The following is an 89,702-nucleotide window of genomic DNA, read 5'->3' on the forward strand; positions in this document are numbered from 1 at the left end:
TCCGCCGCCTACGAGCCGACCACAAAACCAGCCATCAATCACCGCAAAACACGGCCGCTTGACATAGGAGCAACACGCTCGCGAACAAGTGCGTCGGGCGGCGGCAAGGGGTATACCTCTGTCGTGCACGCAAAGATCGACACCGACCGATTTCCCGAGTGGCAACCGTTCGTCGATGCGGTGCAGCAGCGCCGTCCCGACGCCGGCACCTGGTGTGAGGCCTGGACGGTGCGGGACATCGTCATTCATCAGGCGGGAAATGCCGAGGAACTGGCCCGAGTATTGTGCGGGCACCTGGAAGGCCAGCCCGTCGGCACCCGAAGCTTCGAGGAACGCGAGGGACCACTGCGCGTCATGAACGACTCGGACCTGTGGGACGCCCTGCAGGACCGGATGGCCATGCTGAACGAGGTCGCAGAAGCCGCCGACCGTTTGCCCGCCGAGACCGACGTGGCCTGGACCGGCCGAACCATGAAAGTGCCGTGGTTCGCCGAGCACATGCGCGAAGAACTCGTGCTGCACAGCTGGGACGTCACCGGCGACGACGCCGCTGCGCGGGCGCGGCTGGCCGAACCCTGGATGACGACCCACAGCGTGATGGCCGTGGGAAAGCCGCTGCTGATGAAGGGCGCCAAGCGGCTGGAGCCCGCGGAGCGCATCGAGGCGCGGCTGCGTGTGCCCGGCGCTGACGACGTCGTCGTCGCGGCCGAAAAGGATTCGGTCCGAATCGAACTCGCCGAGCCCGACGGCCCGGCCACCCTCGAAACGGACGCGGCGGCCCGTGTTCTGCTGTTGTGGGGACGACGGCCCGCAGACCCGTCGCGGATTAGCAGCACCGCCGGGCCCGAAGCGCTGGGTCGCGTGCGCAGCCTGCTGGCCGGCTATTAGGCCTTTACTCGCTACCGCAGGGCGGGTATACACACGGCCATGAGACCGGCGTTGGCCGCTCTTGCGGTGTTGATTCTGATGCTCCCCGGCTGCAGCGGAGCCAAAGAGAATCCGCAAAACCAGCCGACGACGTCCAAAGCCGCCAAGCTCGCCGTGAGCAGTCCCGCGTTCGCCGACAACACCCAGATCCCGGCCGAATACACGTGCAAGGGCCGCAATGTGCCGCCGCCGCTGCGCTGGGACCACGTGCCGACCGGCACCCAGTCGCTGGCTTTGGTGGTCGACGACCCCGACGCGCCCTCCGGGCTCTATGTCCACTGGGTGGTCACCGGCATTCCGGCGTCGACCACCGAGTTGGGGCCGCTTCCGCAGGGAGCGAGCGTCAGCCTGAACTCCGCGGGCAAGCCGGAGTATTTCGGGCCGTGCCCCCCGGCCGGCAGCGGCGTGCATCACTACCGCTTCCAGCTGTATGCACTGAACAAGCCGTTGACCTTGGCGCCAACCACGCCGGCGGCCGAGGCGACCAAAACGATCGCGGAAGCGGCCATCGCGGAGGGCCGAACCGTGGGCCTGTTCGGCGGCTAGCCGCGAGCGTGCGTGTCCCCGGCCGACACGCTCGGCGTGTCGGCCGGGGACACGCACGCTCGCGCAAAAGGGGAGGCTACAGCCGGGCGGCCAGCTCGGTGCCCTGCCGGATGGCGCGCTTGGCGTCCAGCTCGACGGCCAGCGCGGCCCCGCCGATCACATGCGGCTCAATCCCGTTGCGGCGCAATCCTTCTTCGAGGTCGCGCACCGGCTCCTGGCCGGCGCAGATCACAACGTTGTCCACGGCGAGAAGTTGCCGCCGCGGCCCGATGCTGATGTGCAGCCCGTCGTCGTCGATCCGCTCGTAGTTCACTCCGGAAAGTTGCTGCACCCCTTTGGCTTTCAACGACGCGCGGTGCACCCACCCGCTGGTCTTGCCCAGTCGGCTGCCCTGCGGGCCCTTGCTGCGCTGCAGCAGGTACACCTCGCGGGCCGGGGGCGCAGGGATCGGCGCCACCAGTGCGCCGCGCGCTTCCTGCGGGTCGGCCGCCCCCCATTCGGCCTTCCATTCCTTGAGATTCAGTGTCGGCGACGATTCGGTTACCAGGAATTCGCTAACGTCGAAGCCGATGCCGCCTGCGCCGATCACGGCCACGCGCTTGCCCACGGGCTTGGCGCCGGTGACGGCCTCCGCATAGCTCATCACAATCGGGTGCTCGATACCCGGGATGGACGGAATCCGCGGTGCCACACCGGTGGCCAGCACCACGTCGTCGTAGCCGGCCAGCTCGTCGACCGATGCTCGAGTGCCAAGCCGCACGTCCACACCGTGCTTGGCCAGCATCGTGGTGAAATAGCGGATCGTCTCGCTGAATTCCTCTTTGCCGGGAATCCTTCGGGCCAAGTCGAACTGGCCGCCGATGAAGTCGTTTGCCTCGAACAGCGTGACGCGGTGGCCGCGCTGCGCGGCGTTGACCGCGGCCGCCAGTCCGGCCGGCCCGGCCCCGACCACTGCAACCGTGCGGGCACGTCGGGTCGGGGATAACACCAGCCGCGTTTCGTGGCCGGCCCGCGGGTTGAGCAGACACGACACCGCCTTGTGCGCGAAGGCATGATCCAGGCACGCCTGATTGCACGCGATGCAGGTGTTGATCTCGTCGGCACGATCAGCAGCGGCCTTGAGCACCCACTCCGGGTCACTCAACAGTGGCCGGGCCATCGAGATCAGCTGGACGTCGGTCTCGGCAAGGATTTGTTCGGCGGCCTGCGGCATGTTGATCCGGTTGGACGCCACCACCGGAATGCTGACGTGTCCGGCGACGGCGTCGCTGATGTCGACGAACGCGCCACCCGGCACAGAGGTGACGATCGTCGGCACCCGCGCCTCGTGCCAGCCGAACCCGGAGTTGATCAGGGTGGCCCCGGCTGCCTCGACTTCGGTTGCCAGCGCGACGATTTCATCCCAACTCTGGCCGTCCTCGACGTAGTCGGCCATCGACATGCGGTAGCAGATGATGAAATCGGGGCCGACGGCCGCGCGGGTGCGGCGCACAATCTCGACCGGGAACCGGCGGCGCTTCTCCGGTGCGCCGCCCCAGGCGTCGGTGCGCTTGTTGGTGCGGCGCGCCAGGAACTGGTTGAGCAAATAGCCCTCGCTGCCCATGATTTCGACGCCGTCGTAACCCGCCTCGCGGGCCAAAGAAGCACACCGGGCGAAATCAGAGATCGTGCTCTCCACCCCGCGCGACGACAACGCCCGCGGCCGGAACGGGTTGATCGGCGCCTTGATCGATGATGCGCTCACCGAAAGTGGGTGGTACGCATAGCGACCGGCGTGCAGGATCTGCAGCAGGATCTTGCCGTCGGCGTTGTGGACCGCGCTCGTGATACGCCGGTGCCGTCGCGCCTCGGCGGATGACACCAGCTCGGAGGCGAACGGCAGCAACCAGCCGGTGCGGTTGGGCGCATAGCCGCCGGTGATGAGCAGCCCGACGCCGCCGCGGGCGCGTTCGGCGAAATACTCGGCCAGCCGGTCGATGTGGTGGGCGCGGTCTTCCAGCCCGGTGTGCATTGATCCCATGACGACCCGGTTGCGCAGTGTGGTGAAGCCGATGTCCAACGGCGACAACAGGTTTGGATACGTCATAGCGCGGCAGCCACTTCGTCGAGCCAATCGATCGCGCTCTCCTCGGCGCGGATGCCGCCGCGCAGCACCAGATATTGATGCAGGGCGGCACCGCGGAGCTTCGACGGGTCGGGGAATTGCCGCTTCTCGAATCCGCGGTAAGTGTCGAGCAATTCGGCGTGTTCGGCGCGCAGCGCCACGACCTGGGTGCGCAGCGCGGCGATGTCGCCGTAGGCCGCGCCGCGTACTTTGACGGCGACGTCGCGGGTGCGGGTGTCCGACAGCGCGCTGCCCCGTCCGGTCAGCGGTTCGGCGATCCAGCGGGCCAACTCGGCACGCCCCGCGTCGGAAACGGTGTAGACCTTCTTGTCCGGGCGTCCCTGCTGGACCACGGGCGTCGCCTGCACCCAGCCGTCGTCCTCCATAGCCCGCAGGGTGCGATAGATCTGCTGGTGGGTGGCGGTCCAGAAATAGCCGATCGAGCGATCGAATCGGTGGGCTAGCTCGTAGCCCGAGCCGGACTGCTCGGACAGCGAGACCAGGATTGCGTGGGTGAGCGCCACCGGGGCAGCCTACTATGCAACTAGTTGCATAACCAGTGCGGTGTTTGCTTTTTGTCTGCAACGTCTAGTATCAGTAACCAACAGATCCGCGTCATTGAACAGCACTTGGAGGAGACCTTCGTGACGTACACGATCGCCGAACCCTGCGTCGACATCAAAGACAAGGCATGCATCGAGGAGTGCCCGGTCGACTGCATCTATGAGGGCGCTCGGATGCTGTACATCCACCCCGACGAATGCGTGGACTGCGGCGCCTGCGAGCCGGTCTGCCCCGTCGAGGCGATCTTCTACGAAGACGACGTGCCTGAGCAGTGGAGCCAGTACACGCAGATCAACGCGGACTTCTTCGCCGAACTCGGCTCCCCGGGCGGTGCGGCGAAGGTCGGCATGACCGAAAACGACCCGCAGGTGGTCAAGGATCTGCCGCCACAGGGTGAGGGCGACTGAGCGAGACAGTGATCCGCCGGCCCGTGTCGGCGTCGTTGCCGGTGTTCCCGTGGGACACCCTGAATGACGCACGCGCACTGGCCGATTCACACCCCGGCGGCATCGTCGACCTGTCGGTCGGCACCCCGGTGGACCCGGTCGCACCGCTGATCCGCGAGGCGCTTGCCTCGGCCAGTGCGTTGCCGGGATACCCCACCACCGCTGGCACCCCGCGGTTGCGGGAGTCCGCCGTCAAGGCGCTGAGCCGCCGCTTCGGCGTCACCGGGTTGGCCGAGACGGCCGTCCTGCCGGTGATCGGTACCAAGGAGCTGATCGCGTGGCTGCCGACGCTGCTGGGGCTGGGCGCCGCGGATCTGATCGTGGTGCCCGAGCTGGCCTACCCGACCTACGACGTCGGCGCGAGGCTGGCCGGTAGTCAGACGTTGCACGCGGATTCGCTCACCCAGCTGGGGCCGCAGACCCCGGCGCTGGTGTACGTGAACTCGCCCGGCAACCCGACCGGGCGGGTGCTCGGCGTGGACCACCTGCGCAAGGTCGTTGCCTGGGCGCGCGAGCGCGGCGCGCTGGTGGCCTCCGACGAGTGCTACCTCGGGCTGGGCTGGGACGCCGAGCCCCTGTCGATCCTTCATCCGTCGGTGTGCGACGGCGACCACACCGGTCTGCTGGCGGTCCATTCGTTGTCGAAGAGCTCCTCGCTGGCCGGCTACCGGGCCGGGTTCGTCGCCGGCGATCCGCACGTGGTCGGCGAACTGCTGGCGGTCCGCAAGCACGCCGGGATGATGGTGCCCACCCCGGTGCAGGCCGCGATGGTCGCCGCGCTCGACGACGACGAGCACGAACGCGAGCAGCGTGAGCGCTACCGGCGCCGGCGCGACCTGCTGCTACCCGCCTTCCGTTCGGCCGGATTCACCGTCGACCATTCCGAGGCCGGGCTGTATCTGTGGGTGACCCGCGGCGAGCCCTGCCGCGACACCGTCGGCTGGCTGGCGCAGCGCGGCATCCTGGTGGCGCCGGGCGAGTTCTACGGGCCGCGCGGCGCACGCCACGTGCGGGTGGCGCTGACCGCCACCGACGAGCGGATCGCCGCGGCGGTGGCGCGGCTGTAATACCGTCGCAGTGTGCGCGCCGGCGACGATGCAGAGCAAGAGAGCGATGTGGGGGCACCTCCCGCTTGCGGGGGAGAGGAGCGGCGCTAAATGACCGAGTACGACCGCGAAGCGGTGGACCGGCTGCCGTTCAGCTCCCCGGAGAAATCCGAGCGCTACCGCACCGAGAACTACACCGGGGCCGTCGGGCTCAACTGGTATCGCACCGATCCGAGTCTGCAGTTCACCATGGCCTACTACCTGCGGCCCGACGAGTTGGCGGTCGCCGAGCCGCACCTGGACCGCATCGGCGAGCTGATGGGCGGGCCGGTGGCGCGGTGGGCCGAGGAGACCGATCGCAACCCGGCGCGGCTGGAGCGCTACGACCGCTGGGGCCACGACGTCAGCCGGGTGGTGCAACCGCCGTCGTTCACCGCATCCAAACGGGCGGTGCTCGACGCGCACAAGGCGCTCAAAGACGACGCCCGCAAAGCCGGCCTCAACCCGTCGCTGCCGTTGTTCGCGGCCAACTATCTGCTCGACCAGGCTGACATCGGCATGGGTTGCGCGCTGGGCACCGGCGGCGGCATGGTCAAGTCGCTTGTCGCGGCCTATGCACCGGCCGACGTGCGCGACCATGTGCTGGCCAAGTTCGACACCGGCGAGTGGGAGGGCGAGACGGCGCAGCTGCTGACCGAACGCACCGGCGGTTCGGATCTGGGCGCATTGGAGACGACGGCGACGCCCCACGGCGACGCGTGGCGGCTCAACGGGTTCAAGTGGTTCGCATCCAACTGCGACGGCCAGGTGTTCGTCGTATTGGCCAAACCCGAGGGCGCGCCCGACTCCAGTCGCGGCGTAGCCACCTTCCTGGTGCTGCGGACACGGCGCGACGGGTCGCGCAACGGAGTGCGCATCCGTCGTCTCAAGGACAAGCTCGGCACTCGGTCGGTGGCCTCCGGCGAAGTGGAATTCGTTGACGCCGAAGCGTTCCTGCTCTCCGGTGAGCCCAGCGGTGAGGCCGGCTCGCACGACGGCAAGGGTCTGGGCCGGATGATGGAGCTGACCAACGCCGCGCGGCTGGGTATCGCGCTGTTCGCGGTCGGCAACGCGCGCCGCGCGCTGGTCGAGTCGCTGTGTTACGCGCGGCGGCGAGAAGCCTTCGGCGACAGGCTGATCGACAAGCCGTTGATGCGGCGCAAGCTCGCCGAAATGATCGTCGACGTCGAAGCCGCCCAGGCGCTGGTTTTCGACGGCACCGGCTTGGCCAACCATCGCCAGCCCCGGCCGGTGCGTCAGCGCATCGCGGTGCCCGTCACCAAGCTCAAGGTATGCCGGCTGGGCATCACGATGGCCTCGGACGCGATCGAGATCCACGGCGGCAACGGCTACATCGAAAACTGGCCGGTGGCACGGATATTGCGCGACGCCCAGGTGAACACCATCTGGGAGGGACCCGACAACATCTTGTGCCTGGACGTGCGGCGCGGTATCGAGAAGATCCAGGCCCACCAGCCGCTGCTGGAGCGCCTGCACGACGCGGTGTCGGTGTCCGACGACGACGCTACGACGCAGTTGGTGAGCCGCCGTATCGGCGATCTGGATGCGGCGATCACCGCATGGACCAAGCTGGAGGGCGATGTGGCCGAGGCGCGCTTGTTCCCGCTCGCGCAATTCATGGGCGACGTGTATGCGGGGGCGTTGCTGACCGAGCAGGCCGCCTGGGAGCGGGCAACATTCGGCGCAGACCGCAAAGCACTGCTCGCCCGGTTGTACGCGCAGCGATATCTGGCCGACCATGGGCCGCTGCGCGGCATCGACGCCGACAGCGACGAGGCAATCGAACGGTTCGACGAACTCGTCGACGGCGCGCTGGTCACCGACTGATGACGACGCCTGCGGCTCAGCCGCGCATCCCGCTGTCGGTCACCGACGTCTTCAAGCGCGTGTTCCTCGGCAAGCCGCTGATCACCGAGGAGTTGAGTTCCGAACGGCTGTCGAATCCTGTTGCGCTGGGCGCACTGTCACCCGACGCGATCTCGTCGACCGCGTACGGCCCCGAGCAGATCATGATCGAGCTGCTGCCCCACGCGGGCCTGGCCGCGTTCGCGTTGCTGCTGCCGATCACCGGTGTCATCCTGTTGATCCTGGTGTTGGTCGCCGCCTCGTATCGACAGGTGGTGATGGCCTACACCCGCGCCGGCGGCTCGTATGTGGTTGCCCGGGAGAACTTCGGGCCCCGGGTGGCGCAGATCGCCGCCGCGGCACTGCTGATCGACTACGTGGTCACGGTCGCGGTGCAGTCGGCGGCCGGCACGGTCGCGGTGGTGTCGGCGATCCGACCGCTCGGGCCCTACAGCCTGGAAATCACTGTTGCCGTCGTACTTCTGATCTGCTACGCGAACCTGCGCGGGTTGCGCGAGGCGGGCCTGCCGTTCGCGATCTCGACCTACTCCTTCGTGGTGATGATCTCGGCGACGATCGTGACCGGCGTGATCCGCCACATCTTCTGGGGCTTACCGACTTACGATCCACAGCACATTGCCGGCGCGGTGCCGGTGCATCAGGGCAGCGGGCTGGTGATGGGTGCGACGATCCTGGTGCTGCTGCGCGCCTTCGCGAACGGCGGGTCGTCGCTGACCGGGGTCGAGGCCATCTCCAACACCGTCAATGTCTTCCGTAAACCGCAGGGCGTCAACGCGCGTCGTGTCCTCACCACGATGGCCTGCATCCTGGGGTTCCTGTTGGCCGGGGTGGCCTACCTGGCGCATGTCACGCACGCCACCCCGTATGTCGACGAATACCCGTCGATGCTCTCCGAGATCGCCCGGGTGGTGTTCGGCCACGGAATCGTCGGCGACGCCTTGTACTTTCTGGTTCAGGCGTCGACTGCCGCCATCTTGTTCACCGGCGCCAACACGAGCTTCAACGGTTTCCCGGCGCTGGCGAGCTTTGTTGCCGAGGACCGCTTTCTGCCGCGGCAGCTGACCAAACGCGGGCATCGGCTGGTGTTCTCCAACGGCATCATCGCGCTCACCGCGCTGTCGGTGGCGCTGCTGGTCGCCACCGGCGGCTCGGTCAACGCACTGGTGCCGTTCTACGCGATCGGCGTGTTCACCGGGTTCTCGATGGCCGGCTACGGAATGACCAAACACCATCTGACGCACCGCCAACCCGGCTGGCGGCGCAAGCTGGCGATCAACCTGTCTGCCGGGATCTTGTCGACGATCATCGTGGGCATCTTCGCGGTGGCGAAGTTCACCGAAGGTGCCTGGCTGGTGGTCGTCGTCTTTCCGTTGATGGTGTTGGCGCTGATGCGGCTCAACAAGGAATACCGCGCCGAGGCCGCGATTCTCGAGATGTTCCGTACCGACCGCCCCGAACTGGTCAAGTACGCGCGGCATCGGGTGTTCGTCTTCGTCAACTCTGTCGACCTCGCGGTGATCGAGGCGCTGCGCTACGGCAAGGGGTTGCGCGCCGACGAATTGATCGCGGTGCACTTCATGGTGGACGCGGCGCACGCCGCGCAGTTGCGCAAGCGCTGGGACCGCTTCGAACTCGACACCCGGTTGCGCGTCGTGGACTGTCCGGATCGCCAGATCACGCGCGGGGCGCAGGAACTGGTGCTTCGGGCGCTGAGCGAGCACCCCGACACCAACGTGACGGTGCTGCTGCCACGTCGCACCTACGCGCCGCTGCTGGGGCGCCTGCTCCATGACCGCACCGCGGACAAGATCGCCCGCGCCATCAGCCGGATTCCGGACGCCGCCGCGACCATCGTGCCGTACGACGTGCAGTCCCGGATCGCCGAAGCTTTCCCCGATCTCTTCGAGCAGCGGATCGCTCGCGAGCTCGAGAAGATCGAAGAGCGGATCTCCCACGGCGAGCAGCAAACGGTCCAGGAGTACGAGCATCCCGAACGGCCGTCGGCGGTGATCCCGGTGGGCGGGCTCATCGAGGGGCAGCGAGCCACCGTCGAGGGACGAGTCAGTCAGGTCGAGGACATCACCAAGCGCCGGCAGACATTTCGCTGGATCGTCATCGGCGACGACAGCGGAGAAATACGGGTGACCTTCCACCCGGGACGCGGCGACGACGTCCAGCCCGGCCAACTGCTGCGTGTGACGGGAAAGGTGCGCGGCGGCGGCAATCGTCCGATGTCGATGGTCGACCCGGCCTACCAGGTGATCGAGGAACCGGTGGAAACTACGTAGCAAAGCGAGGACAGCGGCGCCGGTGTGCGGCAAAGTTACTGACATGGCTACCAATCCGAAGGTTCCGAAACCTGGGGACATCAAGTCCGCCGCTCAAGCCGCCGTGGAGACGGCGCAGTCGGTTGCCAGCGGTGCGATGCGAATTCCGCCGGCTTCGGTTCAACTCGCTGCACAGCTGCCGGATCTCCTGGAGAACCTCGCGGTGGCGACTGAGCGCCTCAACACGACAATCGACCGGGCGGAAAGGTACATCGCCCTTGCCGATCCGATGATCCGGACCATGGACCGCCTGCTGCCCCAGCTTGAAGCGCTCGTCGCCACCGGCGATGACGTATTCAAGGCTCTGTCCAGCCTCCCGGGGGTTTCGACGTTGGGTCGACTCGCCGCTGGAAAGCCCTCGGCCGAGCGCAGGACCGACAAGCGTCGAAGCAACCCGGCCGGGTGACCGTCGCTCAGGAACGTCGTCAGCTCGGAACGTCGATCTGGATCACGGTGCCGCCGCCGGGCGCCGGCGAGACAGTCATCGTGCCGCCGACCTGAGTCACCCGTGCCTTCATCCCGCGCAGCCCGAATCCGTCGGCGTGGTCGCCAGTCAAGCCAATGCCGTTGTCCGACAAGCAAAGCCGAATATTGCCCGCGGACGCGGTCAGCTGAACCCGTACTACGGTTGCCTGCGCATGCTTGCGAATATTGGTTAACCCCTCCTGGGCGGCGCGCAGTAGCACCACATCCTTGGCCATTTCCAGCGCCGGCAGGTCCCGGTCGGCGGACATGCTCACGGCGGTGCCGGTCTCGGCGCTGAGCTTGTCGCACTGACGCTGGATCGCTGCCGCGAGCGACCCCTGTTCCAGGTCGGCGGGCGTCAGATCAGCCACCATGCCCCGCGCCTCGGCAAGGTTTTCCCGTGCAGTCGTATGGATCAACTCGACGTGGCGGCTCGCGGCGCCGGGGTCGGTTTCCAACTCGGTTTCAACGACCTGTGCCAGTGCGACGATGCTGGTGAACCCCTGGGCCAGCGTGTCGTGGATCTCCCGCGCTAACCGCTCCCGTTCGGCTGAGATACCGGCCGCGCGCGACAACCGCTCGGCCTCGGCGCGGGTGGCTGCCAACTCGGCGACCACCGTGGCTAACCTGGCGCGTTGCCGCGTCGCCGTCACGATCATGGTCCCGATCACGGGCGCGGCGACGACGCCGATCAGCGTGATCGCCACGCCCACAGCGATATCCGGCGTGTGCGGTCCTTCGACGATCAGCGCGATCGCCAACGGGATGAAGTTGATCGCGGTGGTCGCGGCTATCGCGGTCCACAGCGGTAGCGCCGAGAAGACGATTGGATAGATCGCCGGTATCGCCGCGACAGCGACGATCGAGAACCACATCGCCAGTACTAACAACGTCACCGCCACGGCAACGAATGTGGTTGTTCGCCAGGTGGTTTCGCCCGAGCGGGGTACGCCGCGCCCGAAGGTCAGCGCCCAGACCGCGATGCCCGCCAACAGCGCGGCGGCGACCGGTGGCTTGCCGGTGAAGCGGTCGTTGAGCAGAAAGACGGCGGCGATGGCCGTGATGCAGACACCGGCGATGTAGGCATCCCAAAGCCAATGCCATTCGGTGGCCCGCGCCGCGCCATCGTTCATTGCGCGATGTTAGCCCCCGTGGGCACCCAGTTGCCGTGGAATCCGTTCGGCACTCGCGCCGGCAGGTGCACGGTGGCGACCGCCTCCAACGTCTGTGCGTCGAGCAGTACCAGATCGCTGCGATCGGTGGTGCGGTCGTAGACGAATCCCATCGCCACGCCGTCGTCTTCGGCGGCATCCGCCGCGGACGGGACGAAGACGAACTCGCTGGGCTCGCGGCCGGCGCCAAAGGACGCCGCTCTTGTCGATTGCGTCAGCACGTCGTGCTTGAGGATCACGTCCGGCGCGGTGAGCGCGGCCCATCCCGGCGCATATCCGACTGCGTAGCCGTAGCGGTGGCGCCGGCCGACCAGACGCTCGTCCACGCGAGGGAATTCCTGCGAGGTGTCGTCGAGTCGCTCCTCGGTCACGGAACCAGTGGTGAGGTCTACCGTCCATCGATCCAGCGACTGTGTGTCCGGGATTGGCTCGGTGGCGCTCGCGAAGATCTTGGGATGACGAACGACGTCCAGCACCAACTTGTTGCCGTCGTCGAAGGCGTTGAGCGGGTGGAACACGTAGCACGGCTGCACCTCGAACCAGCGGATGTCGGCGGCCGTTCCTTCCCTGGGCATGACACCGACCTGGGCCTTGCGCTCCGGCGCCCAGCGATAAGGCAGCGGCAAGTTCGGCGGTCCTCCCCGCTCCGATCCGCGCATGGCAGCCCGCAGCACGAAATCCGGTGCGGCGTGGCGCTCGACGACGCGAGTCAGCCACCTGGCCAACGCCTTGGCCGGCCTGCGGGACGTCGCCGCGCTGAAATCCAACGCCACCGGCAGGTCGTAGAGGACGACGTAGCGCTCGGTGAGCGAAAAGTCGTGCATCATCGTTTGGGCATTGAGCTTTATGTCTACCCTGCGACGCACCTTGCCGTCGACTCCGGTGACGGTGTATCGAATCAGGCTGCCCTGCATGGGGTTATACGACACTGCGTGCAACTCGCCGCTCACGGGATCCCGTTTGGGATGTGCGGTGTAGCCGGCGAAAAGGGTTCCGCAGAAGTCCGACGGGCCAACGGTTTCCAGGTCGTCGCTCAATTCGTACGGCCGCACACCGGCCTCGGTGAGAGCCAACGTGCGCCCGCCGTGGCCGATGACGTTGGTGTTGGTCGCGAAGTCGAAACCGCCGTCGTGCGGTCCACCGGGCCATCGCTCGCCGAGGCGGCGTGACATGTCAGCCGAGCGCACCCAGCGATTGCGGTACCACTGCGCCTTGCCGTCCCGCAGCCGCAAGCCGTGGACCATGCCTTCGCCGAGAAACGGGTGATACCGGCTTGGATCCGGGTCACCAAGGGGATTGGGTCCGACACGTAGATAGCGTCCGTCAAGGTACTCGGGGATACAGCCGGTCACGTCGAGATCGGTCGCGGTGATTTCCCGCCGGACCGGAGCCCAGTTACCGCTCAGATACGGGTTCCCAGCGTCAACTGCGGTTTCGCCGAATGTTGTTGTCATGCGCCCGTCTCCTTCAGTTCGATGACGATCGGGATGCCGGTGTCAAACCAATAGCGGTGCAGCTCTTGGATTTTCGCGCGGGTAGGCCAGCCGCGCAGATGGAGCGCGCATTCGGCGTAGTCGACCGGGTTCACGGTGTCGCAGATCGTGGCCCGCGCAGTCGCCAGCTCGGCCGCATCGGTGATCTCGCGCGCCACACCGCCGAACGTGCCGCCGGGGATCCGCAGCTGCACGGCCGGGTTGGCGCGGATGTTGCGTACCCAGGCGTGCACGACGTCCGGCTCCGTCACCGCGACATGCGGCGGTCGAAGCGCCACGATGTACACCCGGTCGTCCCGCCGGATCATGCGGACGCACTTACTCCTGGGCTTGCCGGTCTTGCGCCCGGTCGTCGTCAACACACCGAATCCAACCGAGGGCGACAGCTTGAACATCGGGAGCATCAGCGCGCTGAGCACTCGGCCGCTACGGCCCGAGCGCAGCAGGCGCCGGTGCTTCCCGAGTTGCGCGACCGCGGCGGCGCGCACGCCATTGGTGTCCATGCGCCGATCCTGCGTGACCCGGCGCCGGGTTCGCGACACCCTGACGGCTGTATTCGGTATCCGTCGAACGGTGGACAGCGGGATTAGGTAAGCAGGCCCAGCGACATCGCCGTGGTCACCGCGGCGGTGCGGTCGGACACCCCGAGCTTGTTGAATGCCCGCAGCAGATGGGTTTTCACCGTCGCCTCGCTGATGTGCAATGCGCGCCCGATATCCGCGTTGGTCTTGCCCTTTGCGACAAGCGTAAGCACGTCAACCTCGCGGGCCGACAACGCCGGCGACGCGGGTTGGCGCACCCAACGCACCAAGCGGTCGGCCACCGAGGGAGCGAGCACAGTCTTGCCGCGGGCCGCATCACGCACCGCCTCAGCCAGTTCCGCGCGAGACGCGTCCTTCAGCAAGTACCCGGCTGCACCGGCCTCGACGGCCCGCAGGATGTCGGCGTCGGACTCGTAAGTGGTGACAACCAGGACCCGGGTGTTCGGCAGCGCCGCGAGGATGCGCTCGGTCGCGGTTACGCCGTCGACATCGGGCATGCGCAGATCCATCAGAATGACGTCCGGGCGCAGTGATTCGGCCATCGCGACCGCCTCGGCGCCGTTGCCCGCCTCGCCGACGACGGTGAGGTCCGTCTCCGCGTTGATCATGCCGCGCAGGCCCTCCCGGACCACCGGATGGTCGTCGACAAGCAAGACCGTCGTCATGCCGGAACCTCAATGTCGATGGTGACCCCGCCACCGGGTGTTCGGGACACCCGCATGGTCCCGCCCACCTGCGCCACCCGTGCCTTCATCCCGCGCAGGCCGAACCCTTCAGGGTGATCGCTCGATAGCCCAATGCCGTTGTCCGCCAACGTCAACCGAACGCCATTGGCCACGGCCGACAGCTTGGCGCACACTGCGCTTGCCTGAGCATGCTTGCGGATGTTGGCGAGCGCTTCTTGAGTGGCGCGCAGCAGCACCACGTCGGCGGCCATGCCCAGCGTGGGCAGGTCGCGATCGGCGGAGAACTTCACCGCGATGCCGGTCTCGGCGGTGAGTTTGTCGCATTGACGCCGGATCGCCGCGGCCAGCGAACCTTCGCCGAGGACCGTCGGGGACAACCCGGCCACGATCACCCGCGCTTCGGCCAGGTTTTCCCGCGCCGTCGTCCGGATCAACTCGAGATGTCTATCAGCGGCGGCCCGATCGGAGTCCAACTCCGCCTCGACGGCCTGCGATAGGGCCACGATGCTGGTGTACCCCTGCGCGAGCGTGTCGTGAATCTCGCGGGCCAGCCGTTCTCGTTCGGCCGCCGCACCGGCCTCGCTCGAAAGCCGAGCGCTCTCGGCGCGGCTCGCCGCGAGCTCCTTGACCACCGCTGCCAATTTCGTGCGTTGCCGCGTCGCAAGTGCACCCAATGTGCCGATTACCGGAGCGGCGATAACACCAATTAACGTAACGCCGAACACCAGCGGGATATCTGTGGAGATGGGCCGTCCCGCGGTTAGCACCATAATCAGCGGCGTGACGGTGACCGCAATGGTCACCACAGGCGCGGCCCACATCGGCAACGATGTGTAGATCACGGGATAGATCGCCGGTACCGCGGCCATCGCCACCGGCACCGGCGCGTCCACGACAGGCGAGCACGATATCGCCAGCAGAGACAACGCCACAACGACGCCGACAAGCACCCATGACTGCCAGGTCGATTTGTCAGAACGCAGTACCGGACGCCCAACAGTTAGGACACACACCACGATGGCGGCCATCGCAGCAGCGACGATTGACGGGTTGCCGCCACGATTGTTCGGCATGAGGACTGCTGTGATCGTCGCTATGCCCACGCCGCCGACGTAGAGTCCCCATGCCCAATGCCACTCGCCGGCGGTACGGACGGCTGCCCGCAGCCGCGGCGTGTCGGCCGCGTCCATTACCTGATGCTAGCGCCGGGGCGAGCGTTGGCGGCGCGCGTCAGAAGGTCGTGTTCGAGGCTCGGGCACGGTGTGAACACTTCCGGCGATCCAGAAACGCCGCCGCCTGTATCGACGTATCGCGCTCGGCAGCGTCGCTGGGTGTGCCCGACCACGCATTTATCGACGCGTCAGAACTTGGCGATCCGCCGCCGCGCGCCCATGCCACCAACTCGGGAATGACGATAAGCGCACCGAGCGTAGCCACGGGTATCGTCCAGGCGCGTCGGTGCGCTATGGCGCTTTTGCACTGATCGGCGAAGTTGGCGACGGGCCGCACCGCTCGCGATGCACCACCCTGCGTGAATTGCGGATCCTGCGGATCGTGACCCTGGTCATCTACTGTCGCCTGCAGCAAGTCGGCGTGATACCCGTTGCCACACTTGAGCTGGACGCCCCACTGGTCGTAGGTGCTGAGATGAACGGGAAAACAGAGCGCGACCAAGGCAGCCACGAATAGAGAGGCGCCGATCAGCATGTCCACCCACCCGCGGGTTATCACCTTCGCTGATTCGTCCATGCCCCGATCATGGGCAGTCTGCTGCTCTTACACGACGGCCTGACGGCTGAATTGGGTGTCGGTCGAACGGTGGATACCGGGTATCACAACGTCGTGTCGTGGGCGGGCGGCCGGTGCGCACGGTAGCGGCGATCCAGCACGGCCGCTTCGTGGAATTCCTCTTCGGGCAGGGCGGCCGGCGGCGGACCGGCCGGTTCGGCAGACCCCGGCTCGGGGACACTCGGTGACCCGCCGCGCATCCACGCCGCCATTTCGCCGATGACGATCAGGGTGCCGGCGGCGGTCAACGGTATCGCCCAGGCGCGTCGGTGCAGCAGGGCGCTCTTGCATTGGTCCAAGTAGTTGGTGGCCGGCCTGGACTGCTGCGCGGGTTCCTGATCGCTGATGCTCGCCTGCAGCAACTGCGTGTAGTAGCCGTTGCCGCATTTGATCTGGATGCCCCAGCGGTCGTGTGCGTCGAGGTAGACGGGCAAGCACAGCACGACCAGCCCGGCGGCGAGGAGGGCGGTGCCGACGAGCATGGCCAACCAACCACGGCTTATCACCTTGGCCGATTCATCCATGTCCCGATGATGCGCCCGGCGACCGGGGGTTGCGCAAGCCTCGGCCGCAGGGTTTTTCAGGTGATGAGGATGTAGTCGTCGTCGTTGGGCTGGGTCAGCATCGTGGTCAGCCGTTTGCGGTCGAAGGGCCACAGGTCGATGTGGTTGTCGTCGGCGAAGTACCAGGAGTTGCAGCCGGTATTCCAGACCGTCGGTCTCATTGCTTCGGCGACGTCGTCGGCGAAGCGGCTGGTGGCTTCCTCGGTGATTTCGACGGTGGTGATCTCGCCGTCGCGGAACCGGCGCAGCCACCCGGTGATGTAGCGGGCGGTCAGTTCGGCGACGTGCTGCAGTGACATCGAGCCGGAGGGGGAGTTGGGGCCGAGCACGGTGAACAGGTTCGGGAATCCGGGGATCGCGGTCATCGCCCACGCGCGCGGGCCCTTCGCCCAGGCGTCGTCTATCGACAGCCCGTCGCGGCCGCGCAGGTTCAGCGGGCGCATGTAGTTGTGCGCCTGAAATCCGGTGGCGAGCACGATGACGTCGACCTCGTGGTGTGTGCCGTCGGCGGTTTGTATCCCGGTCGGGGTGACCGCGGCAATGGGCTCGGTGACGAAGCTGGCGTTCGGCTTGGCGATCCGCCGGTAGTAGCTGGCCGAGATCACCTGGCGTTTGCAGAACGGCTGATAACCGGGGGTGAGACGGCGGCGAAGGTCCTTGTCCCACACCTGAACTCGCAGGCACAGCCGCGCATAGTCCTGGGCCAGCCGCCGCCGCCAGGACGGTCGGGTAACCAAGTCGACCACGAGATCCGAACCGAAGCGCTGGCCGCGGTCCACGGTCCAGGCCAGCCCCGGCAGCGCCTGCAGGAGCCAGCTGACGACACGTGGCTGGCGCAGTCCCATCGGCATCCACATCACCCACTGCGGCGTGCGAACGAAATGGGTGATGTGCGCGGCAGTGGGCTGCAGCGCCGAGAACACTTGTACGCCAGTCGAACCCGTGCCGATCAATGCCACCCGCCGGCCCGCGGTGTCGACATCAGTCCAGCGGGCAGTGTGCATCACCGGCCCGGCAAACGAGTCCAACCCGGGAATGTCCGGGATCGCGGGATGATGCAGTACCCCGGTGGCGGCGACCAGGAAGTCGGCGTCGATCGTGTCACCGTCGGCGGTGGATATCTGCCATCGGTTGTCCGTCCACGCCGCCGAGGTGACCTCGCAGCCCAGCCGGAGATGCCGGTCGAGCTGCAGGCGCTCGACGAGATCACGGTGGTATTGGCGGATCTCCTCGCCGGTGGCCCAGACGTGTTTCCAGTCGGGCTTCGGCGCGAACGCGAACTGGTAAGTGTGCGAGGGCACATCACATCTCAAGCCCGGGTAGCGGTTCCAATGCCAGACGCCGCCGACGTCGGAGCCCTTTTCCAGAATCGTGAAGTCGGTGAAGCCGGCCTGGCGGAAGGCGTGGGCGGCGGCGATGCCCGCCATGCCGGCCCCGACGATGACGATCCCGGGCTCGCGCCGGTGCCCGCCCGAGGATTCGACCGGCAGCGACCGAAGCCCGCGCAGCACCGGGCTGGCGATCCGCGTCGGTACTCCGGCAGGCGCGAGGTGCGGCAGCCGACGCGAGAGCATTTCGATCGCGGCGCGACTTTCGATGCGGGCCAATGCATTGCCGATGCAGAAGTGGATGCCGGAACCGAACGCGATGTGCTCGTTGGCATTCCGATCGAGGCGGAATTCGTCGGGGTCTTCCCAACGGCGGGGATCGCGGTTGGCGGAGCCGATCAGCGGGAGCACTCTGGCTCCGGCGGGGATCGTGGCATCGCCGATCGTGACGTCGGTGGTGGCAATGCGCAGAAGACCCTGGCCGGGACCGTCGAAGCGCAGTGTCTCCTCCACGGCGGCCGCCGCCAGGGACGGATCGGCGGTGATCTGCTGCCACAGGTCGCGGCGCTCCAGCAGGGCCAGCATGGCATTGGAGATGAGGTTGGTAGTCGTCTCGTTGCCGGCGACCAGTAGAAGAACGCAGAAGTTGATCAGTTCGACGAGGCTCAGGGCGTCGGTGTCGCCGGTGACCAGCAGGCTGACCAGGTCGTCGCCGGGATTGCGGCGCCGCTCGCGCACGGTTCGTGCGAAGAACCATGAGATCTCCGCGGCGCTGGCCAGCATCTTGGCTTTGCTGCCGCCGGTGAGTAGCCCGTTGACCAGGTTGTCAGACCAGCGTTTGAAGTCGTCGTGGCGATCGGCGGGGATGCCCATCATCTCGGCGATCACGATGGTGGGCAGCGGGGAGGCCAGATCCGCAACCAGATCGATCGATCGGTTGTCGGCCTTCGCGCCCATGTCGTCCACGAGGCGTTCGGCGATTTGGCGAATCCGGGGCTCCCACGCGGTGATTCGTCGCGGGGTGAACGCCCGGCTCACTTTGCGGCGCAGCACAGTGTGCTCGGGCGGGTCGCTTGTCAGCAAGGTACGAAGCGGCACAACGCGTCCGAGTGTGCCGGCGAGCCCCGCTGGGATCTTCATCGACGGGTTGAATGGGTTGTCGTCGAAGCGTGAAGCCTTGCCCAGATCCGAGGAGAACCGTTGCGCATCGCGCACTGCGACCGTGACGTCGTCGTGGCGGCTGAGGATCCATAGATCGGGGTCCGTGCTGTGGTAGACCGGTGCCTCGTCGCGCAGCCGGGCATAGTGCGGGTAGGGGTCGGCAATGACAGCCGGATCGTTCAGGTCGAAGACGGTTTGGGTCATCTGCGCGCCCCGATCGCGGTCATCAGTGTGTGAACCCATTGCCGGATGAATCGGTCCTCGTCGATTCCCAGCGGACGATCATTGTGGATGGACGTTGCGATCCAATAGTTCTCGATCGCGCCGAGCCAGATCGCGGTGATCGCCTCGAAATCGCGATCTACTGAATCGTCGTGCGGTGCTTTGTCTTCGAGCCACTTGGCCAGGAACTGGCGCGACCGGACGAACAGGCGATCCCGGGCGTCGGCCATCACATCCGGAAACCGGTCACCTTCCTTGGCCATCACACGAATCAGGTCCCGCCAGTTGGTCATCAGCACCAGCGAGCCGCGGGCGACGAGGGTCAGCTCGGCCTCGAGGTTGCCGAGCGACAGCATCGGAGCGAGCGTGAAACTCGCGTCGGCGGTCTGTATCGCCCGTTCGACCGCCGCGGCCATGACCTGATGCTTCGACCCGAAATGGGTGTAGAGGGCGCCGGAGTGTGGCGACAGCCCGGCGGCTTCTTCGATCGAAGCGACCGACGTGCCGGCGTAACCGTTTTCGGCGAACAGCCGCAGCGCCTCGTTGAGGATCCGATCGCGGGTGCTGTCGGCCACCTTCGCCGTCCAATCAAGTGCTTGGGTCTTCCAAGCATATGCTTGTTCAATCGGCCTGTCTACGGCCCGTCGTCTTCGTCGTCTCCGTCGCGGAGGAGTTTTTCGGGGTGGTGGTAGTTGTTGGTGCGGGGTTGGCCGTGGTCGAGGTGGGGTGGTGGGATCCATTCGGTGTGGCCTGTGGTGTTTTTGCGGGTGGTCCAGCCGTTGTCGGCGAGCGGGTGATGCCCGCCGCAGCCGAAGGTGAGGTCGTTGACGTCGGTGGTGCGGCAGGTGGCCCATGGGGTGCAGTGGTGGGCTTCGCAGTGGTAGCCGGGTACCGGGCAGTTGGGGAAGCTGCAGCCGCGGTCCTTGGCGTAGAGCACGATCCGCTGGGCGGGGGAGGCGAGGCGTTTGGTGTGGTAGAGCGCCAATGCTTGGCCCTTGTCGAAAATCGCCAAGTAGTGATGCGCATGCGAGGCTAGCCGGATCACATCGGACATGGGCAGCAGTGATCCGCCGCCGGTGAGGCCGTGTCCTGCGCCGGTTTCGAGCTCTTGCAGGGTGGTGGTGACGATGATGCTGGCCGGCAACCCGTTGTGCTGACCCAGCTTTCCGGAGGCCAGCAGTGCGCGTAGCCCGGCCAGCAGCCCGTCGTGCTGGCGTTGATGGGTTCCACGAGAGTCCCGCTGGGCCGCCTCGTCGGGGGCTGGCCCGTCGAGGACCGGGGCCACATCGTCGGGGTTGCACATGCCCGGGGCGGCCAGTTTGGCCCACACCGCTTCGATGGTGGCGCGCAACTCTGGGGTCACCCAGCCGCTCAGTGGTGACATGCCGTCGTGTTGCTGGCGGCCCAGGGTCAGGCCGCGCCGGCGCGCCCTGTCGTCGTCGGTGAAATCGCCATCGGGGTTCAGACAATCCATAAGCCTGTCGGCCAGCTTCGATAGGTCATCGGGGCGATGCTGCCCGCCCAACTCGGCCAGATGCGCTTCGGCGTGCTGGCGGGTTTCGGCGTCGACGAATCCCGGCAGCCGGTGCAGGAAGCTGCGGATTACCGCCACATGGCCCGCCCCGATCTGTCCGGCGCGTTGGGCGGCGGCGGTGGCGGGCAACAGCGGCTCTAACGGTTCGCCGGTGATGGCCTGGCGCGCTCCGAGGTCTTTGGCTTCCCCGATGCGTCGGCTGGCTTCGGCGGGGGTGATGCGCAGCCGCTCGGCCAGCGCGAAGCGCAGCGTGCCGCCCAACTCGGTCTCGCTGGCCTGCGCGGTGATCTGGGTGATCAGCGGGTGTTCGACCGCGGGCAGGCGGCGGCGCAGGGTTTCGCAGCGCTGCAGCATGGCCAGCGCTTCCGGAGTGCTCAACACATCGAAGGACAGGTCCAGGGCGCGTTTGAGGTCGGCCTCGAGCGCGTCGAAGACCCCGACGATCTCTTCACGACTACTCGAACGCATGTTCGAATGCTATCAGCCCGGTCCGACCTTCGCCACCAAAATTTCCACATGGAAAACCAAAGTGACACAAGTGATTACAGTGGTTCAGGAGGCCGCCCGGCACCTGTAACGAGGTCACCCCGACCATCGGTGACGAGACACGCGGATGGTTAAGTGACCGTCGTGAAGCAATTGACAGCTGTCTTGGGGTCCCTGACCGGGTTGGCGTTCACCGCCAACGGCTACCGCCCGCTGAGCAAGCGCGGCTACCCCTCGCTGTTCGCTTTCGCCTACGGCGTGTTCGCCTCGGAACTACCGCTGCAGGTTCTCGGCGGCCAACTCGCGACACTGGCCGCAGTGACTCGCCGGCTCTCACCGCGGGTGCGCTGGTTCAGTTGGCTGGTGTCGGCCGTGTCATGGCTGGGCCTATTAGGTCTGCATCGCATCGGCCGCCAATCCGACAGTCCGCTGACCGCCGCGCTGGATGCCGGGCTGGGCGCGGGCCGTCGCACCGAATCGGGCGACCTCTGGAAGCGGCCCGCGGGCGCGGGAACCGCCAAGACACCAGGCGTCATCCGCATGATGCGGGTCTACGGCGATTACGCGCGCGACACCAACATCAGTTACGGCCCATACGGCTCGCGCAACCACCTCGACATTTGGCGGCGTCCCGATTTGGATCCCAAAGGACAGGCTCCGGTGCTGCTGCAGGTTCCCGGCGGTGCGTGGATGCTGGGAAGTAAACGCCACCAGGCGTATCCGTTGATGAGTCATCTGGCCGAATTGGGCTGGGTCTGTGTCGCGATCAACTACCGGCTCAGCCCGCGATCGACCTGGCCCGACCACATCGTCGACGTCAAACGTGCACTGGCCTGGACCAAGGAGCACATCGCCGAATACGGCGGGGACCCGGACTGGATTGCGATCACCGGAGGGTCGGCCGGCGGGCACTTGAGTGCGTTGGCCGCGGTGACTGCGAATGACCCGGTATTTCAACCCGGTTTCGAGGACTCCGACACCAGCGTGCGCGCCGCGGTCCCGTTCTATGGCGTCTATGACTTCACCCATAGCGACTCGCTGCACCCACTGATGACGCCGACGCTCGGCAAATACGTATTCAAGCTGTCGCGCAACGAAACCACGGAAGCTCTGCGCGCCGCCTCGCCAATCAGCCACGTCGGTCCCGATGCGCCACCGTTTTTCGTGCTGCATGGGCGCAACGACTCGCTGATCCCGGTCGAACAGGCCCGCGCCTTCACCGCGCGGCTGCGGGAAGTCAGCAAAGCACCGGTCGCGTACGCCGAATTACCGTACGCGCAGCACGCTTTCGACATCTTCGGGTCGGCCCGTGCCCAGCACGCAGCCGTAGCTGTCGAACAGTTCCTCGCCGAGATATACGTGCGCTCGAGGGTTACATCAGCGACTTGACGTCACCGCCGGACCGACGCGCCGAGTGTGCATCGTCATACACTCTTCGCGGCGTGTCGCGTATGAAACCGCACAGTCGGCGGAAGATCAGGCGTCGATCACCACGCGATCGCCCTTGGCCCGCGAGACGCAGACCAACATTTCGTCGTCGCCCTCGGCGGCGCGCCCGCGGCGTTCCACGTCGCCGGCCAGCACCTTGACCTTGCAGGTTCCGCAGAAACCCTGCTGACACGAATACGGGGTGGCCGGGTCGCGGTCGAGCATCACCGCCAGCGCCGAGCGGTTCGCCGGCACGCTGACCACGTGCCCAGACCGCGCGAGCTCCAACTCGAAGGGAACCCCGTCGACCACCGGCGGCGGACTGAACCGCTCGTAATGCAATGGCGCGTCGGCATGTTTGTCACGTGCTGCGCGCACCGACTCCAGCATGCCGGTCGGTCCGCATACGTAGACGGCCGTCGTCGGCCCGGCATCGGCAAGCAGGTCCGCCGCGGTGGGGATCCGGCCGCGCTCGTCGTCCGCCCAGACAGCGACCCGGTCCGGCGCCACCGCCACAAGCTCGTCCAGCAGCGGCATGTACTGGCGGCTGCGGCCGGCATACACTGCGCGCCAATTGATTCCGTGCTGCTCGGCGACCTGGACCATGGGCAGGATCGGCGTGATCCCGATACCGCCGATCACGAACAACACCTCGCGTTCGTCCGTCACGAGATAGAACGCATTGCGCGGGCCTTCCAACACCAGCGAGTCACCCACGTCGAAAGTGTCGTGCATCTCGATCGAGCCGCCGCCGCCGTCGGCGATGCGGCGCACGGCGATCCGGTAGTCGGTGCGCCGGCCGGGCGGGCCGCACAGCGAGTACTGCCGATGCCGCCCCGACGGGAGCCGCACATCGATGTGCGCACCGGGCGTCCACGACGGCAACAGTCCGCCATCGGGATCGGCCAGCGTCAACGCCACCACATCGGGTGCCAGCACTTCGCGCTTGGTGACCACCGTGGCGATGGTGCGCTGTACCGGCGTCACCCGCGACGGCGTCCACCGCGACGCCGATGCCAGCCCGCCGAACAGTGTGCCGACACCGTACAGCGCGGTCAGCGCGCGATCGCGCTTGCGCCGGCCGTACAGGTCCGCGGGTCTGCTCCTCCAAATACCTTGCGTCACAGTCATCTTCTCACGTCTGCCGAAGGTCGAACCGAGCGAACAGCCGGACCAGCGACGGGCTGATGCGGCGCAGTGCGTAGCCGACTCTGGACTCGGCTGCGACCGGCAGCACCGCCGGTCCGGTCCGGACTGCCTTGACGATCGCCTTCGCGACCGCTTCCGGCGTGTAGTTACGCCGCCGATACGCGGCGTCGGCCTTCTGCCGGGCGCGCTCCTGCCGCTCGGCCGAAAAACCAGCGTAGACAGTGCTTTTGGCGATATTGGTATTGACGAACCCGGGGCACACCGCCGTCACCGTGATGCCCTCGTCGGCGAGGTCCGCGCGCAGCGATTCGCTCAATGCGAGAACCGCGGCCTTCGTAGTGCCATAAGCGACCATGGATTTCGAGGGCAAAAATGCTGCCGCCGACGACACGTTGATGATCGTCCCGCCCTGGCCACGCTCGACCATCTGCGCGCCGAACACCCGGCTACCGTTGATGACGCCGCGGACGTTGACCCCCATGATGGTGTCCCAGTGCTCCGGCGTCGTCTCCAGGAACCGGCCGGCCATCCCGATGCCGGCGTTGTTGACCAGGATGTCGACCACACCATGCTTGCCCAGCACTTGCGCGGCAAGGTCGTTCATCGCCGCTTCGTCGCTGACGTCGACCTCATAGGCCGCGGCCTCGGCCCCGGCGGCCCGCACAGCCTCCGCGGTTTCGCCCGCGCTGCCGGCATCGAGGTCGACGACTACGACAGTGGCCGCACCCTGACGGGCCAACTCCACTGCGGTGGCCCGGCCGATCCCGGCGCCGGCGCCGGTCACCAGCGCGAGTTTGCCCACCACGTCACGTGATCCGGTGTTGACGACCGAGTCGTCCGGTGCGCCCTCGGCGACCAGGTCCACCCACTCGCCGGTGAGCCGGGCGATGACGTCGGGACGCGCCGTCACCACCCAGTGCCCGCCCTCGATCGGGACGATCCTGCCGACCGGCGCGAGAGAACCGGTGAACCGCTGCAGCGGCGGCGAGACGAAATAGTCCTTGCGCGCGGCCAGCACCTGCACCGGGACACGCGTTTCCGGCAGCTGCGCTGGCGGCGCCAGTATCGGCGCGGGCATGTTGGCGCGGTAGAGGTTGAGCCCGTGGAGGTAGTCGTGGATCGACCGGTACGGCGCAGGGCGCCGGCTGCGGGTGCTCGACCGGCCGATACGTTCAACCGCCTCAAAGACTTTCACTGTCGCCCGGGACCGGATCGCCAGCTCGGGCACACCCGGGCACAAGAAGAACCAGATGTAGCTGGACGCCAGCACCTGCTTGGCGACGTCGGCCACGGCCCGCGGTGTGCGCGCTGACCGCAGGAACTTGCCCGCATAGTTCAGGTGCGGCCCGGAGATCGACGTGAACGACGCGACCCGGCCCATCACCGACTCGTCGGTGACCGCCGCCCACGCCTGAATCGAACCCCAGTCGTGGGCCACCAGGTGAACCTCGTCGACCCCCAGGCTGTCGATCACCGCGGCGATGTCCGAAACCAGTTGTGGGAAGCGGTATCCCGAACGGTCGGCTGGCTTCGACGACTCGCCGGCCCCGCGCACGTCGTAAGCAATGACGTTGTAGCGGTCGGCAAGATGTTCCGCTACTCCGTCCCACACGTGGTGGTTGTCCGGGTAGCCGTGGATAGCCAGGATGGTCGGGCGCTTAGGGTCGAAGTCGGAGTAGGTGTGCACCGCAAGGGTGACACCGTCCGACGCGGTTACAGTGCTGGTGCTCAATGCGACGCCCGTGCGGCAGGTGATTTGGCCAGGTACTCGATCGCTCGTCCGACCCCACCCAGCTGCGACGGATGGAAACTCGGCTTGTAGTACGCACCGATGACCCGCACGAACTCGAACGGCCCGGGCACCAAACCCCGCCGCGCCGCGTCGAAATAGTCCCGCCACCGCGGCTTGGTTCCCGGCGGCAGATGCGGGTCGACCGAGTACATGAACCGCACGCCGCGTGCGAACAGCCACAGCATCGCCGGCGTCACCAGCAGCTGGGTGCGCACCTGGCGCCAGTAGCCGGCCCGCAGGTGCTTCATGGTGTCGAAGGCGACCGCTTTGTGTTCGACTTCTTCCGCGCCGTGCCAGCGCAGCAGATCCAGCATCACCGGGTCGGCACCGAGGTCGTCGAGCTGCGGTGTGTCGAGAATCCATTCACCGAGGATCGCGGTGTAGTGCTCGAGCGCGGCCACGATCGACACCTGCTCTGCCAACCAGCTCTGCCGTCGTCGCCGGCTCCACCAGGGCCGGTCCCCGATGAGCTTGTCGAACATCCAGCCGATCTGGCTGGTGAACGGCGTCAGATCGACGCCCTTGGCGGTGAGGTGGTCGGCCACACCGGCGTGCGCCTGGGAATGCATGGCCTCCTGGCTGATGAAGCCCTGCACGTCCAGCCGCAGTTGGTCGTCCTTGATCAGCGGCAGCGCCCTTTTGAAGACGTCGACGATCCACTCCTCGCCCGCCGGCAGCAGCAGATGCAGGACGTTGCAGAAGTGGGTGGCGAAGACCTCGTTGGGCACGTAGTAGAACGGCAGCTTCGCCCAGTCGAAGTCGACGTCGCGCGCCTGCAGGACGATTCGCTCGTGATCGAGCGTCTCGTCGTGCGGGCCCGCTGCCTGGTCATCGACGGTGAACATCGTTAACTCCCAGTCTAGTTACGCGCTGCACCGCGCCTCGCTTTCCGCCTCGGTGATCAGGCGCTCGCGGCGCAGGAACCGGACGAGGTCGTCGACCGTGTCGGCCAGCGCGGGCTCGCGGCGATGGACCTTGGCCAGCGAGCGCGCCTGCCGGTACTGGCTGTTGTCGTAGCGCTTGTCCCGCATGGCCTGGATCTTGCTCGCCGACCGGGTGAGGAAGTCGACCAGCGGGTAGAGCGGATCGCCCGGCGTGCACCGGTGGTTCACCTCGTCGGTGAACGACGGGATGTCCAGGTAGTCGAAGCGGTAGCCGTGGCGTTCCGATAACAGCCGGGTGATGTCGGTGAGGTTGTAGTAGTCGTCGGCGGTCAGGTTGAAGACCGTGCCCGCCTCGGCCGGAAGGCCCATCAGCGAGACGATGTGATCCGCGATCAGGTCCGCCGGCAGCAGGCTGATCTGGTTGCGGGCATCCACGGCCAAACCGTGCTCGATCATGAACGCGGTGAGCCGCACCAGGATGTCGTCCTGGCTGCCGAAACCCGCATGGGTGGGCGAGATCAGCGACGGCCGGTAGATGCGGACGTCGAGTCCCTGCTGCTGCGCTGACAGCACCAGCTGCTCGGCGACCCACTTGGTCTGCGAGTAGCCGAAGTCCAGGCCGCTCATCTCCTCGTTCGCGTAGTCTTCGCCGACCACCGGCATGGTGCTCCAGCCGTAGATGAAGGTGCTGGAGACCAGGTGGAAGGTCTTCCGGTGCGTGGTCATGGCTAGCCGCAGCAGCTCGTGCGTGCCGCCCACGTTGGTGGGCCGCAGGGCGTCGTAGGTCCGGACGTAGTTGACCAGGGCGCCGTTGTGCACGATGGCGTCGATGCTCTCGGCCAGCTGCTGGAACGCCGCTTCACCGATGCCCAGGTTCGGCTCGGCGAGATCGCCGCAGATCACCCGCACCCGGGCGCGGACCTGGGCTTCCAGGCCGGGGGACCACAGGTGGGCCTGCCGCAGCCCGGCAACGATCCGGTCCAGGCCGTGCGCCGCATCGGTGGCCCGTACCAAGGCGTGCACGGTGTAGGACGTCTGCGCAAGCAGGCTGCTGACCAGGAACGGCCCGAGGAATCCGGTGGCGCCGGTCAGCAGGATGTCGGTCGGCACGCCGTCGCGCGCCGGCGGCAGCGCCGGCAGCGGCAGTTGCGCGTCGGCGCGCATCTGTCGCGTCTCGTATTCCTCGTACTCGGCGGCAATCTGGTCCAGCGTCTGCCGCAAGGTCTGGAGCGGCAGCTCGGCCCCCTCGCCGAACTGCCGCATGAGCCGGAAGAACTCGGCAACCGTCAGCCGCTGCAGCAGCCGCGTGTTGACCTCTTTGGCCAACTCGCCGGCGCCGTGCTCTCTCAGCAAGGCCTGCAGGTCGGTGTGGAGCTCCGCCAGGGCCAGCGAGTCGATGCCCAGGTCGGCGAACGAGCAGTCCTCCTGACCGGTCAGGTCGTAGCTCTCGATGAGGTAGCGGAACCGGTCCAGCGGACCCGCGCCGGCTCCCGGCGCTTCGGGCGCCTGGTGGGTGTGGGTCGCCAGCGCGGGCAGCTTGCCGTCCAGCCACAGCTGACGGGTGTGCGCGCGCCGGATCTTCCCCGACGTAGTCTTGGGAATGCTGCGCGGCGGTGAGAACACGATGGTCTGCGGGTCGATGTGGCAGTGCCTGCGGATCGCCCGCGCCAGCATCCTGGCATCCGGCAGCGCGTCCTTGTCGCGCACCTCGGCGACCACGACCAGCGCTTCCTGGTCATCGCGCTCGACCGAGAAGGCGGCGACGCAGCCGCCCCGGACCTGTGCGGCCGAGCGTTCCACGACGGCCTCGACGTCCGACGGGTAGCAGTTGACGCCGCGCACGATGATCAGGTCCTTGCGCCGGCCGCAGACGAACAGCTCGCCTTCGTAGAGGAAGCCGAGATCGCCGGTGCGCAGATAGGTGTGGTCGTCGTCGCCGACGATGCGGGCTTCGAAGGTCTCCGCGCTCAGCTCGGGACGCCGCCAGTAGCCGCCGCCCTTGGACGCGCCGTCCACCCAGACCTCGCCGATCCGGCCCTCGCCCAAGTCCTGTCGCGATTGCGGGTCGACGATGCGGATCACGTTTCCGGCGACGGCCTTGCCGGAGCTCACCAGCGGGGTCTGGTTGTTGTTCTCGGGCACGGCCTTTTCGACCCGCACCGCATTCTGTTCCAGCGCCCGCTTGTTCACAGTCACGGTTTGGCGCCCCTTGAGCGTCACTCCCAGAGTGTTTTCGGCCAGGCCGTAAGCACCGGTCAGCGCGTCGGGTCGCAGACCGTAGGGCGCGAAGCGCTCCCGGAAACGTGCGAAGGTCTTGTCCCGCAACGGTTCTGCGCCGACCACGATGCTGTCCAGGCTGCTCAGGTCGATGCCGGCAAGTTCGGAGTTGGGAAGCTTGTCCTCCCGCAGGCAGTACTCGAGGCCGAAATTCGGCGCCGGTGTGTGGGTGCCGCGGACCTCGCTGATCAGCCGCAGCCAGGCTGACGGCCGCTGGAGAAAGTCGGCGGGCGACATCCCGTGCGTGGTCCCGCCGAGCACCACGATGAACAAATAGGCGGAGATCAAACCCATGTCGTGGTGCTGCGGCAGCCAGCTGACCGCGATTTCCTTGCCGGCGAACGCCGAAGCGTTGGCGATGACGTTGGCGTGGCTGACGATCACGCCCTTGGGGTCGCTGGTGGAACCGGAGGTGTACTGCAGGAAGAGCACCGGACCCGGGGTGTCCGCGACGGCAGCGCCGCCGAAGTCCTGGGTGGCATCCGTGGCGAACCAGGGCAGGTCCGGCAGCTGCGCGACGTCGGCCCAGGGCAGCCCGCCGTGCTGGTTGCCCAAGAGCGAGCGGAAGTCGTATTCGAGCTGCTTGGTCGACAGCACGGCCTTGGCCTGGCAGTCCCGCGCGATGAAGCTGAGCTTGGCCAGCCCCGCTTCAAACGACATCGGCAGGGGAGGGCTGACCGGAACAGCGATCACCCCGAGGCGAGCGCAGGCATAGAAGGCCGCGACCATCTCCAGGCCCGGCGGGTAGACCAGCAGCGCCCGGTCTCCCGGCCGCAGGCCGGCCTCCGCGGAAAGGTAAGCGGCCAGCTCGCGCGTCCGCTCGGCGAAGCTCTGGTACGTGTAGTGCTCGAGCTCGCGCCCCTCGATGTCGACGAAGCGGTAGAGGGTCTGGTCCGGCTGCTGCGCTTCCCACTTCTCGAGGTAATCGATAAGCGTCTCCATCTTCAGGAGTCACTCTCCCTTCCAGGCTTAACTGCAATCAATAGAACAACTTCTCAACGCTTGGATACAGCCGATCGTAGCGCCGCTAAGCAGTGCCTGGCAAAGGCTAACCGGGCTTTTTCGGCGCTATACACCGAACTCACAACAACTTCTCAGCTTCGGCGAAATAGGGCGGCATTTACCGGCGGCGTGTCGGTGTGTTTCTGCTCACGTAAATCGACACGAAATCGCCTTAATTGATCCGCAGATACTGTGGTCAGTAGCTCAGTAGATCATAAATGCCCAGGCTGCAGGCTCGCAATATGACAATACGCTGATACTGCGGTACTGAATCGCTACTTTCCGTAACCCCTGATATTTCTAATCTCTTTCGTCGGCCGACAGCACCGGCCGACCTATTGTTGACGCACAGTCGATACAAATTCGTCAGCGTTGGTCCATATCGCGGGCTACCATATGGCCCTCAAAGGCGAAATCTCAGCAAACATCCTTAGCCGCTGCGGAAAGGCGGTGACCCCTTGCGCCGTCGTGAGCCCGTCGCCACCGCGAGGCCCTGGATGCGTCGACCCGGCGCACTACAGAAGTCATAATGTACTGAGATACGGACTACTGACATACGTCGCCGAAGGAGGCCCAGATGAGCGGTGCCGACCGTATCAAAGGTGGCGTCACCCCCGCGGTCGCGGCGGCGCCGACCGAACCCTTCGCCATCGGCCGGACACGCGCCAGCCGCACCCGACGGACAGTCGATCTTTCACCCGCTCAGCACCGGGCCCTCGACATCTGGCAGCGAGAAGCCGCCGACCGCCTCGGGCTCGCCCGTGTCACCGGGCAAGAAGTGCTGGTCGCGCTCGTCGACCAACTGCTGAGTGACCCCAAGCTCTCGACGCAGATCATCCGCACCATCCGCGCTCGGCGCTGAACGGCGCGGCTATCGGTGCGCTACAGGCGCGACGCGGATGCGCGGCCCGGCGCGGGCCACCAGCCGGACAATCCCGTCGAAGCGCTCGCCGTCGATAATCGGCGACAGCGGCTCGTCGTCGGCCTCGATGATCATCTCTTTGCCGTTGACGTCGCGGACCCCACTGCCGCGCAGCCTGCCGTAGGTGAGCGCTGCGGGAAGCTGCGCGACGATGCTCGAGGGCCTGATCTCGCCGGCCTGGAAATGCAGTGCGCCGGGTTCGGATGCCCGCGGGAAGAGCCGGAACGGCCCGCCGATGCGGAGGTCGATCGCGCCGGCGTGCAGCACCCGGTGCGTCCGGGTCGGGACCTCCTCGCCGTCGATGACGACGCGGGCATGCGTCGGCGTGAACAGGTGAGCCGCCCAGTTTTCCCTGTCCATGTGGCCGGGAGCCACCTTGTTGGTGATGTAGTCGCCGAACGTGCGGCCGATCACGCGCGCGACGGCCGCACGGCCGTGATCGGGGTTGGCGTAGTACTTGTCGTAGAACCGGTTGCCCACGCCGCCGGCGGCCATCCCGAAGCACAGCCGGTGAAACGGCGCGCCATCCGCGGTTGCCCCGTCGAGTTCCAAAGTGTCGAGCGACATTTCGGGCGGAAACTGATCTTTCTCGGCGGCGGCGGCCAGTCTGCGAACGATCGCGTCGGCGCGCCCGCGCACTCCCGCCTTGCGTGCGACGGCGTTGACACTGCCGCCATTGGTGGGCACGAATGCCGGCCAGTGTGCCGGATCGCTGACACAGTGCTGCATTTCGTTCACCAACCAGTGCAGGGCGCCGTCGCCGCCGTCACCAACCAGGTGGGTGATCCGTGGATGGAGCTCCTCGATGACCTTGCGGAGCTCCTCGATCGACGCGGTTTCGTGCACCTCGCCCCACGGGCCGACGATGCGGCGTAGCTCTGCGCTGCGATCTGTCCGCGCAGCCAGGTTCTTGCGTGCGCGCGGGTTGACGATGACGCCCAGATACATGCGGGCGGGTGCGTCGCGTCCCAAATGAATACTCCTCGGGGCGGGGGACTGGGGCGCAGGCGGATCCGCGCGCCATCCCAGGACGATACCTGCGGCGTCGTTTTCGCCGGCCAATCGGCTGACCAGCGGCGGTACTCCACGCACATGCGGACTCATTACTGTGTCTGCCATGCCTGGTTGGACCGCAGCAGACCTGCCCTCGTTCGCCGGACGCACAGTCGTCGTCACGGGCGCCAACGCAGGGCTGGGCGAGGTGACCGCCCGCGAGTTGGCCCGCGTCGGCGCTCACGTCGTCCTCGCGGTGCGCAACACCGGCAAGGGTGAGGCCGCCGCGTCGCGCATGACCGGAGACGTCGAGGTGCGTCGGCTCGACTTGGAAGATCTGTCGTCGGTGCGCGCGTTCGCCGACGGTGTGGACGCGGTCGACGTCCTGGTCAACAACGCCGGGATCATGGCCGTCGACCACGCGCTGACCGTCGACGGCTTCGAGCGCCACATCGGCACCAACCACCTCGGCCACTTCGCGCTGACCAACCTGCTGTTGCCCAGGCTCACAGACCGGGTGGTGACGGTGTCGTCATTGATGCACATGTTCGGCTACATCAGCCTCAAAGACCTGAACTGGCAGTCCCGGCCGTATTCGCGGTGGTTGGCCTACAGCCAGTCGAAGCTGGCCAACCTGCTGTTCACCAGCGAATTGCAGCGGCGCCTGGAGACCGCCGGTGCTTCGCTGCGCGCGCTTGCGGCCCACCCGGGCTGGTCGCACACCAACTTGCAAGGCCAGTCCGGACGCACCGTGAGCGACGCGGTGGTGCTCGCCGTCGACCGGGTGGTGTCCACCGATGCCGACTTCGGCGCCCGGCAGACGTTGTACGCGGTGTCGCAGGATCTGCCCGGCGACACGTACATCGGCCCGCGGTTCGCGTTTTACGGTCCGAGCCAGCCGACCTGGCGCAACTGGCCGGCGAAGCGGGCGAGCACCGCCCCCGCGCTGTGGGAGTTGTCCGAGCGGCTGACAGACACCAAGTTTCCGCTCTGAGGCTGCGCAGATTTCGCGGTTTCGCCGCGAAGCTCGCCGAGCACACTGTGAGCACTAGAGTCACGGCGGAAGGAACACGGCTTCCGGGCGCGGACGTCGGCAAGGAGGTCAGATGTCGAATACGGATATCGCGGGGTTTCTTGCGCTCTGCGCCGCGCTGGCCGCCGCGATCGGCAGTGTGGTCCGGCAGCGGATCGCGCAGCAGATCACCGACGAGCCGGTCGGCCATCTGGCGCTGTTCGGGATGTTGGTGCGCGACGGACGGTGGTGGCTCGGTGGTATCGGGGACGTCGCCAGTTACTGCCTGCTTGCCGCCGCGCTCGACAAGGGCTCGGTCATGTTGGTCACCGCGCTGCAGGTGACGGTATTGCTGTTCGCCTTGCCCATCTATGCCCGAGTGGCCCGTCATCGGATCACCCGACGGGAGTGGATGTGGGCGATATTCCTGGCCGCAGCCCTGGCGCTGCTCGTCACGGTCGGTGATCCGACCGCCGGACAGTCGCGCGGCTCGCTGGAGATCTGGATCGTCGTGGCGTTGGTGATGGGCCCGGCGTTGGCGTTGTGTGTGCTGGGCGCCCGGATCTGGTCGGATCGTCCGGCCGCCGCGGTGCTGCTGGCGGCGGTGTCGGGTTCGGCGTTGGCGCTGTTCGCGGTGCTGACCAAGGGAATTGTCGACGTGCTCGAACACGGGGCCGGCGCCCTGCTGCGTACACCGGAGCTGTACGCGTGGATCTTGGCGGCGCTCGTCGGAATGATCTTCCAGCAGTCGGCGTTTCGCGCCGGCGCGCTGACCGCTTCCCTTCCGACGATCACCGTGGCCAAGCCGGTGGTGGCCACGGCGCTGGGGATCATCGTGCTCAAGGAGACGCTGGAAGCCGATGGGCCGGAATGGTTCCTGCTGGTGGCGGCGGCGGTGATGGTGATCGTCGCGACCGTCGGACTTGCGCGCGGCGAGGCCGCCACCATGACTGCCGGCGCCGGGCACGACGCGAAGATCGCCGACCAGCCGACACGCTTCAGCGCTCCGTAGCTCGCAGGCTCAGCGAAAGCACCAGCCGCACATCGGGATCGGCCAGCGACGTCGACAGCAGCTGTTCGATCCGGCGGATCCTGTAGCGCACGGTGTTGGGGTGAACGTTGAGCCGTTGTGCCGCCGCGCCGACGTCGCCGAAGCTGTCCAGGTACGTGCGCAGCGTTTCGGCAAGCGCCGGATCGCGGGCACGCAGCTCGCGAACCCGTGGGTCGACGAGCCGCTCGTCGGCTCCGATGATCGTGACGATCTCGTCGAGCAGCACGGTGGTGCGCGCCTCGGCCAGCGACGTGACCTCACCGATCGAATCCGGGTGGCGCGCAGCGCTGTCCAGCACGCGGTCGACCTCGGCGCGCGCCGCGGCCACCCCGGCCAGTCCGGGGACCGGTGAGGCGATGACAGCGCGCAGTCGCAACCCCAACTCGGTGTGCAGCGAGCCGATCGTGCCGCGAACCCAGGACGCGACCGACGCCGGCTTCGCGGCGTGCGGAAGCAACACATATGTCCGCGAACCGCTCGACGCGACTTGGGCGTCTGCACGAAAAGCGCTGGCGCTCAACGCAACTATGTCGGGCAGCCGGGCATGCTGATCGGTGGAGTCGACGCCGACCAGCGCGGCGTTGCCGTCGGCGGCAATGCCCAGCTCGTGGGCGATGTCGCCGATGTCGAGGCGTTCCTTGTCGGCCAGGCCCAGGAGCTGCTGGACTTGCAGCGCGTGCGTCGACGGCCGGGCCGCCAGCCGCGACATGATCCGTGCGGCCAGCACCGCGGCACCCCGCAGCACCTCCTCCGCATCGTCGGCAAGTGGCCGGGAGCCGCACTGCACCCAGATGGTCCCGACGAATGCGGCGGCACGCCGTGCGTCGACCGGCGGCTGGTGGATGCCGATCGCCAGCCGCGACCGCAGGCCCAACTCCGGGCGCTCCTTGACATGGACCACCTCGTCGCCGGCCCGCAGCGCGTCGAAAATGCCCCAGCGGCTGAGCCACTCCAGATGTTCGGGCGGACCGGCACGACCGAGGATCGAGAGCCGCCGCAACTCGTCGGCCTCGTCGTTGGACGCCGAATAGGCCAGGACATGCGACTGCTCGTCCTCGATGCTGACCATGCCGTGGATCCGGTCGGCCACCGACTGCGCCAGACCGAACAAGTCCGTTCCCGAGTCGTAGCGGGGGTCTGTGCGGTGATGTTCCAGAACGTGATTGACCAAGCGGTACAACCGTTCCCAGCGGGCCCGCGGGTCGACGGCCACCACCGCTGACCCGGCCTTGGCGGCGCGGGCCACCAGCGCTTCGGACGGCTGCTTGGCGAAAATGGCCACCGGTGCACGCGACTGCGTGCCGATCCAGCGCTGCGCCTCGTCGTCGGCGACGCCGAGCAGGAAGAAGACGTCGGCGGAATCAGCGCCGGTCGCCAGGCCGAGCCGCACGTCGTCGGAGTCGATCAACGCCGCCGACGCCACCGGCAGGTCCAGGCCGCGCGGGGCGTCGACCAGGCTGACCATGGTCGCGTCCAGCGCCAGCAGCAGCTGGCCCAGCCCGACGCCCGTCGCCCGCATTTGTCCGATTCTACTGTCGATTGGCACTTTGGTTGTCTGATCAGCCAAAGGCTCTGCGCTCTTTGGCGAGGATCCTGAGGGCATGGACGCGATCACCGATGTTCCACTGCCCGCCAACGAACCGGTCCACGACTACGCGCCGCATTCGCCGGAACGCAGTCGGCTGCGCGACGCCTTGAGCGTGCTGGCCGATAACCCGATCGAGCTGCCGCACGTCATCGCCGGCGAACATCGGATGGGCGGCGGCGAGCGGATCGACGTCGTGCAGCCGCATCGGCACGCCGCCGCGTTGGGCACGCTGACCAATGCGACGCACGCCGACGCCGCCGCGGCCATCGAGGCCGCTATGGCGGCGCGGAACCATTGGGCGGCAACGCCGTTCGACGAACGCGCCGCGATCTTCCTGCGGGCCGCCGACCTGCTGGCCGGGCCGTGGCGGGAAAAGATCGCGGCCGCAACCATGCTCGGCCAATCCAAGACCGCTTACCAGGCCGAGATCGACGCGCCCTGCGAGCTGATCGACTTCTGGCGGTTCAACGTCGCGTTCGCCCGGCAGGTCCTGGCGCAACAGCCTCTCAGCGGGCCCGGCGAGTGGAACCGCACCGACTACCGGCCGCTGGACGGCTTCGTCTACGCGATCACGCCGTTCAACTTCTCCTCGATCGCCGGGAACCTGCCCACTGCTCCGGCACTGATGGGCAACACCGTGGTGTGGAAGCCGTCGATCACCCAGACCCTGGCGGCCTATCTGACCATGCAGCTGCTCGAGGCTGCCGGGTTGCCGCCCGGGGTGATCAACCTGGTCACCGGCGACGGCTACGCGGTTTCCGATGTGGCCCTTGCCGATTCGCGTCTGGCCGGGATCCACTTCACCGGGTCGACGGCCACCTTCCAGCGGCTGTGGCGCGAGGTCGGCGCCAACATCGACCGCTACGTCAGCTATCCGCGGCTGGTCGGGGAGACCGGCGGTAAGGACTTTGTGGTGGCGCATGCGTCGGCGCAGCCGGATGTGCTGCGCACCGCGTTGATTCGCGGCGCGTTCGACTATCAGGGCCAGAAATGCTCGGCGGCCTCGCGGGCGTTCATTCCGCATTCGGTGTGGCAAAAGATGGGCGACGACTTCCTGGCTGCCACAGCCGAATTGCGGTACGGCGATATCACCGATTTCACCAATTTCGGCGGGGCACTGATCGACCGGCGGGCGTTCGCCAAGAACGTCACCGCCATCGAACGGGCGAAAGGTGCGGCCGGTGTGACGATCGCGGTCGGCGGCGAATACGACGACAGCGAAGGCTATTTCGTGCGCCCCACGGTGCTGCTGTCCGACGATCCGACCGACGAAGCGTTCGCAACCGAGTACTTCGGGCCGCTGCTGTCGGTGCACGTCTACCCCGACGATGCCTACGAGCAGATCCTCGACGTCGTCGACACCGGATCCCGATACGCGCTGACCGGTGCGGTGATCGCCGACGACCGCGACGCGGTGCTGGCCGCCCAGAACCGGTTGCGGTTCGCGGCAGGCAACTTCTACGTCAACGACAAGCCGACCGGAGCGGTGGTGGGACGCCAGCCGTTCGGCGGCTCACGGGGCTCGGGCACCAATGACAAGGCGGGCTCGGCGCTGAACCTGCTGCGCTGGACGTCCGCGCGCACGATCAAGGAGACGTTCGTGCCGGCCACCGAGCATGAGTATCCGCACATGGCGGGCGACTGATGGCGGGGCGATCGCTAGCGCGGCGAAGCCGGGCGCGGCGGGTCGCCCCCATCGGCGCCGGCCTGTTTGGGGTGGCGGTACGGCCGGTGATTCTGACGGCCAGCCGCTCGGACCGGTTGCGCCGCAGCGCCGAGCGGTTACCGTTGGCCCGCAAAGTGGTGCGCCGGTTCGTGCCGGGGGAGACGCTGGAGCAGGTGCTGGATACCGTTGCCGTGCTGCGTGGTTCGGGATGTTTTGTCAGCATCGACCACTTGGGTGAGGACGTCGTCGACGCAGAAGCCGCCACCGCGAGCATGCGGGCCTACCTTGATCTACTGGATGCGTTGGGAAGCCGGCCCGACGCCGCGCACGACGGCGTCCGGCCGCTAGAGGTGTCGCTCAAGCTTTCGGCGCTGGGCCAGGCGTTGGAACGCGACGGCGAGAAGATCGCGCGGGAGAATGCCCACACCATCTGCGCGCGGGCCCAGCGGGTCGGCGCCTGGGTGACCGTGGACGCCGAAGATCACACCACCACCGATTCCACGTTGTCGATCGTTTCCGACCTGAGGACCGAATTCCCTTGGCTCGGCCTGGTTTTGCAGGCCTATCTGCGGCGCACGCTCGGTGACTGCCGCGACTTTGCCTCCGCCCGGGTGCGGTTGTGCAAGGGCGCCTACGACGAGCCGGCGTCGGTGGCCTATCGCGAGCGCACCACCGTCACCGACTCCTACTTACGGTGCCTTCGCGTCCTGATGGCCGGATCGGGCTACCCGATGGTGGCCACCCACGACCCCGCCATCATCGACGCCGTGCCTGCGCTGGCACGCGAATCCGGGCGTGGCGTAGGTGATTTCGAATACCAGATGCTGTACGGTATCCGCGGCGGCGAGCAGCGGCGGCTGATCGACCGGGGAAGTCACCTGCGGGTGTACGTGCCGTTCGGGGCGCAGTGGTACGGCTACCTGATGCGACGGCTCGCGGAGCGACCGGCCAACCTGGCGTTCTTCCTGCGGGCGCTCAGACAGCGTTGAGGCCCACCGTCAGTCTCGACGCCAGCGCCGCAGGCTCATCGCGACTGACGCGCCTTGCGCCACAACCGAAGCGGCAGCAACCCGATCAGCGGTGCCCGCTTGCCCAACTCGCCGGTGCGGTCGAATGCCGCGGCATACCGGCGCGCTTCCTCGGCGGTGGGATATGTTTTGCTGCCGCCGGCTTGTCCGCATCCACGCTCGCATTCCCATTGCAGCGTGCGATCTTCGGCGCGGAACCTCGGTCGATGGCCGAGCAGCCGACACGTCCACGGCGTCATGCGGCATCGGCGGTGGTCAGCGGCATCGCAAGATCTTCCAGTTTCTGGCCCTCGGCCTTGACGCCCAGAATCAGCTCGACCACGCCTCCGATCGCCATCACCGCCGCACCGATCAGAAATGACAGCGCGGCCTGATGCCGGTCCCCGGATTCGATCAGGTCGCCGAACAGCAGCGGACCGGTGATGCCACCGATCGCGGTGCCGACCGCATAGAAGAAGGCGATGGCCAACGCCCGGGTCTCCATCGGGAAAATCTCGCTGACCGTCAGATATGCGGCGCTGGCACCCGAACCGGCCAAAAAGAAGCACACCATGAGCACAACGAGAAACGTCCAGACGCCGCCGAATTGGCTCACGAAGATGCCGGCCAGCAGCACCGCCACCGCGGCGGAGCCGAGGTAAGTCAGCGAGATCATCGGTTTTCGCCCGACCGTGTCGAACAGTGGCCCGAGGAGCACCGGCCCGGCGAAATTAGATAGCGCCCACAGGATGAAGAACACCGGGACCATGCCGGAAGCCACCGAGTAGAACCCGCTCAACAGCGTGCCGAGGTTGAAGGTGACCCCGTTGTACATGAACGCCTGCCCGATGAACAACGCAAGCCCGAGGACCGCGCGGCCGGGATAGAGGGTAAAGGCGACCTTGGCGATCTCGGCAATAGAGATCGTCTTGCGCTGGCGGATGGTCAGCGACCCCTCCGGCTCCGGCAGCGATTCCTGCGTCTCCTGCTCGATCTCGTCCTCGATGCCGCGGACGATCTCCTCGGCCTCCTCTTCGCGGCCGTGAATGAACAGCCAGCGCGGGCTTTCCGGAACACTGCGGCGCACCACCAGCACCGCCAACCCGAAGACCGCCCCGATGCCGAACGAGATTCGCCACCCTACGCCGATCGGGAAAATGGACGTGTTCAAGAAAACCAGCGCGCCGGCTGCGCCCAAGGCCGATCCGAGCCAAAACGAGCCGTTGATCGCCAAATCGACGCGGCCACGGACCCGCGCGGGGATCAACTCGTCGATCGCGGAGTTGATTGCGGCGTATTCGCCGCCGATGCCCGCACCCGCGAAGAACCGCGCGGCGAAGAAGTACCAGGGCACGAACGAGAACGCCGTCGCCGCGGTGGCCGCCAGGTAGATCACCAGCGTGGTGACGAACAGCTTCTTACGACCGAACCGGTCGGTCAGCTGACCGAAGAACAGCGCACCACTGCACGCGCCGGCGATGTAAAAGGCTGCCGCCACGCCGATCTGGGCGATGCTGATCTTGATGCCACTGCCGGGCTCGGTGAGTCGGGCCGCGACGTTGCCCACCATGGTGACTTCGAGGCCGTCCAGAATCCAGACGCCACCCAACCCGATGACCACGCGCCAGTGGAACCGCGACCAGGGCAGGCGGTCCAGCCGGGCCGGCACCTGTGTGGTGATTGTGCCGGTCTGTGCGCCTTCGCTCATTGCAGCCCTCCCCGTGAGTGTTTCCGGCACATACCCGGAAACATCGTGTCCTATCCGGACTCGTCGAGGTAGGAGACCCCGATGTCGTGGCACGCAGAGATCAGCCGCTTATCGCGCGTCCACAGCCGCGCCCCACCGGTGAGTGACACCGATCCGAGCAGGTGAGCGTCCACCGGGCTCAGTCCGCGCCCAAAGAGTCGGCGGCGGTCGACGAGCGTCATCACCTCGACGTGGCTGAGAACGGGAAAGCGATGCAAACTGCCGAGTAGTTCCAAGAACACCGTGCGCTGATTGATCGATCCGAGAGCCAATTCCTCGATAACGTACGGGTGACACCCGACTTCGTCTGCACTCAGCAGACCGACCAATCGGGGGTCCGTGTTGTGGAGATGGTCGATCCACACCGAGGTATCGACGAGGATCACCCCGCGGAGCCTCGTCGCCGAGGCGCCGCTGCGGCTCGCTTATCCGTCCCGCCGAGAGCGGCCAGCCGACGGGCACTCTCGACGCGTATCAGGGTCGCCAACCCGTCACGCAGCAGCACCGACTTCTCGGTGATACCGGTCAGCTCACTTGCGCGGGCCAAGAGCTCGTCGTCGATGGTTACTGTCGTCCTCATCCGATTTCCTCGCATCTAAAACAGCATCATTTGATGCTGATAATGATGCCAGTCGCCGAGCTCGCTGCCAAGGCTGCTAGCGAACTGCGGGTCAACGGCATCGAGTGATGGCAGGCTGACGTTATGACGACCGGCGCCCCGCCATGGCACTTGGCATTGTCCGATCCGGCGCGTGCGGCGGTCGAGTTCGGGCTGCTGCTCGGGTCGCTGCCGTTGCGGGGCGCACTACCGGTCGGCGACGGGCATCCGGTGCTGGTGCTTCCCGGCCTGCTGGCCGGCGACGGGTCGACGCTGGCGTTGCGCCGCATTCTGCGTGGGGTGGGGTATCGGGTGCACGGCTGGCGGCTGGGCCGCAACGTCGGTCCGACGGCCCAAGCGGTCGCGGGCATGGGTGAGCGCCTGCACGACCTGCACACCCGGTACGGCACGCCGGTCAGCGTGATCGGCTGGAGTCTCGGCGGCATCTACGCGCGCGGCATGGCCCGGCGCCGGCCGTCGTCGTTGCGCCAGGTGATCACCCTGGGCACTCCGTTTCGCCTCGCCGACCGGAACCAAACTCGCGCCAGCGCGGCCTTCGACCGCTTCTCGCACCTGCACGTCGAGCGGGCCGCCGCGCCGGTGGACTTGGAAACGGAGCCCCTGCCGGTGCCCGCGACGTCGATCTACTCCAGATACGACGGCGTCGTGGCGTGGCAGGCGTGTCTGGATCTGCGCTCGCCGCGCGCGGAGAACATCGCGGTGATCGGCAGCCACTTCGGCTACGGCCACAACCCTGCGGTGGTGTGGGCTGTCGCGGACCGGCTGGCGCAGCCGCTGGGGGAGTGGGCGCCGTTCCGGCCGCCGGCCGCCCTGCGGCCGCTGTTTCCAAGGCCAGACTGGCCGGCCGAGCGGTCCACGCGGGACGGTTCTCGGATCCGCCTCGCCTAGCTTCGGCGGAACACCTCGTCGAGCGCTCGCCGCGGCGTGGGCGGCGGCACGTCTTCGATCGCGGGTGCCGCGCCGACCCGGACCAGGATTTGCGGCACGGTGTCGTGTTCCATGCACGACTTGACCATGTCACGGGTGACCCGGACCTCGGTGATGTGCGTCACCGGGCAGGTGGCCAAGCCGGCCATTGTGCATTCCAGCAATACGGCAGACAGCGCTTCACCGGATGCCAACGCATCAGTGCGGTCGTCAGTATCTGTGGACAGCAGCAGAATCGTCGCGTTGTCTTCGGGGACTTGTGTCCGCCTTTCGGTTTGGTGCGTGACCGGGAACGCCCTCGCCACGTCGACGCGCTCATTCTCGGCTGCCGACACCAACGAGCTGTAGGGGATTCCCTCTGACGCTTCGAATGGCGCTGTCCACCAGCCCAGTTCGGCGTGATACTGCGAATCGTAAAGCCGGAGCGATTCGGCGAGGTGGGATGCATTCCCCAGGCACTCGCGAAGTTCGTCGGGCATCACGTGGAGAAGCACTGCGTCGCCGTCGAGGGCGTTGCGCAGCACGGGTTCGAACGAATCCCAACTCGTCGGGGCAATGAACGGCAGCCGGTCCGTTCGACGCAGCAGGATTGCGTTCGCGCGGCGGCGATGACCTTCGGTGACGTAGTCCATCGGCGTAAAGTCAATCGTCGCCAGGTGATTCGGATCGTTGGGGTTGGGGAAGCGGCTGACCTGCGTACGCCATCCGGCGGCGGCCATCGCCACCCGGAGGTGGTCGAGCGCGGCGCCGCAACCGATCAGCGCCTGCCGGCCGGACCGGTCGGAGAGCATGATCCGGCTCGGGTCGAGGAACAGCTGTAGCGTGCCGTCGTCGCTCAGGATCCATTGCCAGGGCTGGGTGTTGTGCAATGACGGTGCGCGGCACGCCAGCCGCACGGCGTTCTCGATGACTTGAGGTTCGACCATCGTGACAGGCATCTCGACCTCCGCAGTAGTACCTGTCACCAAGTCTTCTCTGCACACCGCAGCCGGCAATAGGGGCTTTGGTCCTCAAAATTCTCAGCGACGCTCGGTCAGTGAGGTCGCGATGTCTTCCAGCACTTCCGGGTGCCTCAAGAACGGCGTGATGATGTCGACCGGCAACGGGAAGACCACCGTCGAGTTCTGGTCGGCGCCCAGCTCCAACAACGTCTGCAGGTAGCGCAGTTGAAGCGAAGCTGGGTTCTTCGACAGTGTCTCGGCAGCTTGCCGCAGTTCCTCGGACGCCTGCAGTTCACCGCGGGCGTTGATCACCTTGGCGCGCCGCTCGCGTTCGGCCTCGGCCTCCCTTGCCATCGCGCGTTGCATCGACTCCGGGATCTCGACGTCTTTGATCTCGACGACCCGGACCTCGACTCCCCACGGCTCGGTCTGCTTTTCGATGATCGTGCGCAGGTCGCTGTTGAGGTCTTCGCGATGAGCCAGCAGCGTGTCGAGGTCGGCGCGCCCAAGCAGCGAGCGCAATGTCGTCTGGGCGATCTGCGACGTCGCCACCGCGTAGTTCTCCACCGCCAGGATGGCCTTCAACGGCTCGACCACCTGGAACATCACGACGGCGTTGACCCGGGCCGGGACGTTGTCGCGGGTGATCACCTCCTGCGGCGGGATGGTCAGCGTCACCACCCGCTGATCCACCCGAATCATCTTGTCCACCAATGGAATCAACAACCGCAGCCCGGGCGCGTATAGCGGCCGGACATGGCCCATCCGGAACACCACGCCGCGCTCGTACTCGCGGAGCACCACCAGCGAGAAGAACGCCAGCAGCGCCAGCGCCGCGATCGCAAGCACGACGATGGTGACCACCATTGAGATCACTGCGCTTTCTCCTCTCGGTCAGCCCAGCCGCCGCCCCACCGCGTCGAGTACCGGTCGATCGCGGCGGCCGCCTGATCCTCCAACCCGGACCGGTGCGCGATGTGCGCAGGCGCGTTGGAGGGCGTGTTCCACAGGTGACGCGCCAAGGGCAGCCCCAGCAGCACCACGGTTGCCACCGTCGGGCACAAGACAAGCACGTCGGCGACCGAATGGCTACCGATCAGCATTCCCAGCGGCATCACTACGCCGAGAGCCGCGACAAAACAGGCGATTCCGCGGTGAAACCGGCCGGCCTCGGAATGCGGCCACGGATCGATCTCACGGCTGATCTCCCGCCCGTGATCCGACGTCGTGCAGGTGGACTTGACCGGGCAGCTGTTGCACACCACCGGCGAAGCACGGTACCGCATCACCCGGTGCTTGGGATCGAACGACGTCGGCCACAGCCACTGATCCTGCGGACACACCCATGCGTCATGGTCGGCGTGATAGGCGAAATCACCTGTGCGCCAACGCGCGGCCCGCTGCGATACCCGTCGGGCCATCACGTCGAAGCCCCACGCGATCGCGACCAGTACCAGCGCATAGCCGGCAACCAGCCACACCGACGCCGCGGGAGCGCTCACCGTCAGGCCTTCTCCGGCGCCGCCGGCTGCACTTCGGTGAAGAGCGGATTTTCCGGCAGCTCGTCGCTGCTAGGCCCCGAGCGGATATGCCGGATTGCCGTCCACGCGATCCAGATGAACGGCAGCACCCCGCCGACGATCAGGATGAGATCGCCGGGCAACCGCAGCCATTCCAGCAGCGAATTGCCGGGCCTAGTGAGGTATCCGAGTGAGCGCGCCTCGAAATAGCCGTCGTTGACCGAGTGGTACAGCTGCAACACGCCCAGCGGCAGCAAGGTGGCGAACACCATCCAGGCCAGTCCGAGGTTCATGCACCAGAACGACACTCGCGCCCAGCGCTCCGGCCACTTGTCGGCCGGGATGGCGTAGCGGAAGGCGAACATGGCCAGCCCGACGGCGAGCATCCCGTAGACACCCATCATCGCGCCGTGCGCGTGGTTGGCCGTCAGCGCCGTGCCGATCTGGTAGTAGGACACCACCGGTAGGTTGATCAAGAAGCCGAAGATCCCGGCGCCCAAGAAGTTCCAGAACCCGACGGCGACCAGGAACATCACCGCCCAGCGGTGCGGGAACGGCTTGTCGCCGCTCTGTTGCCGCGACCCCAGCTGCAGGAACGCCCACGCCTCGACGGTCAGGAAGGTCAGCGGAATCACCTCGGCAGCGGAGAAGAACGCGCCAAGTGCCATGTGCTCCACCGGGGTTCCGGAGAAATACAGGTGGTGCATGGTGCCGATGACGCCGCCCGCCGAGTACAAGATGATGTCGAGGAAGATCACCCCGAGCGCGATGCGTGGCCGTACCACGCCGAGCAGGACGAAGATGTAGGCCACCATCACCGTCGTGAACAGCTCGAGGAAGTCTTCCACCCACAGGTGCACCACCCAGAATCGCCAGAAGTCGGCGACCGAGAAGTGGGTGTCGCTGCCGGCGAGCAGGCCGACGGCGTAGAACGCCGGAATCGCCAGGCCCGTGAAGAAAAACAGCCACGGCAGGTTCAGCTTCGACTCACTGCGCAACCTGGTGCGCATGCCCCGCCAGATGATCACGATCCACAAGAACAGCCCGACGACCAGCAGGATCTGCCACAGCCGCGGCAGGTCCAGGTACTCCCACTGCTGGGAGAACAGGCCGCCCTCGCCGATCACGCCGTAGATGGACAGCGCCTCGGAGATCAACGACCCGGCCACCACCGCGACCAGCGCGCCCAGCAGCAGATACACCAGCAGATGTTGGCGGCGCGGTTCTCGACGAGTGATGAACGGCACCAAGAAGATTCCGCCCGCCAGAAACGCTGCGGCCGTCCAGAACAACGACAGCTGCACGTGCCAGGTCCGGGCCAGGTTGTAGGGCAGCAGCCGGGCCAGTTCGATGCCGTAGAACGCCGACAGGTCGGCCCGGTAGTGCTCGACGGCCCCGCCCATCAGCGTCTGCGCCAAGAACAACACCGACACCACGGCGAAGATCCAGATGGCACCCCGCTGCGCCCGGGTCAGGCTGACCTCGCCGGGCTGGCGGAACGACAATGTGGCCGCCTCGTCGCCGTGCCAGCCGATCTTCTGGCTCCACCGGCCGTAGACGGCGAACATGACCCCGGTCCCGCCGAGCAGCGCGATCAACGACAGCACCGACCACACGATCAGCTGAGCGGTCGGACCGTTGTCGACCCGCTGCTCGGACGGCCAGTTGTTGGTGTAGCTGTAGTTGTGGCCGGGCCGCTCGGCCGCTGAAGCCCACGCGGTCCACGCGAAAAATGCTGTGAGGTCGTGTATTTCGGCCTTGTCGGTGATCATCTTCGGCAGCAGGCCGTATTTGGTGGAGTTTTCGCCGAAGTAGTCCGCGTAGTGGCGCTGGATGTCGGCGAACGCGCGGGCCTGTTGGTCGGTGAACACCAACGTCTTGGTGTGCGGGTTGTAGCGGTTGGTCCGGAATTCGGTGACCACCCGGTCATGGACGTCGGGCATCCCTTGCGCCCGAAGCTGATCGGAGACGTCGTCGGTCGCCATGCGCAGGTATTCCGCGGTGTAGTCCGGGCCGAGGTAGGCGCCGTGACCCAGAACCGAGCCGTATTGCTGCAAGCCGCGGGCCTGGTAGAGCTCCTGCCCGCGGGTGATCTGGGCGCCGGTGAACAGCACCTCGCCGGACTGGCTGACCACCTTGTCCGGCATGGGCATCGAGGCGGCGTACGTGCGGTAGGCGAGGATGCCCATCACTGTGAAGCCGAAAATCATCACCAGGGCAACACCCTGAACCCAGCCTCTGCCGACCATCGGCCGTGCTTGGTCGGGAGGTGACGACGTCGTCTCGGTTGCCATGCCGATTTCCCTTCTGGCGGCGGACAGGTTGCCCGGTATTTAACCCGCTGGGGCTTTCAGAAACGGAGAATTCTTCGGCAAAGGGGACCAATGGCCGGCAATCGGTGACCAACGGCCCTGAAAACGCGCCGTTTCGATTCCTAACGTGAGTATCGGAAAATCCGCTGGCCCGGTAAGGGGGTCGCGATGAATGACTTTCGAGTCGCCCCGTCGGTTGTGGTCGGTGTCGACGGGTCGCGGGCGGCGTTGCGGGCAGCGGTCTGGGCGGTGGACGAGGCCGTCAGCCGGGACGTTCCGCTGCGCCTGATTTATGTCACCGCGGATCACCGTCAATTCGCCGACGCCCGGGTGGCGTTGAACGAGGCGCAGCGGGCGGCCGAGGCCTCCGGGCAGCCGGTCAAGGTCGAAACCGAGATCCTGCGCGGCGAGCCGCTGGCCACACTGGCCCGGGAGTCGCGGACGGCGGTCATGGTCTGTGTCGGTTCGATCGGGATCAAGCATGCATGCCACGGTGTCCGTTCCGTCGCGGCAGCTTTGCCCGGTTCGGCCCGCTGCCCGGTGGCGGTCATCCGCGCATCGCAGTCCGAGGCCCCAACATCCCGCAGTGTCGTCGTCGAAGCAGACAATGGTGTGGTGCTGCGACGTGCGTTCGAGGAGGCGAGGCTGCGGGGCGCTGTGCTGCGCACGGTCGGCACCTGGCGGGCCGAGGCGCCCGACGCCATCGCCGACGGCAGCCGGTTGGTCCGGGCACAACTGAACCGGCAGATCGCCCGCTGGACGCGGTGGTATCCCGACGTGAAAGTCGAGCCGATGGTGGTTCGCGGCGCCCTCTGCGACTATTTGGCGAAGAACACCGGGTTCGCCGAGGTATTCGTGAGCGGCCGCGGCGACGTGGGTCGCGTCGGATGCTCGGTGCTCACGGTGCCGTGCAGCAACCTGTAGGGAGGGACCGCGGTTGGTCAGCGTCTTTCTGGTCGACGATCACGAGGTGGTCCGGCGCGGGTTGATCGACCTGCTGGGCGCCGACCCCGACCTTCAAGTCGTCGGTGAGGCCGGCTCCGTCGCCGAAGCGATGGCCAGAATCCCTGCGGCGCGTCCGGACGTCGCGGTCCTCGACGTTCGGCTGCCCGACGGCAACGGGATCGAACTGTGCCGAGACTTGCTCTCCGCGATGCCCGACTTGCGCTGCCTGATATTGACGTCGTATACCTCCGATCAGGCGATGCTCGACGCAATTCTGGCCGGCGCCAGCGGCTACGTCGTCAAGGACATCAAGGGAATGGAATTGGCCCGCGCCGTCAAGGATGTCGGGGCCGGGCGTTCGCTGCTCGACAACCGTGCGGCGGCGGCGTTGATGGCCAAGCTGCGCGGGGCGGCCGCGGAGCCCGATCCGCTGTCCGACCTGACCGATCAGGAACGCGTATTGCTGGGATTGCTGGCGGAAGGCCTGACCAACAGGCAGATCGCCGACCGAATGTTCTTGGCCGAGAAGACAGTCAAGAATTACGTGTCGCGGCTGCTGGCCAAGCTGGGCATGGAGCGCCGAACCCAGGCCGCGGTCTTCGCGGCCAAGTTGCAGCGGCCGCGGAGCGACAGCAATGGCTGAACGCCAGGGTCCACATCCGTTGCGCCACACTCTGTCTCAGCTGCGTCTGCGTGAGCTGCTGGTCGAGGTGCAAGAGCGGGTCGGCCAGATCGTGGAGGGCCGCGACCGCCTCGACGGGCTGATGGAGGCGATGCTGGCCGTCACCTCCGGGCTGGAGCTCGACACCACATTGCGCACTATCGTGCACACCGCCACCGACCTCGTCGACGCGCAATACGGCGCGCTGGAGGTGCACGACCCCGAGCATCGCGTCGTCGGCTTCGTCTACGAGGGCATCGACGACGAAACCTTCGGGCGCATAGGGCAACTGCCCGAAGGCCGCGGCGTGGTGGGCCTGCTGATCGACGACCCGAGGCCCCTTCGCCTGGACAACATCGCCGATCACCCGGCATCGGTCGGATTCCCGGCCAACCACCCGGTGATGCGGACATTCCTCGGTGTGCCGATCCGTATCACCGATCGCGTCTTCGGCAATCTGTACCTGGCCGAGAAAGCCGACGGGGAGCGGTTCAGCGAGGACGACGAGGTTCTGGTGCAGGCGCTGGCGGCGGCGGCCGGCATCGCGATCGAAAACGCGCGACTGTATCAGCAGGCCACGGCGCGCCAGTCGTGGATCGAGGCGACCCGCGACATCGCCACCGAACTGCTGTCCGGCGCCGAGCCGGCGACGGTGTTCCGGTTGATCGCCGAAAGGGCACTTCACTTGACCGACGCCGAAGCCGCGTTGGTGGCCATTCCCGTCGACGAGGATCAGCCTGCCGCGGACGTGGCGGAGCTCCTGGTGGTCGAAACCGTCGGCGACGCCGCGAAGCCTGCTGGGGGCCAAACGGTTCCGGTGGCGGGCACCGCGGTCGGGCAGGTGTTCACCGAACGCTCGCCGCAGCGATTGCCGCGCGTCACGTTCGACGGCGTCACGGACGCCGGGCCCGCACTGGTCCTGCCGCTGCGCACCACCGACACTGTCGTCGGCGTGGTGGTGGTGTTCCGGGCCGACAAGGCAGCCCCTTTCACCGATGAACAACGGGACATGATGGCCGCCTTCGCCGATCAGGCGGCGCTGGCCTGGCAGTTGGCCAGTTCGCAGCGGCGGATGAGGGAACTCGACGTGCTGACCGAACGAGACCGGATCGCCCGCGACCTGCACGACCACGTCATCCAGCAACTGTTCGCGGTGGGCCTGTCGCTGCAGGGCGCTGTCCCGCGGGCGCGCAACTCCGAAGTGCGGCAACGACTCTCCGATGCCGTCGATGACCTGCAAGCGGTGATTCAGGAGATCCGCACCACGATCTTCGACCTGCAGGGCGCCTCGTCGGGGACGACCCGCCTGCGGCAGCGGATCGACGAGGCGGTGGCACAGTTCGCGGGCTCGGGGCTGCGCACCACGGTCCACTTCACCGGGCCGCTGTCTGTGGTCGACGCGGCCTTGGCCGACCACGCGGAAGCCGTTGTGCGCGAAGCGGTCAGCAACGCGGCCCGGCATGCCCACGCGAGCGCGTTGACCGTGCAGGTGTCTGTCGACGACGACCTGCGCATCGAGGTCAGCGACGACGGGTGCGGGATGCCGGACAATGTCACCGAGAGCGGCTTGACCAACCTGCGTCGGCGCGCAGAAGAAGCCGGCGGTGCGTTCGCCGTCGAAAGCTCGCCCGAGGGAACTGTGTTGCGATGGTCGGCGCCGCTAGTGGGCCAGTAGCACGGGGTGCCCGGTGCCGGCCCACTCGACGGTGTCGTCGACTGCGCGCCGGGGCGTCGGCGGCAGCGGGTCCGCGTTCACCGGCGCCCAGCCCACTCGAAGCAACATCTGCGGGAATCCGCTGGCGCCGAAGACATCCGAGCGCAGCACGGCCCGGGTTTCGGCGATCTCCAGCGGTTCGGTGATCGGGCAGCTGGCCAATCCCATCGCCGTCGCGGTCAACAACACCACGCTGGTTGCTTCGCCGGCACGCAGCCGGGCCAGCCGGTCGTCGGTCTGGGTTCCCAGGGCCAGTATGACGGCGTTGTCGTCGGCGGGTGACACGCCGGGTGGCTGTGCCAGCGCGGGACCCGCGAACAGCCGTCCGGGTATCGCCGCGGTGGGATCGGGCGCCGGCGTGTTGCGTGCCGGTACGCCCTTCACCGAGCCGTACCGCCCGCTCCACGCAGTGAGTTCGGTGAGGTACTCATAGTCGGTCACGTGACGCCAGACCGCGTGCGCGACAATCTGGTTGAGTCGGTCGACGGTGTCGATCCGCCGCAGCATCACCCCGCTGCGGGCGGCGCGCGCCGCCATCAGCGCAATGTCGCCCGCGGCCACCGGCCAGGCGCTGTAAATTCGCCGATCGGTCCGGCGTCGCGGGATTGCGGCAGCCAGCATGACGTCGACCTGCTCCACGTCGCGGCAGCACGTACGGATTGTCGCCAGGTGATCGGGGTTGTCCGGGTCAGGGAACCGCTCTACCGTGGCCCGCCAGCCCATCGCCGCGAGCGCGATCACGCAATGATTCAGCGCCGCACCGCAACTCAACATCAGATCGCGGCCGTCGGGGTCGGTGCTGGGCAGCTGTAAATCGGGGTCGACGTAGAGATGCACCGCGTCGTCGGTGACCTGCCAGCGCCACGGCTGAGAGTTGTAGATCGACGGCGCCCGGGCCGCCAGCGTCAGGACCGTGCGGATGGTGTGGGTGTCCGGGAAGCGGGTGTTCATCGGCGGCCGCCTTGCTTGCTCGTGTGGTCCCTCTTAGCGTCCCGCGGTGTTGTCGCGGTCGGCAGAGCACAAAGTCTTCGGTTAGCAAGGACTTCGGACGGTCAGCGCGCGATCAGCGCGTTAAGTTCGGCCGCGTCGGTGCCGGTCAACCGCCGGTGCATGGCCCACGCGATCCGCGCGGCCTGGACCTTCGCATGATCGGCGACCGGGCCGTCGTACATCTCGTCAATGGTGTTGTGCCACATGGTCAGCCAGCGCGTGAACTGGGGACCGCCCAGCGGCGTGCGGTGGTGGACCTGGCGGTGAACGTGAAGCGCGCTGCCGCGGTAGCGGCCCGCGCGGAACAGCACGGTCTCCCAGAAGTCGCACATCACCGGGATGTGCGAGTCCAGCCCTTTGGCCCGCACCTCGGTGAACGGCTCGGCAAGAACGTCGTCGTCGAGGACCCGGCCGTAGAACCGGCGCAGTAACGCCTCGATGTCGGCGCGGGTACTCAGATCAGTCATGCGCGATCACCCGGGCGATGCACAGTTCGGGTTCGACGAACGGCTCGAGTTCGGCGTGGCCGGCGACCAAACCCTCCAACAGCCCCCGGTGCAGAGCACAGCCCACCTCCGGGTGGGCGGCGGCGAATCCTCTGACCGGGCAGGCGTGCAGGCGGATGGTTCGCGTGGCCGGGTCGTCGAGTGGGGCCGGTTGGGGCGCGAATCCCATCTGGTCGAAGACCTGCACTGTGAGCGCAGCCCGGCGATCCAGTGGCTCGTCGGCTGGTTCGGCTGCCGGCGAGTCGGCGGTGATGCGTTGCGCCCAGCGCCGTCCTGCGTGTTCGGCGCGGCGCTGGCGCTTGTCTGTGGTGTCGCCGAGCTCCAGCGCCAGGATCTCGGCGAGGCTCTGATAGTCCAGCCGACCCCGTGCGGCGACGTAGCCGGTGCGGGGACGGCCGACGCCCGCCGGGGCAATCCGCGTGCGCTCGACCAGGCCCTGCTCGCACAGCGTGTCGAGGTGAAAACGCACTGTGCTCACGTGAAGTCCCAGCTGCCCGGCGAGCTCCTGAGCGTCGACCGCTTCGTCATGCTCGCGGACCAGCCGCAGCACGCGGTCGCGTTGCCTGCCGTCCATCGCGTGCCTCCCGGAGGCGGGATATTTAGAGGATAAATTTCCTCTATATTAGCGCCTCCGGCGGCGGTAAGCGCTCCCCGCGCCGGGTAACCTCGCTCACGTGCTGCTGACCTCGCTGAATCCCGCCGCTGCGACCGATCTGGGGGATGCGGTGAGCATCGGCGACGTCACGCTGAGCCGCAGCGACCTGGTCGGGGCCGCGACGTCGGTGGCCGAACGGGTCGGCGGTGCGGATCGGGTCGCGGTGCTGGCCACGCCGACCGCGCCGACCGCGCTGGCGATCACCGGCTGCCTGCTGGCCGGCGTGCCGGTGGTGCCGGTGCCCGCCGACGTCGGGCAGGCCGAGCGGCGGCACATCCTCACCGACTCCGCGGCGCAGGCATGGCTGGGGGAGGCTCCCGACGAGACGGAGGGCCTGCCGCACATTCCGGTGCGGCTGCATGCCCGCTCGTGGCATCGCTATCCGGAGCCGCCGCCGGAGTCCACCGCGCTGATCATCTACACGTCGGGCACCACCGGTCCGCCCAAGGGCGTGCAGCTGAGCCGGCGGGCGATCGCCGCCGACCTGGACGCGTTGGCCGAGGCGTGGCAGTGGACGGCCGACGACGTCTTGGTGCACGGGTTGCCGCTGTTTCATGTGCACGGTCTGGTGCTGGGGCTGCTCGGCTCGCTGCGGGTGGGAAACCGCTTCGTGCACACGGGTAAACCGACACCGGAGCGGTATGGCGCTGCGGGCGGGACGCTGTATTTCGGTGTGCCGACGGTGTGGTCGCGGGTGGTGGCCGACACGGCCGCCGCCGAGGCGCTGCGACCGGCGCGGCTGCTGGTGTCCGGCAGCGCGCCGCTACCGGTGCCGGTGTTCGACCAGTTGGTCCGGCTCACAGGACACGCGCCCGTCGAGCGGTACGGCAGTACCGAGTCGCTGATCACGCTGTCCACCCGGGCCGACGGCGAACGCCGGCCCGGCTGGGTGGGTCTGCCGCTGGCCGGCATCGAGACCCGGCTGGTCGACGACGCCGGGGCCCCGGTGCCGCACGACGGGGAAACCATTGGGCGGCTTCAGGTTCGGGGGCCGACACTGTTCGACGGCTACCTGAACCGGCCGGATGCCACCGCCGAGGCCTTCGACGCCGACGGCTGGTACCGCACCGGCGACGTCGCCGTCGTCGACTCCGGCGGCATGCACCGCATCGTCGGGCGTGAGTCGGTGGACCTGATCAAGTCCGGGGGTTACCGCGTCGGCGCCGGCGAAATCGAGACGGCGCTGCTGGGGCATCCCGGTGTGCGGGAGGCGGCGGTGGTCGGGCTGCCCGACGAGGACCTCGGTCAGCGGATCGTCGCCTTCGTCGTCGGTGACGCCGACTCGGATTCGCTGATCGACTATGTGGCCGGGCAACTTTCGGTACACAAGCGGCCGCGTGAAGTCCGGGTGGTCGACAGCCTGCCCCGCAACGCGATGGGCAAGGTGCTCAAGAAAGAGCTGCTCACTTTCGGCGCGAACGTGCGCAAACCCGACTTCTGATACGGCGTGTCGTGCGGGGACATGCACGCTCGCGGAAGAAGTTAGGAAGTTAGAAGTTAGTTCGCGTGTAGGTCGGCGTTGAGGGCGATGCCCTGGCCGTCGCGGGAGACCACCTCGACGGCGCCGGTCAGCGAATTGCGGCGGAACAACATGTTGCTGCCACCGGACAGCTCGCGGGCCTTGACCGACGTGCCGTCGGGCATGGCGACCTTGGTGCCGGCGGTGACGTACAGCCCGGCCTCGACGACACAGTCGTCGCCCAGCGAGATGCCCAGTCCCGAGTTCGCGCCGAGCAGGCAGCGTTTGCCGACCGAAATGACCTCACTGCCACCGCCGGACAGCGTGCCCATGATCGACGCTCCGCCGCCGACGTCGGACCCGTCGTCGACCACCACGCCCGCCGAGATGCGGCCCTCGACCATCGACGCGCCCAGCGTGCCGGCGTTGTAGTTCACGAAGCCTTCGTGCATCACCGTCGTGCCCGCCGCCAGGTGTGCACCGAGGCGGACCCGGTCGGCGTCGGCGATCCGCACGCCGGTCGGCAGCACGTAGTCGACCATCCGCGGGAACTTGTCGACGCCGTACACGGCGACCGGCCCGCGACGGCGCAGCCGCGCCCGCACCATCTCGAAACCTTCGACAGCACAAGGCCCTTGGCTCGTCCACACCACATTGGTCAGCACCCCGAAGAAGCCGTCGGCGTTCAGGCCGTGCGGCGCGACCAGCCGGTGCGAGAGCAGATGCAGCCGCAGATATGCGTCGTAGGCATCGGTCGCCTTGTCGTCCAGTGAGCCGATCACGGTGCGCACCGCGACGGTCTCGGTGCCGCGGTCCTCGTCGCGGCCCGCAAGCGCGGCCAGCTCGTCGGGCACCTCGGCGACCGACAGCCGCACGGTGCCGCTCTCGCCGCCGTCGGTCAGTTCCGGTGCGGGAAACCAGGTGTCGAGGACCGACCCGTCGGCGGCCAGCGTCGCCAACCCAATACCCGTAGCTCCAGTCACGATGGCAACGCTACTAGATGCTCAGCAGCTAACCTTGAGACCGTGCTGGACCTACGCGGCGACCCGATCGAGCTGACCGCGGCATTGGTCGACATCCCCAGCGAGTCGCGACACGAAGCCCGCATCGCCGACGAGGTCGAGGCGGCGTTACGAGCCCAGACGGTCGGTTTCGAGATCATCCGCAACGGCGACGCCGTGCTCGCCCGCACCCGCTTCGGCAAGCCGACCCGGGTGCTGCTGGCCGGGCACCTCGACACCGTCCCGATCGCCGACAACGTGCCCAGCCGCTGCGACGGCGACCTCCTGCACGGCTGCGGCACCGTCGACATGAAATCCGGCGACGCGGTGTTTCTCCACCTGGCCGCCACCGTCGCAGAGCCCGCTCACGACATGACCCTGGTGTTCTACGACTGCGAGGAAATCGAAGCCGCCGCAAACGGTTTGGGCCGCATCGAGCGCGAGCTGCCCGACTGGCTGGACGCCGACGTGGCCATCCTCGGCGAACCCACCGGCGGCTACATCGAGGCCGGCTGTCAGGGCACGCTGCGCGCCGTCGTCCACGCCACCGGAACCCGTGCCCATTCTGCGCGATCATGGTTGGGCGACAACGCGATTCACAAGCTGGGCGCCGTGCTGGACCGGCTGTCAAACTATCAGCCCCGCGACGTCGAGATCGACGGCTGCACCTACCGCGAGGGGCTTTCGGCAGTACGCATCGACGGCGGCGTGGCCGGAAACGTCATCCCCGACGCGGCGTCGGTGACGGTCAACTTCCGCTTCGCGCCGGACCGCTCGGCGGACGCCGCGCTGCAACACGTGCACGACGTGCTCGACGGACTCGACGTGCGCGTCGAACAGACGGACTGCGCCGCCGGCGCGCTGCCGGGACTCGCCAAACCGGCCGCCAAAGCTCTGGTCGAGGCGGCACAAGGGCGGGTCCGCGCGAAATACGGCTGGACCGATGTGGCGCGGTTCGCCGCCCGCGGCATCCCAGCGGTCAACTACGGGCCGGGCGACCCCAACCTGGCGCACCGCCGCGATGAGCGGGTGCCGGTCGAGCAGATCACCGCCGCCGCCGAGATGCTGCGCCGCTACCTGACCGGCTAGCCACGCTTGGCCTGTGCGGCGGCGTCGGCGGCCGCGGGATGCAGCCCGGCGTCGGCCAGATCGGCGGCCACCTCGGCCAGCGCCGCCGCGTCACCCGCCGCCAGCGCGCGGGCATGCGCCAGCGTGAGCCTGCCGAGCACGCAGTTCACCTCGACGGCGAGCCGTTCGGCGCGATACACGGCCCGGGTGTCGCCGAGCCGGGCGGCGTCCTGCAGCGCCCGCAACGTGATCGCCGACTGCCCGCCGCGCTCGGCGGCCTGCGCGGCTTCGCGGGCCGCCTCGATAGCGGCGGTGATGTCGCCGCGGGCCGCCTTCGACCATGCCTTGGCCAGCGCCAGCTCGGGAGCGAACAGCGCCGACTTCAGGCCGTGCCGCGACTCGGCCCGGCTGAAAACCTTTGCCGCTTCGGCTTGGTCGCCCTGCTGGCCGAGCGCCTGCGCCAGCAGCATCAGCGACAGCGGGCCCCACGAGTAGCCGGTGCGGGCCAGCGTGTCGGCGGCCGGTCCGAGCAGCGACACCGCAGTGTCGAAGTCACCCTGGGCGATCGCCACATAGGCCACCAGCACCTCACCGATCGCCCGGCCCGGCTGCTGCAGCTCGGCGAAATCGGTATACCGCTGCGCCACCGTCCGCGCCGCATCCGGTCGCCCCGCCATCACCAGCGCCGTCACCCGCGCGAAACCGCTGGTGAACCGCAACAAACCCGGATGCTCGCCCGCCAGCGCCCGGCCCGCCAGCGACTCGACGTCGTCGAACCGCCCGATCCGCGCCGAGCACAGCGCCGCCGTCGACGCAGCCCAGCCCACGCCGACCTCGTCGGCGTGCGGTGACGCCAGCACCTCGCCGGCGATCCGCAGCGCGCTCAGCGGAGTGCCCGCGTTCATCGCGAACGTCGCCGCCAGCGCGTCGAGGGTGGCCCGGGCCATCGGCGACGAGACCCGGTTGCGGGTGGTGTGCAGAAAGGCGGTGGCGCGCTCGGGCTCGTCGAGCATCCAGAACTGGTTCGCGGCCCGCGGCAATGCCCACGCCATCAGCTCGGTGTCGGTCAAGGTGTCGGGATCAACCGCGGCCAGCACTTCGCCGGCCTCCCGGCCGCGGCCCTGCCAGCCCAGCGCGTAGCCGAGCGTCAACCGCGGCGCCAGGCCGCCCGCTTTGCCCAGCGCCGCGCGGGCCAGCCGTTCGGCCAGGCCCAGCTCGCCGAGCCGCAGCGCTTGCTGCGCGGCATCAGAGAAGTCGTCATATGCCGCGTCGCTGTCGATCGCCAGCGCCGCCAGCCGCAGCCGATCAGTCACATGGTCGAAGCGACGGGTCGACAGCTGGCCGACGACCGCCGTGCGCAGCGACCGCGCATCGGCCGGCGCCAGCGCCGCGCGCACCCGCTCGGTGTACAGCGGATGGCCCGCATAGACCACGCCTTCGTCGCTGACGCTCACAGCGCCCGCCGCTTCGCCCTGCTCGACGGCCTCGTCACCGGCCAGCGCCGCCAGGTCGCTGCGGTGCAGCGGTTCGGCGACGGCCAGGTAGTCCAGAGCCTTGCGAACCGGGGCCGCCAGGCCGCTCAAGTACTCGTCGGGCTGCGGGGCCGCCCGGTCCGGCCGCTCGACGTCGATGCGGGTCAGCAGGTCGTCGGTCCACAGCGCCGCCACCGCATCGGGCAGCGCGGTCTCGGCGCGGACGGTGACGATCAGCCGCGCCGAGCGCTTCAACGCCAGCTGGTACACCAGCCCGGCGGACAGGCTGTCGAGCTCGTGGGCGTCGTCGACAACGACCAGCAGATCGCCGCCGGCGACCAGCGAGTCGTGCGCGGCGCGCAGCAGCGCGGCGGGCCGGCCGATCTCGGCCACGTCGAGGAGTCGGCCGAAGGCGCCGAACGGAACCATCCGCAGCGACGGGGTGCCCCTCACCCAACGAACGGTCGACGGCCGGCGCGCGGTGAACCTCTCCGCGGCGGCACGAGCGGTCAGCGTCTTGCCGACGCCGTCGGCTCCGACGAGCACGGCCCCGGACCGATCGAGGGCGGCCGCCACCTGATCCAGCACAGCCTCGGCCGGCGCGGCAACCCACCCAGTCGGCATCGCCGGATTTTATTGCCCGCCGCGCACCCGGCAAGCCGATAGGCCGAAATACGCTCCGCGGCAATCTCGATTACGTTTCCGTGTGTGACTCGCAAACAGTGGGCGGTCTGTGTGTACTGCGCATCCGGGCCGACCCACCCCGAGCTGCTGGCGCTGGCCGCCCAAGTCGGCGAGGCGATCGCCGACCACGGCTGGACGCTGGTGTGGGGCGGCGGCAACGTCTCGGCGATGGGGGCCCTGGCCACCGCCGCGCGGGCCCGCGGCGGATGGACCGTCGGCGTGATCCCGAAGATGCTGGTTCACCGCGAACTCGCCGACACCGACGCCGACGAGCTGATCGTCACCGACACCATGCGCGAGCGCAAACAGGTCATGGAGGACCGCGCCGACGCGTTCCTCGCGCTGCCCGGCGGCATCGGCACCCTCGAGGAGCTGTTCGAGGCGTGGACCGGCGCATACCTCGGCATGCACGACAAACCGGTGGTGATGCTGGACCCGAGCGGCCACTTCGACGGCCTGCGGGCGTGGCTGTACGGGCTGGTCGACAGCGGGTACGTGTCGCAGGCAGCGCTGGACCGGTTGGTGGTGGTCGACGAGGTGAACGCGGCGCTGGCCGCCTGCGCACCGGGCGAAACGGCCGAGGGTTAGGCTGGCCGCCAAGTTCGTCAGAGGGGAAACAGTGTCTGAACACACATCGGTCGGGCTGGTCGACATCGCGAGCCGGGTGCCGGGTGTAGTCGCCGATCTGCCCGTGATGGCGCGCGGCGTGCTGACCGGGCTGGTGGCCCGGCCGACCTCCAAGACGTCCATCGGCAAGGTTTTCCAGGACCGCGCCGCCCGCTACGGCGACCGCGTTTTCCTGCGGTTCGGCGACCAGCGGCTGACCTACCGGGAGGCCAACGCGACCGCCAACCGGTACGCCGCGGTGCTGGCCGCGCGCGGCGTCGGGCACGGCGACGTCGTCGGGATCATGCTGCGCAACTCGCCCAACGCGGTGCTGATGATGCTGGCCGTCGTCAAATGCGGCGCGATCGCCGGGATGATCAACTACCACCAGCGCGGCGAGGTGCTGGCCCACAGCCTCGGCCTGCTCGACGCCAAGGTGCTGGTCTCCGAATCCGACCTGGTCGACGCCGTCAGCGAATCCGGTGCGCCCGGCGCCGAGCCGCTGACCATCGAGGAGATGGAACGCCTGGCCGCCACGGCGCCGACCACCAACCCGCCGTCGGCCTCCGCCGTGCTGGCCAAAGACACGGCGTTCTACATCTTCACCTCGGGCACCACCGGCCACCCCAAGGCCAGCGTGATGACCCACCGCCGGTGGCTGGCCGCACTGGCCGCGTTCGGCGGGCTGGGGCTGCGGCTGAAGAGCAGCGACACGCTGTACAGCTGCCTGCCGCTCTACCACAACAACGCGCTGACTGTGGCGGTGTCGTCGGTGATCAACTCCGGTGCGACGCTGGCGCTGGGCAAGAAGTTCTCGGCGTCGCAGTTCTGGGACGACGTGATCGCCTACGACGCGACGGCGTTCATCTACATCGGCGAGGTCTGCCGCTATCTGCTCAACCAGCCGCCCAAACCCACCGACCGCGCCCACAAGGTGCGGCTGATCGCCGGCAACGGACTGCGCCCGGAGATCTGGGAGGAGTTCACCAACCGGTTCGGCATCGAGCGGGTGTGCGAGTTCTACGCCGCCAGCGAGGGCAACACCGCGTTCATCAACGTCTTCAATGTGCCCAAGACAACCGGGATCTCGCCGTTGCCGCTGGCCTATGTCGAGTACGACCCCGACACCGGCGCCCCGCTGCGTGACGAGAACGGCCGGGTGCGCCGGGTGCCGCCCGGTCAACCGGGCCTGCTGATCAGCCCGGTCAACAAACTGCAGCCGTTCGACGGCTACACCGACCCGGCGGCCAGTGAAAAGAAGTTGGTGCGCAACGCTTTTCGTGAGGGCGACTGCTGGTTCAACACCGGCGACGTGATGAGCCCGCAAGGTATGGGGCACGCCGCTTTCGTCGACCGGCTCGGCGACACGTTCCGGTGGAAGGGCGAAAACGTCGCCACCACCGAGGTCGAGGCGGCGCTGGCGGCCGAAAAATCCGTCGAGGAGTGCGCGGTCTTCGGGGTCGAGATCCCGCGCACCGGCGGCCGGGCCGGGATGGCCGCCGTCAAGCTGCGCGACGGCGCCGAGTTCGACGGCAAGGCGCTGGCCCGCACGGTGTACGAGCGGCTGCCGGTGTATGCGCTGCCGCTGTTCGTGCGGGTGGTGGACTCGATGGAGCACACCACCACGTTCAAAAGCCGCAAGGTCGATCTGCGCGAGCAGGCCTACGGGCCGGGCATCGAGGACCCGCTGTACGTGTTGGCCGGCCGCGACGAGGGCTACGTGCCTTTTTACGAGGAATACCCCGACGAGGTGGCGGCGGGTAAGCGCCCGCAGGGGTAAAGGCGCCACCGGGCAAGATAGGACGCGTGCAGTCAACGCTCTGCGGCCGCCCGGTCGCCGGTGATCGCCCGCTGATCATGGCGATCGTCAACCGCACCCCGGACTCGTTCTACGACCGCGGCGCCACCTTCACCGACGACGCGGCCAAGGCCGCGGCGCACCGGGTCATCGCCGACGGCGCCGACGTCGTCGACGTGGGCGGCGTCAAGGCCGGTCCCGGGCACAACGTCGACACCGCCACCGAAACCGCGCGGGTGGTGCCGTTCATCGAATGGCTGCGCGACGCCTACCCCGAGCAGCTGATCAGCGTGGACACCTGGCGTTCGGACGTGGCCCGGCGGGCCTGCCAGGCCGGCGCCGACCTGATCAACGACACCTGGGGCGGCGTCGACCCCGAAATGCCCGCTGTCGCAGCCGAATTCGGGGCCGGGCTGGTGTGCTCGCACACCGGCGGCGCACCGCCGCGAACCCGGCCCTTCCGGGTCAGCTACGGAACGACCACCCGCGGCGTGGTCGACGACGTGATCCGCGAGGTCACCGCCGCCGCCGAAAAGGCCGTCGCCGCCGGCGTGGCCCGCGACCGGGTGCTGATCGACCCGACCCACGACTTCGGCAAGAACACCTTCCACGGCCTGGCGTTGTTGCGCCACCTGGAAGATCTTGTTAACACCGGATGGCCGGTGTTGATGGCGCTCTCCAACAAGGATTTCGTCGGGGAGACTCTGGGCGTGGAGCTGACCGAACGGCTGGAGGGCACGCTGGCCGCCACTGCGCTGGCCGCCGCGGCCGGTGCCCGGATGTTCCGGGTGCACGACGTCGCGCCCACCCGGCGGGTGCTGGAAATGGTGGCGTCGATCCAGGGCCGACGGCCGCCGACGCGGACAGTGAGAGGACTGGCGTGACAGAGCTTCTCGCTGCCTTGCCGGGTGACACCTGGCTGTCGGACCGCAGCTGGATCCGGCCGAGCTGGACCGTCGACGAATTGGTGGCGGCCAAGGCCGGCCGGACCATCTCGGTGGTGTTGCCCGCCCTCAACGAGGAAGACACCATCGAATCGGTCATCGACAGCATCTCGCCGGTAGTCGGCGGGCTGGTCGACGAGCTGATCGTGCTCGACTCGGGCTCCACCGACGACACCGAGATCCGCGCGATCGCGGCGGGCGCGCGCGTCGTCACCCGCGAACAGGCCCTGCCCGACCTGCCGCCGCGCCCCGGCAAGGGCGAGGTGCTGTGGCGCTCGCTGGCCGCCACCAGCGGCGACATCGTGGTGTTCGTCGACTCCGACCTGATCGACCCGCACCCGATGTTCGTGCCGTGGCTGGTCGGCCCGCTGCTCACCGGCGACGGCGTTCACCTGGTCAAAAGCTTCTACCGCCGGCCCCTGAACGGTGAAGGCGCGACCGGCGGGGGGCGCGTCACCGAACTGGTGGCGCGGCCGCTGCTGGCGGCGCTGCGGCCCGAGCTGAGCTGTGTGCTGCAGCCGCTCGGCGGCGAGTACGCCGCCACCCGCGAACTGTTGATGTCGCTGCCGTTCGCGCCCGGGTACGGCGTGGAGATCGGGCTGCTGGTCGACACGTATGACCGGCTGGGACTGGACGTGATCGCCCAGGTCAATCTCGGCGTGCGGGCGCACCGCAACCGGCCGCTGGCCGAGCTGGGGCCGATGAGCCGCCAGGTCGTCGCCACGCTGCTCTCCCGCTGCGGCGTCCCGGACTCCGGCGTGGGCCTGACCCAGTTCTTCGTGGACGGCGACAGCTACAGCCCGCGCACCTCGGCGGTGTCGCTGACCGACCGGCCGCCGATGAGCACCGTGGCGATCGCCAGCGCGGCGGAGCCGGGCGCGGCGGGTAGCCACCAGAAACCGCTGGGGGGCCGCTCGGCGCAATAGGGCAATATCGGTGCCGTGGCGTTGGTATTGCTCTATCTGGTGGTACTGATCCTGGTCGCGATCGTGCTGTTCGGCGTGGCCAGCCTGCTGTTCGGCCGCGGCGAGCAGCTGCCGCCGCTGCCCCGGGCGACCACGGCGACGGTGCTGCCGGCTTCCGGCGTCACGGGCGCCGACGTCGACGCCGTCAAGTTCACCCAGGTGCTGCGCGGCTACAAGACCAGCGAGGTGGACTGGGTGCTGGACCGGCTCGGCCAGGAACTTGACCAGTTACGCGGCCAACTGGCGTCGATGCACGCCGCCGAGGAGAAAGACCCCGAGTGAGCGACGACGGGCTGGTCCGCTGCGGTTGGGCGATCGGCGACCTCTACCGCGACTACCACGACAACGAGTGGGGCCGGCCCCTGCGTGACCCCGTGGCGTTGTTCGAGCGGCTGAGCCTGGAGGCCTTCCAGAGCGGCTTGTCGTGGCTGACGATCCTGCGCAAGCGGGAAAACTTCCGGCGGGCCTTCGACGGTTTCGACATCGAGACCGTCGCCCGCTATACCGATGCCGACGTGGTCCGGCTGATGGCCGACGAGTCGATCGTGCGCAACCGGGCCAAGATCGAGGCCACGATCGCCAACGCGCGCGCGGCCGCCGACCTGGGAGCCGACGACCTCTCCGAGCTGCTGTGGTCGTTCGCGCCGGCGCCGCGGCACGTCTCTTTACGCCCCGCCGATCCATCCGAAGTGCCTTCGGCGACTGCGGAATCCACCGCGATGGCGCGCGAATTGAAGCGGCGTGGCTTCCGGTTTGTGGGACCGACCACCGCCTATGCCCTGATGCAGGCGACCGGGATGGTCGACGACCACCTGCGCAGTTGTTTTGTGGCGCCGATCACCGGCTAGGACACGTCGAACCCGGGTCTTGTGCACCCCGTCGTCGCCCATAGGGAACAATGGGGGAGTGAATTGGCAGTTCAACGCCGGGTATGGCCGGGATTTCACTGGCGGCGCGTACCCGGCGCCGACCAGGTCCGTGACGGCGGGCCAGTTCGAAGCTGGAGGGAGCACTCGATGGCGGCGATGAAGCCCCGGACCGGTGACGGTCCACTGGAAGCGACCAAGGAGGGGCGCGGCATCGTGATGCGGGTACCGCTGGAAGGCGGTGGCCGACTCGTCGTCGAGCTGACGCCCGACGAAGCCGCCGCGCTGGGTGACGAACTCAAGGGCGTCACCAGCTAAGCGTCACGCGCAGACCTTCCGATAGATCTCCAACGTCTGCTCGGCGATGTGCGCCCAGGAGAATTCCGCGATGCAGCGCTGCCGTCCCGCCTGACCGTAGCGCTCCGCCCTCTCCGGATCGGCGAGCAGGGCGTTGACCGCCTCGGCCAAATCCGCCTGATAACCGGCGGGGTCACCCGGGTTGTAGTGCACCAGAAGCCCGCTGACTTGGTCGGCGACCACCTCCGGAATCCCGCCGACGTCAGAGGCCACCACCGCCGTCGCGCAGGCCATTGCCTCCAGGTTGACGATCCCGAGCGGCTCATAGACCGACGGGCATACGAAAAGCGTTGCGGCCGAAAGTATCTCACGTATCTTGCTGATCGGGAGCATCTCGCGGATCCAAAACACCCCGGTTCGCGTGCGGGCCAGGTCGGTGACCGCAGCGGTGACTTCGGCGGCAATCTCGGCGGTGTCGGGCGCACCGGCACACAGCACCAGTTGCGCGTCGGCGTCGAACCGGTGCGCGGCGGCCAGCAGATGGGCAACGCCTTTCTGACGGGTGATCCGCCCGACGAACGCCACGACCGGCCGGCGCGGATCGACGCCCAGCTCAGCCAGTATCGACTCGTTTGGATCGCGCCCCACCGGGTACCACACGTCGGTGTCGATCCCGTTGCGCACGACGTGAACCCGGCTGGGATCCAGTGCCGGATAGACCCGCAGCACGTCGTCGCGCATGCCGGAGCTGACGGCGATGACCGCGTCAGCGGCCATCGCCGCGGTGTGTTCCACCCAGGACGACAACCGGTATCCGCCACCGAGTTGTTCGGCCTTCCACGGCCGCGACGGCTCCAGCGAATGGGCGGTCAGCACATGCGGGATGTCGTAGAGCAGGCCGGCCACATGTCCTGCCATGCCGGTGTACCAGGTGTGGGTGTGCACCACGTCGGCGCCGGCGGCCGCATTGGCCATCAACAGATCCGACGACAGCGTCGACAATGCCGGATTGGCGCCTTGCAGCCGGGGGTCGGGCTGATACGCCACGGCCGTCGGGCGCGGCGCCCCCATGCAGTGCACGTCGACGTGGCACAGGCTGCGCAGGTGTGCGACCAACTGGGTGACGTGTACCCCGGCGCCGCCGTACACCTCGGGCGGGTACTCCCGCGTCATCATCGCCACCCGCATATCCGGCACGGTAGCTCAAATTGCTTGACGGACAGTCCGTCAGCGTTGCCAATCGCGCGATTGCCCTGGCAGCGGTTCGAGGCGGCCGATAGGTTTGAACCATGAGGGAAGCGCCACACGTGCTGGGCATCGTCCTGGCCGGTGGGGAAGGCAAGCGGCTGTATCCGCTGACCGCGGACCGGGCCAAGCCGGCAGTTCCCTTCGGCGGCGCGTATCGGCTGATCGACTTCGTGCTGTCTAACCTCGTCAACGCCCGCTACCTGAGGATCTGCGTCCTCACGCAATACAAGTCCCATTCGCTGGACCGCCACATCTCGCAGAACTGGCGCCTCTCCGGCCTGGCCGGCGAGTACATCACGCCGGTGCCGGCACAGCAGCGGCTCGGCCCGCGCTGGTATACCGGCTCCGCCGACGCGATCTACCAGTCGCTGAACCTGATCTTCGACGAGGACCCCGACTACATCGTCGTTTTCGGCGCCGACCACGTGTACCGGATGGATCCCGAGCAGATGGTCCGGTTCCACATCGACAGCGGCGCAGGAGCGACGGTGGCCGGGATCCGGGTGCCACGCGCGGAGGCCAGCGCGTTCGGTTGCCTGGACGCCGACGACTCCGGGCGCATCCGCAATTTCGTCGAGAAGCCCGCCGACCCGCCCGGCACCCCCGACGACCCCGAATCCACGTTCGTCTCGATGGGCAACTACATCTTCACCACCAAGGTGCTCATCGACGCGATCCGCGCCGACGCCGAGGACGACCACTCCGACCACGACATGGGCGGCGACATCATCCCGCGGCTGGTCGCCGACGGGCTGGCCGCGGTCTACGACTTCTCCGACAACGAGGTGCCCGGCGCCACCGACCGCGACCGCGCCTACTGGCGTGACGTCGGGACCCTGGATGCGTTCTACGACGCGCACATGGACCTGGTGTCGGTGCATCCGGTGTTCAACCTCTACAACAAGCGCTGGCCGATCCGGGGGGCGACGGAAAACCTGGCGCCGGCCAAGTTCGTCAACGGCGGCTCGGCGCAGGAATCGGTCGTGGGCGCGGGCAGCATCATCTCGGCGGCCTCGGTGCGCAATTCGGTGCTGTCGTCGAACGTCGTCGTCGACGACGGCGCGATCGTCGAGGGCAGCGTGATCATGCCGGGCACCCGGGTCGGCCGCGGCGCGGTGGTGCGCCACGCGATCCTGGACAAGAACGTCGTCGTCGGACCCGGCGAGATGGTCGGGGTGGATCTGGAAAAGGACCGCGAACGCTTCGCGATCAGCGCCGGCGGCGTGGTCGCCGTCGGCAAGGGCATCTGGATCTAGCTCCTCGCGGCCGAAGTTCCCTCACCACACGTAGGGCACCAGCCGGTAGTGCACCTGTTCGGTGTACCCGCGGTACCCCGTCAGCTCGTGGGTGAGCAGCTCTTCTTCATCGCGAATTCGAATGGCCAGCACGGCAATGCCGGGAATGAGCAACAGAAGTCCCCAGTACGAGCCGAGCGCCAGTGGGATGCCGACCATCATGATCACGTTGCCGGTGTACATCGGATGCCGGACAAGGCCATACAGGCCGCTGGTGATGACCTTCTGGTCCGCCTCGACCGTGACATTGGCTGCGGCATAACTGTTTTGGATGACCACCAGCATGGCGGCAACCAGTCCGATCGCGACCAGGACATCGCCGGCCAGGCACACCGTCGCCGGCACCGACGACCAGCCGAAGCGGTGGTCGAGCGCGCTGAGCACGAGCGTGGACAGCAGCGACAACAAGGCGATGGAGATGATGATCCTTTGCAGCAGCCTGGTTTCCGCGAGTGGCCCGGCGCGCAGGCGTCGTTCCAGGGCGGCCGGGTTTGTGCGCATCAGATAGATGCTCGGAATCCAGGTGGCGAGGGTGAACACCACCAGAAACACCCACGCCTGCCAGTAATGGAAGGTGCCAGCCGGCAAGAACAGCAGTAGGCCGAAGGCCGTCAGCCCCAAGGCTGCTGAAAGAGCAGTCTTCGCAAGGATTTTCATGAAGACCTCCTCAGTTGCGCAGATCGCGGTGGCGGAATGCCGCCGCTCCCAGCGCAATCAACGCCGCATCGATCGCCAGCAGCCACATCAGCGGAACAGCGGTGAAGTCGCCGCCGCCCACCCGCGGAATGTGCGCAAACGGTTCCAGGTCGAGCAGCCACTGCGAAAAGCTGGCCAGCGACCCGATCAGATACAACGCGACGAACGCCACCAGCACACCCCAGGCCACCGGGGTGAACCGCGGCGCCAGGCCGAACAGTGCGGCCGTGACCGCGGCCAGCAGCCACACCGCGGGCAGCTGCGCGGCCGCGGTCCCGATCACCGTGGACACCTTGCCGGCGACGTCGTGAGCCGCGACGCCATAGGCGAAACCGGCGGTCAGCCCGGCAACCAACAAGGCGACAGCGGGCCCGGTCAGCGCGATCACCAAATGGCTTGCCAACCAACGGGTTCGGCTCGTCGCGCCGCTCAGCAGCGTCTCGGCGCGCTGGCTGGTCTCCTCCTGGTGCAGGCGCAGGGACAGCGAGATGGCGAACGCCGCCGCGGCCATGCCCAGCATGCAGAACGCCACCGCGAGGAAGGCCCGCTCCAGCGCAGTGGTGCCGCCCATCCGTGCGACGATGTCGCGCACCGAGGCGCTGCCGCCGATTTCGTCGCCGATGCCGTGCACGATGCTGCCGACCAGCAACCCGTACAGGCACAGACCGACCGTCCACAGCACCACCGAGCCGCGGTCGAGCCGCCATGCCAGCCCTCCGGCGCCCTGCAGCGTCGGCGCGGCGCTGCCCGGCCCCGGGCGTTCGGCGATCAGCCCGGCGCCGACGTCGCGGCCGGCGAGCAACCGGTAGGCCACCACGGTGAGCACCGCCGTCGCCGCCAAATGCAGCAGCAGCACCCACCACCGCTCGCCCGCATACGGCCGCACCTGTAGGGACCACCCGAGCGGCGACAGCCACGACAAGGTACCCGAGCCGGCGTCGCCGACCGCGCGCAACGTGAACGCGGCGGCCAGCACCGAAAACGCGGTGCCGCGGGCGAATCGGGCGCTCGGCGACAACTGCGCCGCCACCGCGGCCACCGCGGTGAACACCAGGCCGGAGCCAGCCAGCGCCGCCCCGAACGCCACCGACCCGCTCGGTGCGACATCGGTGGTGAGCAGTCCCGCCGCGCCGATCGCGCCGGTGGCGACCGACGCGCCGAATGACAACAGCAGGGCGGCGGTCAGGTTGGCATAGCGGCCCACCGCCGTCGAGTCGAGAAGCTCGGCGCGACCGGTCTCTTCGTCGGCGCGGGTGTGCCGGATCACCGTGAGGATGACAGCCACGGCGATGAGGAGATGGAACATGCCGGCCTTCCAAATGCCGACGGCCCCGACGTTGTCCGCGTAGATCTGGCCGTAGAGCGCACGCTGGGCGGGGCTGGCCATGATCGATGCCGCGAAGCTGTCGCGGGCCGCCTGATCCGGGTAGACCTTCTCGATGGAGCCGACGTACACCGTCGCCAGCGGCAGCGACAGCAGCAACACCCACAGCGGCAGGACAAGCCGGTCGCGGCGCAGGTAGAGCCGCAGCATCCCGAGTGTGCCGGTGAACGCCGAACCCCGTTGCGGCGCTGTGTGTGCCGGCCGGTCCAGGGTGGTGGTCATGCCCGCACCTCCTGCTGGCTGCGCCCGTGCTGTCCGTCGCTGCCGTAGTGGCGCAAGAACAACTCTTCCAGGGTGGGCGGCTGGCTGACCAGGCTGCGCACGCCGGCGTCGCCGAGCACCCGGATGAGTTCGCCGAGGCTTTCGCTGTCGACCTGGGCGTGCACCGTATTGCCGTCGACGCTGACGTCCTCGACGCCGCGGATCCGGGTGAGATCGCCCGGGTCGCCGGTCATTTCGGCCTTGATCGAGGTGCGACTGAGATGACGCATGGATTCCAGCGAGCCGCTCTCGACGGTCTTGCCGGCTCGGATGATCGTCACCCGCTCGCACAGGGCTTCGGTTTCGGCGAGGATGTGACTCGACAGCAGCACCGTGACGCCGCGGTCCCGTGCCTCGGCAACGCATTGCTGGAATACGTTCTCCATCAACGGGTCCAGGCCGCTACTTGGCTCGTCGAGCAGCAGGAGCCGAGCATACGACGAGAAGGCCGAAATCAAAGAGACCTTCTGCCGGTTGCCCTTCGAGCAGGTGCGGGCCTTCTTGTGCGGGTCCAGGTCGAATCGCTCGATCAGCTCCGCGCGGCGTCTCTCGTCGAGGCCGCCGCGCATGCGGGCCAGCAGGTCGATCGTCTCGCCGCCGGTCAGGTTGGGCCACAGCGTCACATCGCCTGGCACATAGGCGATCTGGCGATGCAGCTCGACGGCGTCGTGCCACGGGTCGCCGCCGAGCAGGCGGGCGGTTCCGCTGTCGGCTTTGACGACGCCGAGCAGAATGCGAATCGTCGTCGACTTCCCGGCGCCGTTGGGTCCGAGGAAGCCGTGTACCTCGCCCTCGCGGACTGTCAGATCGAGGCCGTCGAGCGCCCGAACGGCACCGAAATTCTTTGTCAGGTTGCGGATTTCAATGGGGGCGCGGCCGTGGTCAACTGACATTGGCTTCTCCTTGTTCGACTTGAGCGAGGAATGCTTCGTACATGGTCTTGTCCGCCATCAGTCCTTCGGTGTAGAGCTCGAGGGCGGGCAGGATCATGTCGCGGGCGTAGTCGCGCAATACGGCACGAATGTCAGTGGCATTGTCGTGTAACAGCAGATACATCAGAAAGCCGCCGCCGCCGGTGATGGCGAGATATCTGGCCCGGGCCTTGGGGTCGCGGCTGGGTTTCAGCGTGCCGACGCGCACCCCTTCGTCGAGGTACTCTTCAGCGTCGTCGATCATCTTGCGCCACAACATCTTTGCCAGCTCGCCGCCTTCCTGCATGCTGCGCATCAGGTAGGCCATCATCGGCGCATAGGACTCGATCTCGGCCATGGCGGCGAACCAGGTCGCCGGATCGGTCGAGCGCATCGCCTCCAATTTCCCGCTGCGGATCTCCTCGGCGATGTAGTCGTCGCAGGCCCTGCGCAGTCCTTCCTTGGAACCGAAGTGGTGGATGACAAGAGGTGCGCTCACCCCGGCGGCGTCGGCAATCGACCGCAGCCCGACGCCGAAACCCTGCTGTCCGAATTGCTCGATCGCGGCGTCGCGGATCCGCGCCGCTGCGGTCAAGTCGGCTGAACGCATGTTCAGGACATTAAACGCACGTTCAGCCCCGGTCAAGCAGGGGTGCCGAGCAGACGCAGAATCGCGTCATTTCGGCACGAAATGGGCGATTCTGCGTCTGCTCGTCGTTAATCGCGGACTGCGGCCAGCAGACCGTCGCCGAGCGGCACCAAGGCCGGCGTGAGGCGCTCGTCCTCGGCGATCAGCCGCGCCGCCTCGCGCACCGCGGTCACCTCGGCGTCGTGGGCGGCGGGATCGCCTGCCCGGCCGCCCAGTGCCGCCCGGTGGATGACGATCAGCCCGCCGGAACGCAGCAGCCGGACCCCCTCGACGACGTAGTCCGGCTGGTCGATCGGATCGGCGTCGATGAACACCAGGTCGTAGGAATCGTCGGCCAGCCGGGTCAGCACCTCTTGCGCGCGGCCGCTGATCAGCCTGGTGCGCGACGGCCCGATGCCGGCGTCGCTGAACGCTTGTTTGGCGATGCGCTGGTACTCGGGCTCGATGTCGATCGTGGTCAGCACCCCGTCGTCGCTCATCCCGGACAGCAACCACAGCCCGCTGACACCGGCGCCGGTGCCCACCTCGACGAGAGCCTTACCGCTGCTGAGCTTGGCCAGCAAGCTCAGCAGCGCACCGACCGCCGGAGTCACCGCGCCTGCGCCGATGTCCATGGCGCGCTCCCGGGCCGCCGCCAAGATCGCATCCTCCGAGATCGACTCCTCGGCGTGGGCGTAGATGGCCGCGGCCCGACTGGTTTGGGCCGCCTGGCCGGTGGGCTGGTCGGTGCTGGCCATGCCCCGCAGCGTAGAGCCAACCTCAGCCACGGTCAGGCAGGCGCGCCCCTAACAGGCCGACACGCCCGACACGGCGACGTCACATAGCAAGGCAAAGTCGCAGCGCAACCCGGCGCGCGGCCGGGTTTCTCAGTGAAAGCTCAGTCGCGTCACATGCCGACCACACCCCGATAGGCAACGGTATGTACATGGATCGCGCAGGACGCTGGGCCGGGAATACAGCATGGAGTCCCGGCGTTGCCCGCGATGACGCACTGCCATATGGCGGCGGGACCAATTCGGAGGATCTGACTATCACCACCCTGATGAGCCCGGCGAGCATGTCGCACCCTGAGCGCTACCGCGACGCCGACTGGGTCGAGCCATCTGACGAGCCGTACGGCACCGCAATCTTCGACGCGACCGGCGACGCGGCGGCCATGCCGTCGTGGGACGAACTGGTACGTCAGCACGCGGACCGCGTGTACCGGCTGGCCTATCGCCTCTCCGGTAACCAGCACGACGCCGAGGACCTCACCCAGGAGACCTTCATCCGGGTGTTCCGCTCGGTGCAGAACTATCAGCCGGGGACTTTCGAGGGCTGGCTGCACCGCATCACCACCAACCTGTTCCTCGACATGGTGCGTCGGCGCGGCCGTGTCCGGATGGAGGCATTGCCCGACGACTACGACCGGGTGCCCGCCGACGAGCCCAACCCCGAGCAGATCTACCACGACGCCCGGCTGGGTGCGGATCTGCAGGCGGCGCTGGATTCGCTGCCGCCGGAGTTCCGGGCCGCCGTCGTGTTGTGTGACATCGAGGGCCTGTCCTACGAGGAGATCGGCGCCACCCTCGGCGTCAAACTGGGCACGGTTCGCAGCCGTATCCACCGCGGACGCCAGGCGCTGCGGGACTACCTGGCGGCCCATCCCGAGCACGCCGAGCGTGCCGTGGACCGCGGCACGGCCTGACGACACTCGAGCTTCCGGGCTGTTCAGTGGTATTGCGCACCGGGGTAGCGCGCTACATTCGAGGTAGTGCCGCGCATCAGCGCGATACCGAGAGGAGCTTGGCGATGGTCGACCGGGGACATGTGTTCCGCCGTGCGTTCTCGTGGCTCCCCTCCCAATTTGCCTCGCAGAGCGACGCGCCGGTCGGCGCGCCCCGCCAGTTCGGCTCCACCGAGCATCTGTCCACCGAGGCCATCGCGGCGTTCGTCGACGGCGAGTTGCGGATGAACGCGCACCTGCGCGCCGCCCACCACATTTCGCTGTGTCCCGAGTGCGCCACCGAAGTCGAAGACCAGAGCCGGGCGCGTGCCGCGTTGCGGGACTCCAGCCCGATCAGTATCCCCAGCTCGTTGCTCGGGCTGCTGTCCCAGATTCCGCAGTCGCCGCCGGACGACGCGTTCTCCGACCCGTTGGCCGACGGCAGCGCGCGTGACCGGCGTAAGCGCCGGTAGGTAGGGTGGATTAGCCGGTGTCAGACGCCGTGCTCGTGCCCACCGCGGGTGTTTCTCCAGCGCTCGGAAGAGGATGACGTGACCTCCGACCAAGACAAGTACGGCGGCCACCGGCTGGCGCCGCGACCCGTTTCGCGCCCCCCGGTAGACCCGGCGTCCCAGCAGACGTTCAGCCGCCCCAACGGCGTACAAGGCTCGTTCGTCGCCGAGGCGGTGCGCCCGCCCAAGTACCGCAACCAAAGCGAATTCACCCCGCACGACGAGCCGGCCGATCCGGTGCTCGCCGAGGCCTTCGGCCGGCCGTTCCCCGACGCCGACTCACTGCAGCGCCACCCCACCGACGCCGGCGCGCTCGACGGCGAAAAGGACAAGGACCTGCCCGAGGAGGCCGACGATCCGTGGCGCGACCCGGGCGCGGCCGCCGCATTGGGCAGCCCCGCACTGGCGCCCGCACCGCCGCGCGGCGGCGCCGGCCTCGGCGGCAAGCTCGGGGTGCGCGACGTGCTGTTCGGCGGCAAGGTGTCCTACCGCGCGCTGGCCATCCTGGCTGCCATCGCCTTGGTGATCGGACTGGCCGGCGGCTGGATCGGACGCAAGACCGCCGAGGTCGCCGAGGCGTTCACCACGTCGAAGGTGACGCTGTCCACCAGCGGCAACAAGGAAGAGCCGGCCGGCAGGTTCGCCAAAGTGGCCGCCGCGATAGCCGACTCGGTCGTGACGATCGAATCGGTCAGCGACCAGGAGGGCATGCAGGGCTCCGGGGTTGTGATCGACGGCCGCGGCTACATCGTCACCAACAACCACGTGATCTCCGAGGCGGCCAACAACCCCAGCCAGTGGAAGACGAGCGTCGTGTTCAACGACGGCAAGGAAGTGCCCGCCAACCTGGTGGGCCGCGACCCCAAGACCGACCTGGCCGTGCTCAAGGTCGACAACGTCAACAACCTGACGGTGGCCCGGCTCGGCGACTCCGACAAGGTCCGCGTCGGCGACGAGGTGCTGGCCGCCGGCGCGCCGCTCGGGCTGCGCAGCACCGTGACCCACGGCATCATCAGCGCACTGCACCGCCCGATCCCGTTGTCGGGCGACGGCTCGGACACCGACACCGTCATCGACGCGGTGCAGACCGACGCCTCGATCAACCACGGCAACTCCGGCGGCCCGCTGATCGGGATGGACTCTCAGGTGATCGGCATCAACACCGCCGGCAAGTCGCTGTCCGACAGCGCCAGCGGGCTGGGCTTCGCGATCCCGGTCAACGAGGCGAAAGAAGTGGCGCAGACGCTGATCAAGGACGGCAAGATCGTGCATCCGACGCTGGGGCTGAGCACCCGGTCGGTGAGCAACGCAATCGCCTCCGGCGCTCAGGTGGCCAACGTGAAGGCGGGCAGCCCCGCGCAGCAGGCCGGCATTCTGGAGAACGACGTCGTGGTCAAAGTCGGCAATCGCCCCGTCGCTGACGCCGACGAGATGGTTGTTGCGGTGCGGCAGTTGACAATTGGGCAGGATGCTCCGATCGAGGTGGTGCGCGACGGGCGGCATGTCACGCTGACGGTGAAACCGGGTCCGGACAACAGTTAGGTGTTCGCCAACGTCGGCTGGGGGGAGATGCTCGTCCTCGTGGTGGTCGGGCTGGTGGTCCTTGGCCCCGAGCGGCTTCCCGGTGCAATCCGCTGGAGCGCCAACGCACTTCGGCAGGCCCGCGACTACCTCAGTGGGATGACCGAGCAGCTGCGAGAAGACATCGGACCCGAATTCGACGATCTGCGTGAGCCGTTGAGCGAGTTGCGAAAGCTACGCGGTATGACGCCGCGCGCGGCACTGACCAAGCACCTGTTCGACGGCGACGACTCGCTGTTCACCGGCAAGTTCGACCGGGTGGAGGAAAACGTTCCGCCGCCGACCGCCTATCCGCCGTCGCCGGAGCCGCCACCGCCCGTCGACGGGCCCGCGCCGTTCGACACCGACGCGACGTAGCGTCGAGCGAGGGTCGTCGACCAAACCCCTTGGCGACTGTGCGGTTTCATACGCGACACGCCGTGGCACGCGCGTATGGAACCGCACAGTCGTCTAGTGCTTGGTCGGGTCGAGGCCCAACGACATGCCGGCCAGCCCGCGACGGCGCGACGAAAGGGCGTCGGCGACCCGGCGCAGTTCCTTGCCGACGGCCGAATCCGGCGCGCTGAGCACGATCGGCACGCCGGAGTCGCCGGCCGCCACCAGCGCGGGATCCAGCGGGATCTGCCCCAGCAGCGGCACGTCCGCGCCGACCGCCCGGGTCAGCCGCTCGGCGACCTGGGCGCCGCCGCCCTCGCCGAACACGTGCAGCTGCGAGCCGTCCGGCAGCATCAGCCACGACATGTTCTCCACCACGCCGACGATGCGCTGACGGGTCTGCAACGCGATGCTGCCGGCGCGTTCGGCGACTTCGGCCGCCGCGTGCTGCGGGGTGGTCACCACCAGGATTTCGGCGTTGGGTATCAGCTGCGCCACCGAGATGGCGATGTCGCCGGTGCCAGGCGGCAAGTCGAGCAGCAGCACGTCGAGATCGCCCCAGTAGACGTCGGCGAGGAACTGCTGCAAGGCCCGGTGCAGCATCGGCCCGCGCCACACCACCGGGGTGTTGCCCTGGGTGAACATCGCGATCGAAATCACCCGTACGTCATGGGCGATCGGCGGCAGGATCATCGATTCGACTTGAGTGGGCCGATCGGTGGTGCCCATCATCCGGGGGACCGAATGGCCGTGGATGTCGGCGTCGAGCACTCCCACCGACAAGCCGCGCGCGGCCATCGCCGCGGCCAGGTTGACCGTGACCGTCGACTTGCCGACGCCGCCCTTGCCGGAGGCGACCGCGTAGACCCTTGTCAGCGACCCCGGCTGGGCGAAGGGGATGACCGGCTCGCGGGCGTCGCCGCGCAGCTGCTTGCGCAGCTCGGTGCGCTGTTCGTCGCTCATCACGTCCAGGCCGACGGTGACCGCGCCGGTTCCGGGCACGTCGGCGACCGCCCGGGTGACCCGCTCACTGATTTCGGTTTTCTTCGGGCATGCCGCCGTGGTGAGGTAGATCTCGACGTGCACGGCGCCGTTCGGCCCGACGTCGACGCCTTTGACCATCCCGAGTTCGGTGATCGGGCGCCGCAGTTCGGGGTCGATCACCTTGGCCAGGGCGGCGCGGATGCCGGCCGTCAGGTCGGCGTCGTGGGTTTCAGACATCACCGCCGAGTGTAGGCGGCTGCGGTCAGCTGGCCGGACCTGGCAGGGGGCCCGGGCCCGACGCGGGGTTGGCCGGCGCGGGCGGCTGCGGTGCGCCCGGTGGCGCCACCACCGGCGGCGCGGGAGGCAGCCCGGCGGGCGGTGGCGCAAGCGGTGGTTGTCCCGGCTGCTGTGCGGGCGGCGCCTCTTGCGGCCCGATGCAGATCACCGTGCAGCTCGACGAGCGCGGAGCAAGCTGTTGCTGTTGGGCCCACGGCCACATCGGCTGCTGGCCGGTGGCGGCCGACTGGCTGAGATCGATCAGCGGCATCTGCGCCAGCGGGTCGGTCGAGGGCAGGCCGTGAATGTTGAGCGGCAGCCCGGGCCCAATGCCCTCGGCGTTCGCCAAATGCTCCAGATGCATGTCGGCCAGAGGCGGCGGGGCGCCGGTGAGCGGCGGCAGGTCGACGGGCACCACACCCGTGGCGTACGCGGCCGCCCAGCCCAGCACGTTCTGGGCGTACGGCATCGAGTTGTTGTAGCGCAGGATCGCCGAGAGCACCTGCTGCGAGTCGCGCAGATCCAAGCCGCCGCTGCACAGATAGCGCGCCGCGGCCAGCGTGGAGTCATACAGGTTCTGCGGATCGGCGATGCCGTCGCCGTCGCCGTCGGAGGCGTATCGCGCCCAGGTGCCGGGCAGGAACTGCATCGGGCCCATCGCGCGCGCGAAGGTGACCCGGCCCGGTGCACTGCTTTGGACGATGACCTCGTTTCCGGGCAGCGTGCCGTCCAGCGCGGGACCGTAGATCGGTCGCACCGCCGTGCCGCGCGCATCCGTGGCGCCGCCGTTGGCGTGCATCGACTCGATGCGCCCGATCCCCGCCAGCAGGTTCCAGCTGATCCCGCAGTTCGGGTAGGCGTTGGCCATCATCCGCTCGGCGTTGCGGTACGCGGACAGCGCCATCGACGGAATGCCCAGGGCGCCAGGCGAATTCACGACGACGGTGGGCGGCGGCGCCGACACGGTGGCCGCTGCGATGTGGAAGGCCTTGAGCGGACGCACGAGCGAGACGACCATCGGGCCCGCCGGGTCACTGGAGACCGGCGCGACCGCGGCGACGGGGGTGATGCCGGTGCCGCGCACCGTCGGGGGCGGCGCGTGGAACGGCGGGGCGGCAGCCCCGACGGCTCCGGCGAACACCAGCGCGACGATCACGATCACACCGAACACGGGGGTCTGGGTCACACCGCTGAGCTGCCGGGGCAGCGCTTCTTTGAATACCGAGGTCTGGGTCAGACGGCGCAGCTGCCGTCGCACTGTTGCAAGGGCCGGGTGTGCACCCCAGCGTCCCCCTATGCGCACTCGACCGTCCTTGAGTATTCGAGCCTTATCCGGGCGCTCCCGATGCCCGGTGTCGGGCCTCGTGAACTAAGTCACCATACATAACAGTTGTGACCGCTGTGGCGGCAATGGCCGGACTATGTGATCGCAGATTCCCGCTGGCGATGTTGGGCGCGCTCAGGATTTCTTGGCGTGGCGGTCCACGCCGTCGCCCGCCGGAGCGCCGGCTTCCGGCTGGCGGTCCTCCAGCAGGTGGCGCAGGCTCTCCAGTTCATGGCGCAGGTAGTCGCGGGTCTTGGCCACCTCGCCGATCGCCAGCCGCAGCGCGGCGAGCTCGCGGGCCAGGTATTCGGTGTCGGCTTTGGTCTGGGCGGCGCGCCGGCGATCCTCTTCGAGCGCTACCCGGTCCCGGTTCTCCTGACGATTCTGGGCCAACAGAATCAGCGGCGCCGCATACGCGGCCTGAGTCGAGAACGCCAGGTTGAGCAGGATGAACGGGTAAGGGTCCCACCGCAGCCCGACCGCGAAAACGTTCAGCGCGATCCAAGCCACCACCACGACGGTCTGCAGCAACAGATAGCGACCGGTGCCGAAGAAGCGCGCAACCGATTCGGTGACCTGACCGACCGCCTCGGGATCCACCCGCGGCGCGAGCGTGCGCGACGTGCGTGGCGTGTACAACCGCGCCCGCGCCGAGGTTTTACTCACGGACTTGTTCATGACGAACCTGCGGCACTATCCAGTGCCGGTTCCTCGGTGCTGGCCCGCCAGTCGTGTGGCAGCAGGTGGTCGAGCACGTCGTCGACCGTCACCGCCCCCAGCAGGTGATTCTGCTCGTCGACCACCGGGCCGCAGACCAGGTTGTACGCCGCGAAGTAGCGGGTCACCGCGGGCAGCGAAGTGTCCGGTGTCAGGCAGGGCAGATCGGTGTCGATGATGCCGCCGGTCAGCGCGGCCGGCGGCTCGCGCAGCAGCCGCTGCAGGTGCACACAGCCCAGGTAGTGGCCGGTCGGGGTGGCGGTCGGCGGGCGCACCACGAAGACCAGCGACGACAACGCCGGGGTGAGGTCGGGGTCGCGGACCCGGGCCAGCGCCTCGGCGACCGACGTGTCCGGCGTCAGCACCACCGGATCGGATGTCATCAAGCCGCCGGCGCTGTCCGGCGAGTGGGTCAGCAGCCGTCGCACCGGATCGGACTCGTCGGGATCCATCCGGCGCAGCAACACCTCCGCCTCGGTGGGGTTCATCATGCCGAGCAAATCGGCGGCGTCGTCGGGATCCATCTCCTCGAGCACTCCGGCCGCTCGTTCGGGGCCCAGCTGCCTCAACACGTCGGCCTGATCCTCCTCGGGCAGCTCCTGCAGAATGTCCGCCAGCCGGTCGTCGTCGAGCGCCTTGACCACCTCGTAGCGCCGTTTGGGCGGCAGCTCACGCAGGGCGTCGGCTACCTCGATCGGCCGCCACTCCTCGAACTGGTGCAGCAGCTGCGCCACGCCCTGCCCGGGCATCGCCAGCGCGGAGGGCGTCAGGCCAACGACGTTGTGCCAGTCGACGACGTAGACGCCGCCGCGGCGGCCCAGCCGCCGCATGCTGCGGACGGCCACCCGGCTCACCATCCAGTCGCGGGTTCGCGTCTGTTCGATGCCGAGATCGGTGATCACCACGTCGGTATCGGCCAGCTGCGGCAGTTCGGGATCGTTGACCCGCACCTTGGTGTCCAGAACCTGGCCCAGCACCAGCACTTCGCCCGGCCGCTGCTCGAACCGGTGCAGCGAAACGCTGGTGGTGTTCAACGTCACCGCGTTGGGCTCGATTGCGGCGACGCGTCCAATCGGCACGAAAATCCTTCGACGCGAAGGCAATTCGACGACGAGACCGAGCACGCGCGGCTGTTGGCGCACGATGCTGATGCTGACGACGACGTCGCGCACCCGGCCGAGCGACTCGCCCATCGGGCCCAGCACCAGCATTCGCGCCAGCCGTGCCACGTACACCCGGTTGATCGACGTCATGATTCAAACTGTAGGAGTGAAACGGTGAATAACGCCTATCGACCCCGCCGGACCTGCCTGTCGGTCCCCGGCAGTAGCCAGAAGATGATCGACAAGGCCAAAGCATTGCCGGCCGACGAAGTCTTTCTCGACCTCGAAGACGCCGTCGCACCCGAAGCCAAGGGGCCGGCCCGCACCCGGGTGGCCGCCGCGCTCGCCGGGCCCGGGTGGGCCGGGCAGTTGCGCGGCGTGCGCGTCAACGGATGGACGACGCCGTGGACCCACGCCGACGTCATCGAGGTGGTCTCGGCCGTCGGCGCGGCGCCTGACGCGACACTCGATGTCGTTGTGCTGCCGAAGGTTTCCGACGTCTCGCATGTCACCGCGCTGGACCTGCTGCTGACCCAGTTGGAAACCATTCACGGACTCCCGGTCGGCGGCATCGGCATCGACGCGCAAATCGAAGACGCGCGCGGGCTGATGAACGTCGACGCGATCGCGGCGGTCCCGCGCGTGCAGGCGTTGGTGCTGGGTCCGGCCGACCTGATGGCCAGCCTCAACATGCGCACGCTGGTGGTCGGCGAGCAGCCCGAGGGCTACGACGTCGGCGATGCCTACCACCACGCGTTGATGACGATCCTGGTGGCGGCGCGGGCACACGGCATCGCCGCCATCGACGGGCCCTACCTCAAGGTGCGCGATGTCGAGGCCTTTCGGCGGGTGGCTGGCCGGTCGGCGGCGCTGGGCTACGACGGCAAATGGGTGCTGCATCCGGATCAGATCGCGGCCGGCAACGAGATCTTCAGCCCGCGTCAAGACGAGTACGACCACGCCGAGCTGATCCTGGAAGCCTACGAATGGCACACCTCGAGTGCCGGTGGTGCCCGCGGCGCGGTGATGCTCGGCGACGAGATGATCGACGAGGCCAGCCGCAAGATGGCGTTGGTGATCGCGGCCAAGGGACGCGCGGCGGGCATGCAGCGTCAGTCGGACCCGTTTGTTCCGCCTGCCTAGCTCAGGACCGGTTCATCACGCTGAGGCCCACGAGCAGCAGCCCGATGATGGCCATCACCAGCAGCGCGAACGTGGCCGCGCCCACCGCGATGTCGGCGATCGCCAGGCCGCGGCCCTGCTGGTGGGTGTGCTTGATCTGATTGAGTGCGACGACGCCGAGCACGACGCCGACCAGCGGGATCAGCAAACCGAGGTAACAGAAGAACGTCAGCGGTACGCCCAGAAAGATGCCGGCGATGGACGTGGTCAGCGATCCGATCGCCAGGCCATTGGTTCCCGCCGGGTCGTAGGGGTATCCCGGCGCGACCCCGTAACCGAACGGGCCACCCGGATATGGCGGATATGCGTGCGGATATGTGTGCGGATACTCCGGATAGTTCACCGGTGCGTTCGGGTCGATCGGCGGCGGCGGGTACCCGGGCGGCAGGTTGGGCCCGTCCGGCGGTCGCTCGCCCGGGTCGCCGCCGGGAACTGTCATGCTGTTCAACCTAAACGATGCGGGCGGCCGACGGCCCGAACTGGCAGAGCCCACCTGCATCGCAAGCCGGGCCCCGCGATTTAACGTATGTGCTGGTAGAAAAAGCGGTCGTCGACCCGCGGCGCCCCGCTGCTACCCGGCACGTCGGCAGAGGAGAATAGCACCATGACCAGCCCTTACCAGCCCGGACAGGTTCCCGGTGCCACCCCCGCCGGCCCGGCGGCGGGGCGGCGGGGTGCGCCCGGACTGCCGACTCCGCCCAAAGGTTGGCCGGTTGGGTCGTACCCCACCTACGCGGAGGCCCAGCGAGCCGTCGACTACCTGTCCGAGCAAGAGTTCCCGGTGCAGCAGGTGACGATCGTCGGTGTCGACTTGATGCAGGTCGAACGGGTGACCGGCCGGCTGACCTGGCCGAAGGTTCTCGGCGGCGGCGTTTTGAGCGGCGCCTGGCTGGGGCTGTTCATTGGCTTGGTGCTGGGCTTTTTCAGCCCCAACCCGTGGGCCGCGCTGGCCACCGGTCTGATCGCCGGGGTTTTCTTCGGTCTGATCACCTCGGCGGTCCCGTATGCGATGGCGCGCGGCACCCGCGATTTCAGTTCGACGATGCAACTGGTCGCCGGCCGCTACGACGTGCTGTGCGATCCGCAAAACGCCGAGAAAGCCCGCGACCTGCTCGCCCGCCTGGCGATCTGACCGCTCACGGACGTGGCATGCAAACCGGGCGTGTTGCATCTCACGCGTAGCCGGTTCTACCGTTCTGGCGCGGGAAACCGGAGAAAGGCGGGTGTCGTGGGGAGTCGCGGGCGCGCGCGGCAGCTGGCCGCGGCCGTGCTGGCGGCGCTGACCACCGCTTCGGCGTCTTCGTGCGGCGCGGTCGACAACGCTCTGGTGGTCAGCCTCTACACGCCGGCCAACGACACCGCGACATTCACCGCGCTCGCCCAGCGCTGCACCGACCAGCTCGGCGGCCGGTTCACCATCCGGCAGTTCAGCCTGCCCCGATCGGCGGACGACCAACGGCTGCAGCTCGCCCGCCGGCTCACCGGCAACGACCGCACCCTGGACGTGATGGCCATCGACGTGGTGTGGACCGCCGAGTTCGCCGACGCGGGGTGGGCGCTGCCGCTGTCCGACGACCCCGCCGGCCGGGCCGAGGCCGACGCCACCTCCGACACGTTGCCGGGCCCGCTCGCGACCGCCCGCCGCCGGCACAAGCTCTACGCGTCACCGCTGACGACGAACACCCAATTGCTTTGGTACCGCGCAGATTTGATGGACAAACCGCCGACCACCTGGGACGGCATGGTGACCGAGGCGACGCGGCTGCACGACGCAGGCAAACCGAGCTGGATCGCGGTGGAGGCCAAGCAGTACGAGGGCCTGGTGGTGTGGTTCAACACGCTGCTGGTCAGTGCCGGCGGCCAGGTGCTGTCCGACGACGGCAAGGCGGTCACGCTGACCGACACCCCAGCCCACCGCGCGGCGACGGTCAGGGCGCTGCAGACCCTGAAGTCGGTGGCCACCGCGCCCGGCGCGGACCCGTCGATCACCCAGACCGACGAGGGCACAGCGCGATTGGCGCTCGAGCAAGGCAAAGCCGCTCTGGAGGTCAACTGGCCGTTCGTGCTGCCCTCGATGCTCGAGAACGCCGTCAAGGGCGGCGTAGGGTTCCTGCCACTCGACAGGCGTGCAGACCTTGCGGGCAGCATCGACAGCGTGGGGAGTTTCGACCCGACCGACCAGCAGTTTCGCGCGGCCTACGAGGCCGCCAAGTCGGTGCTCGGTTTCGCGCCCTATCCGGGGGTCCAGCCCGGTCGGTCGGCCAAGGTGACGATCGGCGGGTTGAATCTGGCGGTGGCCAAGACGACTCGCCACAAGACGGAAGCCTTCGAGGCGGTGCGCTGCCTGCGCAGCCTGGCCAACCAGAAATACGTCTCGATCGAAGGCGGCCTGCCCGCGGTGCGTGCGTCGCTGTACTCCGACCCGCAGTTCCAGGCGAAGTACCCGATGTATGACGTGATTCGCCGGCAACTCACCGACGCGGCCGTGCGCCCGGAGACACCGCTTTACCAAGCGGTGTCTACCCGGATCTCGGCGACACTGGCCCCCATCACCGCGATCGATCCGGAGAAGACCGCCGACGCGCTCGCCGAGCAGGTGCAGAAGGCCATCGACGGGAAGGGTTTGATCCCATGACCGCGACCACCGCGACCGAAGGCCGGCGCTCGGAGCGCCGGCTGGCGTTCGCGTTGGTGTCGCCAGCGGTGATCCTGATGCTGGCTGTGACGGCGTACCCGATCGGGTACGCGGTGTGGTTGAGCTTGCGGCGCTTCACCTTTGCCACACCGGGTGACGCCAAGTTCGTCGGCCTGGCCAATTACCAAACCATCTTGACGGACCGGTTGTGGTGGACGGCGTTCGCGGTGACGCTGGCGATCACCGTGGTTTCGGTGGCACTGGAGTTCGTGTTGGGCTTGGCGTTGGCGTTGATCATGCACCGCAGCCTGCTGGGCAAGGGCGTGGTGCGCACGGCGGTGCTGATTCCGTACGGCATTGTCACGGTGGCCGCGGCGTACAGCTGGTACTACGCCTGGACACCGGGCACCGGATACCTGGCCAACCTGCTGCCGCAGGGCAGCGTGCCGCTGACCCACCAGATTCCCTCGCTGGCCATCGTGGTCCTCGCCGAGGTCTGGAAGACGACGCCGTTCATGGCGCTGTTGCTGCTGGCCGGGTTGGCGTTGGTGCCCGACGACCTGCTCAAGGCCGCGCAGGTCGACGGCGCGGGGCCCTGGCGACGGCTGTTCAAGGTCATCCTGCCGCTGATCAAACCGGCGATCCTGGTGGCGCTGCTGTTCCGCACGCTGGATGCCTTCCGGATCTTCGACAACATCTATGTGCTCACCGGCGGCTCCAACAACACCGATTCGGTGTCGATGCTGGGCTACGACAACCTGTTCAAGGGCTTCAATGTCGGCCTGGGCTCGGCGATCTCGGTGCTGATCTTCCTCAGTGTGGCGATCATCGCGTTCGTCTTCGTCAAGGTGTTCGGCGCCGCCGCACCGGGCGGTGATGGCCGTGGCTGAGCGGATCGGTGCGCGGCGAGCGACCGCCTGGGTGGTCGCCGACGCGTTGGTGGTGCTTTATGCCCTGTTCCCGGTGCTGTGGATCTTGTCGCTGTCGCTCAAGCCGACCTCAACCGTCAAAGACGGCAAGCTGATTCCGTCATCGGTGACCTTCGACAACTATCGCGCAATTTTCCGCGGGAACTTCTTCAGCTCGGCGCTGGTCAATTCGATTGGTATCGGCGCGATTACCACCGTGATCGCGGTGGTAATCGGCGCCATGGCGGCTTATGCGGTGGCCCGGCTCGATTTCCCGGGCAAAGGGCTGTTAATCGGCGCCGCGCTTTTGATCGCGATGTTCCCGCAAATCTCGCTTGTCACACCGATATTCGACATCGAACGCAGTGTCGGCCTGTTCGACACCTGGCCGGGCCTGATCATCCCGTACATCACTTTCGCTTTGCCGCTGGCCCTCTACACCTTGTCCGCGTTTTTCCGGGAGATCCCCTGGGATTTGGAGAAAGCCGCCAAGATGGACGGCGCCACACCGGGTCAAGCGTTCCGCAAGGTGATCGTTCCGCTGGCGGCGCCGGGAATCGTGACCGCCGCAATCCTGGTGTTCATCTTCGCTTGGAACGACCTTTTGCTCGCACTGTCGTTGACCGCGACCAAGGCCGCGATCACCGCACCGGTGGCCATTGCGAACTTCACCGGAAGTTCGCAATTCGAGGAACCGACCGGGTCAATCGCGGCGGGCGCGATGGTCATTACCGTCCCGATCATCGTTTTTGTTCTAATCTTCCAACGACGGATAGTTGCCGGATTGACCTCTGGCGCCGTGAAGGGGTAGCTCGATGGCCGAGATTGTGTTGGATAGGGTGACCAAGAGTTACCCCGACGGCGCGACGGCCGTGAAGGACCTGAGCATCACCATCGCCGACGGCGAATTCCTCATTCTGGTCGGCCCTTCCGGCTGCGGCAAGAGCACGACGCTGAATATGATTGCCGGGCTGGAGGATATCTCGTCGGGCGAATTGCGAATCGGCGGCGAGCGGGTCAACGAAAAAGCCCCCAAGGACCGCGACATCGCGATGGTGTTCCAGTCCTACGCGCTGTACCCGCACATGACGGTGCGGCAGAACATCGCCTTCCCGCTGACCCTGGCGAAGATGAAGAAGGCCGAGATCGCCCAGAAGGTCGAGGAAACCGCGAGAATCCTTGACTTGACCGACTTTCTGGATCGCAAGCCCTCGCAGTTGTCGGGCGGTCAGCGTCAGCGGGTGGCGATGGGACGCGCCATCGTGCGTCATCCCAAGGCGTTTTTGATGGACGAGCCGCTGTCGAACCTGGACGCCAAGCTGCGGGTGCAGATGCGCGGCGAGATCGCCCGCCTGCAGCGCCGGTTGGGTACCACGACCGTGTACGTGACCCACGACCAGACGGAGGCCATGACGCTGGGCGACCGGGTGGTGGTGATGCGCGGCGGGGTGGCACAGCAGATCGGCACTCCCGACGAGCTGTACGAGCGGCCGGCCAACTTGTTCGTGGCCAGCTTCATCGGCTCGCCCGCCATGAATTTCTTCCCCGCCACCATGACGCCCACCGGCGTCAGCCTGCCGTTCGGCGAGGTGACGCTGACCCAGCCGGTTCACGACGTACTCGCACAGCACCCGTCGCCGCAGAACGTCATCGTGGGCATCCGCCCCGAGCACCTGCAGGACGCCGCGCTGATCGACGCGTATCAGCGGCTCAGCGCGTTGCTCTTCGAGGTCAAGGTCGACATGGTCGAATCGCTGGGCGCCGACAAATACGTGTACTTCACCACCGAGGGCGCCGCGGTGCATTCGAAGCAGCTGGCCGAGGCCGAAGAGGAATCCGACGGCGTCGAGCACGAATTCGTGGCGCGGGTTCCGTCGGCGTCGAAGGCCGCAAAAGGGCAGTCGCTCGAATTGGCTTTCGACACTTTGAAACTGGCCATCTTCGACGCCGACACCGGTGTCAACCTGACTGTTCCGCCGAGTGACACAGATTCTGGCTGACGTCCGCAGCCACCTCTGCGCGCAGTTCGGCGACGCGGAGCCCGATGTCGCGAGTGTGACGTTTCTGGGCGCCGAGCCCATCGAGGTGCTGCGTTTCGGTCCGGACAGCGACGGCGTGGTGCACTACGTGTCGTTGGGCTGCTCGCGGCATCCGATGGTCGACCCCACCGCGATGGTCGCCGATCCGTTACGCGGTCCGCGCGCGGAAGTTTTTCTGCGCCTGCGTGATCCGGGCCGGATTACCGGGCTTGCTCGTAGCCTGGCGGTCGTGGCGGCGACACCGGCGGTCGAGGGGGTCGTGCTGGTGCCGGACGCCCTGATCGACCTCGGCTCGCCGCTCTGGGCGCGACCATCCGGCCGGGCGCCGTTCACCGCGGTGTTGTTGGGCCGCAGCGACATCGGCGAGCTGCCGCTCGAGCCGCCGCGCGAGCCGGTTTGCTTCTTGTCGGCGACGCCGATCACGGCGACCGAGGCGGCCTGGGTGCGCCTCAAAGGCGCCGAGGCCATGCGCGAGGCGTGGCAGGCCGACGGCGTCGACGTGCTGGACCCGAACCGCCGCGCCTCTTCCGCGTGAACAGACGCAGAATCGCATGAATTTGCCTGCGGTAACGCGATTCTCTGTCTGCTCGCCAAACTACAGCCAGCGGTTGCGCCGGAAGGTGCGGTACAGGACCAGGCAGATCGCTGCCATGACGACGAGCACCACCGGATAACCCCACCGCCAGTCCAGGATCGGCATCCAGTCGAAGTTCATGCCGTAGATGCCGGCGATCATCGTCGGCACCGCGATGATGCCGGCCCACGCCGACATCTTGCGCATATCGGTGTTCTGCTGCATACCGACCCGGGCCAGCGCGGCCTGCACCAGCGAGCTGAGCATCTCGTCGTAGCCGGCGATCTGGTCGGCGGCGTGCGTCTGGTGGTCGGCGACGTCGCGCAGATAGCGCCGCACTTCCTTGGAGATCAGGTCCTTGTGTTCGGTTTGCATGCGCTGGAACGGAATCGAGAGGGGGTTGACGCAGCGCCGCAGCTCGACGACTTCGCGCTTGATCTGGTAGATCGGTTCGACGTCGGTGCGCTGGCCCGGCGCGAACGCCACCTCCTCGATGGCATCGATATCGGTCTCCATCAAGTTGGTGACGGCCAGATAGTGGTCGACGACGTGGTCGGCGATCGCGTGCATCACCGCATAGGGACCCAACCGCATGTGCTCGGGGTCGGCGTCCATGCGTTTACGAACCTCGGAAAGCCCGCCGTGTTCGCCGTGCCGGACGGTGACCACAAAGTTCTTCCCGACGAAGATCATGATCTCGCCGCTTTCGACGACTTCGCGGGCCAGCACCACCGAGTCGTGCGGGACGTAGTTCACCGTCTTGAGAACCAGAAACAGCGTCTCGTCGTAGCGCTCCAGCTTGGGCCGCTGATGGGCATGCACGGCGTCCTCGGCGGCCAGCGGGTGCAGCCCGAAAACGTCCGCGACGTCTTTCATCTGGGATTCGTCGGGCTCGTGCAGGCCGATCCAGACGAACGCTTCCTGGCCGGCCTGCTCGACCTCGCGCACCTTGGCCAGCGCGTCGGCAGGCGTGTACACGCCGGGCAGCCGCTTGCCGTCGACGTAGACGCCGCAGTCGACCATGACCCGCTCGATCGGTGACTGGGCCGGGGGTGTCTCGGGCTCGGCAACCTTTGCGCGAACGGCCGGTCGCAACGAGGGTGATAACGCGCGAAACGATGGCATCGGGTCACCTCCGTCGTCAGCGCAGAACGGGCCAAGCGTGGGCAATGCTACGCGTCGCGCCAGATCAGCACCTGTGAGCCGCTCCGGGCGACCCGGGGTTTCCGTCCGGCGCCCGTGCGCTAGTTTCGACGCGACGCAATACTGCCCGAGGAGCAACCGACGTGAGCACAACACCCCTTAAGGTCGCCGTCACCGGCGCCGCCGGTCAGATCGGCTACAGCCTGTTGTTCCGCCTGGCGAGCGGCGCGCTGCTGGGCCCGGACCGCCCGATCGAGCTGCGGCTGCTCGAGATCGAGCCCGCCCTCAAGGCGCTCGAGGGTGTGGTGATGGAGCTCGACGACTGCGCGTTCCCGCTGCTGGCAGGCGTCGAGATCGGTGCGGACCCCAACAAGATCTTCAGCGGCGTGAACCTGGCCCTGCTCGTCGGCGCGCGTCCGCGTGGTCCGGGCATGGAGCGCAGTGATCTGCTCGAGGCCAACGGCGCCATCTTCACGGCCCAGGGCAAGGCGCTCAACGAGGTTGCCGCCGACGACGTCCGGATCGGCGTGACCGGCAACCCGGCCAACACCAACGCGCTGATCGCGATGAGCAACGCGCCCGACATTCCCAAGGAGCGGTTCTCCGCGCTGACCCGGCTGGACCACAACCGGGCCATCTCGCAGCTGGCGAAGAAAACCGGCGCCGCTGTCACCGACATCAAGAAGATGACGATCTGGGGCAACCACTCGGCCACCCAGTACCCCGACATCTTCCACGCCGAGGTGAAGGGCAAGAACGCGGCCGAGGTCGTGGGTGATCAGTCGTGGATCGAGAACGACTTCATCCCGACCGTCGCCAAGCGCGGCGCGGCGATCATCGACGCGCGCGGCGCTTCTTCGGCCGCCTCGGCCGCCTCGGCAACCATCGATGCCGCCCGCGACTGGCTGCTGGGCAGCCCCGACGGCGACTGGGTGTCGATGGCCGTGGTCTCCGACGGCTCCTACGGCGTGCCGGAGGGCCTGATCTCGTCGTTCCCGGTGACCACCAAGGACGGCAACTGGAGCATCGTGCAGGGACTCGAAATCGACGAGTTCTCCCGCGGGCGGATCGACAAGTCGACCGCCGAGCTCGCCGACGAGCGCAAGGCGGTCACCGAACTGGGGCTGATCTGAGCGGCAGTACGCTCAAGGACGTGTCCGAACCTGGCCCACACATCGTCTTAGAGGACGAGGAGATCTTCGAGGCCCACCTGGCCGGCAAGCTTTCCATGCAGTTGAGGGCACCGCTGGACACCCAGCGCGCGCTGTCGATCGCCTACACCCCGGGCGTGGCACAGGTCAGTCGCGCGATCGCCGCCGACCACACGCTGGCCGCTCGCTACACCTGGGCGCACCGACTGGTGGCCGTGGTCAGCGACGGCAGCGCGGTCTTGGGTCTCGGCGACATCGGCGCGGCGGCAGCGCTTCCGGTGATGGAGGGCAAGTGCGCGTTGTTCAAGGCGTTCGCGGGCCTGGACTCGATCCCGATCGTCTTGGACACGAAGGATCCCGACGAGATCGTCGACACGCTGGTGCGGTTGCGGCCGACGTTCGGCGCGGTGAACCTCGAGGACATTTCGGCGCCGCGGTGCTTCGAGATCGAACGCCGGCTGATCGACGCGCTGGATTGCCCGGTCATGCACGACGACCAGCACGGCACCGCGATCGTGGTGCTGGCGGCGCTGATCGGCGCGACCAAGGTCCTCGGCCGTGACATGGCCTCGCTGCGGGTGGTAATTTCCGGTGTCGGCGCGGCGGGCTTGGCATGCGCGAAAATCCTGATGTCCGTGGGCATTTCGCACATCACGTTGCTGGACTCGCGCGGCATCCTGCATGCCGGGCGCGACGATTTGACCACCGTCAAGACCGACTTGGCGCGGTGCAGCAATCCCGAGGGCCTCACCGGCGGCATGGTCGAGGCGCTCAAGGGTGCCGACATGTTCCTGGGTGTGTCGGGCGGTGTGGTCCCCGAGGAGCTGATCGCAACGATGGCCCCGGACGGCATCGTGTTCGCGCTGTCGAACCCCGACCCGGAGATCCATCCGGATGTGGCGGCCCGGCACGCCGCGATCGTCGCCACCGGCCGCAGCGATTTCCCCAACCAGATCAACAATGTGCTGGCCTTCCCCGGGGTCTTTCTGGGTGCGCTGGATGCCGGCGCCCGCCGGATCACCGAGGCGATGAAGGTGGCTGCGGCCGAGGCGATCGTCTCCGTCGTCGCCGACGACCTGGCGCCGGACCGGATCGTGCCGAGTCCGCTGGATCCCCGGGTGGGACCGGCGGTGGCGGCCGCGGTGGCAGCGGCCGCCGATGCCGCCGAGTGACCGCCCGCAGGTTTGTCGCGCTTGCGATCACTGCGGTGCTCGCGCTGGCCGGGTGCGGCGATACGCAAAACCACGCGCGCGAGCTGGTCGTCGGATCTCGTCCCGATGCCGAGTCGGTGCTGCTCGCCGATATCTATGTCGGGGCGCTGCGCTCGTATGGTTTTCCGGCGCACAGCGAGCCCGCGCCCGACCCACTGAGCAAGCTGGATTCCGGGCAATTCACCGCCGTCCCGGCGTTCACCGGTCAGGTGTTACAGGTGTTCGAGCCGGGCGCCAAGGTGCGATCCGACGAGCAGGTCTACCGGGCCATGATCGGTGTGCTGCCCGAAGGGATCGCCGCCGGGGACTACGCGACCGCTGCGGAGGACAAGCCGGCGCTGGCGGTCACCCAGTCGACGGTCAAAGCGTGGGGCGGCACGGAGCTGAGCCTGCTGCCCCGGCATTGCGACGGCCTGATCGTCGGGGCGATCGCCGGCAGCCAAACTCCCACCGCGGTGAGCCGATGCCATCTGCCCGCTGCACGCCAATTCCGCGACGGCGCAACGATGTTCGCGGCGCTGCGGGCCGGTCAGCTTACCGCGGCGTGGACAACCACGGCTGACCCCGCCGTGCCCGGCGACCTGGCGGTGCTCGCCGACGGGAAGCCGGCGCTGGTACAGGCCGAGAACGTGGTGCCGTTGTATCGCCGCAACGAGCTGGCCGACCGGCAGCTGCTGGCGATCAACGAGGTGGCCGGTGTGTTGGACACCGCCGCGCTGGTGGACATGCGCCGGCAGGTGGCCAAGGGCGCCGACCCGCAGGCGGTGGCCGACGGGTGGCTCGGCGAACACCCGCTGGGCCGTTAGGCCTGCCGCGAGGTCCCCTTCTTCCGCGAGCGTGCGTGTCCCCGGCCGCCACGCCGGGCTAATTCCCGGGTTCACGCACGCTCGCACCCGGAAGGCGCCGGTCCTAGATGAGTGATTCCTATCCCGGTCAGTGGTCGTAGGCGATCAGTGATCGTTTGGTGGGGGTGTTGATTTTCCAGTTGTGCCAGATCACGGCGGCCAGTGCGAGTAAGCGTTGAGCGATGCGGGCGAAGACACC

Annotated in this window: 84 protein-coding genes and 2 pseudogenes; 41 read left to right on the forward strand and 45 right to left on the reverse strand. The window is 67.7% G+C overall.

Annotated features, from left to right (window positions below; translation table 11 throughout):
- Positions 1–123: 123 nt before the first annotated feature.
- Both AWC14_RS21870 and AWC14_RS21875 read left to right on the forward strand, forming a co-directional pair.
- Positions 124–888 carry a maleylpyruvate isomerase N-terminal domain-containing protein gene (locus AWC14_RS21870; RefSeq protein ID WP_085241458.1) on the forward strand — a complete coding sequence of 255 codons (765 nt, stop codon included), beginning with the start codon at positions 124–126 and terminating at the stop codon, positions 886–888.
- 39 nt (positions 889–927) lie between these two features.
- Entirely contained in the window at positions 928–1,473 is a 546-nt protein-coding gene (locus AWC14_RS21875; protein ID WP_069601533.1) for a YbhB/YbcL family Raf kinase inhibitor-like protein, read from the forward strand.
- A 76-nt stretch (positions 1,474–1,549) separates the two neighbouring features.
- Here AWC14_RS21875 and AWC14_RS21880 read toward each other — a convergent pair whose 3' ends face one another.
- Positions 1,550–3,559: an NADPH-dependent 2,4-dienoyl-CoA reductase gene (locus AWC14_RS21880; protein WP_045380599.1), complete on the reverse strand. Its 2,010-nt coding sequence runs from the start codon at positions 3,557–3,559 to the stop codon at positions 1,550–1,552.
- Positions 3,556–4,101, reverse strand: a complete 546-nt coding sequence (locus tag AWC14_RS21885; RefSeq protein WP_045380601.1) for a PadR family transcriptional regulator — start codon at positions 4,099–4,101, stop codon at positions 3,556–3,558. The genes AWC14_RS21880 and AWC14_RS21885 overlap by 4 nt, the downstream gene beginning before the upstream one ends.
- A gap of 120 nt (positions 4,102–4,221) precedes the next feature.
- Here AWC14_RS21885 and fdxA point away from each other — a divergent pair, with 120 nt between their 5' ends.
- The 5 genes from fdxA (at position 4,222) to AWC14_RS21910 (ending at position 10,292) form a co-directional block, all read left to right on the forward strand.
- The gene (gene fdxA, locus AWC14_RS21890; protein WP_045380648.1) at positions 4,222–4,548 is read left to right on the forward strand and encodes a ferredoxin; all 327 of its coding nucleotides are present in this window, start codon (positions 4,222–4,224) and stop codon (positions 4,546–4,548) included.
- Between the two features lie 23 nt (positions 4,549–4,571).
- The gene (dapC, locus tag AWC14_RS21895; protein WP_045380650.1) at positions 4,572–5,654 is read left to right on the forward strand and encodes a succinyldiaminopimelate transaminase; all 1,083 of its coding nucleotides are present in this window, start codon (positions 4,572–4,574) and stop codon (positions 5,652–5,654) included.
- A gap of 90 nt (positions 5,655–5,744) precedes the next feature.
- Positions 5,745–7,520, forward strand: a complete 1,776-nt coding sequence (locus AWC14_RS21900; protein WP_045380603.1) for an acyl-CoA dehydrogenase family protein — start codon at positions 5,745–5,747, stop codon at positions 7,518–7,520.
- Entirely contained in the window at positions 7,520–9,847 is a 2,328-nt protein-coding gene (locus tag AWC14_RS21905) for an APC family permease (RefSeq protein WP_045380605.1), read from the forward strand. The genes AWC14_RS21900 and AWC14_RS21905 overlap by 1 nt, the downstream gene beginning before the upstream one ends.
- Before the next feature lie 43 nt (positions 9,848–9,890).
- Positions 9,891–10,292, forward strand: coding sequence for a hypothetical protein (locus tag AWC14_RS21910; RefSeq protein WP_045380607.1), 402 nt, complete (start codon positions 9,891–9,893; stop codon positions 10,290–10,292).
- Between the two features lie 19 nt (positions 10,293–10,311).
- Here AWC14_RS21910 and AWC14_RS21915 read toward each other — a convergent pair whose 3' ends face one another.
- The 11 genes and pseudogenes from AWC14_RS21915 to AWC14_RS21960 all read right to left on the reverse strand — a co-directional run bounded on the left by AWC14_RS21915 (position 10,312) and on the right by AWC14_RS21960 (position 21,308).
- Positions 10,312–11,484: a sensor histidine kinase gene (locus tag AWC14_RS21915; RefSeq protein ID WP_045380609.1), complete on the reverse strand. Its 1,173-nt coding sequence runs from the start codon at positions 11,482–11,484 to the stop codon at positions 10,312–10,314.
- Complete coding sequence (locus tag AWC14_RS21920; protein ID WP_045380612.1) at positions 11,481–12,977, reverse strand: carotenoid oxygenase family protein; 1,497 nt, start codon at positions 12,975–12,977, stop codon at positions 11,481–11,483. Before AWC14_RS21920 ends, AWC14_RS21915 begins: the two co-directional genes overlap by 4 nt.
- On the reverse strand, positions 12,974–13,519 hold the full coding sequence (locus AWC14_RS21925) for a nitroreductase family deazaflavin-dependent oxidoreductase (RefSeq protein WP_193393855.1): 546 nt from the start codon (positions 13,517–13,519) through the stop codon (positions 12,974–12,976). Before AWC14_RS21925 ends, AWC14_RS21920 begins: the two co-directional genes overlap by 4 nt.
- Positions 13,520–13,602: 83 nt before the next feature.
- On the reverse strand, positions 13,603–14,223 hold the full coding sequence (locus AWC14_RS21930; RefSeq protein ID WP_045380614.1) for a response regulator: 621 nt from the start codon (positions 14,221–14,223) through the stop codon (positions 13,603–13,605).
- Positions 14,220–15,434, reverse strand: a complete 1,215-nt coding sequence (locus AWC14_RS21935; protein WP_045380617.1) for a sensor histidine kinase — start codon at positions 15,432–15,434, stop codon at positions 14,220–14,222. The genes AWC14_RS21930 and AWC14_RS21935 overlap by 4 nt, the downstream gene beginning before the upstream one ends.
- 40 nt (positions 15,435–15,474) lie before the next feature.
- The gene (locus AWC14_RS29270) at positions 15,475–15,993 is read right to left on the reverse strand and encodes a hypothetical protein (protein WP_052425614.1); all 519 of its coding nucleotides are present in this window, start codon (positions 15,991–15,993) and stop codon (positions 15,475–15,477) included.
- An 83-nt stretch (positions 15,994–16,076) separates the two neighbouring features.
- Positions 16,077–16,556 (reverse strand): hypothetical protein, encoded by a 480-nt coding sequence (locus tag AWC14_RS28395; RefSeq protein WP_052425615.1) that lies wholly within the window; start codon positions 16,554–16,556, stop codon positions 16,077–16,079.
- Positions 16,557–16,612: 56 nt separating this feature from the next.
- Positions 16,613–18,085: a flavin-containing monooxygenase gene (locus tag AWC14_RS29785; RefSeq protein ID WP_268811719.1), complete on the reverse strand. Its 1,473-nt coding sequence runs from the start codon at positions 18,083–18,085 to the stop codon at positions 16,613–16,615.
- Positions 18,086–18,175: 90 nt separating this feature from the next.
- Positions 18,176–19,327 (reverse strand): annotated as a pseudogene (locus tag AWC14_RS29790) (cytochrome P450); the annotation flags it as partial.
- Positions 19,285–19,881 (reverse strand): TetR/AcrR family transcriptional regulator, encoded by a 597-nt coding sequence (locus AWC14_RS21955; protein ID WP_045380620.1) that lies wholly within the window; start codon positions 19,879–19,881, stop codon positions 19,285–19,287. The pseudogene AWC14_RS29790 and the gene AWC14_RS21955, both read right to left, overlap by 43 nt.
- Positions 19,882–19,940: 59 nt before the next feature.
- Positions 19,941–21,308, reverse strand: coding sequence for an HNH endonuclease signature motif containing protein (locus AWC14_RS21960; RefSeq protein ID WP_045380623.1), 1,368 nt, complete (start codon positions 21,306–21,308; stop codon positions 19,941–19,943).
- 153 nt (positions 21,309–21,461) lie between these two features.
- Here AWC14_RS21960 and AWC14_RS21965 point away from each other — a divergent pair, with 153 nt between their 5' ends.
- On the forward strand, positions 21,462–22,715 hold the full coding sequence (locus tag AWC14_RS21965; protein ID WP_045380625.1) for an alpha/beta hydrolase: 1,254 nt from the start codon (positions 21,462–21,464) through the stop codon (positions 22,713–22,715).
- Between the two features lie 87 nt (positions 22,716–22,802).
- On the opposite strand, the gene AWC14_RS21970 is transcribed toward AWC14_RS21965, so the two are convergent.
- From AWC14_RS21970 to AWC14_RS21985, 4 genes are read right to left on the reverse strand one after another with little or no spacing between them, the layout of a single operon-like run.
- Positions 22,803–23,885 carry a PDR/VanB family oxidoreductase gene (locus AWC14_RS21970; RefSeq protein ID WP_045380628.1) on the reverse strand — a complete coding sequence of 361 codons (1,083 nt, stop codon included), beginning with the start codon at positions 23,883–23,885 and terminating at the stop codon, positions 22,803–22,805.
- Between the two features lie 4 nt (positions 23,886–23,889).
- The gene (locus AWC14_RS21975) at positions 23,890–25,635 is read right to left on the reverse strand and encodes an SDR family oxidoreductase (protein WP_045380631.1); all 1,746 of its coding nucleotides are present in this window, start codon (positions 25,633–25,635) and stop codon (positions 23,890–23,892) included.
- A complete protein-coding gene (locus AWC14_RS21980) occupies positions 25,632–26,540 on the reverse strand; it encodes a metal-dependent hydrolase (RefSeq protein ID WP_045380633.1) in 909 nt (302 codons plus the stop codon). The genes AWC14_RS21975 and AWC14_RS21980 overlap by 4 nt, the downstream gene beginning before the upstream one ends.
- Before the next feature lie 18 nt (positions 26,541–26,558).
- The gene (locus tag AWC14_RS21985) at positions 26,559–29,798 is read right to left on the reverse strand and encodes a thioester reductase domain-containing protein (RefSeq protein WP_045380636.1); all 3,240 of its coding nucleotides are present in this window, start codon (positions 29,796–29,798) and stop codon (positions 26,559–26,561) included.
- Between the two features lie 637 nt (positions 29,799–30,435).
- On the opposite strand from AWC14_RS21985, the gene AWC14_RS21990 reads away from it, so the two are divergent.
- Positions 30,436–30,720, forward strand: a complete 285-nt coding sequence (locus tag AWC14_RS21990) for a hypothetical protein (protein WP_045380638.1) — start codon at positions 30,436–30,438, stop codon at positions 30,718–30,720.
- Between the two features lie 9 nt (positions 30,721–30,729).
- Here AWC14_RS21990 and AWC14_RS21995 read toward each other — a convergent pair whose 3' ends face one another.
- On the reverse strand, positions 30,730–31,728 hold the full coding sequence (locus AWC14_RS21995; protein WP_045380641.1) for a diacylglycerol/lipid kinase family protein: 999 nt from the start codon (positions 31,726–31,728) through the stop codon (positions 30,730–30,732).
- A gap of 169 nt (positions 31,729–31,897) precedes the next feature.
- On the opposite strand from AWC14_RS21995, the gene AWC14_RS22000 reads away from it, so the two are divergent.
- Positions 31,898–32,767: an oxidoreductase gene (locus tag AWC14_RS22000; protein WP_057003404.1), complete on the forward strand. Its 870-nt coding sequence runs from the start codon at positions 31,898–31,900 to the stop codon at positions 32,765–32,767.
- Between the two features lie 112 nt (positions 32,768–32,879).
- The gene (locus AWC14_RS22005; RefSeq protein ID WP_045383657.1) at positions 32,880–33,797 is read left to right on the forward strand and encodes a DMT family transporter; all 918 of its coding nucleotides are present in this window, start codon (positions 32,880–32,882) and stop codon (positions 33,795–33,797) included.
- On the opposite strand, the gene AWC14_RS22010 is transcribed toward AWC14_RS22005, so the two are convergent.
- Positions 33,784–35,355: a PucR family transcriptional regulator gene (locus AWC14_RS22010; protein ID WP_045383654.1), complete on the reverse strand. Its 1,572-nt coding sequence runs from the start codon at positions 35,353–35,355 to the stop codon at positions 33,784–33,786. The genes AWC14_RS22005 and AWC14_RS22010 overlap by 14 nt on opposite strands.
- Positions 35,356–35,437: 82 nt before the next feature.
- Between AWC14_RS22010 and pruA the strand changes: the two genes are divergently transcribed.
- Positions 35,438–37,069 carry an L-glutamate gamma-semialdehyde dehydrogenase gene (gene pruA, locus AWC14_RS22015; protein ID WP_045383650.1) on the forward strand — a complete coding sequence of 544 codons (1,632 nt, stop codon included), beginning with the start codon at positions 35,438–35,440 and terminating at the stop codon, positions 37,067–37,069.
- Complete coding sequence (locus AWC14_RS22020) at positions 37,069–38,079, forward strand: proline dehydrogenase family protein (RefSeq protein ID WP_045383647.1); 1,011 nt, start codon at positions 37,069–37,071, stop codon at positions 38,077–38,079. The genes pruA and AWC14_RS22020 overlap by 1 nt, the downstream gene beginning before the upstream one ends.
- A gap of 35 nt (positions 38,080–38,114) precedes the next feature.
- Here AWC14_RS22020 and AWC14_RS22025 read toward each other — a convergent pair whose 3' ends face one another.
- From AWC14_RS22025 to AWC14_RS22040, 4 genes are read right to left on the reverse strand one after another with little or no spacing between them, the layout of a single operon-like run.
- Positions 38,115–38,357, reverse strand: a complete 243-nt coding sequence (locus AWC14_RS22025; protein WP_045383645.1) for a hypothetical protein — start codon at positions 38,355–38,357, stop codon at positions 38,115–38,117.
- Positions 38,354–39,805: an MFS transporter gene (locus tag AWC14_RS22030; protein ID WP_045383642.1), complete on the reverse strand. Its 1,452-nt coding sequence runs from the start codon at positions 39,803–39,805 to the stop codon at positions 38,354–38,356. Before AWC14_RS22030 ends, AWC14_RS22025 begins: the two co-directional genes overlap by 4 nt.
- A gap of 50 nt (positions 39,806–39,855) precedes the next feature.
- Positions 39,856–40,230 carry a type II toxin-antitoxin system VapC family toxin gene (locus AWC14_RS22035; protein WP_045383640.1) on the reverse strand — a complete coding sequence of 125 codons (375 nt, stop codon included), beginning with the start codon at positions 40,228–40,230 and terminating at the stop codon, positions 39,856–39,858.
- Positions 40,227–40,424, reverse strand: coding sequence for a type II toxin-antitoxin system VapB family antitoxin (locus AWC14_RS22040; RefSeq protein ID WP_045383637.1), 198 nt, complete (start codon positions 40,422–40,424; stop codon positions 40,227–40,229). Before AWC14_RS22040 ends, AWC14_RS22035 begins: the two co-directional genes overlap by 4 nt.
- A gap of 123 nt (positions 40,425–40,547) precedes the next feature.
- On the opposite strand from AWC14_RS22040, the gene AWC14_RS22045 reads away from it, so the two are divergent.
- Positions 40,548–41,351 carry an esterase/lipase family protein gene (locus AWC14_RS22045; RefSeq protein WP_045383635.1) on the forward strand — a complete coding sequence of 268 codons (804 nt, stop codon included), beginning with the start codon at positions 40,548–40,550 and terminating at the stop codon, positions 41,349–41,351.
- On the opposite strand, the gene AWC14_RS22050 is transcribed toward AWC14_RS22045, so the two are convergent.
- From AWC14_RS22050 to AWC14_RS22065, 4 genes are all read right to left on the reverse strand, one after another.
- A complete protein-coding gene (locus tag AWC14_RS22050; RefSeq protein ID WP_045383632.1) occupies positions 41,348–42,328 on the reverse strand; it encodes an Acg family FMN-binding oxidoreductase in 981 nt (326 codons plus the stop codon). The genes AWC14_RS22045 and AWC14_RS22050 overlap by 4 nt on opposite strands.
- A gap of 81 nt (positions 42,329–42,409) precedes the next feature.
- On the reverse strand, positions 42,410–43,198 hold the full coding sequence (locus AWC14_RS22055; protein WP_428838996.1) for a slipin family protein: 789 nt from the start codon (positions 43,196–43,198) through the stop codon (positions 42,410–42,412).
- Positions 43,199–43,203: 5 nt separating this feature from the next.
- Entirely contained in the window at positions 43,204–43,833 is a 630-nt protein-coding gene (locus AWC14_RS22060) for a hypothetical protein (protein WP_057003403.1), read from the reverse strand.
- Positions 43,834–43,835: 2 nt separating this feature from the next.
- Positions 43,836–46,145 (reverse strand): nitric-oxide reductase large subunit, encoded by a 2,310-nt coding sequence (locus tag AWC14_RS22065; RefSeq protein ID WP_045385368.1) that lies wholly within the window; start codon positions 46,143–46,145, stop codon positions 43,836–43,838.
- Positions 46,146–46,331: 186 nt separating this feature from the next.
- Between AWC14_RS22065 and AWC14_RS22070 the strand changes: the two genes are divergently transcribed.
- From AWC14_RS22070 to AWC14_RS22080, 3 genes are read left to right on the forward strand one after another with little or no spacing between them, the layout of a single operon-like run.
- Positions 46,332–47,087, forward strand: a complete 756-nt coding sequence (locus tag AWC14_RS22070) for a universal stress protein (protein ID WP_045385366.1) — start codon at positions 46,332–46,334, stop codon at positions 47,085–47,087.
- 13 nt (positions 47,088–47,100) lie between these two features.
- A complete protein-coding gene (gene dosR, locus AWC14_RS22075) occupies positions 47,101–47,751 on the forward strand; it encodes a hypoxia response regulator transcription factor DosR/DevR (protein WP_045385364.1) in 651 nt (216 codons plus the stop codon).
- Positions 47,744–49,444, forward strand: a complete 1,701-nt coding sequence (locus AWC14_RS22080) for a GAF domain-containing sensor histidine kinase (protein ID WP_045385363.1) — start codon at positions 47,744–47,746, stop codon at positions 49,442–49,444. The genes dosR and AWC14_RS22080 overlap by 8 nt, the downstream gene beginning before the upstream one ends.
- On the opposite strand, the gene AWC14_RS22085 is transcribed toward AWC14_RS22080, so the two are convergent.
- From AWC14_RS22085 to AWC14_RS22095, 3 genes are all read right to left on the reverse strand, one after another.
- Positions 49,430–50,434: an Acg family FMN-binding oxidoreductase gene (locus AWC14_RS22085; RefSeq protein ID WP_045385360.1), complete on the reverse strand. Its 1,005-nt coding sequence runs from the start codon at positions 50,432–50,434 to the stop codon at positions 49,430–49,432. The genes AWC14_RS22080 and AWC14_RS22085 overlap by 15 nt on opposite strands.
- A 101-nt stretch (positions 50,435–50,535) precedes the next feature.
- Positions 50,536–50,940: a group III truncated hemoglobin gene (locus AWC14_RS22090; RefSeq protein WP_045385358.1), complete on the reverse strand. Its 405-nt coding sequence runs from the start codon at positions 50,938–50,940 to the stop codon at positions 50,536–50,538.
- Complete coding sequence (locus AWC14_RS22095) at positions 50,933–51,553, reverse strand: helix-turn-helix transcriptional regulator (RefSeq protein ID WP_045385356.1); 621 nt, start codon at positions 51,551–51,553, stop codon at positions 50,933–50,935. Before AWC14_RS22095 ends, AWC14_RS22090 begins: the two co-directional genes overlap by 8 nt.
- A gap of 100 nt (positions 51,554–51,653) precedes the next feature.
- On the opposite strand from AWC14_RS22095, the gene AWC14_RS22100 reads away from it, so the two are divergent.
- On the forward strand, positions 51,654–53,075 hold the full coding sequence (locus AWC14_RS22100; RefSeq protein WP_045385355.1) for an acyl-CoA synthetase: 1,422 nt from the start codon (positions 51,654–51,656) through the stop codon (positions 53,073–53,075).
- A 56-nt stretch (positions 53,076–53,131) separates the two neighbouring features.
- Here AWC14_RS22100 and dapD read toward each other — a convergent pair whose 3' ends face one another.
- A complete protein-coding gene (gene dapD, locus AWC14_RS22105; RefSeq protein WP_057003402.1) occupies positions 53,132–54,076 on the reverse strand; it encodes a 2,3,4,5-tetrahydropyridine-2,6-dicarboxylate N-succinyltransferase in 945 nt (314 codons plus the stop codon).
- 42 nt (positions 54,077–54,118) lie between these two features.
- On the opposite strand from dapD, the gene dapE reads away from it, so the two are divergent.
- Positions 54,119–55,183 carry a succinyl-diaminopimelate desuccinylase gene (gene dapE, locus AWC14_RS22110; RefSeq protein WP_045385354.1) on the forward strand — a complete coding sequence of 355 codons (1,065 nt, stop codon included), beginning with the start codon at positions 54,119–54,121 and terminating at the stop codon, positions 55,181–55,183.
- On the opposite strand, the gene AWC14_RS22115 is transcribed toward dapE, so the two are convergent.
- Positions 55,180–57,258, reverse strand: coding sequence for an ATP-binding protein (locus tag AWC14_RS22115; protein ID WP_057003401.1), 2,079 nt, complete (start codon positions 57,256–57,258; stop codon positions 55,180–55,182). The two genes, dapE and AWC14_RS22115, sit on opposite strands and share 4 nt — an antisense overlap.
- 84 nt (positions 57,259–57,342) lie before the next feature.
- Here AWC14_RS22115 and AWC14_RS22120 point away from each other — a divergent pair, with 84 nt between their 5' ends.
- The 7 genes from AWC14_RS22120 to AWC14_RS22150 all read left to right on the forward strand — a co-directional run bounded on the left by AWC14_RS22120 (position 57,343) and on the right by AWC14_RS22150 (position 62,815).
- On the forward strand, positions 57,343–57,906 hold the full coding sequence (locus AWC14_RS22120) for a TIGR00730 family Rossman fold protein (RefSeq protein ID WP_081968379.1): 564 nt from the start codon (positions 57,343–57,345) through the stop codon (positions 57,904–57,906).
- 31 nt (positions 57,907–57,937) lie between these two features.
- Complete coding sequence (gene fadD6, locus AWC14_RS22125) at positions 57,938–59,704, forward strand: long-chain-acyl-CoA synthetase FadD6 (protein WP_045385349.1); 1,767 nt, start codon at positions 57,938–57,940, stop codon at positions 59,702–59,704.
- A 26-nt stretch (positions 59,705–59,730) separates the two neighbouring features.
- The gene (gene folP / locus AWC14_RS22130; RefSeq protein WP_045385346.1) at positions 59,731–60,606 is read left to right on the forward strand and encodes a dihydropteroate synthase; all 876 of its coding nucleotides are present in this window, start codon (positions 59,731–59,733) and stop codon (positions 60,604–60,606) included.
- Complete coding sequence (locus tag AWC14_RS22135; RefSeq protein ID WP_081968378.1) at positions 60,603–61,592, forward strand: glucosyl-3-phosphoglycerate synthase; 990 nt, start codon at positions 60,603–60,605, stop codon at positions 61,590–61,592. Before folP ends, AWC14_RS22135 begins: the two co-directional genes overlap by 4 nt.
- A 15-nt stretch (positions 61,593–61,607) precedes the next feature.
- Positions 61,608–61,913, forward strand: coding sequence for a DivIVA domain-containing protein (locus AWC14_RS22140; RefSeq protein WP_045385343.1), 306 nt, complete (start codon positions 61,608–61,610; stop codon positions 61,911–61,913).
- A complete protein-coding gene (locus AWC14_RS22145) occupies positions 61,910–62,479 on the forward strand; it encodes a DNA-3-methyladenine glycosylase I (RefSeq protein WP_057003400.1) in 570 nt (189 codons plus the stop codon). The genes AWC14_RS22140 and AWC14_RS22145 overlap by 4 nt, the downstream gene beginning before the upstream one ends.
- A 168-nt stretch (positions 62,480–62,647) precedes the next feature.
- Positions 62,648–62,815 (forward strand): DUF3117 domain-containing protein, encoded by a 168-nt coding sequence (locus AWC14_RS22150; protein WP_003406247.1) that lies wholly within the window; start codon positions 62,648–62,650, stop codon positions 62,813–62,815.
- A gap of 3 nt (positions 62,816–62,818) precedes the next feature.
- On the opposite strand, the gene glgA is transcribed toward AWC14_RS22150, so the two are convergent.
- Positions 62,819–63,982, reverse strand: coding sequence for a glycogen synthase (gene glgA / locus AWC14_RS22155; protein ID WP_045384845.1), 1,164 nt, complete (start codon positions 63,980–63,982; stop codon positions 62,819–62,821).
- Between the two features lie 101 nt (positions 63,983–64,083).
- On the opposite strand from glgA, the gene glgC reads away from it, so the two are divergent.
- Complete coding sequence (gene glgC / locus AWC14_RS22160) at positions 64,084–65,298, forward strand: glucose-1-phosphate adenylyltransferase (protein ID WP_045384847.1); 1,215 nt, start codon at positions 64,084–64,086, stop codon at positions 65,296–65,298.
- Positions 65,299–65,319: 21 nt separating this feature from the next.
- On the opposite strand, the gene AWC14_RS22165 is transcribed toward glgC, so the two are convergent.
- The 5 genes from AWC14_RS22165 to AWC14_RS22185 form a co-directional block, all read right to left on the reverse strand.
- Positions 65,320–65,994: a methyltransferase family protein gene (locus AWC14_RS22165; protein ID WP_045384857.1), complete on the reverse strand. Its 675-nt coding sequence runs from the start codon at positions 65,992–65,994 to the stop codon at positions 65,320–65,322.
- A gap of 10 nt (positions 65,995–66,004) precedes the next feature.
- Positions 66,005–67,639, reverse strand: coding sequence for an ABC transporter permease (locus tag AWC14_RS22170; RefSeq protein ID WP_142281791.1), 1,635 nt, complete (start codon positions 67,637–67,639; stop codon positions 66,005–66,007).
- Positions 67,636–68,571 (reverse strand): ABC transporter ATP-binding protein, encoded by a 936-nt coding sequence (locus tag AWC14_RS22175; protein ID WP_045384849.1) that lies wholly within the window; start codon positions 68,569–68,571, stop codon positions 67,636–67,638. Before AWC14_RS22175 ends, AWC14_RS22170 begins: the two co-directional genes overlap by 4 nt.
- Positions 68,561–69,199, reverse strand: a complete 639-nt coding sequence (locus AWC14_RS22180) for a TetR/AcrR family transcriptional regulator (protein WP_045384851.1) — start codon at positions 69,197–69,199, stop codon at positions 68,561–68,563. The genes AWC14_RS22175 and AWC14_RS22180 overlap by 11 nt, the downstream gene beginning before the upstream one ends.
- A gap of 107 nt (positions 69,200–69,306) precedes the next feature.
- The gene (locus tag AWC14_RS22185) at positions 69,307–69,975 is read right to left on the reverse strand and encodes an O-methyltransferase (protein ID WP_045384852.1); all 669 of its coding nucleotides are present in this window, start codon (positions 69,973–69,975) and stop codon (positions 69,307–69,309) included.
- A 188-nt stretch (positions 69,976–70,163) separates the two neighbouring features.
- Between AWC14_RS22185 and sigE the strand changes: the two genes are divergently transcribed.
- The 4 genes from sigE (at position 70,164) to tatB (ending at position 73,393) form a co-directional block, all read left to right on the forward strand.
- Complete coding sequence (sigE, locus tag AWC14_RS22190) at positions 70,164–70,925, forward strand: RNA polymerase sigma factor SigE (protein WP_045384861.1); 762 nt, start codon at positions 70,164–70,166, stop codon at positions 70,923–70,925.
- Between the two features lie 104 nt (positions 70,926–71,029).
- Complete coding sequence (rseA, locus tag AWC14_RS22195) at positions 71,030–71,416, forward strand: anti-sigma E factor RseA (RefSeq protein WP_045384853.1); 387 nt, start codon at positions 71,030–71,032, stop codon at positions 71,414–71,416.
- Positions 71,417–71,494: 78 nt separating this feature from the next.
- Positions 71,495–72,997, forward strand: coding sequence for a serine protease HtrA (htrA, locus tag AWC14_RS22200; RefSeq protein WP_045384862.1), 1,503 nt, complete (start codon positions 71,495–71,497; stop codon positions 72,995–72,997).
- Positions 72,998–73,393: a Sec-independent protein translocase protein TatB gene (gene tatB, locus AWC14_RS22205; RefSeq protein ID WP_045384855.1), complete on the forward strand. Its 396-nt coding sequence runs from the start codon at positions 72,998–73,000 to the stop codon at positions 73,391–73,393. It abuts the gene before it with no gap.
- Between the two features lie 93 nt (positions 73,394–73,486).
- Here tatB and AWC14_RS22210 read toward each other — a convergent pair whose 3' ends face one another.
- From AWC14_RS22210 to AWC14_RS22225, 4 genes are all read right to left on the reverse strand, one after another.
- A complete protein-coding gene (locus tag AWC14_RS22210; protein ID WP_057003399.1) occupies positions 73,487–74,632 on the reverse strand; it encodes an Mrp/NBP35 family ATP-binding protein in 1,146 nt (381 codons plus the stop codon).
- A gap of 25 nt (positions 74,633–74,657) precedes the next feature.
- Entirely contained in the window at positions 74,658–75,974 is a 1,317-nt protein-coding gene (locus tag AWC14_RS22215; RefSeq protein WP_085241461.1) for a lytic transglycosylase domain-containing protein, read from the reverse strand.
- Between the two features lie 156 nt (positions 75,975–76,130).
- Entirely contained in the window at positions 76,131–76,661 is a 531-nt protein-coding gene (locus AWC14_RS22220; RefSeq protein WP_057003571.1) for a DUF1003 domain-containing protein, read from the reverse strand.
- Positions 76,662–76,669: 8 nt separating this feature from the next.
- Positions 76,670–77,965, reverse strand: coding sequence for a magnesium transporter MgtE N-terminal domain-containing protein (locus AWC14_RS22225; protein ID WP_045379208.1), 1,296 nt, complete (start codon positions 77,963–77,965; stop codon positions 76,670–76,672).
- Between the two features lie 24 nt (positions 77,966–77,989).
- On the opposite strand from AWC14_RS22225, the gene AWC14_RS22230 reads away from it, so the two are divergent.
- Complete coding sequence (locus tag AWC14_RS22230; protein ID WP_081968156.1) at positions 77,990–78,958, forward strand: HpcH/HpaI aldolase/citrate lyase family protein; 969 nt, start codon at positions 77,990–77,992, stop codon at positions 78,956–78,958.
- A 1-nt stretch (position 78,959) separates the two neighbouring features.
- Here the strand turns inward: AWC14_RS22230 and AWC14_RS22235 are convergent, their stop codons facing one another.
- Positions 78,960–79,436, reverse strand: a complete 477-nt coding sequence (locus tag AWC14_RS22235; RefSeq protein WP_045379203.1) for a DUF4190 domain-containing protein — start codon at positions 79,434–79,436, stop codon at positions 78,960–78,962.
- A gap of 165 nt (positions 79,437–79,601) precedes the next feature.
- Between AWC14_RS22235 and AWC14_RS22240 the strand changes: the two genes are divergently transcribed.
- The 6 genes from AWC14_RS22240 to AWC14_RS22265 all read left to right on the forward strand — a co-directional run bounded on the left by AWC14_RS22240 (position 79,602) and on the right by AWC14_RS22265 (position 85,114).
- Entirely contained in the window at positions 79,602–80,129 is a 528-nt protein-coding gene (locus AWC14_RS22240) for a general stress protein (protein ID WP_045379201.1), read from the forward strand.
- Between the two features lie 96 nt (positions 80,130–80,225).
- Positions 80,226–81,632 (forward strand): extracellular solute-binding protein, encoded by a 1,407-nt coding sequence (locus AWC14_RS22245; RefSeq protein ID WP_052425594.1) that lies wholly within the window; start codon positions 80,226–80,228, stop codon positions 81,630–81,632.
- Positions 81,629–82,522: a carbohydrate ABC transporter permease gene (locus AWC14_RS22250; protein WP_045379199.1), complete on the forward strand. Its 894-nt coding sequence runs from the start codon at positions 81,629–81,631 to the stop codon at positions 82,520–82,522. The genes AWC14_RS22245 and AWC14_RS22250 overlap by 4 nt, the downstream gene beginning before the upstream one ends.
- Positions 82,523–82,526: 4 nt before the next feature.
- A complete protein-coding gene (locus AWC14_RS22255) occupies positions 82,527–83,351 on the forward strand; it encodes a carbohydrate ABC transporter permease (protein WP_142281795.1) in 825 nt (274 codons plus the stop codon).
- A 4-nt stretch (positions 83,352–83,355) separates the two neighbouring features.
- Positions 83,356–84,540, forward strand: coding sequence for an ABC transporter ATP-binding protein (locus AWC14_RS22260; protein WP_045379197.1), 1,185 nt, complete (start codon positions 83,356–83,358; stop codon positions 84,538–84,540).
- A complete protein-coding gene (locus tag AWC14_RS22265; RefSeq protein ID WP_045379194.1) occupies positions 84,521–85,114 on the forward strand; it encodes a suppressor of fused domain protein in 594 nt (197 codons plus the stop codon). The genes AWC14_RS22260 and AWC14_RS22265 overlap by 20 nt, the downstream gene beginning before the upstream one ends.
- A gap of 60 nt (positions 85,115–85,174) precedes the next feature.
- Here AWC14_RS22265 and corA read toward each other — a convergent pair whose 3' ends face one another.
- Positions 85,175–86,278, reverse strand: a complete 1,104-nt coding sequence (gene corA / locus AWC14_RS22270; RefSeq protein ID WP_045379192.1) for a magnesium/cobalt transporter CorA — start codon at positions 86,276–86,278, stop codon at positions 85,175–85,177.
- Between the two features lie 161 nt (positions 86,279–86,439).
- Here corA and AWC14_RS22275 point away from each other — a divergent pair, with 161 nt between their 5' ends.
- The 3 genes from AWC14_RS22275 to AWC14_RS22285 are packed head-to-tail and all read left to right on the forward strand — an operon-like array spanning position 86,440 to position 89,464.
- On the forward strand, positions 86,440–87,429 hold the full coding sequence (locus tag AWC14_RS22275) for a malate dehydrogenase (protein WP_045379190.1): 990 nt from the start codon (positions 86,440–86,442) through the stop codon (positions 87,427–87,429).
- Positions 87,430–87,449: 20 nt separating this feature from the next.
- Positions 87,450–88,619 (forward strand): NAD(P)-dependent malic enzyme, encoded by a 1,170-nt coding sequence (locus AWC14_RS22280; protein WP_235215915.1) that lies wholly within the window; start codon positions 87,450–87,452, stop codon positions 88,617–88,619.
- Positions 88,616–89,464, forward strand: a complete 849-nt coding sequence (locus tag AWC14_RS22285) for a glycine betaine ABC transporter substrate-binding protein (protein ID WP_052425593.1) — start codon at positions 88,616–88,618, stop codon at positions 89,462–89,464. Before AWC14_RS22280 ends, AWC14_RS22285 begins: the two co-directional genes overlap by 4 nt.
- 127 nt (positions 89,465–89,591) lie before the next feature.
- Here AWC14_RS22285 and AWC14_RS28400 read toward each other — a convergent pair.
- A pseudogene (locus AWC14_RS28400) lies at positions 89,592–89,702 on the reverse strand (IS982 family transposase); the annotation flags it as partial.

This window comes from Mycobacterium kyorinense (assembly GCF_002101735.1).
Taxonomy (GTDB): Bacteria; Actinomycetota; Actinomycetes; order Mycobacteriales; family Mycobacteriaceae; genus Mycobacterium; species Mycobacterium kyorinense.

Coding starts and splice junctions, on each gene's coding strand:
- AWC14_RS21875 (WP_069601533.1), top strand. CDS start 928: ATGAGACCGGCGTTGGCCGCTCTTGCGGTGTTGATTCTGATGCTCCCC.
- AWC14_RS21880 (WP_045380599.1), bottom strand. CDS start 3,559: ATGACGTATCCAAACCTGTTGTCGCCGTTGGACATCGGCTTCACCACA.
- AWC14_RS21900 (WP_045380603.1), top strand. CDS start 5,745: ATGACCGAGTACGACCGCGAAGCGGTGGACCGGCTGCCGTTCAGCTCC.
- AWC14_RS21905 (WP_045380605.1), top strand. CDS start 7,520: ATGACGACGCCTGCGGCTCAGCCGCGCATCCCGCTGTCGGTCACCGAC.
- AWC14_RS21910 (WP_045380607.1), top strand. CDS start 9,891: ATGGCTACCAATCCGAAGGTTCCGAAACCTGGGGACATCAAGTCCGCC.
- AWC14_RS21915 (WP_045380609.1), bottom strand. CDS start 11,484: ATGAACGATGGCGCGGCGCGGGCCACCGAATGGCATTGGCTTTGGGAT.
- AWC14_RS21920 (WP_045380612.1), bottom strand. CDS start 12,977: ATGACAACAACATTCGGCGAAACCGCAGTTGACGCTGGGAACCCGTAT.
- AWC14_RS21925 (WP_193393855.1), bottom strand. CDS start 13,519: ATGGACACCAATGGCGTGCGCGCCGCCGCGGTCGCGCAACTCGGGAAG.
- AWC14_RS21930 (WP_045380614.1), bottom strand. CDS start 14,223: ATGACGACGGTCTTGCTTGTCGACGACCATCCGGTGGTCCGGGAGGGC.
- AWC14_RS21935 (WP_045380617.1), bottom strand. CDS start 15,434: ATGGACGCGGCCGACACGCCGCGGCTGCGGGCAGCCGTCCGTACCGCC.
- AWC14_RS29270 (WP_052425614.1), bottom strand. CDS start 15,993: ATGGACGAATCAGCGAAGGTGATAACCCGCGGGTGGGTGGACATGCTG.
- AWC14_RS28395 (WP_052425615.1), bottom strand. CDS start 16,556: ATGGATGAATCGGCCAAGGTGATAAGCCGTGGTTGGTTGGCCATGCTC.
- AWC14_RS21960 (WP_045380623.1), bottom strand. CDS start 21,308: ATGCGTTCGAGTAGTCGTGAAGAGATCGTCGGGGTCTTCGACGCGCTC.
- AWC14_RS21970 (WP_045380628.1), bottom strand. CDS start 23,885: ATGACTGTGACGCAAGGTATTTGGAGGAGCAGACCCGCGGACCTGTAC.
- AWC14_RS21980 (WP_045380633.1), bottom strand. CDS start 26,540: ATGTTCACCGTCGATGACCAGGCAGCGGGCCCGCACGACGAGACGCTC.
- AWC14_RS21985 (WP_045380636.1), bottom strand. CDS start 29,798: ATGGAGACGCTTATCGATTACCTCGAGAAGTGGGAAGCGCAGCAGCCG.
- AWC14_RS21990 (WP_045380638.1), top strand. CDS start 30,436: ATGAGCGGTGCCGACCGTATCAAAGGTGGCGTCACCCCCGCGGTCGCG.
- AWC14_RS21995 (WP_045380641.1), bottom strand. CDS start 31,728: ATGTATCTGGGCGTCATCGTCAACCCGCGCGCACGCAAGAACCTGGCT.
- AWC14_RS22000 (WP_057003404.1), top strand. CDS start 31,898: ATGCCTGGTTGGACCGCAGCAGACCTGCCCTCGTTCGCCGGACGCACA.
- AWC14_RS22005 (WP_045383657.1), top strand. CDS start 32,880: ATGTCGAATACGGATATCGCGGGGTTTCTTGCGCTCTGCGCCGCGCTG.
- AWC14_RS22010 (WP_045383654.1), bottom strand. CDS start 35,355: ATGCGGGCGACGGGCGTCGGGCTGGGCCAGCTGCTGCTGGCGCTGGAC.
- pruA (WP_045383650.1), top strand. CDS start 35,438: ATGGACGCGATCACCGATGTTCCACTGCCCGCCAACGAACCGGTCCAC.
- AWC14_RS22020 (WP_045383647.1), top strand. CDS start 37,069: ATGGCGGGGCGATCGCTAGCGCGGCGAAGCCGGGCGCGGCGGGTCGCC.
- AWC14_RS22025 (WP_045383645.1), bottom strand. CDS start 38,357: ATGACGCCGTGGACGTGTCGGCTGCTCGGCCATCGACCGAGGTTCCGC.
- AWC14_RS22030 (WP_045383642.1), bottom strand. CDS start 39,805: ATGAGCGAAGGCGCACAGACCGGCACAATCACCACACAGGTGCCGGCC.
- AWC14_RS22040 (WP_045383637.1), bottom strand. CDS start 40,424: ATGAGGACGACAGTAACCATCGACGACGAGCTCTTGGCCCGCGCAAGT.
- AWC14_RS22045 (WP_045383635.1), top strand. CDS start 40,548: ATGACGACCGGCGCCCCGCCATGGCACTTGGCATTGTCCGATCCGGCG.
- AWC14_RS22050 (WP_045383632.1), bottom strand. CDS start 42,328: ATGCCTGTCACGATGGTCGAACCTCAAGTCATCGAGAACGCCGTGCGG.
- AWC14_RS22055 (WP_428838996.1), bottom strand. CDS start 43,198: ATGGTGGTCACCATCGTCGTGCTTGCGATCGCGGCGCTGGCGCTGCTG.
- AWC14_RS22065 (WP_045385368.1), bottom strand. CDS start 46,145: ATGGCAACCGAGACGACGTCGTCACCTCCCGACCAAGCACGGCCGATG.
- AWC14_RS22070 (WP_045385366.1), top strand. CDS start 46,332: ATGAATGACTTTCGAGTCGCCCCGTCGGTTGTGGTCGGTGTCGACGGG.
- AWC14_RS22080 (WP_045385363.1), top strand. CDS start 47,744: ATGGCTGAACGCCAGGGTCCACATCCGTTGCGCCACACTCTGTCTCAG.
- AWC14_RS22085 (WP_045385360.1), bottom strand. CDS start 50,434: ATGAACACCCGCTTCCCGGACACCCACACCATCCGCACGGTCCTGACG.
- AWC14_RS22090 (WP_045385358.1), bottom strand. CDS start 50,940: ATGACTGATCTGAGTACCCGCGCCGACATCGAGGCGTTACTGCGCCGG.
- AWC14_RS22095 (WP_045385356.1), bottom strand. CDS start 51,553: ATGGACGGCAGGCAACGCGACCGCGTGCTGCGGCTGGTCCGCGAGCAT.
- AWC14_RS22115 (WP_057003401.1), bottom strand. CDS start 57,258: ATGCCGACTGGGTGGGTTGCCGCGCCGGCCGAGGCTGTGCTGGATCAG.
- AWC14_RS22150 (WP_003406247.1), top strand. CDS start 62,648: ATGGCGGCGATGAAGCCCCGGACCGGTGACGGTCCACTGGAAGCGACC.
- glgA (WP_045384845.1), bottom strand. CDS start 63,982: ATGCGGGTGGCGATGATGACGCGGGAGTACCCGCCCGAGGTGTACGGC.
- glgC (WP_045384847.1), top strand. CDS start 64,084: ATGAGGGAAGCGCCACACGTGCTGGGCATCGTCCTGGCCGGTGGGGAA.
- AWC14_RS22165 (WP_045384857.1), bottom strand. CDS start 65,994: ATGAAAATCCTTGCGAAGACTGCTCTTTCAGCAGCCTTGGGGCTGACG.
- AWC14_RS22170 (WP_142281791.1), bottom strand. CDS start 67,639: ATGACCACCACCCTGGACCGGCCGGCACACACAGCGCCGCAACGGGGT.
- AWC14_RS22175 (WP_045384849.1), bottom strand. CDS start 68,571: ATGTCAGTTGACCACGGCCGCGCCCCCATTGAAATCCGCAACCTGACA.
- AWC14_RS22180 (WP_045384851.1), bottom strand. CDS start 69,199: ATGCGTTCAGCCGACTTGACCGCAGCGGCGCGGATCCGCGACGCCGCG.
- AWC14_RS22185 (WP_045384852.1), bottom strand. CDS start 69,975: ATGGCCAGCACCGACCAGCCCACCGGCCAGGCGGCCCAAACCAGTCGG.
- sigE (WP_045384861.1), top strand. CDS start 70,164: ATGGATCGCGCAGGACGCTGGGCCGGGAATACAGCATGGAGTCCCGGC.
- rseA (WP_045384853.1), top strand. CDS start 71,030: ATGGTCGACCGGGGACATGTGTTCCGCCGTGCGTTCTCGTGGCTCCCC.
- AWC14_RS22210 (WP_057003399.1), bottom strand. CDS start 74,632: ATGTCTGAAACCCACGACGCCGACCTGACGGCCGGCATCCGCGCCGCC.
- AWC14_RS22225 (WP_045379208.1), bottom strand. CDS start 77,965: ATGACGTCGATCAACCGGGTGTACGTGGCACGGCTGGCGCGAATGCTG.
- AWC14_RS22235 (WP_045379203.1), bottom strand. CDS start 79,436: ATGACAGTTCCCGGCGGCGACCCGGGCGAGCGACCGCCGGACGGGCCC.
- AWC14_RS22240 (WP_045379201.1), top strand. CDS start 79,602: ATGACCAGCCCTTACCAGCCCGGACAGGTTCCCGGTGCCACCCCCGCC.
- AWC14_RS22250 (WP_045379199.1), top strand. CDS start 81,629: ATGACCGCGACCACCGCGACCGAAGGCCGGCGCTCGGAGCGCCGGCTG.
- AWC14_RS22260 (WP_045379197.1), top strand. CDS start 83,356: ATGGCCGAGATTGTGTTGGATAGGGTGACCAAGAGTTACCCCGACGGC.
- corA (WP_045379192.1), bottom strand. CDS start 86,278: ATGCCATCGTTTCGCGCGTTATCACCCTCGTTGCGACCGGCCGTTCGC.